Consider the following 115,343-nt stretch of genomic DNA (forward strand, 5'->3'; position numbering starts at 1 on the left):
CCGTAGGACGTATGCGGTATTAGCGTCCGTTTCCGAACGTTATCCCCCACTACCAGGCAGATTCCTAGGCATTACTCACCCGTCCGCCGCTCTCAAGAGAAGCAAGCTTCTCTCTACCGCTCGACTTGCATGTGTTAGGCCTGCCGCCAGCGTTCAATCTGAGCCATGATCAAACTCTTCAGTTCAAACATCTTTGGGTTTTTAAGAAACCCTAAACTTGGCTCAGCAATCGTTGGTTACATCTTTGATTTCTCGCGGAGTAACTTGTGATGCTGATAATCTTGTTGACTATCAGTCTGACTCCACAAGCACCCACACGAATTGCTTGATTCAGTTGTTAAAGAGCGGTTGGTTAAGATCTTTCGTCTCAACCGAGCGGCGCATTCTACAGCAGCCTCTGTTGCTGTCAAGCGGTTATTTTAAGAAGTTTTCAAAGTTTCCTTTGTAACTTCAACCACTTGCGCTTCCGATCTCTCGTTAGCGGGAGGCGAATTCTACAGCGTTACTCGCTGCTGTCAACACCTCTTTTTCTCCGCTTTCGACCGAGAAGATCGAACCGTTAATAGGGTCAAACAACACGACCTTATCAACTCCTTCTGGGCTTCGGTGAACTGAAGCAACTCGCTATCGAAACCTACATAACTCTTTGTTTACCAAGGAGTTTTCCGTTTCGACTGCGCCGGAAGTGGGGCGAATTATAGACTTCCAGAATCTGCCGTCAACCCCTAATTTCAAGCTTATTCGGATTTGAGCGTAATGCGCGCAAATGCCTTCTTGCCAGCCTGACAAACATGGGTAGCGCCCAGCTCGTATATAAAGGTGCGATCTACAACCTCACCATCTATACGCACACCGCCAGAACCCAGAAGGTCCCGCGCCACGGCAGAATTCTTCACCAGGCCCGCCTTATTAAGCACAGCCGCAATCGGCATCGCCTCAGCAGCAGTCAACTCAACCTCAGGCAGATCGTCCGGCAGTTCGCCATCCTTCATACGGTTACCCGCAGCACGATGAGCACTGGCCGCAGCTTCCTCACCATGGAAGCGCGCAACGACTTCTTCCGCCAGCTTGATTTTTACATCACGGGGATTAGCCCCTGCCTCCACATCAGCACGCAGCGCATTGATCTCTTCCATCGAGCGGAAGCTCAGTAGCTCGAAGTAACGCCACATGAGCGCATCCGGAATGGAGACCAGCTTGCCGTACATAACGCCCGGCGCTTCCTGAATGCCTACATAGTTGCCCAAGGACTTGGACATCTTTTTGACACCATCCAACCCCTCCAGCAAAGGCATGGTCAGAATGCATTGAGCTTCTTGCCCATAGGCACGCTGCAACTCACGCCCCATCAGCAGGTTGAATTTCTGATCCGTACCACCCAACTCGACATCAGCGCGCAAGGCCACGGAGTCGTAACCCTGAACCAGCGGATAAAGGAACTCATGGATGGCAATTGGCTGATTGGTGGAGTAACGCTTATCGAAGTCATCGCGCTCAAGCATTCGAGCAACGGTGTATTGGGACGTCAGGCGAATGAAATCCGCCGGCCCCATCTGATCCATCCAGGTGGAGTTGAAAGCCACCTCAGTCTTGGCCGGATCAAGAATCTTGAAGACCTGCGTCTTATAGGTCTCTGCATTATCGAGAACCTGTTCGCGGGTCAGGGCCGGACGCGTGGCACTCTTGCCACTGGGATCGCCGATCATCCCGGTGAAGTCACCTATAAGAAAGATCACCTGATGCCCCAGTTCCTGGAACTGGCGCAGCTTATTAATAAGCACGGTATGGCCCAGGTGCAGATCCGGCGCAGTCGGATCGAAGCCAGCTTTAATACGAAGGGGCTGACCACGCTTGAGCTTTTCGATCAGCTCGGCTTCGACCAACAGTTCTTCCGCACCACGTTTGATCAGCGCTAGCTGCTCTTCAACCGACTTCATAACAGACCCGTAAGGCTCAGATTCAAAAGGGAACCAACCATACAAGATCAGGGAGTAAATACAAGTTTTGCCCTGCGTACAGACACCTTTCCACTAGCTCGGCGTTCGCAGGCTTGCGTCACAGACGATTTGGTTATATTTTATACAGTTATTTCATCTTCATCATGTCAGTCATCTTTTCCAATTCATTTTTTCAAAGTCAAAATTACCTATGACCACTGAACCGTCTAAAGCGCCACCGCTTTACCCGAAGACCCACCTGCTCGCCGCAAGTGGTATCGCCGCCCTTCTAAGCCTGGCACTCCTGGTATTCCCTTCCAGTGACGTAGAAGCCAAACGAACAACCTTGAGTCTCGACTTAGAGAGTCAGACTGAGCAACTGACACAAGATCAGGACGCTTCTGACGCACAACAAGCCACAAATGGCGCTGTTGAGTCGCCATTTGCGCAGATTGAAAACAGCACTGACGACACCAAGGGAACAGCCCAGGCGACTCCGGCTACCGCCCCAGAGGCAGCGAAGGGCCCGGAACACCGCGAAGTGATCGTTGCTAGAGGCGACACGCTGTCAACGCTGTTCGAAAAGGTCGGCCTCCCAGCGTCAACGGTTAATGAAGTGCTGGCCAGCGACAAGCAAGCCAAGCAGTTCACCCAGCTCAAACACGGCCAGAAGCTTGAATTCGAGCTGACTCACGACGGCCAACTGAACAACCTGCACAGCAGCATCAGCGACCTTGAAAGCATCACCCTGACTAAGGGAGCCAAAGGCTTCGCCTTCAATCGTATTACCACCAAACCCGTGGTGCGCTCCGCCTATATCCACGGTGTGATCAATAGTTCGTTGTCACAGTCCGCTGCTCGCGCCGGCCTGTCCCATAGCATGACAATGGACATGGCCAGCGTGTTTGGCTACGACATCGACTTCGCCCAGGATATTCGCAAGGGCGATGAGTTCGACGTGATCTACGAACAGAAGGTCGCCAACGGCAAGGTCGTCGGCACGGGCAACATCCTTTCGGCGCGGTTCACCAACCGCGGCAAGACCTACACCGCCGTGCGCTATACCAATAAACAAGGCAATAGCAGCTACTACACTGCCGACGGCAACAGTATGCGCAAGGCTTTTATCCGCACCCCGGTCGACTTCGCCCGTATTAGCTCGCGCTTCTCCATGGGCCGCAAGCATCCAGTTCTGAACAAAATCCGTGCCCACAAAGGTGTGGACTACGCGGCACCTCGCGGCACACCGATCAAGGCAGCCGGCGACGGCAAGGTGTTGCTGGCTGGTCGTCGCGGTGGCTACGGCAATGCCGTGATCATCCAGCACGGCAATACCTATCGCACGCTTTACGCCCACATGCAGGGCTTTGCCAAAGGCGTCAAGACTGGCGGTAACGTCAAACAAGGCCAGATAATCGGCTACATCGGCACCACTGGCCTGTCTACCGGCCCGCACTTGCATTATGAGTTCCAGGTCAACGGCACACATGTCGACCCACTGGGCCAGAAGCTGCCGATGGCCGATCCAATCGCCAAAGCAGAGCGCTCGCGCTTCCTGCAGCAGAGCCAACCACTGATGGCACGCATGGACCAGGAACGGGCCACCATGCTGGCCTCGGCGAAGCGCTGAGCCATGCCGCTCTATATAGGCGTGATGTCCGGGACCAGCCTTGATGGCCTGGACATTGCGCTGATCGAGCAAGGCCCGGCGATCAGGTTGATCGCCACCCACTACATTCCAATGCCTGAATCCCTGCGCACCGAACTGCTTGGCCTTTGCGCCAGCGGCCCGGACGAAATTGCCCGCTCCGCCATTGCCCAACAGAACTGGGTAACGCTCGCGGCCCAAGGCATTCACGCATTACTGGAACAACAGAAACTCACTCCCCAGCACATTCGCGCGATCGGCAGCCACGGGCAGACCATTCGTCATGAACCCGCTCGCGGGTTTACGGTGCAGATCGGCAACCCTGCGCTGCTGACCGAATTGACCGGTATAACTGTCGTCAGTGACTTTCGCAGTCGCGATGTTGCAGCCGGCGGCCAAGGCGCGCCGTTGGTGCCTGCTTTTCATGAGGCGCTCTTCAGCGAGCACAGCGGCAACCGCGCGGTATTGAATGTGGGCGGCTTCAGCAACCTGAGCCTGATCGAGACAGGCAAGCCTGTTTCCGGATTTGACTGCGGCCCTGGCAATGTCTTGCTTGATGCCTGGATCCATCTGCAGCGAGGTGAGAACTTTGACCGCAACGGCCAATGGGCTGCCAGCGGAAACATTGAGCCTCTGCTGCTCAAGGCTTTACTGAGCGACCCCTTCTTCCTGACACAAGGCCCGAAAAGTACCGGCCGCGAAGTGTTCAACCTTGGCTGGCTGGAACACCATCTCCGTCGACTACCCGAGTTCGCCGCTGAGGACGTTCAAGCCACACTGCTTGAACTGACCGCGCAGACCATCGTCGAGTCGCTGCGAGCCGCCCAACCCCGGACCGAAACCCTGCTGGTGTGCGGCGGCGGCGCCCACAACGGCGCACTGATGAGCCGCTTGCGCGCGCGGCTACCCGATACACATGTCAGCAGCACCGCCACTTGCGGTGTAGATCCTGACTGGGTCGAAGCAATGGCCTTCGCCTGGCTGGCCCACTGTAGTCTTGAAGGCATCGCCGCCAACCGCCCAAGCGTCACAGGCGCCCGAGGGCTGCGAGTACTCGGCGCGATCTACCCTGCCTGAACCCCAGACAGCAAAACGCCGCTTGGCTCCATCAGAACCAAGCGGCGTTTTGCCCAATCCGCTAGCGATCAGATCGAGAACGAAGACCCACAACCACAAGTCGTGGTCGCATTCGGGTTCTTGATCACGAAACGTGAGCCTTCCAGACCTTCCTGGTAATCCACCTCGGCGCCTGCCAAGTACTGGAAGCTCATAGGGTCGACGACCAGGCTTACGCCCTCGCGCTCGACGATGGTGTCGTCATCGGCCACATCTTCATCGAAAGTGAAACCGTACTGAAACCCTGAACAACCGCCGCCCGTAACAAATACGCGCAGCTTCAAGCGATCATTACCCTCTTCATCGACCAGGCTCTTCACCTTGTGCGCAGCACCGTGGGTGAATTGCAAAGCCGTGGGGGTGAAGGATTCAACGCTCATGCTGATTATCTCCCGGCGTAGCGCCGCCATATGCGTGATGGCGGCCATTATCCGCTTCTCCTAGAAAAACGGTCAACTATTATGGGGGCCGCGGCAAGCTTCAAGCCATTAGCTCCAAGCTTGCGGCTTACAACTTGAAGCTTGCAGCTGCCTTAAGGCAGCATACCCGTGTGGGATAAGCCCAGCTTCTCATCCAGGCCAAACAGAATGTTCATGTTCTGCACCGCCTGCCCCGACGCGCCTTTGACCAGGTTATCAATGACTGACAGGACCACTACCAAATCACCATCCTGCGGGCGATGTACCGCGATACGACAAACGTTGGCTCCACGTACGCTGCGTGTTTCCGGATGGCTGCCCGCGGGCATCACATCGACGAACGGCTCGTTCGCGTAGCGCTTTTCAAACAGTGCTTGCAGGTCTACCGAGCGATCCACAACGGTCGCGTACAACGTGGAGTGAATCCCACGAATCATCGGAGTCAAATGCGGGACGAAAGTCAGACCGACGTCCTTGCCAGCAGCACGACGCAAGCCTTGGCGAATTTCCGGTAAATGGCGATGCCCTTTGACCGCGTAGGCCTTCATGCTCTCCGACGTTTCAGAGTACAGCGAACCTACCGCAGCGCCACGACCAGCACCGCTGACGCCCGACTTGCAGTCAGCAATCAACCGCGAGACATCTGCCAAACCTGCTTCCAACAACGGCAGGAAGCCCAACTGCGTAGCGGTCGGATAGCAACCCGGCACAGCAATCAGACGCGCCTGCTTGATCTGCTCGCGATTGACTTCCGGCAGCCCATAAACGGCCTCTTCAAGCAGCTCTGGAGCACCGTGAGGCTGCCCGTACCACTTGGCCCACTCATCGGCATCCTGCAGACGGAAGTCCGCAGACAGATCGATAACCTTGGTGCCAGCGGCCAGCAACTCACCCGCCAGGGCATGGGCAACCCCATGGGGCGTGGCGAAAAACACCACATCGCAGGCGCCCAGGGCCTTGATGTCCGGAACACTGAACGCCAGACCGTCGTAGTGGCCTCGCAGGTTCGGGTACATATCGGCAACGGCCAGGCCGGCCTCGGATCGAGAAGTGATAACCACCACCTCAGCTTGCGGATGCTGAGCCAACAGACGCAGCAATTCGACACCGGTGTAACCCGTGCCGCCGACGATACCGACCTTGACCATAAACCTGCCCTCAACGAACCCACTGGAAAGCCGTCGATAATAGGGGCCGTATCGTTCTGCGACAACCGCCAAGGTGACGTACGCACGCTCTAACCTCTACTATCTCCAGTTACCGTGAACCTGGGAATAACTAAAAATGCTTTATCTATGGATCAAAGTCTTTCATATCGTCAGCATCGTCTGCTGGTTTGCCGGGCTGTTTTATCTACCCCGCCTGTTTGTCTACCACGCACAAAGCGAAGACACCGTCAGCAAGGAACGCTTCTGTGTCATGGAGCGCAAGCTGTACAAAGGCATCATGCTGCCGGCGATGATCGCCACGCTGGTATTCGGCATCTGGCTGATCAGCCTCAACCCCAGCGTATTCAGCCAAGGCGGCTGGATGCACGCCAAGCTGACCTTGGTAGTGATCTTGATCGGCTACCACCATATGTGCGGCGCACAGGTGAAACGTTTCGCCCGTGGCGAAAACACCCGCAGCCATGTCTTTTATCGCTGGTTCAATGAAGTGCCAGTTCTGATATTGCTGGCTATTGTAATTTTAGTCGTCGTAAAGCCGTTCTAACTTCTAATCAGCCGCACTTAATCCGGGGTACCTCCAATGTCGCTGCCCGCTTTGCTTGAACAACGTCTGCGCCTGCCCGTGGTGGCTGCGCCGATGTTCCTGATTTCCAACCCGCAACTGGTATTGGCCTGCTGTCGTAACGGTGTAGTCGGGAGCTTCCCGGCGCTCAACCAACGGGAAAGCAGCGGCTTCAAGGCCTGGCTGGAAGAAATCGAAGCAGGCTTGGCGCTGTTGGAAAACCCGGCGCCCTATGCAGTCAATCTGATCGTGCACAACAGCAACCCGCGCCTTGAAGCCGACTTGGCGATTTGCGTCGAACACAAGGTGCCGATCATCATCACCAGCCTGGGCGCGGTCAAAGAGTTGGTGGACGCCGTGCATAGCTACGGCGGCCTGGTATTCCATGATGTCACCACCCGGCGCCACGCGGAAAAAGCCGCAGAGGCCGGTGTTGATGGGCTTATCGCCGTCGCGGCCGGCGCCGGTGGCCATGCCGGCACCTGGAGCCCCTTCTCGCTGATTGCCGAAATACGCCAATTTTTCGATAAAACCCTGTTGCTGGCCGGTTGCCTGAACCACGGGCACGAGATCCTCGCTGCGCAGTTGCTCGGTGCAGACCTGGCCTATTTCGGCACCCGATTTATCGGCACCACCGAAAGCCATGCCCCGGATGCTTATAAAGAGATGCTGCTCACATCGCGCGCCGCCGACATCGTGCACACTCCTGCCGTCTCGGGCGTGCCGGCGAGCTTTATGCGCCAAAGCCTGGAAAACGCCGGCTTCGACCTCGCCGCGCTACAAGGCAAGGGCGAAGTCAATTTCGGCTCAAAACTCAAGCCATTGAGTGACGAGGCCAAGGCCTGGAAGACCGTATGGTCCGCCGGCCAGGGCGTCGGTGAGATTGATGATCTACCCAGCGTCGATGAACTCATTGCCCGCCTGGATGCCGAATACCGCAAGGCGCTTGAGCACGCAGCACAACTACCAAAACGTTGGCCGCGCTGATCTAGTGGCAGTGTATCGCCTGCTGATTGAGGCAGGCGCTTCACACCCCCGCAACACCCACCCAATTCAAGTGACAAGGATGCCCGCATGAGCGACAACCGTTTCAAGATCGTGTTTGATGGCGCACTGTTGACGGGTGTCGAAGTCACCACAGCCAAGCTGAACCTCGCCGACCTGTTCAAAAGTGATGTCGAAGCCATCGAGAAGCTGTTTACCGGACGCCTTGTTACCCTCAAGCGCGACCTTACTCAAGCTGACGCCCAAACCTACCTTGAAGCACTGACCAAGACTGGCATTGATGCACGCATCGAAGCCGAACAACCGATAGCCTTCAGCCTGGCCGAGACTCACGAGACCGACTCCAGCAGCTCAACCAACTACAGCCGCCCAGCCGCATCACCTTACGCGCCGCCACGAGCCGCCGTAGGTGAAAACCTGCCAGAGTTCGCCACCCTAAAAGTCTTTACCGTCAATGGACGTATTGGCCGGTTGCGCTTCCTGGCCTGGACCCTGGTGCTGACGCTGGCGATGCTCGCCGTGACCGGCGTGGCCTTAACCATAGGTTTGGGTATCGCTGCGGCGTCTTCGACAGCGGCTATCGTCATTGGCACCCTGGTGGGGATCGCTTTTGGTGTCGCGTTTATCTGGGTCAGCGTGCAGATTACCGTACAGCGCTTGCATGACCTGGGCTGGTCCGGCTGGCTGTGGTTCCTCAACCTGGTGCCCTTCGTGGGCAGTGTTTTCCCTATTCTACTAATGGTGTTGCCGGGCAATACCGGCGCCAACCAATATGGCGCACCGCCACCGCCCAACAGTACTTCGGTCAAAGTGCTCTCTGTTCTATGGCTGGCGCTGATTCCGTTGATCTTCGTCGCACTGTTGATACCCGGCCTGAGCGGCATGCTGGATGAATTTGAAGGCACCGTGGATAGCACCTACGAAAGCAGCTCCATGACCACGGATGAAGACGCCGATCAAAGCGTCATCGTTGAGCAAGACGATGTGCAGAGTGCTGACGACGCAGCCGAACCTGTAGACTCTCCTGAAGAATGAAGAAACGCCCGACGCCTGTGATGCCTTTGTCTCAGGCTAGGCGGCGTTGCGATGGAGAAACGCATGACCCGTTACGCTCTGATCACCGGTGCCTCCAGCGGCATCGGCCTGGCCTTGGCCGAAGCATTGGCCCGCCGTGGCCGCAGCTTGATTCTGGTGGCCCGCCAGCGTGATCAGTTGGAAAGTATCGCAATCGAGTTGACTCAACGCTTTGGCGTCGAAGTGCTGTTCCGTGCCTGCGACCTTGGCGAGCCCTTGCGCCTGTCCGGGTTTCTGCTGGAGCTTGAAGAAGGCGAGCGACAGATCGATTTGCTGGTCAACTGCGCCGGCATTGGCACCTGTGGCCCGTTCCTGGCCCAGGACTGGATGACCGAACAAGATCTGCTGGAGGTCAATATCCTGGCCCTGACCCGACTCTGCCATGCCTTGGGCAACTCAATGGCTCTGCAGGGTGGCGGACAAATCCTCAACGTCGCCTCAGTCGCCGCTTTCCAACCCGGCCCGTGGATGAGCAGCTACTACGCCAGCAAAGCCTATGTGTTGCACTTTTCCGAAGGCCTGCGGGAAGAACTGAAGACCTGTGCAGTAAAAGTCTCGGTGCTCTGCCCCGGCCCCACGCGAACCGCGTTCTTCCGTACCGCGCAACTGAATACCGTCAAACTGGACAACAGCCAACAGCTAATGAGTCCGGAAGAGGTCGCGCTGTATACCGTACGCGCACTCGAAAAAAACAAAGCAATCATCATCCCCGGTCGTCGTAATCGCTGGCTGGCATTCAGCCCTCGCTTGAGCCCACGCTGGCTGACTCGCAAAATCGCCGGCGCCATCAATAAGGCCTACTGCCCGCGCTGACAGCAATCGACACACGCAAAGGGCTGGGCGCATGCAGATCGCCTGAGTACACTCAGCCTGCACTTTCACTACGGAGAAACAGCTGTGGATACTCTGTTCACCAAGATCATCAACAGAGAAATACCCGCGAATATCATCTACGAGGATGACCAGGTCCTGGCCTTCCACGACATCGCTCCAGCGGCACCGGTGCATTTTCTCGTAATTCCGAAAAAACCGATCCGCACCCTTAACGACCTCACCGAGGAAGATAAGGCACTGGCCGGACATATTTTGTTCACCGCCCAGCGCTTGGCCCTGGAGCTGGGCTGCGAAGACGGTTTCCGCGTGGTGATGAACTGTAACCCGATGGGTGGGCAAACCGTTTACCACATCCATATGCATGTACTGGGTCAGCGTCAGATGAATTGGCCGCCGGGCTGAGTGACCGCTCGTCCGAGTCGCAGCCGCTGGCTGCGACCTTACAGCTTTGACCCAACGCAAACGCTTCCCCCCTCTAATTGCGGTAAACTGGCCGCCGAGATTCTTCCCGGAGGTCAGCATGACTACCCAACGTCACTACTCGCCGATTGACCGTCTGTTGCTGCAAGCCGATACGGCAATGCGCACGTTGTTGCCGTTCAGCGGCCAACCGTACCGCCCCTCGCCCGCCATCGTGCAACCCGAAGCGCAAATGAGCGAGACCGACACTCGCCATGTCGCGGGCCTGATGCGCATCAACCATACCGGCGAAGTCTGTGCCCAGGCGCTGTACCAGGGCCAGGCCCTGACCGCCAAGCTGCCGCAAGTACGCGCCGCCATGGAGCATGCTGCCGAGGAAGAAATCGACCACCTAGCCTGGTGCGAGCAACGTATTCGCCAACTGGGTAGCCACCCGAGCGTGTTGAACCCGCTGTTTTATGGTTTGTCGTTTGGTATCGGCGCCGTTGCCGGGCTGATCAGCGACAAGGTTAGCCTCGGTTTTGTGGCGGCCACTGAGCATCAGGTCTGCAAGCACCTCAATGAGCACCTCGAGCAACTGCCACCCGAAGACGAGAAGTCCCGGGCGATTCTTGAGCAGATGCGTATTGACGAAGAACACCATGCCGAAAGTGCGCTGGATGCTGGAGGCTTCCGTTTTCCGGCACCGGTGAAGTTCGGCATGAGCCTGCTGGCCAAGGTAATGACCAAGAGTACTTACCGCATCTGATAATTCGCGTCTAAAGAATGCAGAAAGGGCGCTTTTTAAGCGCCCTTCTTTTTGCCAGGTTGAAATAGGTGTAACCCTATTTCAGGACTAGACACCAATCTATCGATCAGCCTAGCTCAATGATCTCGTAATCATGAGTAATGGCCACACCAGCCGCACCCAGCATGATCGAGGCCGAGCAATACTTTTCAGCCGACAGCTCAATGGCACGCTTGACCTGGGCTTCTTTCAGCGCCCGGCCCTTGACCACGAAGTGCATATGGATCTTGGTAAACACCTTGGGGTCTTCGGTGGCGCGCTCCGCCTCAAGAAAAGCCTCACAGCTTTCCACCGCCTGGCGGGACTTCTTCAGGATGCTGACCACATCGAAATTGCTGCAACCGCCGACACCCAACAAGAGCATTTCCATAGGCCGTACGCCCAGGTTGCGACCGCCAGCTTCGGGAGGGCCGTCCATGACCACGACATGGCCACTGCCCGACTCACCGAGGAACATCGCTTCGCCCGCCCATTGGATGCGTGCCTTCATCGCCCAGACTCCACTGCTAAAAAAGGGTCGCCAGCTTAGCACAGGGCCTTGGAGCGGCAGTGTTTCCCATGAAAACGATCAACTGCAGGGTTTGATAGTTAAATTCCCTAATCGAGTCAGAATGTGTCTGTTAAGCTGGCGCCAAATCAATGGCGCATTGCCATCCAATGGATGTTTGCACAGCAATTGATAGCGCTCGATAAAAAATACAAGTCCGACCACACCGTGCAGTCTTTTCGGGATACAACCATGGTTGCTATTACTCCCACACCCAAAATCAAGAACCTCGACAAACTATTGATGCATTGTCAGCGTCGGCGCTATCCGGCCAAGCACAACATCATCTGTGCAGGGGAGCGCTCGGAAACTCTGTTCTTCATCATCAAAGGCTCTGTCACCATCCTGATCGAGGATGACGATGGCCGTGAAATGATCATCGCCTACCTTAATATCGGTGATTTCTTTGGTGAACTGGGGCTGTTTGAACAAGCAGGAAAAGAACAGGAGCGCAGCGCCTGGGTGCGGGCCAAGATCGAGTGCGAAGTAGCAGAGATCAGCTATACGAAATTTCGCGAATTGGCCCAGCAAGATCCGGACATCCTGTACGCCCTGAGTGGCCAGATCGCCCAGCGCTTGCGTGATACGACCCGTAAGGTCGGTGACCTGGCATTCTTTGATGTCACGGGTAGAGTGGCGCGCTGCTTATTGGAACTGTGCAAACAACCTGACGCGATGACCCACCCAGACGGCATGCAAATCAAAGTCACTCGGCAGGAGATCGGACGTATCGTCGGTTGTTCACGGGAGATGGTCGGTCGGGTGCTCAAGGATCTGGAAGAGCGCAACCTGGTTCATGTCAAAGGCAAGACCATGGTGGTGTTCGGTACCCGCTAAACCGGCAGGAACTGACCGAGCATTTTCCGGTACAACGCGTCGAGCCGGCTAATTGCATCAGGGGCGGGGAAAGCTTCGTGCAAGGCAATATGGCTTTCGGCGCGCACACGCTGCTCTAACCCACAGGCTTCGTTGAAGCGGTTGACCGCCGCGATCAACGCATCGCGGTCGTTATCCAACAGCAACGCGCCATGCACCAAGCCTACCGGACGACCACCGCTTTGCCGCCAGCGCTGTGCGGTGCCGACCATTTTGCGGCCGTCGAGATTGACGTTGTAGCGCCCGTCGCAAAAAGCCCCGTCGATTTCACCCACCGATGCATCGCCACCCAACTCGATGAGCAGGTCGCAGATAGGCTGGCACAACCGTTGATACCCGGTTTCGATTCGGCCTTGGTCACCTTCGCTGCGAGGCGGAGCGTAGACCAGTGCAATATTGACGGTGGCCGCCGATTGCGGCACCGGTTCACCGCCTGTCTCGCGCAGCAAGACAGGCCAACCGTGGGCCGCCGAGACTTGGCTGGCGACTTCAAATGCGGGGAGTCGACTCAGCCGACGAGGCATGACCAACGCTTGGTCATTGGGCTGCCAAAACAGCAGCCCAAAGGACTGCTCGCCCGCGCAAACGGCGGCCAGCAAATCCTGTTCAGCCGCAAGGCCCGCCTCGACCGTCATTGCAATGGGCTTGATCATCATCAATCCAGCGTCGAGCCGCTGATTGCCACACCACGCTCAGGAAAGAACAAACGCTGCAGTTCAGCTCCCGGATTTTCGGCACGCATGAAGGTTTCGCCCACCAGGAACGAATACACGCCGCTGATTTCCATCAATTCAACATCTGCTCGGTTGACGATGCCACTCTCGGTGATCACAAGGCGATCGCGAGGAATGCGCGGCAGCAGGTCGAGGGTGTTTTCCAGACTGACTTCGAATGTGTGCAGGTTGCGATTGTTAACCCCCACCAGCGGTGTATCGAGGGTTTTCAGCGCACGCTCCAGTTCGTCACCGTCGTGAACTTCCACCAGTACATCCAGGCCTACGCTTTTGGCCACGGCGGCCAGCTCTGCCATCTTCACGTCATCCAATGCGGAGACGATCAACAGCACGCAATCGGCGCCCAGCGCGCGGGCTTCAATGATTTGATACGGGTCGACCATGAAGTCCTTGCGGATCACCGGCAGCGTGCAGGCTGCCCGCGCTTGCTGGAGGTAAAGATCACAGCCCTGAAAATAGTCGATATCGGTCAACACTGAGAGGCATGTCGCGCCGCCCTTTTCGTAACTCTTGGCGATGTCTTCAGGAATGAAGATCTCGCGAATCACCCCTTTGCTCGGCGAAGCCTTTTTGATTTCAGCAATGACGGCCGGCTGCCTGGCCTTGGCCTGCTTGATCAGGGCATCGGCGAAGCCGCGTGGTGCATCGGCGCTTTTCGCCAAGCCTTCCAGCTCGGCCAGGCTGACACGGGCACGGCGCTCGGCCACCTCTTCTGCCTTGCGAGCCAGGATATTTTCCAGAACGGTCGGAACACTCATCCTTCATTCTCCATCTTGAACACGGCCGTGAATGCTCCCAGTTCTTCGAGCTTCTCGCGAGCCAGGCCCGTGTGCAAAGCATCGTGGGCCAAGGCGACGCCTTCCTTAAGACTATAGGCGTGGTCGGCCGCGTAAAGTGCCGCGCCGGCATTCAGGATGATCATTTCCGCAGCCTTCTGGCCATTTTCGGTTTTTCGGCGGCCCAAGGCATCGCGAATCAACTCAAGGGAGGCGGCCGGGCTTTCCACCGCCAGGCCGTGCAAGCTCTGGCTCTTCATGCCCAGGTCTTCAGGTTCGACCCAATATTCGGTGACCTGATCATTCTTCAGCTCTGCCACGAAGGTCGGCGCCGCCAGGCTAAATTCGTCCAGGCCATCCTTGGAGTGCACCACCAGCACATGTTTGCTGCCCATGCGTTGCAAGACTTCGACCAGTGGCCGGCACAGCGCCTGACTGAACACACCAACCACCTGATGTTTCACGCCAGCCGGATTCGTAAGCGGGCCGAGCATGTTGAACAGGGTGCGCAAGCCGAGGTCCTTGCGCGGACCGGCAGCGTACTTCATCGCCCCATGATGGGACTGAGCGAACATGAAGCCAATGCCGACATTATCGATGCAGCGCGCCACTTGCACCGGCGTCAGGTTCAGGTAGATCCCTGCAGCTTCCAGCAAATCGGCGCTGCCGCTTTTGCCTGATACCGCGCGGTTACCGTGCTTGGCCACGGTGCAACCGGCAGCCGCCACGACAAAAGAGGCAGCCGTCGACACGTTGAAAATGTTCGCACCGTCGCCACCGGTGCCGACCACGTCGACCACGCCGTCGAGGGTCTTGAGTTCGACCTTGTCCGCCAACTCACGCATGACCGAGACGGCGCCGACGATTTCGTCGATGCTCTCGCTCTTCATGCGCATGGCCATCATAAAGGCGCCGATCTGCGCATCGGTGCATTGACCGGTCATGATTTCGCGCATGACATCGCTCATCTCGGCAGTGCTCAGGTCCAGATGGCCGACGATACGGCTCAGGGCAGTCTTGATATCCATGAAAAGTCCTTAGCGCGTGCCGCCGCGTTGCTTGAGAAAGTTGGCGAACAGCTCATAGCCCTGCTCGGTCAGAATCGATTCAGGGTGAAACTGCACCCCTTCAACATTCAATGTCTTGTGGCGCAGGCCCATGATCTCGTCGACCGAGCCGTCTTCCAACTGAGTCCAGGCGGTCAGCTCAAGGCATTCCGGCAGGGTCTCGCGCTTGACCACCAACGAGTGGTAGCGAGTAACCGTCACCGGCAGCTTCAAGCCGTGAAATACACCCTGGTCATTATGGAACACCGGGCTGGTCTTGCCATGCATCACCTGGCGGGCGCGAACCACGTCGCCGCCGAATGCCTGGCCGATGGACTGATGGCCCAGGCACACACCGAGAATCGGCAATTTCCCGGCAAAAAACTTGATGGCTTCCAGGGATATCCCCGCTTCGGTCGGGGTACACGGACCAGGGGAAACCACGATGCGCTCAGGATTCAGCGCGGCGATTTCGGCCACGGTCAGTTCATCGTTGCGCACCACCTTGACCTCGGCGCCGAGCTCACCCAGGTATTGCACAACGTTGTAAGTAAAGGAGTCGTAGTTATCGATCATCAGCAACATGGGGGAAACCTCTTGAATTCTTAGCCCTGCGGGGTCTGTTCAGCCAACGCCACTGCGCGGAACATCGCCCGGCGCTTGTTCAAGGTTTCTTCCCACTCAAGGGCTGGTACCGAGTCGGCAACAATGCCGCCACCCGCCTGCACATGCAGCTCCCCGTCCTTGATCACCGCAGTGCGGATCGCAATGGCGGTGTCCATGTTGCCGTTCCAGGCGAAGTAGCCCACCGCGCCGCCATAGACACCGCGCTTGACTGGCTCCAGCTCGTCGATGATTTCCATCGCGCGAATCTTTGGTGCGCCGGACAAAGTGCCAGCCGGCAGAATCGCCCGCAAGGCGTCCATCGCCGTCAGCCCGGCCTTCAGCTCGCCAGTAACGTTGGAGACAATGTGCATCACGTTGGAATAACGCTCGATGACCATCTTCTCTGTGAGTTTCACCGAACCGATTTCCGAGACTCGCCCAGTGTCGTTACGCCCCAGGTCGATCAGCATCAAGTGCTCGGCAATTTCCTTGTCGTCGGACAGCAGGTCTTGCTCCAGCGCCAGGTCCGCCTCTTCGGTCGCACCGCGAGGACGGGTACCGGCAATCGGGCGCACGGTGATCAGATTGTCTTCGACACGCACCAGCACTTCCGGCGAACTGCCCACGACATGGAAGTCGCCAAAGTTGAAGAAGTACATGTACGGCGTCGGGTTGAAGCAGCGCAGCGCCCGATAGAGATCAATGGGTGCGGCCTTGAAGTCGATGGACATTCGCTGCGACGGCACCACTTGCATGCAGTCGCCGGCGAGGATGTATTCCTTGATGGTATCGACTGCGCGCTCGTAGTCATCCTGAGTAAAGCTGGAGCGGAACACCGGGTCGGCGGCCGGCGGACGGCTTAGGTCCAGGCCGCGACGCGGGGTGATCGGCTGGCGCAGTTTTTCCAGCAAGGCTTCCAGGCTGGCCTGGCCTTGCTCGAACGCGCCATCCTGGGAGGGATCGGCCAGCACAATCGCGTGCATCTTGCCGGCAAGGTTGTCGAAAACGACTACCGCGTCGGAGACCATCAACAGAATGTCCGGCACGCCCAGCGGGTCAGGATTCGGGCATTTGCCCAGGCGTTTTTCCACGTAACGCACGCAGTCGTAGCCGAAGTAGCCCACTAGGCCGCCGTTGAAGCGCGGCAGGCCGGCAATGATCGGTACGTTATAGCGGGCCTTGAAGGCTTCGACGAAGGTCAGCGGGTCTTCCACATCATGGCTTTCGATCTCGACGCCGTCACAGGTGATGCTGACGTGATGGTCGTGAACCCGCAGTACCGTGCGGCACGGTAGGCCAATGATCGAATAACGCCCCCACTTCTCGCCGCCCTGCACCGATTCCAGCAAATAGGAATTGGGCTCGTCGGCCAGTTTCAGGTAGATCGACAGCGGGGTGTCGAAGTCGGCCAGGGTTTCGCAGGCCAGGGGGATACGGTTGTAGCCGGCAGCGGCCAAACGCAGGAATTCTTCGCGGATCATGAGGTGCCTCGTGGCATGAGGGTCTAACGGTCAGGTGTGCAAACGTGCCGCAGCGCGGCCAGGATCAGTCAGGCGCGCCAACGCCAGCGGGCCAGAGCCTTGATGACTTTCATCCAGAGTTTGCGAGTGACCACCACGATGGGATTTCCAGAAGGGGATGGAACAGCGTCGGCCAACGTTATCTCAGCGCCAGCTCCCAAGCAACCCGGGATTAGCAGTCGCAGGTCGTCAATCACCAGCGTTGGTGACTCTTCGGCGATCGGCCGGCCGTGGTTATAGCCGTAACTCAAGGCCACGCACTGGACCCCTGCCGCTTTCGCCGCCAACACATCGCTGCGCGAATCGCCGACAAACAACGACTGGGAGGCCGGGATATTGGCCATTTTCATCACGAAGAACAGCGCCGCCGGGTCGGGTTTCTTCTGCGGCAGGGTATCGCCACCGATGATCCAGCGAAAATAGCGACCGATCTTCATCTGGTCCAACAACGGCGCGACAAAGCGCTCCGGCTTGTTGGTAATCAACGCCATTTCCACGCCCTGCTTGTGCAGCCACTTGAGGGTGTCACGCACGCCGGGATAGACCACGGTCAGTTCGTAGCCGTCTTCATAAGCGGCGTTGAACAGTTGCAGGGCATGCTCGGCCTCGACGTCATCCACACCTTGCGCGTCGATATGGTTGGCCAGGGCCCGGCGTACCAACATCTGCACGCCGTTGCCGACCCACTCCCGCACCGAGTCGATACCGGCCGGCGCACGTCCGAGTTTGAGCAGCATGTTATCCACGGCAGCCGCCAGGTCCGGGACCGAGTCGACCAACGTCCCGTCCAGATCGAACATCACCAACCGCGGCAGCGTGCCGGGGAACAACTGCTCAAAGCCGCTCATGGACGCGCCAGCGCCAGTTCTGCGCGCATTTTAGCGATCACTTCCTGATAGTCCGGCGCGTTGAAAATCGCCGAGCCTGCGACAAAGGTATCGGCACCGGCAACAGCGATTTCGCGGATATTGTTGACGTTGACGCCACCGTCGATTTCCAGGCGGATATCACGACCTGAGGCATCGATCAGCGCGCGGGCTTCGCGCAGCTTGTCGAGGGTGCCGGGAATGAACTTCTGCCCGCCAAAGCCTGGGTTGACGCTCATCAGCAGGATCATGTCGACCTTGTCCATCACGTACTTGAGCACGTCCAGCGGCGTCGCCGGGTTGAACACCAGGCCGGCCTTGCAGCCGCCTTCGCGGATCAGTTGCAGGGAGCGGTCGACGTGCAGCGTAGCTTCCGGATGGAAGGTGATGTAGGTCGCGCCGGCGTCGATGAAGTCACCGATAATGCGGTCCACTGGGCTGACCATCAAGTGCGCATCAATAGGCGCGGTTACGCCGTACTTGCGTAGGGCGGCGCAGACCATCGGACCAATGGTCAGGTTCGGCACATAGTGGTTATCCATGACATCGAAGTGAACGAAGTCGGCACCGGCGGCCAGCACGTTGTCCACTTCCTCGCCCAGGCGGGCGAAGTCGGCGGAAAGAATCGATGGAGCAATAACGAAGGGCTGCATGACGCACCTTTTTGAGCTAAATCACGATGGCGCGCATTGTATACCGCATGCTTTGTTGCGCGCACCGTGACCTGACTCAATGGCTAGTACGCAGCGCGGTAGATTTTCTCTATATCCGCGGCGCTGAGCTTGCGCGGATTGTTGCGCATCAGTCGCTCGATGCCAGCAGCCTCCACAGCCATGGCCGGGATAGCCTCTTCGGGAACACCGAAACTGCGTAAACCTGACGGGATCTCTACGGCGGCGCACAGCCGTGTCATGGCCTCGACGGCCTGGTCGGCGGCATCGTTGACACTCAACCCCGTGACATTCACCCCCATGGCCTGGGCGATATCCCGCATGCGTTCGACGCAGGCCAGCTTGTTCCAGTGCATGACATAGGGCAGCAACAAGGCATTGCTGACCCCATGGGAGATATTGAAGCGCCCGCCCAACGGATACGCCAGGGCATGCACCGCGCCCACACCGGCATTACCGAAGGCCATGCCGGCCATCAGGCTAGCGGTGGCCATGTCATCACGGGCTTGGAGATTGGCCGGGTTGGCGTAGGCCTTGGGCAAGGCATTGACGATCAATTTGATCGCGCCAATGGCTAGGGCATCGGTGATCTGCGAGGCATTCAGCGACAGGTAGGACTCGATGGCATGCACCAGCGCATCGACGCCACTGGCGGCGGTGATGCTGCGCGGGCAGGTCAAGGTCATCTGCGGGCTGATCAGCGCTACGTCCGGCAACAGGAAATCGCTGACGATACCTTTTTTCAATTGGGCGACCTTGTCCGACAGAATCGCCACATTGGTCACCTCCGAACCGGTGCCGGCGGTGGTGGGAATCGCGATCAGCGGCGGGCCCTTGCGGGGCACCTGGTCGACACCGAACAGGTCCTCCAGGGCGCCGTGATAGCCGGCATAGGCAGCGACGCTCTTGGCGATGTCGATGGCACTGCCGCCGCCCACGCCAATCAAGCCGTCATGCCCGCCTTCGCGGTAGGCCTGCATGCAGTCTTCGACGATGGCAATTTCCGGGTCGGGCATCACACGGTCGAAAATTTCGTAGGGACGATCACCCAACTGCGCCAACGCCAACTGCACGGTGCCGGACTTGACCAGTGCCGCATCGGTGACGATCAGCGGGTTGTCGACATCCAGCCTTGTCAGCTCGGCGGCCAACTGCTCGATGGCACCTGGTCCGGTGAGCAGTTTGTGGGCGATCTTGAATGAGGAGGTACTCATGTGCGCGGCCTCTTAGAAGTGGGGGCTGGCACAAGGATAGCTCGGGATTGAGGGTTGTCTGCCATTCAGGGGCTGAATGGCAGACTTAGCCTTCAGACTTGTGCGGTACGCAGCTTTTCACTGCGCCCGCGCAACCACTCCAGGGTCAGCAACAACACAACCGAGAATGCAATCAGCAAGGTCGCCGCAGCGGCGATGGTCGGGCTGAGGTTTTCACGGATACCACTGAACATCTGCCGGGGCAAAGTCGCCTGTTCGGGACCTGCGAGGAACAGTGTCACCACCACTTCATCGAACGAAGTGGCGAAGGCAAACAGCGCACCCGAGATCACCCCAGGAGCAATCAGCGGCAAGGTCACCCGCCGAAATGCCGTCACCGGCGAAGCTCCCAGACTGGCTGCCGCACGCACCAGATTATGGTTGAAGCCTTGCAAGGTCGCCGACACGGTAATGATCACAAATGGCACGCCCAACACCGCATGCACCACGATCAGCGAAAAGAAGCTGTTGCCCAGGCCCAACGGCGCAAAGAACAGGTAGCTGGCCACACCGATAATCACCACCGGCACCACCATCGGTGAAATCACCAACGCCATCACCAGCGCCTTGCCGGGGAAATTGCCACGGGTCAGGCCAATCGCCGCCAGGGTGCCGAAGACCATGGCCAGCAAGGTCGCCGCCGGAGCGACGATGATGCTGTTCTTTAACGCACGCATCCATTCCGCCGAGGCGAAAAAGTCCTCGTACCAGTGCAGCGAGAACCCTTGCAGCGGGTACACCAGGAAACTCCCGGAGTTGAACGACAGCGGAATGATCACCAGCACCGGCAAAATCAGGAACAACAGGATCAGGCCGCAAAGAATCCGCAAGCTGTAGAACCAGACCCGCTCAACGGGTGACATGTAAGGGCTCAGCATCTCAAGGTCTCCTCAGCTCAGGCGCAGGCGGCTGGCGCCCACCAGCCAGTTGTAGATCAAGTACAGCACCACGGTGGCCAGCAGCAACAATCCGCCCAATGCCGTGGCCATGCCCCAGTTAATGCTGGTGTTGGTGTAGAAGGCCACAAAGTAGCTGACCATCTGGTCGTTCGGGCTGCCCAGCAACGCCGGGGTGATGTAGTAACCAATTGCCAGAATGAACACCAACAGGCAGCCCGCACCGACGCCCGCGTAGGTCTGCGGAAAGTACACCCGCCAGAAGCTGGCAAACGGATGACAGCCCAGGGAAATCGCCGCGCGCATATAGGTCGGCGAAATTCCCTTCATCACGCTGTAGATCGGCAAAATCATGAACGGCAGCAGGATATGCACCATGGAGATGTAGACCCCCAGCCGGTTGAATACCAACTCCAGGGGCTTGTCGATGATGCCCATGCTCATCAGCGCGCCATTGATCAGCCCACCCGATTGCAACAGCACAATCCACGCCGCCACTCGCACCAGCACCGACGTCCAGAACGGCAGTAGCACCAGGATCATCAGCAGGTTGCTTTGCCGAGCAGGCAAGTTGGCCAACAGGTAGGCCAGGGGATAGGCCAGCAATAGGCAAAACACGGTAATCACCAGGCCCATCCAGAAGGTCCGGGCGAAGATGTCGAGGTAAATCGCCTGGTCCGGCGTGGCCGGGGCGACTTCGCCGAGGTCATCAATACGGTGATCGACGGCCGCCAGCAGGTAGTAAGGCGTTAAGCTGCTGGTATTGCGGCGGATCGCCTGCCAGTACGCCGGGTCGCCCCAACGCTCGTCGAGGTTTTCCAGCGCTTCTTTATAAGAGGCAGGCACTTGGGTAAACGGCAGCGCCCGCGCGGTTTTGGTCAGCAGACTGCGGTAGCCGGCCAATTCCATGTTCAGACGTTTGGACAAATCGCCCAGGGTCTGGTTTTTCCGGGCTTCGCCCAGGTCCTCGGTGAGGGCCTGATACACAGGCTCGCCGGGCAAGCCACGCCCGTCCCACGCGGTCACCGCAACCACGGTGCGCGGCAGGCCGCCCACCACTTCCGGGTTGCCAACGCTTTTGTAGAGCAGCGCGACGATCGGCACCAGGAACACCAGCAACAAAAACAGCACCAGCGGCGCAATCAAGGCTTGGGCCTTCCAGCGGTTAAGCCGCTCGGCACGCGCCAGGCGCTGCTTCAAGGTGGGGGTGGAGACCTCGTTCGAGGGAACGGCGATGGCCATGGCAAACTCCGGATCTTAAAGATGGACTGCCCCCTGTAGGAGCGAGCTTGCTCGCGAAGAACGTGAAGGCGGCGCGTTTAACCTGGCAGCACGCGTTATCGTTAACGTCCATCGCGAGCAAGCTCGCTCCTACAGGGGCAAGCGGTGTAGCTTGGTTATTTGGCCGCCCAGGAATTGAAGCGCTGCTCCAGTTGCTCACCGTTATCCGCCCAGAAGCTGACGTCGATCTGCACCTGGTTGGCGATGTTTTCCGGGGTGGTCGGCATATCCTTGAGCACATCTTTAGCCAGCAGCGGTACCGCCAGAGTGTTGGCCGGACCGTAGGCGATGTTTTCCGAATAGGTTTTCTGCTGCTGTGGCGCGACCGAGAAGGCGATGAATTTCTTCGCTGCTTCAGCACGATCCTTGGCCAGGCCTTTTGGAATCGCCCAAGCGTCGAAGTCGTAGATGCCGCCGTTCCACACCACTTTCAGATTGCTTTCTTTCTGCACGGCGGCGATCCGACCGTTGTAGGCCGAGCTCATGACCACATCGCCCGAGGCCAGGTACTGCGGCGGTTGTGCGCCGGCTTCCCACCACTGGATTGACGGCTTGAGTTCGTCGAGCTTCTTGAATGCCCGGTCCTGACCGTCTTTGCCGGCCAGCACTTTGTAAACGTCTTTAGGCGCTACGCCGTCCGCCATCAAAGCGAACTCCAGGGTGTACTTGGCACCCTTGCGCAAGCCACGCTTGCCGGGGAATTTCTTGGTGTCCCAGAAATCCACCCAACCGGTAGGAGCGGTTTTCAGCTTGTCGGCGTTGTACGCCATGACCGTCGACCACACGAAGAAACCTACGCCGCACGGCTGAATCGCACCCTTGACGAAATCTTCAGCCTTGCCAAACAGCGCCGGATCCAGCGGTTCGAACATGTCTTCGTCACAGCCACGGGACAGCTCCGGCGACTCGACTTCCACCAGGTCCCAGGACACGCTCTTGGTGTCGACCATAGCTTTGACCTTGGCCATTTCACCGTTGTATTCACCGGCAATGATCTTACCGTTGCCCGCGCTTTCCCACGGAGCGTAGAAGGCCTTGACCTGCGCCGCCTTGTTCGCGCCGCCGAAGGACACGACCGTCAGGTCCGTGCCTGCCATGGCCTGTGTCGCGCCTATCAAGCCAAGGGCCAGAGCACTGAATTTAAGGGATTTCAACATTGTTGTTCTCTCCACGTGCAGGGTTGGGTGAAGCCAAGGGGGCGATCAATTCGCCTCTAGAAGTGGGTCGAGTGCGCGAACGTGCTCGACTTGCCAGCCAATCGGTACCACGTCGCCGACCGTCAACGCCGTGTCCAGCTCGGCGATCGGTTGTTTCACAAAAAAATCGCTCTTGCCGAAGACTTCCAGGCGCACCCGCACGTGGTCGCCCAAGTAGATGAATTCTGCCACACGCCCGGAAAAGCGGTTGACGCAGCTTTCGCTGGAGCCATTGAGGTTTACCCGTTCCGGGCGCACCGACAGGGTCACCGGGCCGCCGATCTGGCCGACATTCACCGCCAGCGCCTCGACCTTCTCGCCCCGCGCCAGCTCGACTACGCATCGGTCGCCGCTGTGGCTGTGCAAGCGGCCATTAAGACGGTTGTTCTCACCAATGAAGTTGGCGACGAAGGTGTTTTTCGGCTCTTCATACAAGGTGCGCGGAGCAGCGATCTGCTGGATTTCACCCTGGTGGAACACCGCCACACGGTCGGACATGGTCAGCGCTTCGCCCTGATCGTGGGTCACGTAGACCACAGTCACGCCGAGGCGCTGGTGCAGGTGTTTGATCTCCATCTGCATGTGTTCGCGCAGTTGCTTGTCGAGGGCACCGAGGGGTTCGTCCATCAACACCAACTGCGGTTCAAATACCAGCGCCCGGGCCAGGGCTACCCGCTGCTGCTGGCCGCCGGAGAGTTGCGCCGGGTAGCGCTGGGCGAAGGCATCGAGCTTGACCATGCTCAATACGCGCTTTACCCGCTCGCTGATATCGGTCTTGCTCAAGCCCCGGACCGACAGCGGAAACGCCAGGTTTTCGGAGACCGTCATGTGGGGGAACAAGGCGTAGTTCTGGAACACCATGCCGATGTCACGCTTGTGGGGCGGCACTTTATTGATAGAGCGCCCGGCCAGCTGAATTTCGCCCGCGGTCGGCGTTTCGAAACCGGCGAGCATCATCAGGCTGGTGGTCTTGCCCGAACCGGACGGCCCGAGCAGGGTGAGGAATTCGCCCTTGCGAATCTCCAGGTTGAGGTCTTTGACGATCAGGTTCTCGCCATCGTAGCTCTTCTGTACGCCACGAAAGCTGACCAGCACATCATTTGAATCCACCTCGCTCATACCCACACCTTTTCGTTTTGGACTGCCGTGAAACAAGCGTAGTCCAGGCGCAAGCCCCCGAAAATCGGGGTGCAGGAGAGATTGGTATCAGCATCTTGGAAGGTTCGGGGTAGGGATCGCCCTACACGGATGGCGGGCACTGGACAGTGCAGTCATGAGCATCAAGCTGCAAGCCTTAAGAATGGGCTTGGCGACGTTTTTCGGGGTGTCGCAAATAGATATGACTCTATAGAAGCTTGTGCTCCATCGCGTACTTCACCAGTTCTGCCAGGGAGGTGATGTTGAGTTTCTGCATCAACCGCGCCTTGTGGGTACTGATAGTCTTGCTGCTCAAGGCCAGTTGCTGGGCGATGTCGTTGACGTTGGCACCCTGAGCCAGGCGCTCGAACACCGAGAACTCCCGCTCCGACAGCAGCGAATGCAAGGGCCGGGCGTCGGTGAGGCCGACTTCGAAGACCATGCGGTCCGCCAGGTCCGGGTCAATGTAACGCCCGCCGGCCGCCACTTTTCGGATCGCCGTCAGCAGCAGCGCCGGGTCACTGTCCTTGGTGGCATAACCGGCGGCACCCACCTTCAGCGCACGAGCGGCCATTTGCGCTTCGTCGTGCATGGACAGCACCAGGATGGCGGGAGGATTGTTCAGGGCGCGTATCCGCGGGATGGCTTCAAGGCCGTTGACGCCGGGCATAGAGATGTCCAACAGCACCACCTCGCACGGCACGTGGCGCAAGGTTTCCAGCAGTTGCTCACCATTGCTCGCCTCGCCTACCACCAGCAGGTCCTTGGCCAGGCCGATCAATTGCTTGATGCCTTCACGAACAATGGCGTGGTCTTCGGCTACCAGTACGCGGATCACGGGGTTTTCCTCTTTTTGTGGTTATGAATCCAGCGGTACCGTGACACTCAGGGTCGTGCCCTCCCCCAACTGACTGTCGAGGGTCAACTGACCGCCCATGATCAATACTCGCTCACGCATGCCGACCAGGCCAAACGACACCGGGCGCCCTGGCGCAGGCACAAAACCTGCGCCGTCATCGCTGATGGTCAGCCGCAGACTGGCACCTTCCACCGCCAGGGTCAGTTCGACAGTATGCGCCTGGGCATGGCGCATCACATTAGTCAGCGCCTCCTGCAGGATCCGGAACAGGCCAATGGCCTTGGCGTCGCTGAGCGCCGGCAGGTTGTCCGGCACTTGCACCAGGCAAGGAATCTGCGTGCGGGCTTCGAAACGCCGGGCCTGCCACTCAATAGCTGAGGCAATCCCGGCGTCGAGAATCGGCGGGCGCAACGCGGTGGCGACATCCCGTACCAGTTGAAAGAGCTGGGCAATCAGGCGCTTCATGCTGTTCAAGCGCTCATGCAAGCCTGGGTCAAGCTGTGCATAGGCCAGTTCGCACATCGAAGTTTCCAGCTTGAGCACCGTAAGCATTTGCCCCAGTTCGTCATGCACTTCGCGGGCGATGCGCGCCTTTTCTTCCTCGCGCACGGTTTCCAGGTGAGCTGACAATTCACGCAATTGTGCCCGGGAGGCGTCCAGTTCCAACTCGATGCGCTTGCTCTCGCTGATATCCCAGACAATTCCGTCCCACACCACAACGCCCTCCTCCAGGCGCCGGGTGACGGCCTTGATTTCGGCCCAACGCTGCTCACCCTGGCGGGTGAGGATACGACCTTGCCACGACCAATTGCTTTCGGTGTCGATGGCCTGGTCCTGAGTGCGGTGGTAACTGGCGCGGTCGTCCGGGTGTACCAGGCTGCGTATGCCGACATCGCGATGACGGAGCACCGCCGGGGCATAGCCCACCAGGCTTTCACTCCCTTCGCTGATATAGGCAAATTCGATAGCGGCGCTCAACGGCAGCCGCTCCAGCCGAAACACCAATCCCGGCACATTGGCGGCAATCCCTTGCAGGCGCGCTTCACTTTCCTGCAACGCGGCCAGGGCCCGACGACGCTCGGTGACATCATTGAGGTAAACCACCAGGTATTCGCCGCCGGCAAACCGCAGGAAGCTCAAGGAGACATCCGTGGGCAACACACTGCCGTCAGCCCGTAGGCAATCGGTGGCAAAACTTTGCGGCCCGTCTTCACTGGCCCGGGCGCGTTTCCATAGGTTCAGCCAGCGGTCCATGGTCAGCTTGGGCTCGAAATCAATCAGCGGGCGCTCGATCAGCGCACCGGGGGCGTAGCCGAGCATGGTTTCTGCCGCCACGTTGGCGTAGCGCACATGGCTGTCCCAATTGACCCAGAGGATGCCGACGGTGCTCTGATCGATGGAAAACTGCGTCAGGCGCAACGCTTCGGCACCGGCGGCGCGAGCGGCGCTTTCTTCCCGAGTCGCCAGCAGGTCCTGCTCCAAACCGCGCTGCTGACGACGCTGCCACAATGCCACCGCCAGGCAGGCCAGCAACAGGATGCCCAGCAGCAGGCTCAGGTTCTGCCAGAAACCGGGGGATTCGGTCAAGCGCGGGTATTTGGGCTGCAACCAGCGGGCATGCAACTGGTCCAGGTCCCGAGCAGGAATCGCCCGCAAGGCGCTTTCCATGATCTCGGCAAGCTCGGGCCAATCACGTCGGGTTGCCACCCGCAGCAGTTGCGGCAGGCCGATATCGCCTACCACCGCGAGCCCGGCGAACTCAGGTTCCACAGACAAGTGACTGAGCTGCGCCTCATCGATTACCGCATAGCGGGCTTGCTGGCTCAGCAGCAATTGCAGGGCCTGGCGCTCCAGGGGCACACCTTGCAGGTTTAGGCTGGGGTAATTGCTGCGCAGGTAATCGGCGACAGTACTGGGCATGCGCACCGCCACCCGGGATTGCTCATCGAGCTTTTCCAGATCCACGGTGCCGCCGCCATCGCGGATGCCGACGACGCGCTGGGGAACCCGCATATAGGGGTCGGAAAACTGCCACAGACGCAGACCGGCCGGGGTTTGCAGCAGGCCGGGGGCAAGATCGACCTCGCCGTCGCGTACCGCCGCGTCCAACTGTTCCTGATTGGGGAAGTTGCGCCAGGTCAGCTCTATATTCAGCGCCTTGGCCAACCACTGCATCAGCTCGACATTGACCCCGGATAAACGCTGCAAGCGCCGGTCGTATTGCGCATAGGGCGCCTGCAGGACCAGCCCGACCCGCAGCTCCGGGTGCTGGGCCAGCCATTCACGCTGCTCGACACGGAGTACCGCCTGCGGCACGACAGGCACCGGCACAGCGCCCGCCATCAAGGGAAAGCACAGACAGCCGATAACCAGCAGACAGCGAAAAATCATGATTCACATCTCACATCACTGACAAATACTGACCAACCCATTAGGCTGCCGGAATCACTTCTGGCCTGGAATCAACGATGCCCCTTCTCCACCGTTCGGCACTGCCAGCATTGTGCCTGTCGCTGCTGTTTACCAGCGCCTTTTGTGTCCAGGCCGCTGATACCCAACCACCGGCTGCAGAAAAACCGGCCGAGCGCCAGCCATTGCCCGAGCGTAGCCAGGAAGACGCCGAGGCGCTTGAGAGGACAGTCCCGTCCCAGGAACAGCAACAATTGCAGGCCGGCAGCGATACGTTCCTCGCCCTGTGGAAACCTGCCAACAGCGCCGAACCTGAGGGCGTGGTCATTATTGTCCCTGGCGCTGGGGAAAGTGCTGACTGGCCTCAAGTAATCGGCCCTTTGCGGCAAAAATTGCCAGACGCCGCCTGGGGCAGTCTCAGTTTGTCACTGCCAGACCTGAGCCTGGCCACCACTCCACCGCGGGTAATCGAAGCCCCCAAGGCTGCCGTGGACACCAGCAGCAAAGATGCCAGCACCGTAGCACCCAAGCCGATCGAACAGGCTGCCAGCGCCGAAGCCGAAGGCACCGACCCAGCCGTCGTCCCAGGCATAGATGAGCAGGACAAGACCGACGCCACGCGAATCTTTGCCCGCATCGATGCCGCCGTTGCCTTCGCCCAGACGCAAAATGCCCGCAGCGTGGTGCTATTGGGGCACGGCACGGGCGCCTGGTGGGCGGCTCGCTATCTGAGTGAAAAACAACCGCCTCAGGTCCAGAAGTTCATCATGGTGGCGGCGCAGACGCCGCTCGCAGGCGCTCCGGACCTGCAACAACTGGCGCCAACGCTGAAACTGGCCACCGCCGACTTTTTCTATCAAGACAACGCCCAGGCACGCAAAAATGCCCTGGAACGAGCCCAGGCGAGCAAGCGTTTGAAGAATGACAACTACAAACAGGTGTCGTTGAAGGCCCTTCCCGGCAACAACCAGGCCGGGCAGGAGCAGTTGTATCGGCGGATTCGTGGCTGGTTAAGCCCGCAGAACACCGGGAGTTGATCGCCAGCCGCTACCTGAAATCCCGCTGTTCACGAATCAACGCATAGGCGTTATGCAGTTCACGTGTCCTTTCGGTCGCCTCACGCACCTGCGCCAGGCTGGCACCACTCCCGGCAATCTTGTCCGGGTGATGACGACTGAGTAGCCGCCGATAAGCCCGTTTGATCACCGACGGTTCAGTGGTCGCCGTCACCCCGAGAATCCGCAACGCTTCCTGATAAGCGTTGCCACGGCTGGCCAACGGTTTGCGCTCAGGTTCGTAATCAGCCGCCAGTGCCTGAGTCTGCTGCGGCGTCCAGCCCAACCACTTGCCCCATAACCCGATCAGCTCGCGCTCGGCAGTGCTGGCCTTGCCATCCGCCCAGACCATCCGCCAACAGGCGCGCAACACACCTTCCGCCGCATGGGGCTGGGCCTTGAGCAGGCGCAGATAACTGCGCACGCGGTCAGAGCCGGACTTGCCCCGGTTGAACGCAGCAATGGCCCGGCGCTGGGCCGACTCGGTCATACTCAGCGAACGCATCTCCTGACGGGCCTGCTGGATATGCCCGTCCACCACCCGGCCATTGCTCTTGGCCAGGCGGCCGAGCAGTACAAACAGCAATTCATCGTTGCGCAGCGCCGGACGCCCGCCCAGTCGCTCGCGCAATTGCGCCCAACTGTGCAGTTGCAAACGTCGGTCCATCGCCTGACCCAACAGCGCGCCCAGCATGGCCCCCGGAATGCTGGCGATGGCAAAGCCCGCCCCGGCTCCAATCAGAGTCCCTGGCCACAGCATCTTACTGCCCCGCTGTCAGCAGGTTTTCGACTTGCGCCAGGCGCTCCAGCGTCCCGACATCGATCCAGCGTCCTTCCATGTGTTCCCCCGTCACCAAACCTTGAGCCATCGCCGCGCGCAACAACGGCGCCAGCTTGAAGGCGCCAGCGCTGCAACCCGCGAAAAGCTCGGGGTGCAGCACTGAAATGCCACTGAAGGTCAGGTTATCGGCACCGGGCGCGGCATCATGAAGCGAACCGTCCTTGAGGTAGAAGTCGCCACCACTGGGGTGATGCGCCGGGTTATCGACCATCACCAAGTGGGCCAGCCCCTTGAGCGGCTGATTCAGGCCGGCGAAGTCGTAGTCAGTCCAGATATCACCATTGACCACCAGGAACGCCTCGTCACCCAGAAGCGGTAATGCCTGGAAAATCCCGCCACCGGTTTCCAGCGGCTCGCCTTCGGCGGAGTACTGGATTCGCACGCCATACTGTGAACCGTCGCCCAGATAGCCCTCGACCTGCTGACCGAGCCAGGCGTGGTTGATGACGATGTCGGTAAAGCCGGCTTTCGCCAGCGCCTCAAGGTGATACTCGATCAGGCGCTTGCCGCCCGCCTGGATCAGCGGCTTGGGGGTATGCAAAGTCAGCGGACGCATCCGCTCACCCTTGCCGGCAGCCAGGATCATGGCCTTCATACAACGGCCTCGTCGGGTAGGCGCAGGCTCGCCAGCAGTTCGCCCAGGTCGTTCAACTCCGCACGATCCGCAAGCACCGCTTCAATATAGGCAAAGAAGCGCGGCACATCGGCCAGGTAGCGCGGCTTGCCGTCACGATGGCAGATACGCGCGAAGATACCGATCACCTTGAGGTGACGCTGCACGCCCATCAGGTCACTGGCCCGCAAGAATTCTTCAAAGTCTTCTTGTACAGGGATGCCCAATTGGCCAGCCCGCTGCCAATAGCCACGCTGCCATTCCTGCACGCGAGCCTGTGGCCAACTGAGGAACGCGTCCTTGAACAAGCAGGTGATGTCATAGGTCACCGGGCCGTAGACCGCATCCTGGAAATCCAGCACACCGGGGTTCGGCTCACTGATCATCAGGTTGCGCGGCATGTAGTCGCGATGCACCAGCACCTTGGGCTGAGCCAAGGCACTGTCGATCAGCAATGTGCTGACCCGCTGCCACAGGTCCAGTTGATGAGCATCGAACTCAATGCCCAGGTGCCGGCGCACATACCACTCGGGGAACAGTTCCAGCTCCCGGCGCAACAGCGCAACGTCATAGCTGGGCAACCCGGCGTCCATTGGCAACTGCTGGAAAGCCAGCAACGCGTCGATGGCATCAGCGAACAATTGATCGGCATTTTCGCCGTCCATGACATCCAGATACGTTTTTCTGCCCAGGTCATTGAGCAAAAGAAAGCCGCGAGGCAGATCTTCTGCATAAATTTGTGGGACGTTTATCCCCGATTTCGCCAGCATTTGAGCGATATCGACGAAAGGTTTGCAGTTTTCCTGGGGGGGGGGCGCGTCCATGACGACAAAACTGCGGCCCTCGCCTTCCCAACGGAAATAGCGTCTGAAACTCGCGTCGCTGCTGGCCGCAGTCAACGTGGCCGGGGGTACGACACCCCAGCCTTGAGCGGTAAAAAGTGAAGGTAGCTGCTCATCAAGCCAGACTTTCAGGTGTTGCAAACGTAGATCTTGCTCGGGCATTACAAGGGTCTCCGACGGCGCTAGCCGTCAAGCGGGTCATGCTTTATTATCACGCATCTTTTTCAGACCATCGAGAGGCGTGCGGCCCACACCGCGGGCAGATGGCACGCAGGAAGCCCGGACTAATAAGATGGCATTGAAATCCCCCGCGTTTCGTAGAAAATTTCCGTTGCTGGTAACCGGCAGTCTGCTGGCCATGCAACCCTTCGCCACCTCATTCGTGGTCGCCGCGGAACAGTATGACTGCTCAGTCTCTGCTTCGGGTGCCTGGGATTGCGCGCCGAAAACCAGCGCCGCCCCATTACCACCGCGCCCGGTGCATGACGGCAGTGCCGTCAGCTCGGCCAACGGCACGCCGCAAGGCGAGACTGCTGGCGCTGAAACCGTGCCGCAGACCAAGCTGGTCACCGAATCCAAAGGCCGTGGCCTGCGTTCGCGCAGCGCCGACTACAGCCACCTGGATTGGGTCCCTCGCGAGAAGCTCACCGCCGCTCAGCTGGCTGAAACCGGTCCTTATTGCGCCGGTTCCTATGTCGAGCCGCTTCGTCCTGGCATGAACGACAAGACGGACAAGAGCGACGCGCCGACCTTCATCGGTGCCAAGGTCTCTCGTTATGAGCAGGAACAACAAGTCGCGACCTTGGCCGGTGACGTTGTCATGCGCCAAGGCAGCATGCAGGTCGAAGCCGAAGAGGCCAGCCTGTATCAGGCCGAGAACCGTGGCGAGCTGAACGGCAATGTCCGTTTGCGCGACAATGGCGCCCTGATCGTCGGCGACCATGCCCAGGTTCAACTGGACACCGGTGCCGCACAAGTCGACAACGCCGAATACGTGATGCACAAATCACGCATCCGCGGTAGCGCGCTGTACGCCAAGCGTGCCGAGAACGCGATTATCCGTCTCAAGGACGGTACGTACACCACCTGCGAGCCAGACAGCAACGCCTGGCAGCTCAAGGGCAACAACATCACGTTGAACCCGGCCACCGGTTTCGGTACGGCGACGAACGCGACGTTGCGGATCAAGAACATTCCGATCCTGTACACGCCGTACATCTACTTCCCGATTGATGATCGTCGTCAGTCCGGCTTCCTGCCGCCGAGCTTTAGCACCGGCAATGAGTCGGGCTTTACCCTGAACACGCCGTATTACTTCAACCTGGCACCGAACTACGATGCCACGTTGTACCCGCAATACATGACCAAGCGCGGCATGTTGATGGAAGGCGAATTCCGCTACCTCACCAAGTCCAGCGAAGGGCAGTTCGGCGGCGCGTACCTCAACGACGACAACGATGAGCGCAGCAAGCAATCCGATTACGAAAAAACCCGTTGGATGCTTAATTGGCAGCACAAGGGTGGCCTGGATTCGCGGGTAATGACTGAAGTCGATTACACCGACATCAGCGATCCGTTCTACTTCCAGGATCTGAAGACTGATCAGATTGGCGTTGAGTCCCAGGACTTTATCAATCAGCAGGGTGCCGTCAGCTATCGTGGCGACAGCTACACCGCTCGGTTGAATCTCCAGGCTTACAAGCTGGCGACGATATCCCAAATCACTCCGTATAACCGTTTGCCACAGATCACCTTCAATGGTGCGCTGCCGTACCATCCGGGCGGGTTGAACTTTGCTTATGAAACCGAAGCTGTCCGGTTTGATAGGGACCTGAGGACCGGGAATATCACCAACGAAGATGGTGGGCCGTTCAATGCCGATGGCACTATAGGCGAACGCCGCCTGGACACATACGTGACAGGGCTGACTCGCGCCAACGGCACTCGCCTGAACGCGGCACCGAGTGTCGAGTATCCGATGAACTGGACGTATGGTTTCATCACGCCGAAGCTTAAATACGTTTACACCAAGTACGACCTCGACCTAGACGGCACTGGCAAGAATCAGCTTATTGCAGCCCAAAATGCGGCAGGGGCGGGTTACACCGGCAGCACATTCAAAAGCTCCCAGGACCGTGCTGTTCCTATCGCAAGCGTCGATAGCGGCCTGTACTTCGACCGCAGCACACAGTGGTTCGGTAAAAACTACAACCAAACCTTGGAGCCGCGCCTGTTCTATCTCTACGTTCCAGAGAAAGACCAGAACGATATCCCCATATTCGACACCGGCGAAACCACGTTCAATTACGCCTCTTTGTTCCGTGACAACCGATTCGTCGGTGGCGACCGCATCGGTGACGAAAACAAGCTGTCGCTTGGCGTCACCAATCGCTGGATCGAAGAAAACGGCTTTGAGCGTCAACGTGTTTCCGTCGGCCAAGCCTTGTACTTCAAGGATCGCGAAGTCCAACTGCCGGGCATCCTGGCCGCCGACCGCGCGGATGCACAGTCGAATGTTTCGCCTATCGCTCTTGACTACGAGTTCCGCTTCAACCGCGACTGGCGTGCCACTGCCGACTACAACTGGGACACTGAAAGCCATAGCGCACGCTCCGGCAGCGCGATGTTCCACTACCAGCCGGAGGACAACCCGAACAAGGTCGTCAACGTTGGTTATCGCTATCGCAATGACCAGGTTGTCTACAACCAGTTGACCGGTAAATGGCAGTTCGGTGGTGACTACGGAACTGCAGGTCAAGAGAACTTCGTGAAGGATTACTACAAAATCCAGCAACACGACTTCTCGATGATGTGGCCGATCATTCCCCAGTGGAACCTGATCACCCGCTGGCAGTATGACTATGCACGCAACCGTACCCTGGAAGCCTTCGGTGGTTTCGAGTACGACAACTGCTGCTGGAAACTGCGCGTGATCAACCGTTATTGGGTTTCCAACGACGAATACAGCCAGATCGCCCCGCTCAACGAAAAAGGCGACCACGGCCTCTTCCTCCAAATTGTCCTGAAGGGACTCGGCGGCCTCACTGGCGCCAAGGTAGAGAGCTTCCTCGACAAAGGCATCCAAGGTTATCGTGAACGTGAAGATCAAGCTTTCTGATTGTCTGCGCCCGCTGATGCTGGGCGCGCTGTTCCTGGGTACTGCAGCGGCACACGCTGCAGTTCAACCGCTGGACAAGGTAGTGGCCATCGTCGATAGCGACGTGATCATGCAGAGCCAACTGGACCAACGGGTCAAGGAAGTTCAGCAAACCATCGCCAAGCGTGGCGGTGGCGTGCCGCCTACCAGCGTCCTGGACCAGCAGGTGCTGGAACGCCTGATCGTCGAAAACCTGCAATTGCAGATCGGCGACCGTTCCGGCATTCGTATCACCGACGAAGAGTTGAACCAGGCCGTCGGCACCATCGCTCAACGCAACAACATGAGCATTGATCAATTCCGCGCCGCACTGGCTCGCGACGGTCTGTCGTATGAAGACGCCCGTGACCAGATTCGCCGCGAAATGATCATCAGCCGTGTGCGTCAGCGCCGTGTGGCCGAGCGGGTCCAGGTCTCCGAGCAGGAAGTGAAAAACTTCCTGGCCTCGGACCTGGGCAAGATGCAGCTCTCTGAAGAACTGCACCTGGCTAATATCCTGATCCCGACGCCGGACAGTGCCAACGCTGAACAGCTCAACGCAGCGGCGGCAAAAACCCAGGCTATCTATGACCGGCTCAAGCAAGGCGCTGACTTTGCTCAGATGGCTATTGCCCAGTCCGGCAGCGACAACGCCCTCGAAGGCGGTGACATGGGCTGGCGTAAAGCCGCTCAACTGCCACCTCCGTTCGATCGCGAGCTGAGCACCATGGAAATCGGCGGCATCACCCAGCCCGCTCGTACTCCTGGCGGCTTCATCATCCTCAAGCTGCTGGAAAAGCGCGGCGGCGAGACTCAGGTACGGGACGAAGTACATGTTCGTCACATCCTGATCAAACCAAGCGAAATTCGCAGCGAAGCAGAGACCAAGGCCCTGGCCCAGAAGCTCTACGAGCGCATTACCAGCGGCGAAGACTTTGCCACCCTGGCCAAAAGCTACTCGGAAGACCCAGGCTCTGCCCTCAACGGCGGCGACCTGAACTGGATCGACCCGAAGGCACTGGTGCCCGAGTTCCAGGCAGTGATGGCCGAGACTCCGCAAGGCGTACTGTCCAAGCCATTCAAGACCCAATATGGCTGGCACGTCCTGGAAGTCCTTGGCCGTCGCGCCACTGACAGCACCGCCCAGGCCCGCGAGCAACAAGCCTTGACCGTACTGCGAAACCGCAAATACGACGAAGAGCTGCAAACCTGGTTGCGTCAGATCCGTGACGAAGCCTACGTGGAAAACAAGCTTCCTGGCGCCGATCAAACAGGCACCGACCAGGCAGCACAGTGAAACCCCAGCGTTTCGCGTTGACACCCGGCGAGCCGGCTGGCATTGGTCCTGACCTTTGCCTGCTGCTCGCCTCGCAGCCCCAGCCATACCCTCTGATTGCCATTACCAGCCGCGACCTGCTCCTTGAGCGGGCCGCGCAACTGGGGGTGGCTGTCGACTTGCTATTGGTGGCACCCGGCAACTGGCCAGACCTTCCGGCGCCTGCCAACAGCCTGTATGTGTGGGACACTCCGCTGCAGGCCAAGGTCGTTGCAGGGCAACTGGACAAAGCCAATGCGTCATTCGTCCTGGAGACGCTGACCCGCGCTGGACAAGGGTGCGTGGATGGAGACTTCGCCGGGATGATCACCGCCCCGGTGCACAAGGGCGTGATCAACGATTCCGGCATCGCCTTTTCCGGCCATACCGAATTCCTCGCCGAACTGACCCACACCGCACAAGTAGTGATGATGCTGGCGACCCGTGGCCTGCGAGTAGCCTTGGTGACCACTCACCTGCCCCTGCGGGAGGTTGCCGACGCCATCACCCCTGAACGCCTGGAACGTGTGACGCGCATCCTGCACGCTGACCTGCAACAAAAATTCGGCATCGCCCAACCGCGTATCCTGGTATGTGGCCTCAACCCCCATGCCGGTGAAGGCGGCCACCTGGGCCATGAAGAAATCGACATCATCGAACCGACATTAGAGCGCCTGCGCAAAGAAGGCATGGACCTACGTGGCCCACTGCCTGCCGACACTCTGTTCACCCCAAAATATCTGGAGCACTGCGACGCAGTGCTGGCGATGTACCATGACCAGGGGCTGCCCGTGCTGAAATACAAAGGCTTCGGCGCCGCAGTCAACGTGACACTGGGCCTGCCGATCATCCGTACTTCCGTCGACCATGGCACCGCCCTGGACCTGGCCGGCAGCGGCAAGATCGATACCGGCAGCCTGCATGTGGCCCTGGAAACCGCCTATCAGATGGCCGAGACCCGTATATGACTGAGCATTACCAACACCGGGCGCGCAAGCGCTTCGGGCAAAACTTCTTGCACGACGCTGGCGTGATCGACCGCATCCTGCGTTCCATCCACGCCAAGCCCGAAGACCGTCTGCTGGAAATCGGCCCGGGCCAGGGTGCGCTGACCAAAGGCCTGCTCAACAGTGGCGGCCAACTGGACGTGGTTGAACTGGACAAGGACCTGATTCCGATCCTCAACCAGCTATTCGCCAGCCAACCCAACTTCCACCTGCACCAGGGCGATGCGCTGAAGTTCGACTTCACCAGCCTGAATGCGGCGCCCAACAGCCTGCGGGTTGTGGGCAACCTGCCGTACAACATCTCCACACCGCTGATTTTTCACCTGCTGAACAACGCAGGCCTGATCCGCGACATGCACTTCATGCTGCAAAAGGAAGTGGTCGAGCGTCTGGCAGCAGGCCCTGGCGGTGGTGATTGGGGTCGCCTGTCGATCATGGTTCAGTACCATTGCCGGGTTGAACATCTATTTAACGTCGGGCCGGGCGCATTCAATCCGCCACCGAAGGTCGACTCGGCCATCGTGCGCCTGGTGCCTCACGCGGTGCTGCCGCACCCGGCCAAGGATCACAAGCTGCTGGAACGCGTCGTGCGCGAAGCCTTCAACCAGCGCCGCAAGACCCTGCGTAACACCCTCAAGGCCTTGCTCAGCAACGACGAAATCGAAGCCGCCGGCGTCGACGGCAGCCTGCGCCCAGAGCAACTGGACCTGGCAGCATTCGTGCGCCTGGCTGACCAACTCGCCATTCAGCCTGCGCCAGCCGCCGACTGAACCTGAGCCTCACCCGCACCACCTGTGCACAGCCAGACACCATGTCTGGCCTAGTGCCTGTCACTTGGCCTAGACTGACCGGCATCCGTTGTCCCCCCGATTTTGCTTTTAAGGCCTCTTGCATGTCCGATCCTCGTTATCAGATCGACGTCAGCGTCGTCACCCGCTTCCTGGCGGAACAATCGCAACCCGACCAAAACCGCTTCGCGTTTGCCTACACCGTAACGGTGCAGAACAACGGTGAGCTCCCGGCCAAGTTGCTGTCACGTCACTGGGTCATCACCGACGGTGACGGTCAGGTCGAGGAAGTGCGTGGCGCCGGCGTCGTGGGCCAACAACCGCTTATCGCCCCGGGCAAGAGCCATACCTACAGCAGCGGCACGGTGATGACATCCCGCGTTGGCAACATGCAAGGTAGCTATCAGATGCTCTGCGACGATGGCAAGCACTTCGACGCCATCATCGCCCCCTTCCGCCTGGCGGTGCCCGGGGCCCTACACTGATGGCAACCTATGCCATCGGCGACCTGCAGGGCTGCCTGGAACCGCTCAAGTGCCTGCTTGAACGCGTGGACTTCAAGCCGACACGGGATCGCCTATGGCTGGTGGGCGACCTGGTCAACCGTGGCCCGCAATCCCTTGAGACCCTGCGCTTCCTTTATGGCATGCGCGATTCGCTGGTGTGCGTACTGGGCAACCATGACCTGCACCTGCTGGCCGCCGGCAATAACATCGAGCGCCTGAAAAAGGGCGACACCCTGCGGGAAATTCTTGAAGCGCCAGATTGCGTCGAATTGCTCGACTGGCTGCGCCAGCAAAAGCTCATGCATTACGACGAAGAGCGCAACATGGCGATGGTCCATGCAGGTATTCCTCCTCAATGGACGCTGAAAAAAGCCCTCAAGTGCGCCGCTGAAGTCGAAGAAGCCCTGGGTGACGACAACCTGTTCACGCCCTACCTGGATGGCATGTACGGCAATGAACCGGTGAAGTGGGACAACGATCTCACCGGGGTCGCACGCCTGCGGGTCATCACCAACTACTTCACGCGCATGCGTTTCTGCACCGCCGAAGGCAAACTTGATCTCAAGAGCAAGGAAGGCGCCGACACCGCGCCGCCCGGCTATAAACCCTGGTTCGCCCACAAGGAACGCAAGACCCGTGAAACGAAGATCATCTTCGGTCACTGGGCAGCCCTTGAAGGCAAGTGCAACGAGCCTGGCGTATTCGCCCTCGACACCGGCTGCGTCTGGGGCGGCGCCATGACCCTGATGGACATCGACACCGGCGAGCGCCTGAGCTGCCAGTGCGACGCTCAGGGCCATAACCAACCCCCTAGTCCCGAACAATTACAGGCCATCGCAAAGCGCTAGACGGCACTTTCATCCAGACCCAAGGAGCCCGCCATGAGCGAATTCAAACGTATCCCTCCCGAACAAGCCCAGGCCCTGCGTGAGCAAGGCGCTGTCGTTGTCGACATCCGCGACCAGCCCACCTATGCCGCGAGCCATATCAGTGGTGCCAAGCATCTGGACAATCATTCGATTGCCGACTTCATCCGCGCCGCCGACCTCGACGCGCCAGTGATCGTGTCGTGCTACCACGGCAATTCCAGCCAGAGCGCAGCCGCCTATCTGGTTAGCCAGGGCTTCAGCGATGTCTACAGCCTGGACGGCGGCTTTGAACTGTGGCGTACGACCTATCCGGCAGAAATTGCCTCTGGCGACTCGCAATAATTTTTTTCACACCCCGCTATCCCCCGTGACGCTTGGGCTCGCGCCGTTTCTGACAAACGGCGCACCCAAACTAATTACGTATCCCGCCTTGACCTCCCGTATTCCGAACTATCCTTAAGCGCAGGCCATCCAAAACAGGGGAGAGCCGGTACACCGGCGTGCGGGTCATCGGTAGCGTTTCAGGGTGTTCTGGGGGGAAAACGGCCATTGGCAAGAACCAATGACTGCCAGCATCGACTGATTGATCCGGCGTCGGCTCCACGTATCGAGCGAGGTGACGACGTCATGAGTATTTTTAGCCACTTCCAACAACGCTTCGAGTCCACACGCCAGGAAGAGCTCTCGCTTCAGGAGTACCTCAATCTGTGCAAAAGCGACCGTAGCGCCTACGCGTCTGCAGCCGAACGCCTGCTGCTGGCGATCGGTGAGCCGGAGTTGCAGGACACCTCAGCCAATTCGCGATTATCGCGAATATTCTCCAACAAGGTGATCCGCCGCTACCCGGCCTTTGAAGACTTCCACGGAATGGAAGAATGCATTGACCAGATCGTCTCCTATTTCCGCCATGCCGCCCAAGGCCTGGAAGAGAAGAAACAGATCCTCTACCTGCTCGGCCCGGTCGGCGGCGGTAAATCATCCCTGGCCGAGAAGCTCAAACAACTGATCGAGAAGGTGCCCTTCTACGCCATCAAGGGCTCCCCGGTGTTCGAGTCGCCATTGGGGCTGTTCAACGCCACAGAAGATGGCGCGATTCTCGAAGAAGACTTCGGCATTCCGAGGCGCTACCTCAACACCATCATGTCGCCATGGGCCACCAAGCGCCTGGCCGAATTCGGCGGCGATATCAGCCAGTTCCAGGTGGTCAAGCTCTACCCTTCGGTCCTCAACCAGATCGCCGTGGCCAAGACCGAACCCGGAGACGAGAACAACCAGGACATCTCGGCGCTGGTGGGTAAGGTCGATATCCGCAAACTGGAAGAATTCCCACAGAACGACGCCGACGCCTACAGCTACTCGGGCGCGCTGTGCCGGGCCAACCAGGGCCTGATGGAGTTCGTGGAGATGTTCAAGGCACCGATCAAGGTGCTACATCCACTGCTCACCGCCACCCAGGAAGGCAACTACAACAGCACCGAGGGCCTGGGGGCGATTCCGTTTACCGGGATCCTGCTGGCCCACTCCAACGAATCGGAATGGCACACCTTCCGCAACAACAAGAACAACGAAGCCTTCATCGACCGGATCTATATCGTCAAGGTGCCGTACTGCCTGCGGGTCAGCGATGAAATCAAGATTTATGACAAGTTGCTGTTCAACAGCTCCCTGGCCAAGGCCCATTGCGCCCCTGACACCTTGAAAATGCTTGCCCAGTTCACCGTGCTGTCGCGTCTCAAGGAGCCGGAAAACTCCAACATTTACTCAAAAATGCGGGTGTATGACGGGGAAAACCTCAAGGACACCGATCCCAAGGCCAAGTCGATCCAGGAATACCGCGATACCGCGGGCGTTGATGAGGGCATGAACGGCCTTTCAACACGTTTTGCCTTCAAAATCCTCTCCAAGGTCTTCAACTTCGACCCGCACGAAATTGCTGCCAACCCAGTGCATCTGCTCTACGTGCTGGAACAACAGATCGAACAGGAGCAATTCCAGGCCGAAATCCGCGAGCGCTACCTGCGCTTCCTGAAAGAGTATCTGGCACCGCGCTATATCGAGTTTATTGGCAAGGAAATCCAGACCGCATACCTGGAGTCCTACAGCGAGTACGGCCAGAACATCTTCGACCGCTACGTGCTGTACGCCGACTTCTGGATACAGGATCAGGAATACCGCGACCCGGAAACCGGCGAAATCCTCAACCGCGTGGCCCTCAACGAGGAGCTGGAAAAGATCGAAAAACCGGCTGGCATCAGCAATCCGAAAGATTTTCGCAACGAAATCGTCAACTTCGTTCTGCGCGCCCGCGCCAACAACAACGGCAAGAACCCCACCTGGCTCAGCTACGAGAAGCTGCGGGTGGTTATCGAGAAGAAAATGTTCTCCAACACCGAGGATCTGCTGCCGGTCATCAGCTTCAATGCCAAGGCCAGCAAGGAGGATCAGCAAAAACACAACGACTTCGTTACACGAATGGTCGAGCGTGGCTACACCGACAAACAGGTACGACTGCTCTCCGAGTGGTATCTGCGGGTCAGAAAATCGCAGTGAGGCAGCGACAAGCGACAAGTTGCAGGCACCAGCCGCGCCGACTGGCGCGGCTGGAGACGCGGCAACCGACCGCTTGTCTTTAAGCTTCCAGCTTGCGGCTTGAAGCTTGTAACTTGAAGCTGCCCGGAGGGCTCCCCATGAGCTATGTGATCGACCGACGTCTCAATGGCAAGAACAAGAGCACGGTAAACCGCCAGCGTTTCCTGCGGCGTTACCGTGATCACATCAAAAAGGCCGTCGAAGAGGCTGTCAGCCGCCGTTCCATTACCGACATGGAGCATGGCGAACAGATCAGCATTCCCGGACGGGATATCGATGAACCGGTTCTGCACCATGGCCGAGGCGGCAAACAGACCGTCGTCCACCCAGGCAACAAGGAGTTCACCAGCGGCGAACACATCCAGCGCCCACAGGGCGGTGCTGGAGGCAAAGGCCCAGGCAAGGCCGGCAACTCCGGCGAGGGCATGGATGAATTCGTGTTCCAGATTACCCAGGAAGAGTTCCTCGAATTCATGTTCGAGGACCTGGAACTGCCCAACCTGGTCAAGCGCAACCTGACCGGTACCGACACCTTCAAGACCGTGCGCGCCGGGATCAGCAACGAAGGCAATCCGTCACGGATCAACATCATCCGCACCTTGCGCTCGGCCCATGCCCGGCGTATCGCGCTGTCTGGCAGCAGCCGGGCAAAACTGCGGGACGCCAAGACCGAACTGGAGCGCTTGAAGCGCGAAGAGCCAGACAACTTCGGCGATATCCAGGAAATCGAGGCGGAAATAGCCAAACTCAGCGCACGGATTCATCGCGTGCCGTTCCTCGACACCTTCGACCTGAAGTACAACCTGCTCGTCAAGCAGCCCAATCCCAGCTCCAAAGCCGTGATGTTCTGCCTGATGGACGTCTCCGGCTCCATGACCCAGGCGACCAAGGACATCGCCAAGCGCTTCTTCATCCTGCTGTATCTGTTCCTCAAGCGTAACTACGACAAGATTGACGTGGTGTTCATACGCCATCACACCAGCGCTCGTGAGGTCGACGAAGAAGAGTTCTTCTACTCACGGGAAACCGGCGGCACCATCGTTTCCAGCGCCTTGAAACTGATGCAAGAGATCATGGCCGAACGCTATCCATCCAACGAATGGAACATCTACGCCGCCCAGGCCTCCGACGGTGACAACTGGAACGACGACTCGCCGATCTGCCGCGACATCCTGATCAACCAGATCATGCCGTTTGTGCAGTACTACACTTACGTCGAGATTACTCCCCGCGAACACCAGGCCCTGTGGTTCGAATACGAGCGGATCAGCGAAGCCTTCTCTGACACCTTCGCCCAGCAACAATTGATCTCGGCCGGTGATATCTATCCGGTCTTCCGTGAACTCTTCCAGCGCAGGTTAGTGACATGACCGCCAAAGAGCATAAGCGCCAACCCATTTCCACGGGGTCCGAATGGACCTTCGAACTGATCCAGGCCTACGACCGGGAAATCAGCCGCATCGCGTCCGGTTACGCCCTGGACACCTACCCCAACCAGATTGAAGTGATCACCGCCGAACAAATGATGGACGCCTATGCTTCGGTGGGCATGCCACTGGGCTATCACCATTGGTCCTACGGCAAGCACTTCCTTAGCACCGAAAAGTCCTACACACGCGGCCAGATGGGCCTGGCCTACGAGATCGTCATCAACTCCGACCCCTGCATTGCCTACCTGATGGAAGAAAACACCATCTGCATGCAGGCGCTGGTGGTCGCGCACGCGTGCTATGGCCACAACAGCTTCTTCAAGGGCAACTACCTGTTCCGCACCTGGACCGATGCCAGCTCGATCATTGATTACCTGGTGTTCGCCAAGCAGTACATCATGCAGTGTGAGGAACGCCACGGTATCGATGCAGTGGAAGACCTGCTGGACTCCTGCCACGCCCTGATGAATTACGGGGTCGATCGCTACAAACGGCCTTATCCAATTTCCGCCGAGGAGGAACGGCTGCGCCAGAAGGATCGCGAAGAGCATTTGCAAAAACAGATCAACGATCTGTGGCGCACCATTCCCAAGCGCGCCGACAAGAACAGCGACAAGGACAATGCGCGCTTCCCCGTCGAACCTCAGGAAAATATCCTGTACTTCATCGAAAAACATGCTCCATTGCTGGAGCCCTGGCAGCGAGAAATCGTGCGAATCGTGCGCAAGATTGCCCAGTACTTTTATCCACAGCGCCAGACCCAAGTGATGAACGAAGGCTGGGCGACGTTCTGGCACTACACGCTGATGAACGACCTGTACGACGAAGGACTGGTCACCGACGGCTTCATGATGGAGTTCCTGACCTCCCACACCAGCGTCGTATTTCAGCCCGGCTTCGACAGCCCGCACTACAACGGCATCAACCCTTACGCCCTGGGCTTTGCCATGTACCGGGATATTCGCCGCATCTGCGAACACCCAACCGAGGAGGACCGGCGCTGGTTCCCAGACATTGCCGGCAGCGATTGGCTGTCCACCCTCAAGTTCGCCATGAGCAGCTTCAAGGACGAGAGCTTCATCCTGCAGTACCTGTCGCCACAGGTAATTCGCGACCTCAAGCTATTTAGCATTCTCGACGATGACCTCAAGGACGACCTGCTGGTCCCGGCCATCCATGATGAGCCTGGCTACCGCACCATCCGCGAAACCCTGGCCGCGCAGTACAACCTGGGCAACCGAGAGCCCAACGTGCAGATCTACAGCATCGACGTACGCGGTGATCGCTCGCTGACCTTGCGCCACCAGCAACACGACCGAAAACCCCTTGGTGAGTCCACAGACGAAGTCCTCAAGCACCTGCATCGCCTGTGGGGGTTCGATATCCATCTGGAAACCCTGCAAGGCGACCAGATCATGAAAACCCACCATGTGCCGCCCCGCCACGAACACGGCGATAACGATTACGGCCGCCTGGACCTGGCCGTTGTCCACCTTTGAAACAGCAAAGCCTCCACTGGCGATGCACAGGCGTTATCCTGTGCCGCTAATGGAGGCTTTTTCATGCGAATCTACAAAGTCGGCGGTGCGGTCCGTGATCGTTTGCTGGGCATTCCCGTTACCGATATCGATCGCGTCGTGGTTGGTGCGACCACCGAAGAAATGCTCGCCCAGGGCTTTCGTCCGGTAGGTGCAGACTTCCCGGTATTCCTGCATCCCAGGACAGGCGAGGAATACGCCCTCGCCCGCACCGAGCGTAAAAGCGGCCGCGGCTATGGCGGATTTGTCTTTCATGCCAGCCCCGACGTCACCCTGGAAGAAGACCTGATCCGTCGCGACCTGACAATCAATGCCATGGCCGAAGATGACGATGGAAACCTGACCGACCCCTATCATGGCCAGCGCGATTTGAAAGCCCGCGTTCTGCGCCACGTTTCCCCCGCGTTCGCCGAAGATCCCCTCAGGGTTCTGCGTGTCGCCCGCTTTTGCGCGCGCTATGCCAGCCTGGGATTTACCGTCGCCCCGGAAACCCTGGACCTGATGCGCCAACTCAGTGATAGCGGCGAATTGGAAGCATTGACACCGGAACGTAGCTGGAAGGAAATCTCCAGGGCGCTGATGGAAGATCAGCCACAGGTATTTATCCAGGTACTGCGAGACTGCGGCGCGCTGAAAACCCTGATGCCGGAAGTCGACGCCCTGTTCGGCGTGCCGCAACCCGAAGCTCACCATCCCGAGATTGATACCGGCGCGCACACCTTGAGCGTGCTGGAACAGGCCGCGCGCCATGGGCAACCCTTGACCGTGCGCTGGGCGTGCCTGCTGCACGATCTGGGCAAGGGCCTGACGCCTGTGGATAAGTTACCGAAGCATATTGCTCACGAGCAAAGGGGCTTGCGGCTTATCAAGGCGGTCAATGAGCGCTTCAAGGTGCCCAGAGATTGCCAGGAACTGGCGCTACTGGTGGGTGAATACCATACCCATGGTCACCGAGCACTGGAGTTGCGGGCCTCGACATTGCTGGAGTTGCTGCAAAGCTTTGACGTTTATCGCCGCCCGCAACGCTTTGAAGAGTTTGTCGTGGCGTGCGAAATGGATGCCCGAGGCCGCAAGGGGCTGGAGGAAAGAAGTTACCCACAGGCTGATTATTTGCGCGGAGCTGCGCTGGCGGCACGCGGTGTTGCCGTTGCGCCATTGCTGGAGCAAGGCTTCAAAGGGCCAGAGTTGGGTGAGGCGCTCAAGCGTGAACGACTCAAGGCATTGAAGGTCTACAAAGAACAACATCTCCTGTAGCGAGGACCTACCTACAAGAGTGCGTCCGGCGTCAGTTGCTGCGTGTGCCACTCAAACGCGACTGGCGCCAATACCTGGTCGATTTGTGCATCGCGCCACAATGAGGCAAACGTCTTGCCGGCTTCAGGATGCACCCGATCCGGCGCCATCAACGACAGCGGCCAGAGCACAAAGGCATTTTTCAGGATTTCTGCCCGAGGCAAAATCAAACCATCGAAGTTACCCACCAGGTCGCCATACAGCAGCACGTCGATATCCAGGGGCAAGCCCTTGCGATCCGGGGCGTAGCGGCCATTGTCAGCCTCGATGAATTTCAGCCGGCGATCCAATTCCATCAACGGCAAATCGGTATACGCCGACACCACCAGATTGAAAAACGGACCGCTCTTGATGCCCACTGGCTGACTCTCGAACACCGCAGAACAGCGCACGCCGGTCAGAAAACTCGCCAGCGCATCAAGGCCTGCGCACAGATGGGACTCGCGCTCGATATTGCTGCCAAGACCAAGGTAAATCTGAGTTAGCGGCATCCGCGCTCGATCTCCACACCCACGCCCTTGGCTGCCGGAACGGCGCCGGGCTTGGTCAGTTTCAGGTGCAGCCAGGGAATCTGGAATTCACTCATCAATACTTCGGCCAGGCGCTCGGCGAAGGTTTCCACCAACTGGAACTGTGCCTGCCCGGCAAAGGCCTGGATGCGTGCGGACACACTGGCATAGTCGAGCGCCAGGGTCAGGTCATCGCCGGCCGCCGCCGGGCGATTGTCCCACGCGAAGCTGAGGTCCAGGCGCAGGCACTGCCTGATACCTCGCTCCCAGTCGTAGGCCCCGATCACGGTGTCGACTTCCAGGCCCTCGATAAACACTCTGTCCAAGCACTCTTCTCCACAGCACGACAAGGGCGCAATGCCCCGTTAGAATCAGGGCGTCCTCGCCCGGAATAGTTAGCATGTTTTGGTTACTGGCGACTCTCGCCTACCTGCTTGGCTCTCTGTCCTTTGCCATTTTGCTCAGCCGCCTGACGGGAAATCCCGATCCGCGAATGAGTGGCTCGGGCAATGCCGGTGCCACCAACATGTTACGCCTGGCCGGCAAGAAACTCGCCGTCCTGACGCTGCTCGGTGATGTCTGCAAAGGCCTCCTGCCAGTACTGATCGCCGATCTCGCCGGTCTTTCCCTGCAACAACAAGCCTGGGTAGGCGTCTGCGCCGTCCTTGGTCATCTGCTCCCACTGTACTTTCGCTTTCGCGGTGGCAAGGGTGTCGCCACGGCGGCCGGTATGCTGCTGGGGATCTACCCACCAGCAGCGTTGCTGGCTATCGGCGCCTGGTTGCTGACGTTCTACCTGACCCGTACCAGCTCCCTGGCGGCATTGATCGCCACACCTCTGACCTTACCGTTGCTGGCCTGGCAGGAACCGGCAGCGCTGATGCCAATGAGCGTGCTGACGCTGCTGATCGTCTGGCGCCACCGGGGCAATTTACGCGACCTGTTTGCCGGGCGCGAACGGCATTTTTAAATACGCCCGATGAACCCCGCTCACGTTCTCCCACTACAGCGGCGACAACTGCTCCATTGGCCAGCGCGCCTGCACGCTGATCGCCAGGCTTTCATGCTGTCCGGCTTGCAGGCGCTGACAACCGGCATAGGCGATCATCGCGCCGTTGTCGGTGCAGAACTCAGGGCGGGCGTAGAACACATCACCCTTCATGTCGCCGAGCATTTTTTCCAGTGAAGTGCGCAAGGCCTTGTTGGCGCTGACGCCCCCTGCGATCACCAGGCGCTTCATGCCCGATTGTTTCAGGGCGCGCTTGCACTTGATGGTCAAAGTTTCCACCACCGCCTGCTGGAACGCCAGCGAGATGTCGCAACGGGCTTGCTCACTGTCGTCCCCGGCGCTGACGCTCTGCTGCCAGGTGTTCAACGCGGAGGTTTTCAAGCCACTGAAGCTGAACATGAGACCGGGGCGATCGCACATCGGACGCGGGAAGGTGTAGCGGCCAGCGACGCCTTTTTCGGCGAGGTGGGCGATTTCCGGGCCACCCGGATAATTGAGCCCCATCATCTTCGCGGTCTTGTCGAACGCTTCGCCGGCGGCGTCGTCCAGGGACTCGCCCAACAGCGTGTATTGGCCGATTCCGTCGACCTGAACCAGCTGCGTATGGCCGCCCGAAACCAACAAAGCGACGAACGGGAACTGCGGCGGCGTTTTTTCCAGCATGGGCGCCAGTAAATGGCCCTCCATATGGTGCACACCAAGGGCTGGAATGCCCCAGGCAAAAGCCAGCGCCTGGGCGCAAGAAGCCCCAACCAGCAGGGCTCCAACCAATCCGGGGCCAGCGGTGTAGGCAATGGCATCGATCTCGGCTGGCACGCAGCCGGCCTCGTCCAACACCTGGCGGATCAACGGCAGCATGCGCTTGACGTGGTCACGGCTGGCCAGCTCCGGCACCACGCCGCCATAGGCGCGATGCAGGTCGATCTGACTGAACAGCGCATCGGCCAAGAGCCCGCGTTCACTGTCGTAAAGTGCGACACCGGTCTCGTCGCAGGAGGTTTCTAATCCCAGTACTAGCATGGGTTTGCGCCTTGTAGAGGCTGAATTCGAAGGCGCGCATAATAGTCGCCACTCCCCCTCCCGACTAGCGGTTTTCGATCAGAGGCTTTGCATTCCGGGCAATGAGGGGTTAACATCCGCAACCCTTAAAAACCGACGACCTCAGCCGCGAATTTTTTGCGACGAGAACGTTGATTCCCGGTAATGAAAGAAGGTAGCTCTGGATGCCAGCCGTCAAAGTAAAAGAGAACGAACCCTTCGACGTAGCTCTGCGTCGTTTCAAGCGCTCCTGCGAAAAAGCCGGTGTTCTGGCTGAAGTTCGTAGCCGCGAATTTTATGAGAAGCCAACTTCTGAGCGTAAGCGTAAAGCAGCAGCCGCTGTTAAGCGTCACGCCAAGAAAGTTCAGCGCGAGCAGCGCCGCGCCGTTCGTCTGTACTAATACACAGACGTTCGTAGCAAGCTTCTGCCAAGCCCGGCCCTCAGCCGGGCTGTTGGCATTTGCGGATATCGCTTGATGCTTCACCGTCGACGCCGCACACGCGACCGAGACACTGCTTCACACGTCAGGACTGGCTCTTTTGCCAGCGGTGCGCGTCTCTTCTGACGAGCCTAACAAGGCTACTGACGAGCACACTCATTCTATAAACAGGCGATCAACAGGTCGACTGTGCCCACCGATGAGCTTCCGAGGCCCGCCATTGGCCGAGACCGGACTCCAGGGCAATACTTTCAATAACGTCGAAGACTGATTGGAACTAACGTCAGTGAATGTTCGGCAGATACACTTCCTGACAGCCCAAGCAGACGATTGATGATCGAGCCGCACGACGCGCGCGCCTCGAACACTTCGACCACCCTTCGGGGCCTCATTGACATGCAGTGATGACGAGAACGCCATGGCCGGGCTCATTCCCCAGAGCTTTATTGACGACCTTCTGAACCGCACCGACATCGTCGATGTTGTCAGCTCGCGCCTGCAAATGAAAAAGGCCGGCAAGAACTACACCGCCTGCTGCCCATTCCATAAAGAAAAGACCCCATCGTTCAGCGTCAGTCCCGACAAGCAGTTCTACTACTGCTTCGGCTGCGGCGCTGGCGGCAATGCCCTCGGCTTCATCATGGACCACGACAACCTGGACTTCCCCCAGGCCGTCGAGGAACTGGCGAAAGCCGCCGGCATGGAAATCCCCCGCGAAGAAAGTGGCCGACCACATAAACCACGGCAACCCACTGATTCGCCGCTGTACCCACTGCTCACCGCCGCTGCCGATTTCTACCGCCAGGCGCTGAAAAGCCACCCGCAGCGCAAAGCGGCCGTCGATTACCTCAAGGGCCGCGGCCTGACCGGGGAAATCGCCCGCGACTTCGGTCTCGGCTTCGCCCCGCCAGGCTGGGACAACCTGTACAAACACCTGAGCAGCGACACCCTGCAGCAGAAAGCCATGATCGACGCCGGGCTGCTGGTGGAAAATGCCGAGACTGGCAAGCGCTATGACCGTTTCCGTGATCGGGTGATGTTCCCGATCCGCGACAGTCGCGGCCGGATCATCGCCTTCGGCGGCCGGGTACTGGGGGACGACAAACCCAAATACCTGAACTCACCGGAAACCCCGGTATTTCACAAGGGCCAAGAGCTCTACGGCCTATTCGAAGCACGCAAGAACAACCGCAACCTCGATGAAATTATCGTGGTTGAAGGCTATATGGACGTTATCGCCCTGGCCCAGCAAGGTCTGCGCAATGCGGTAGCCACTCTTGGCACCGCCACCAGCGAAGAGCATTTGAAGCGACTGTTTCGCGTAGTGCCCAACGTACTGTTTTGCTTCGACGGCGACCAGGCTGGCAGAAACGCCGCCTGGCGCGCGCTTGAAGCAACGTTGCCGAGCCTGCAGGACGGCCGCCGTGCGCGCTTTCTGTTTCTGCCCGAAGGCGAAGACCCGGACACCCTGGTCCGCTCCGAAGGCACCGACGCCTTCCGGGCACGCATCAATCAACACGCACAACCGCTGGCCGATTATTTTTTCCAGCAACTGACCGAAGAGTCCGATCCGCGCTCCCTCGAAGGCAAGGCCCATATGGTCACCCTTGCGGCGCCGCTGATCGACAAGGTTCCAGGTGCAAACCTGCGAACACTGATGCGTCAGCGACTGCTGGAAATCACTGGATTGAGCGGCGAAGCGGTCAGCCAGCTGGTGCATAGCGCACCTCAAGACGCACCGCCCGCCTACGATCCCGGCATCGATTACGACGCCATGCCGGATTTCGCCGACTACCACCAGCCTCAGGAGGCGTACGCACCCCAGCAGGAGTGGACGCCAAAGAAACCGGGGGTAGGCGGCAAGAAATGGGACAAGAAACCCTGGGATAAAAACGGCAAGCGTGGTGGTAGTCGTGACGAACCTCGCGCACCACGCGTCCCAGCTGCTGTAGAACCGCCCACGATGGCAGCCCTGCGTACCCTTTTGCACTATCCGCAACTGGCGCAAAAGGTCGAAGACGCTGGGCATTTCGCAGCCGAGGACCACACCAATACGCAACTGTTGGTGGCACTGCTCGAAGCGGTACAAAAGAATCCTAAGCTAAACTCATTCCAGTTGATTGCACGCTGGCACGGCACCGAACAGGGCCGCTTGCTCAAGGCATTGGCGGAAAAGGAATGGCTGATTGATGGCGACAACCTTGAACAACAGTTTTTCGACACCATTACTAGCTTGTCAGCTCGTCAACGCGAGCGAAATTTGGAACAACTTCTTCGCAAAGCACGTCAGAGTGAATTGACTGCCGAAGAGAAAAATCAACTGCGCGACCTTTTAAGTCGCAATGTTTCCGCATCAAACCCGACCTCAGCTGGCGCGTGAGGTCATAGCTCGGGTATAATCCTCGGCTTGTTTTTTGCCCGCCAAGACCTTCAGTGGATAGGGTGTTATGTCCGGAAAATCGCAACAGCAGTCTCGTATCAAAGAGTTGATCACCCTGGGTCGTGAGCAGAAGTATCTGACTTACGCAGAGGTCAACGACCACCTGCCTGAGGATATTTCAGATCCAGAGCAGGTGGAAGACATCATCCGCATGATTAATGACATGGGGATCCCCGTACACGAGAGTGCTCCGGATGCGGACGCCCTTATGTTGGCCGACTCCGATACCGACGAGGCAGCCGCTGAAGAAGCAGCTGCCGCGTTGGCAGCGGTCGAGACCGACATCGGTCGTACGACTGACCCTGTGCGCATGTATATGCGCGAAATGGGTACGGTAGAGCTGCTGACACGCGAAGGCGAAATTGAAATCGCCAAGCGTATCGAAGAGGGCATTCGTGAAGTGATGGGCGCAATCGCGCACTTCCCAGGCACGGTTGACCACATTCTCTCCGAGTACACTCGCGTCACCACCGAAGGTGGCCGCCTGTCCGACGTCCTGAGCGGTTATATCGACCCGGACGACGGCATTGCGCCACCTGCGGCTGAAGTTCCGCCGCCTGTCGATCCGAAAACCGCGAAAGCGGACGACGATACCGACGAAGAAGAAGCTGAAGCCAGCACCGACGACGACGAAGAAGTCGAAAGCGGTCCGGATCCGGTCGTCGCGGCACAGCGCTTTGGCGCTGTCTCCGACCAGATGGAACTGGCTCGCAAGGCCCTGAAGAAGCACGGCCGTGGCAGCAAGCAGGCAACCGCCGAACTGCTGGCTCTGGCTGAACTCTTCATGCCGATCAAACTGGTGCCGAAGCAGTTCGAAGGCCTGGTTGCACGGGTTCGTGGCGCCCTTGAGCGTCTACGTGCACAAGAGCGCGCCATCATGCAGCTCTGTGTCCGTGATGCGCGCATGCCGCGTACCGACTTCCTGCGCCAGTTCCCTGGCAACGAAGTTGACGAAAGCTGGACCGATGCGCTGGCCAAGGGCAAAAGCAAATACGCTGAAGCTATTGGTCGCTTCCAGGCCGACATCCTTCGTTGCCAGCATAAGCTGATCGCACTGCAGACCGAAACCGGTCTGACGATTGCCGAGATCAAGGACATCAACCGTCGCATGTCGATCGGTGAGGCCAAGGCCCGCCGCGCGAAGAAAGAGATGGTTGAAGCGAACTTGCGTCTGGTGATCTCCATCGCCAAGAAGTACACCAACCGTGGCCTGCAATTCCTCGATCTGATCCAGGAAGGCAACATCGGTTTGATGAAAGCGGTGGACAAGTTCGAATACCGTCGCGGCTACAAGTTCTCGACTTATGCCACCTGGTGGATCCGTCAGGCGATCACTCGCTCGATCGCCGACCAGGCCCGCACCATCCGTATTCCGGTGCACATGATCGAGACTATCAACAAGCTCAACCGTATTTCCCGGCAGATGTTGCAGGAAATGGGTCGCGAACCGACCCCGGAAGAGCTGGGCGAACGCATGGAAATGCCTGAGGATAAAATCCGCAAGGTATTGAAGATCGCTAAAGAGCCGATCTCCATGGAAACCCCGATCGGTGATGACGAAGACTCCCACCTGGGTGACTTCATCGAAGACTCGACCATGCAGTCGCCAATCGATGTCGCCACTGTTGAGAGCCTTAAAGAAGCGACTCGCGACGTACTGTCCGGCCTCACTGCCCGTGAAGCCAAGGTACTGCGCATGCGTTTCGGCATCGACATGAATACCGACCACACCCTTGAGGAAGTCGGTAAACAGTTCGACGTGACCCGTGAGCGGATTCGCCAGATCGAAGCCAAGGCGCTGCGCAAGCTGCGCCACCCGACGAGAAGCGAGCATTTGCGCTCCTTCCTCGACGAGTGATCACAAAACCCCCGGCCTTGGCCGGGGGTTTTGCTTTCTACAGATTAAATCTGTCCGCCTCCCTCCCCCGAAATGCCCGTCTACACTCGAAACATTCCCCGTGCCATAACGAGATCGTTATGCCCAGATTGCCGACCGTGCTACTGCTGTCGCTGCTGGCCTGGACCGCAACGGCTGGCGCGTTGACTCTCACTGATCAAGAGCGTGGCTGGTTGGCGGACCGCCCTGAGTTACGCCTGGGCGTTGATGCATCGTGGCCACCGTTTGAATACCGTGATGAAGAAGGTCGCTACCAGGGCTTGGCCGCCGACTATGTACGGCTGATCCAGGATCGCCTGGCGATCAAGATCAAACTGATCGAGCCAGCAAACTGGAGTGCTGTACTGGAACAAGCCAAGAACAATCAGCTCGATCTGCTACCGGGCATCATGTCGACCCCGGAACGCCAGAGCTTTTTGTCATTTACCCGGCCCTACCTCGACTTCCCCATCGTAATCCTCGCCCATGAAGGCGGCGCCCAACCTCGCTCCCTCAAAGACCTGTACGGTCTGAAGATCGCCGTTGTGGAAAACTACGCGCCCCACGAATTGCTGCGCACCCACCATCCCGACCTCAACCTGGTAGCCATGCCCAACGTCAGCTCAACGCTGCAGGCCCTGGCCACCGATGAAGTCGACGCAGTGGTAGGCGACCTGGCTTCCAGCGTCTGGAGCCTGCGTCAGCTCAAGCTCGATGGCCTGTATGTGAGCGGTGAGACGCCCTATCGCTATCAACTGGCGATGGGTGTACCGCAGGATAACAAGGTGCTGATCAGCATTCTGGACAAAGTCCTGGCCGACCTCCGCCCGAACGAAATTGACGCCATCCAGCAACACTGGGTCGGTAACGTCATCGATCATCGAGCCTTCTGGACCGATCTGCTGCTGTATGGACTGCCCGCCGTACTACTATTAAGCACCGTGCTGGCCATCGTCATTCGGATCAACCGCCGGCTCAGTTCGGAAATTTCGCGCAGGGTGGCCCTGGAGCAAGAGCTACGCAGCAGCGAATACCATTACCGTGGCCTGGTAGAAAGCCTCTCCGCCATCGCTTGGGAAGCCGACATCAACGATTTCACCTACAGCTATGTGTCGCCCCATGCCGAGGAGCTGCTGGGCTATCCCCAAGCGAACTGGCTGACCCCCAGCTTCTGGCGCACCATCATTCATCCCGCCGACCTGACCCGTGCAGAAACCTTCTGCTACCGCGAAACCCGTGCCAATCGCGACCATAGCCTTGACTACCGGGTCATCACTGCCGATGGTCGTTGCCTGTGGGTGCGGAACATTGTCAGCCTGATCGAGCATGGTCATGAACCAGTGATGCGCGGCTTGATGATCGACATCAGCGAGGCCAAGCACACCGAGGAAGCCTTGCGGCTTTCGGAGCAAAAATTTGCCTCGGTGTTCCAGCAGTGCCCAGACATCCTGGTCATTGCCCGGCTGTCGGATGGCTGCTTGCTGGAGGTCAACAAAGCCTTTGAGGATCAAATCGGTCTCAGCGCCGCAGAAGTGGTCGGCAAAACCGCCACCGAGCTGAATATCTGGGGCATTCAAGGCGTCGGCCCCAACCTGCTGAAACGGGTGCAGTCCACCAGCATTCGCAACCTGGAAATGCCCTTTTTGCGCAGCAACGGCCAAGCATTTACCGGACTGATCTCTGCGGAACCCTTTCAACTAGAGACTACCGAAGCCATTGTGGTGGTGGTTCGCGACATCACCCAACTGAAGGAAACCCAGCAGCAACTGCAGACCTCCGAGGAGAAATTCGCCAAGGCCTTCCACGCGTCACCCGACGGATTGTTACTGACTCGCCTACAGGACGGCCTGCTGCTTGAAGTCAACGAAGGGTTCAGCCGCATCACTGGCTTCAACCGCGCGATGTCACTGGATCAATCAACGCTGGACCTGGGCATCTGGGTGGACCTGAACGAACGCAAGCACATGCTCGAACTGTTGCAACGGGATGGCCTAGTCCTCGATTTCGTTTGCCACATCCGGCGCAATGACGGCCAGGTCCGCCTGTGCGAAGTATCCAGTCGTCCGCTGCCCATCGGCGACGAAGACTGCATGCTGACCATCGCCCGAGACATCACCGAACGTCAGCTAATGCAGGAAAAACTGCAACAGGCCGCCACAGTTTTCGAGAGCACTGCCGAAGGCGTACTGATCACCGATATCCGGCAAAACATCAGCGCCGTCAACCGTGCGTTCAGCGAAATCACCGGCTACAGCGAAACCGAAGCGCTGGGCCATACCCCTCGCCTGCTTGCCTCAGGCCTGCATGACAGCGCTTTCTACGCAGCCATGTGGCACCAGTTGACCGCCCACGGCCACTGGCAGGGCGAGATTTCCAATCGCCGCAAGAACGGCGAGCTTTATCCTAGTTGGCTAACCATCAGTGCCGTGCGTAACCGCGACCAGTTGATCACCCACTTTGTTGCGGTGTTCGCCGACATCTCCAGCCTCAAACACGCCCAGGCGCGGCTCGACTATCAGGCCCATCACGACCCACTGACCGGTCTGCCTAACCGCACGCTGTTTGAAAGTCGCCTGCAGGCCGCCCTCAACAATCAACAGGAAACCGGCAGCCAGGGCGCCGTACTGTTTCTCGACCTCGACCGCTTCAAGCACATCAACGACAGCCTCGGCCACCCGATCGGCGACCTGCTGCTCAAGGACATCGCCATTCGCCTCAAGGACCAGTTGCGCGACATCGACACCGTCGCCCGCCTGGGCGGCGACGAATTCATCATCCTGCTTCCAGGCCTGCAACAAGCCAGCGACGCCGAGCACCTGGCCAATAAACTGCTGGCCTGCTTCATCCCGCCATTCCAGGCCGGTGAACACGAGTTCTTTATCAGCGCCAGTATCGGCACCAGCCTCTATCCCCAGGACGGCATTGACGTCGCCACCCTGGTAAAAAACGCCGACGCCGCCATGTACCGCTCCAAGGCCAAGGGCCGCAACCGGGTCGAGAGCTACACCCGAGACCTCACTGCCCAGGCCAACGAGCGAGTGGCGCTGGAACACGAACTGCGTCGGGCAATCGAACGGGACGAATTGTTCCTTTGCTACCAGCCGAAGCTAAGCCTGAGTACTCAACAACTGATCGGCGCCGAAGCGCTGCTTCGCTGGCGTCACCCCACCTTCGGCGACGTACCGCCCGAGCACTTCATTGCCCTGGCCGAAGAGAACGGCATGATCCTGCAAATTGGCGACTGGGTACTGGAACAGGCCTGCCAGCAAATGCACGCATGGAAAGAGGCCTACGAGGACTTCGGCCCGCTTTCTGTCAACCTCGCTGGCGCCCAACTGCGTCACCCCAACCTACTGGCACGCATCGAACAACTGCTGCGGGACAACCGCCTGGAACCGGGCTGCCTGCAACTGGAAATCACCGAAAACTTCATCATGAGCCAGGCCGAAGAAGCCCTGGAGGTATTGCATCAACTCAAGCGCCTCGGCGTGCAACTGGCCATCGATGACTTCGGCACCGGCTATTCATCCCTCAGCTACCTGAAACGCCTGCCCCTGGACTTCCTGAAGATCGATCAATCCTTCGTCCGCGGCCTGCCCGACGACCCCCACGACGTGGCCATAGTCCGAGCCATCATCGCCCTGGGCCACAGCATGCAATTCACCATCATCGCCGAAGGCGTAGAAACCCCCGCCCAACAAGCCTTCCTCGCCGCCGAAGGCTGCGAACAGATGCAAGGCTACATCGTCAGCCTGCCCCTGCCCGCCGACGTATTCGCCGCCACCTTCCTTCGCATGAACCTTTCGGATTTTTCGGATAGCACAGCAGAGAAACCATCGCTATAATCCGCGACCTACTGAGGGCCTATAGCTCAGTTGGTTAGAGCAGGGGACTCATAATCCCTTGGTCGTAGGTTCGAGTCCTACTGGGCCCACCAAATTGAAAGCCGCGCATTGCGCGGCTTTTTCGTATCCGTCGTAAAAATGCTAGACCAGCCCCGTAGTCCAAAGGTACAAATTCAGGACGCCCCTCGCTTGGGATAAGGTGCAACACAACACTCTGAAAAACACTTGGCGCAACGGCCGCGGATGGCGGCGGGCTTGCACGGCGACCTCAGGAAGCTCTTAGCCTGGCTGATGACTGCCTAGCGCTGATGTAGTGTATTAACGTCACCTTTGCCTGCGGTTTCGCGCAGGTACTCTCCCATCGAGTCATCGAGCGCCTGCAACCAGCGCGTGTGGTGCGGGACCGCAGCCGTACCGGTGATCACCGAACGATAGGATTTGTCGCGATAACCCATGATGTCGTGCTTTTTGTCAGCCTTCCACTTGAGGAAAATACGATTCACTGCGTCGATATCGAAGCTTGGATAGTCGGTCTGCCCAATCAGATGTTTGATGTAGCTGCCCTGAAATTCGTACATGGAGGCAGTGGACTCCAGGTTTTCTTCCTCGGCACGCCAGCGAGCGCTGTCGGCCTTCATGGCTGCCTGTTCGGGTAGGGTAATACGACCGAGCATATAGTCGCGGGCAAACCAGGCCTGGGCATCGAACAGGTTGAAGCTGTACCAAAGGTCCTGCATGCCGAGGTAGATCAATTGCGGGTTGTCCTCCCATATCACCCCTTGATAGAGCTCTGTGGGCCAGAGACGGTTAGCCGTCTGGAGTGTCAGTTCCTCAGACAGGAAGGGGAAGTGGTGCTTGTAGCCTGTGCAGAGAATAATCGCGTCCACCCGCTTGCTCGATCCGTCGACGAAATACGCCAAGTCGCCGTCTACCTTGCTCAGTTGCGGACGTTCCTCCCAGTTCTTTGGCCACTTGTAGCCCATCGGCTGCGTGCGATAAGCGCTGGTTATCGAGCGCGCGCCGTACTTGTAGCACTGCGAGCCGATGTCTTCAGCAGAGTAGCTGCTTCCCACGATTAACAGATCCTTGCCCTTGAGCTCCGTTGCTTCGCGAAAATCGTGGGCGTGCAGGATTCGCCCCGAGAAACGGTCGAAGCCCTCGAAAGCAGGCACGTTCGGCGTCGAGAAGTGTCCGCTGGCCACGACCACAAAGTCGAATACCTGTGTCACGTTTTGCTGGAGGCTGTAGTCGTGGGCGGTAACGGTAAATTGCCGCGTAGCCTTGTCGAAACTGACGTGCTTGACCGCAGTATTGAAGCGAATGTAATCGCGCACACCGGCCTTGCTCACCCGGCCCTGGATGTAATCCCAAAGCACCTCACGGGGCGGGTAAGAGGAAATCGGTCGACCGAAATGCTCATCGAAGCTGTAATCGGCGAACTCCAGGCATTCTTTCGGACCGTTGGACCATAGGTAACGGTACATGCTCCCATGGACCGGCTCGCCGTGCTCATCTAGCCCGGTGCGCCAGGTGTAGTTCCACATTCCGCCCCAGTCGGCCTGCTTCTCGAAGCAAACCACTTCCGGCATGGGGGCGCCTTTGGCATGTGCGGATTGAAAGGCGCGCAGTTGCGCCAGGCCCGAAGGACCGGCACCGATAATAGCGACACGAATAGACATAGGATTCCCTCAACAGATTAAACGCGGCAAAAATAAAACACCCAACCCCAGACGGCTAAAGCCGCAGGCAACGGGAGAAAGAGTTCAGGCGTTAAGCTGCAGGTGGAGGGAACGAGCGCTTGCGTTTAAGAGCTACCAGGACGTCATGTGGCAGAATTGGCTGGTATTGAAACCGTCCCGAGAGCAGGGCAATCGCAGAGGGAAAAGCGGTGAGCGGAGGGGATTTCTGGTTAGGCCCATACCCATCACTGCGGGGCGCAGGACGGGGGGCTGAAAAGCGAAAGATACGTGTGTTCTCATGCATGGGGGCTGATTTAGCCTCTTTTCGTTATGAATGCTTTTTAGCTATAAGGGATAAATACGATGATTACAAGGATAAGACAGAGACCTGCATTCCCATCGTGCCCCTCAGCTCACCAACGCATCAACAACGCCTTGCGCCGTGATCAGCAACTGCCCATCGCCTCTGAACGCCCCAATCACCTGTAACCCCACCGGCAATTCCCCTTCCCCACGCGCCACCGGCAGATTCACCTGTGGCAACCCAAACGCGCCCCAGAACTTGATGAAGTCAGAAGGCCCCGTGGTCTCCAGCCCCACCGGCGCCAGAGTCCCGCAGGAAACACTCAACATCGCATCAAACGGCTGACAGATCTGCGCGAGCTGCGGAGCCAGTTGTGCCAGGCGGGCCTTGGCTGCCGATTCCTGCTCCCAGCTCGTAGCTTTGGCGCGGTTGATCATGGCCAGTGTCGAATCACTGAGCAATTCAGGATGGGCCTGAAACTCCTTGGCCAATGACCGAGCGCCCTCGCAATCGTTGATCAGTTGGTGATCGTCGAATACTCCATCGAACGCCGTGGGGAGCACGACCTCACTTACGTGGTGCCCCTTGCCCGCCAATTGCACCACCGCCTGCTCAATGGCGCGTGCCACCGGCGGCTGCACATCAGGCCAACGGGATGTGCGGCAGAACCCAAGCCGTAAAGGGCGGCTCTCGGTTTCGAAAGCCACAAACCCTGGAATCAACACTCGCGCCACCCGCTCAAGATCGCGCACCGAGCGTCCATACCAACCCACCGTATCGAAACTCGGCGCCAGGGGTTTAACGCCTTCCAGCGAGACCAGTCCCATCGAAGGTTTAAAGGCATACAGCCCGCAGTAAGCGGCTGGCTTGAGCAACGAGCCAGCAGTCTGGGTGCCCAACGCCAATGGGAAAAACCCGGCCGCCATCCCCGCCGCAGAACCAGCACTGGAGCTCCCTGGCGTTCGGGACAGATCGAGTGGATTACGCGTCGGCCCAGTGTGCATGTAGGCAAATTCAGTGGTGTGGGTCTTGCCCATGATGATCGCGCCAGCCTGGCGCAGCAGCGTCACCACATGAGCATCCCGCGACGGACGATTGCCTTGGTAAATCGGCGAATAGAACTCCGTGGGGTGATCGCCCGTATCAAAGATGTCCTTGATCCCCACCGGCACTCCCGCCAGCGGACCAGCACAGCCTTCTAGCTGACTGGCCTGCTTGCGCACAGCCTCAGGATCGAAGGAAACAAAAGCCTGAATATCCGGCTCGCCGCTGCCTATCTGTGCAATAAAATGCTCAGCGACAAGGCCTGGCGTCGTAGCGCCAGAGCCCACTGCCTCGGCAATACCGGTTGCGTCGAGGTGGTTCATGGTCGCTCCTTCACTTGGCAAACAACTGCCCAATGTCCCTGAATGCCTTGAACTCCAGCGCATTGCCACAGGGATCAAACAGAAACAGCGTCGCCTGCTCGCCCACCTGCCCCTTGAAGCGGATGTGCGGCTCCAGCACAAACTGCGTACCCCGCGCCTGCAACCTTTGCGCCAGGGCGTGCCAATCGTCCCAACCCAGCACCACACCAAAATGCGGGACGGGCACGTCGTGGCCATCCACCGCATTGGTGTGAGCGGCTTCCTGGCTGGCGGTTTTCGGGTGTTCATGGATGACCAGTTGATGGCCAAAGAAGTTGAAGTCGACCCAGTGCTCGCTGGAACGGCCCTCCTCCAGGCCAAAGACTTCGCCGTAGAACAGCCGCGCAGCGGACAAGTCGAATACCGGGATTGCCAGGTGAAAGGGTGCAAGGGTCATCAGGTCAAACCTCTATGGGCATTAGGTCTGCCCGAGTTTAGCCTTGCCTTTGGCGATGAAAAGACGATAGTTTTTGCGCCGAGCACAAATTATTTTGATCAATCGAGAAGCCGATGCTGCGGGAACTGAAAACCTTTATCGCCGTTACCCGCCATGGCACGTTCGCGGCCGCCGGCATGCATATCGGGCTGACGCAGTCGGCCGTCAGTGCCCAGATCCGCCAGTTGGAACAGGTGCTCGGCGTGCAGTTGTTCGACCGCACCGGGCGCCAGGCCAGCCTCAATGCAGCGGGCATCCGGGCCTTGCCGTTAGCCAGGGAAATTCTGGAGACGTTCAATCGCATGGCGGTGCCGGTGGATGCCAACGAGTATCGCGGCGAGTTGAAAGTCGGCGCCATCACCACTGCGCAGACTGGCCTGTTGCCGCAAGCCTTGGTCCGCTTGCGCCAAGCTGCGCCGACGGTGGAGTGCAAATTGGTACCTGGCGTGTCCCTGGAGTTGCTCAGCCGGGTGGACGCTGGGGAGCTGGACTCGGCGATCATCATTCGTCCGCCCTTTGACCTGCCCAAGGAGTTACACGTCCAGGTGCTGCGCAAAGAGCCGTTTGTGTTGATCGTCCCCAACGACGTGAAAGGCGACGATCCGCTTCAACTGCTCAACACTCACCCACACGTAAGGTATGACCGCGCTTCATTTGGCGGCCGGCTGGTCAGCCGCTTTCTGCGCGAGCAAAAGCTGGAGGTGCAAGTAGCGCTGGAGCTGGATGAACTGGAAGCCATCGTCAAAATGGTCGAGTGCGGCTTGGGCATCTCGCTGATCCCCCACGCGGGACTATGGCTGGACCGCACGCCACAGGTACGCGTCATCCCCTTGGGCGACCTGATATTTCACCGTGAAATCATCCTGCTGAGCCGCTACAGCCAACGCAATCTGCCGGTACCTCAGCTGTTTGCCCGGTGCCTGATGGCAGACGCCGACGTGACATGAGCCTTCAATGTGCATGAGCCTGTAACATGCCCACCCATTGCTTCCCGCGTCGGAGAACACCTTGCCCGCCACTCGCCCTCCCGTCCTCGATGAAATCGATCGCCAGTTGATCGCCGCCTTGCAGATCAACGCCCGCGAAAGCGTGGCCATGCTCGCTCGACAACTGGGCATCGCCCGCACCACGGTCACCTCGCGCCTGGCACGCCTGGAAAAAACCCAGGTGATTACCGGCTATGGCGTGCGCCTGGGGCAACGGGTAGTGGACGGCGGCCTGCAGGCCTATGTGGGCATTACTGTGCAACCGCGCTCCGGCAAGGAAGTGCTGCGCAGGATCAGCGCCATGGCGCAGGTTCAGCAACTGTGTGCCGTCAGCGGCGAGTTCGATTACGTGGCCTGGCTGCGCACTGATTCGCCGGAACAGCTTGATCAACTCCTGGACCAGATCGGTAGTGTCGACGGAGTGGAAAAGACCACCACATCGATCATTCTCAGCAATAAACTGGATCGCGGGCAGCCAACCTGACCATCAACCTCGTCACTCTGACTAAAAACAATCCAATACGACGACACTTTGCGTCTTATTAACGAGCGCTACGCTCCCTAGAATGGCTGCCATCTTTTCCTATACTCAACGGGTCGTGCCCCGTTCGAGTCGCCAGCAAGGTCAGCCATGAACGATTCCCAGAAGAACAATCGCCACCCTGCAAATGGTAAAAAACCCATCACTATCTTCGGGCCGGACTTTCCGTTCGCCTTCGATGACTGGATCGAACACCCGGCTGGCCTTGGCAGCATCCCGGCCGCCAACCACGGCGCCGAAGTGGCAATCGTCGGCGCCGGCATTGCCGGGCTGGTGGCCGCCTATGAGCTGATGAAGCTGGGCCTCAAGCCGGTGGTGTACGAAGCCTCGAAAATGGGTGGGCGCCTGCGCTCCCAAGCCTTTGAAGGCGCCGAAGGCATCATCGCCGAACTGGGCGGCATGCGTTTCCCGGTGTCTTCCACCGCGTTCTATCACTATGTGGACAAGCTGGGCCTTGAGACCAAGCCCTTCCCCAACCCGCTGACGCCGGCCTCCGGCAGCACCGTGATCGACCTGGAAGGCCAGACCCACTACGCACAAAAACTCTCCGACCTTCCTGCACTGTTCCAGGAAGTGGCTGAGGCCTGGGCTGATGCCCTGGAAGCTGGCTCACAGTTCGGCGATATCCAGCAAGCCATCCGCGACCGCGATGTGCCGCGCCTCAAAGAGCTGTGGAACACGTTGGTGCCGCTGTGGGACGACCGCACATTCTACGAGTTCGTCGCCACTTCCAAGGCGTTCGCCAAGTTGTCGTTCCATCACCGCGAAGTGTTCGGCCAGGTCGGCTTCGGCACCGGCGGCTGGGATTCGGACTTCCCCAACTCGATGCTGGAAATCTTCCGCGTGGTGATGACCAACTGCGACGATCACCAGCACCTGGTGGTAGGCGGCGTCGCGCAAGTGCCCATGGGCATCTGGCGCCATGTGCCGGAGCGCTGCGCCCACTGGCCGGAAGGTACCAGCCTCAGTTCCCTGCACAACGGCGCAGCGCGCACCGGTGTGAAACGCATTGCCCACGCAGCCAACGGCCGCTTTGCCGTCACCGATAACTGGGGCGACACCCGGGAGTACGCGGCGGTGTTGACCACCTGCCAAAGCTGGCTGCTGACTACCCAGATCGAATGCGATGAAACCCTGTTCTCGCAAAAGATGTGGATGGCCCTGGACCGCACTCGCTACATGCAGTCGTCGAAAACCTTCGTGATGGTCGACCGGCCGTTCTGGAAGGACAAGGACCCGCAAACCGGTCGCGACCTGATGAGCATGACCTTGACCGACCGCCTGACCCGCGGCACCTACCTTTTCGACAACGGTGACGACAAGCCAGGGGTGATTTGCCTGTCCTACTCATGGATGAGCGACGCCCTGAAAATGTTGCCGCAGCCCATCGAAAAACGCGTGAAGCTGGCCCTCGATGCACTGAAAAAAATCTACCCGAAAGTCGATATCGCGGCGCGCATCATCGGCGACCCAATCACCGTTTCCTGGGAAGCCGACCCGCATTTCCTTGGCGCGTTCAAAGGTGCGCTGCCAGGCCACTATCGCTATAACCAGCGGATGTACGCGCACTTCATGCAAAAGGACATGCCTGCCGAACAGCGAGGGATTTTCATCGCCGGGGATGACGTATCCTGGACTCCCGCCTGGGTCGAAGGCGCGGTACAGACTTCGCTGAACGCGGTGTGGGGCATCATGACCCACTTCGGCGGCAGCACCCACGCACAGAACCCGGGGCCGGGCGACGTGTTCGACGAAATCGGGCCAATCGCACTGCCCGAGTGAGGAGCACCACCATGCGTGTCGCCCTGTATCAATGCCCGCCGCTGCCACTGGACGTCGCCGGCAATCTCAAGCGCCTGCATCAAGTGGCGCTGGAAGCCACAGGCGCTGACCTGCTGGTGCTGCCGGAAATGTTTCTCAGCGGCTACAACATCGGTGTCGAAGCGGTAGGTGCCCTGGCCGAATCCCAGGATGGCGAATCGGCACAAGCCATCGCCAACCTGGCGAAAATCTGTGGCCTGGCGATTCTCTACGGCTACCCGGAACGGGCTGACGACGGGCAGATCTACAACGCTGTGCAGTTGATTGACGCCAACGGCCAGCGCCTGTGCAATTACCGCAAGACCCACCTGTTCGGTGACCTCGACCACTCGATGTTCAGCGCCGGGGACGATGACTTTCCCATCGTGGAGTTGAACGGCTGGAAGCTGGGTTTTCTGATTTGCTACGACCTGGAGTTCCCGGAAAACGCACGACGCCTGGCCCTCGCCGGTGCCGAGCTGATTCTGGTGCCCACCGCCAACATGGTGCCCTACGACTTCATCGCCGACGTCACCGTGCGCGCTCGCGCCTTTGAAAACCAATGTTACGTGGCTTACGCCAATTACTGCCGGCATGAGGAAGACATTCAGTACTGCGGGCAAAGCAGCATCGCCGCACCGGACGGCCAGCGAGTGGCCCAGGCCGGCCTCGACGAAGCCTTGATCATCGGCACCCTGGACCGGCAGTTGATGCGGGATTCACAAGCGGCCAATCGCTACCTGCTGGATCGGCGCCCCGAGCTTTACAGCACGCTGAACAAGCGCTGACCCGCCATCTTTGCGCTAGCATAAGCACTTCCTACGCTTCGGAAGTGCTCATGCCTGCGCCGACCCACCCTCATCACCTTCAACTGACCCTGGCCAATGGCTTGCGGGTTTCCCTGCGTCATGCGCCGCGTTTAAAGCGCTGTGCGGCAGCCCTGCGGGTTGCTGCCGGCAGTCATGACGTGCCTTTGGCCTGGCCGGGGCTTGCGCACTTTCTTGAGCACCTGTTGTTTCTCGGTACCCAGCGTTTTCCCGCAAACGAAGGGCTGATGACCTACGTGCAACGCCACGGCGGCCAGCTCAACGCAAGTACCCGTGAGCGCACTACCGACTTTTTCTTTGAAGTGCCTGCGCAGGCCTTCGCCGATGCGCTGGAGCGCCTTGGCGATATGCTGGCTCATCCGCGCCTGGCCATGGACGACCAACGGCGCGAGCGTGAAGTGCTGCATGCGGAGTTCATCGCTTGGTCTCGGGATGCCACGTCGCAGCAGCAACTGACCTTGCTGGGCGGCATTGCAACGGATCATCCGTTGCGGGCCTTCCATGCGGGTAATCGCTATAGCTTGCCGGTACCGCGTGAGGGTTTTCAGCAGGCGCTGCATGAATTCTACGAAAGCTTTTATCAGGCTGGGCAAATGACCTTAAGCCTCGCCGGGCCGCAGTCGCTGGCGGAACTGCAAGCGCTGGCGCAGGGGTTCAGCACCCAACTCAAACCAGGATTGGCGCGACCACAAAGTGCGCCACCGGCATTGATGACAGGCCATGAGCGCACCTATCTACACCAGGCCAATGACCATCTGCATCAGGTCATTGCTTGCGAAGGGCCCCGCGAAGCGTTGGACTTCCTCTGCACCTGGCTAAACGCCTCGGCCCCGGGTGGACTGCTCGCCGAACTCCAGGCGCGGCAACTGATCAGCGCCCTGCACGCCGCCCCGCTGTATCAGTTCAACGGGCAGGCGCTACTGGATATCGACTTCACCCTGAGTGCCGAAGGGGCGCAACAGACGGGACAAATTGAGGAAGTACTCCGGGATTGGCTGAGCTTTTTCGCCCGCAGTGACTGGTCGCCGTTGCACGAAGAATACGCTTTGCTGATCGCCCGGCAACAGCAAATCAGCGGTGCCCTGGCGCTGGTCCGCCAAGACAGCGAAGGCCTGGAACCGGGCCTGTCCGAACAAGGCGCCGTTGCACTCAAGTCGCTGCTGGACTCACTGCAGCTGGAGCCGAGCCGGCACGCATGGCTGCTCCCGCCGAGCAACCCGTTCCTGCGCCCGGTGGCCAAAGCTGAACAGCCGGGACTGATTCGTGGCCAAACCAGCGCCCATCGTGGCTTGCGCACCTTTGCCCAGGATCGCTCACGGGGTCGGCGGGATCTGTCGGCACTGGCTTTCAGCCAGGCCTTGGCGGACGACAGCAGCGAAGGCGCTCTTTACCTGCGCTGGCGCCTGGATTCACCGCTGCGGGCCAGCCTTTTCCCTCGCCTGGAAAGCAGTCTGCTCACGGTACGGGAAAACGCCCGCCAGGCCGGTGTCGAAGTGACCTTCGAGGCAGTGGGCAATGACTGGCTACTGAAGCTGATCGGTCTTCACGAACCAATGCCGGCAGTGCTGGAGCAGCTGTCGCGGGCTCTGACACAGCCTGATGAACGTGCCTGGAAGATGGCACTGCACACCCCGGCCCCCTTGATTGCGATCAGGCAGTTACTCAAGGTGTTTACCCATGCAGCTGCAGCATCGCTTCCTGTGAGCTTCACAGACCTGCAAAGCCTGTGGTCAACGGCCACCTGGGATGGCCTCGGGACCGGCATTTGCGAGGTCGGCCAGACAGCGATCAAAAGTGTGGCCAGCCGCCTGCCAGGACAGCCCGCAAGCATTGCCCAGCAAGCCGAGTCGATCGCCGGCCAGTACTGCTGGCAGACAGTCGCTACCGACTCCAGCGAAGCCGCCTTGCTGCTGTTCTGCCCGACACCCACGCAATCCCTGGCCGATGAAGCCAACTGGCGCCTGCTGGCGCACTTGGCGCAGGCGCCGTTCTACCAGCGCCTGCGGGTCGAACTGCAACTGGGCTACGCGGTATTCAGCGGCATCCGACAAATCAACGGGCAAACCGGTCTGTTATTTGGCGTGCAATCCCCCAGCGTTTGCGTGAAAGAAATACTCGACCATATCCAGACGTTTCTAACGCAACTGCCCACTTGGATCGATGAAAGTGATGATCAAGTGCCGCAGGTCCTCGCCAGCCAATTTTCCCCGCAAGCATTGCCCACAACCCAGGCGGGCGAACTACTCTGGCAAGCTCACTTGGCAGGCCACCCGTCGGATTACCTGGAGCAATTACACGCTTGCATCCAGACGCGTACGAAACAGGATCTGTTGGACGCTACCCGACAACTGAATCAGGCCACAGGTGGCTGGCACTGCCTGTCCAGCAGGCCCTGCCCCTGTGAGCCCTGGCAGCCAACGCAATGATCATTACCAACCCTGCAATGAGCTTTCTCCGGCAAACCGGGGCGAGGACGATGAAAAATTGAGTAACATAGCCACCTAAGCATCTGAACATCTCCGCCTGGAGGTGGACTATATGTATAACTTAGTAGTAATCGTCCCATCCATTCGTAGGAGTATGAACATGACTTGGTCCAAACCTGCTTACACTGATCTGCGTATAGGCTTTGAAGTCACCATGTACTTCGCAAGCCGTTAATACCTTTGTATCGCAGCGCAACGCCTCGGTTCGCCGGGGCGTTTTTATTTTTGAGTCTTGTGTGATGGAGCTGTCATGTTTGTCCAGATTCTAGGTTCCGCCGCTGGCGGTGGTTTCCCGCAGTGGAATTGCAACTGCGTGAACTGCGCGGGCTTTCGTGATGGCAGCCTGCGGGCCCAAGCGCGCACACAATCGTCCATCGCAATTTCCGATGACGGCGTGAACTGGGTGCTGTGCAACGCCTCGCCGGACATCCGCGCCCAGCTGCAGGGCTTTGCCCCAATGCAGCCCGGCCGCGCCCTGCGTGATACCGGCATCAGCGCAATCATCCTGATGGACAGCCAGATCGACCATACCACCGGCCTGCTCAGCCTGCGGGAAGGTTGCCCGCATCAGGTCTGGTGCACCGATATGGTCCATGAGGACCTGAGCACCGGTTTCCCGCTGTTCACCATGCTGACTCACTGGAACGGTGGCCTTAACTGGAACCGTATCGAACTGGACGCCAGCTTTACGATCCCCGCCTGCCCCAACCTGCGTTTCACCCCACTGCCGCTGCGCAGCGCTGCGCCGCCCTATTCTCCCCATCGTTTCGACCCGCACCCTGGTGACAACATCGGTTTGATCGTCGAAGACCTGCGCACGGGCGGCAAGCTGTTCTATGCGCCCGGCCTGGGCAAAGTAGATGCACCACTGCTGGAGATCATGGCCGCCAGCGACTGCCTGCTGGTGGACGGCACGATGTGGGATGACGACGAAATGCAGCGACGTGGCGTCGGCACGCGCACCGGCCGCGAGATGGGCCACCTGGCGCAGAACGGCCCCGGCGGCATGCTGCAAGTGCTGGAGCAGTTGCCCAAGCAGCGCAAGGTACTTATCCACATCAACAATACCAACCCGATTCTTGATGAAGATTCGCCTGAGCGGGCCGAGTTGGTAAGGCGCAATGTCGAAGTGGCTTACGACGGCATGAGCATTGAATTGTAGGAGCGACCCAATGACCAATACACCGCTAACCACAGCCGAATTTGAACAGGCCCTGCGGGCCAAGGGCGCCTTCTACCACATCTACCACCCCTACCACGTGGCGATGTACGAAGGCCGGGCCACCCGCGAGCAGATCCAGGGCTGGGTCGCCAATCGCTTCTATTATCAGGTCAACATTCCCCTCAAGGACGCCGCGATCCTGGCCAATTGCCCGGACCGGGAAATCCGCCGCGAATGGATTCAGCGCCTGCTGGACCACGACGGCGCCCCCGGCGAAGACGGCGGCATCGAAGCCTGGCTGCGCCTGGGCCAGGCTGTTGGCCTGGACCCGGACCAACTGCGCTCCCAGGAACTGGTGCTGCCCGGCGTGCGCTTTGCCGTCGACGCCTACGTCAACTTCGCCCGCCGTGCCAGTTGGCAGGAAGCCGCCAGTAGTTCTCTGACCGAGCTGTTCGCCCCGCAAATCCACCAGTCGCGCCTCGACAGCTGGCCTCAGCATTACCCGTGGATCGATCCTGCTGGCTACGAATATTTCCGCACGCGTTTGGGCCAGGCCCGGCGTGATGTAGAGCACGGTTTGGCCATCACGTTGCAGCACTACACCACCCGCGACGGCCAGGAGCGCATGCTGGAAATTCTCCAGTTCAAACTGGACATCCTTTGGAGCATGCTCGATGCCATGAGCATGGCCTATGAACTGAACCGTGCGCCTTATCACAGCGTGACCGAGCAACGGGTCTGGCATAAGGGAATCGCACTATGAGTTTCGACCTCAGCAAAAAACCGGCATGGCGCACCGGTTACCGCTTCCAGTACGAACCCGCGCAAAAGGGCCATGTGCTGCTGTATCCCGAAGGCATGATCAAGCTCAATGACAGCGCAGCGCTGATCGGCGGTTTGATCGACGGTGAGCGGGATGTGGCCGCGATCATCAAGGCGCTGGACGCTCAGTTTCCCGGCGTGCCTGAACTCGCTAAAGACATCGAACAATTCATGGAGGTCGCCCGTGCAGAGCACTGGATCGAACTTGCCTGATCTGCCGCCCAAGCCTGAGATCGGCCTGCCACTCTGGCTGCTGGCTGAGCTGACTTATCGCTGCCCGTTGCAATGCCCGTACTGCTCCAATCCGCTTGATTTCGCCGAGCAGGGCAAGGAACTGAGCACCGAACAGTGGATCAAGGTGTTTCGCGAAGCCCGAGAAATGGGCGCCGCACAACTGGGGTTTTCCGGCGGTGAGCCTCTGGTGCGCCAGGACCTTGCCGAACTAATCAGCGAGGCGCGCAAACTGGGGTTCTACACCAACCTCATCACCTCCGGCATCGGCCTGACCGAGCAGAAGATCAGCGACTTCAAGAAAGCAGGACTGGACCATATCCAGATCAGCTTCCAGGCCAGCGATGAACAGGTGAACAACCTGCTGGCCGGCTCAAAAAAGGCCTTTGCGCAAAAACTGGAAATGGCCCGTGCAGTGAAAGCCCATGGCTACCCGATGGTGCTGAACTTCGTCACCCATCGCCACAACATCGACAAGATCGACCGCATCATCGAGCTTTGCATCGCTTTGGAGGCCGACTTTGTCGAACTGGCCACGTGCCAGTTTTATGGCTGGGCCCAACTCAATCGCGTCGGGTTGTTACCGACCCAGGAGCAACTGACGCGCGCCGAGCGCATCACCAACGAATACCGTGCCAAGCTGGAAGCCGAAGGGCATCCGTGCAAGCTGATCTTCGTTACTCCGGATTATTACGAGGAACGGCCAAAGGCCTGTATGAACGGCTGGGGCAGTATTTTTCTGACGGTGACGCCGGACGGAACCGCCTTGCCTTGCCATGGCGCCCGGCAGATGCCGGTGCAGTTTCCCAACGTGCGCGACCACAGCATGCAGCACATCTGGTACGACTCGTTCGGTTTCAACCGCTTTCGCGGTTATGACTGGATGCCCGAGCCGTGCCGATCATGCGACGAGAAGGAAAAGGACTTCGGTGGCTGTCGCTGCCAGGCGTTCATGCTGACAGGGGATGCAAGCAACGCCGACCCAGTGTGCAGCAAGTCCGAGCACCACGGCATGATCCTTCAGGCCCGCGAGGAAGCCGAACACGCCACCCAGACGATCGAACAGTTGGCCTTTCGCAATGAGCGAAACTCACGGCTGATTGCGAAAGGCTGAGTGAGGCTTCAGCGTTTGGCGATGATGTACACCGCATGCACGATGCCCGGGATGTAGCCGCACAAGGTCAGCAGGATATTCAGCCAGAACGCGCCAGCGAAACCCACTTGCAGGAACACACCCAGTGGTGGCAACAGAATGGCGATGATGATACGAATAATATCCATGGGCTCAACTCCGGAAAATCGGCTCGTGTGAACCGTACAGCTAATCGACCCTGGGCGTTCGTGAGGGTTCAGTGGGGGCCGGCACTGAGCCATCTCACTCAGGCTCATCTCACGCCAAAATTTCCAGTCCATGCTTTTGTACAATGCTCAGCAACTTGAGCGCCATACCACTAGGCTGCTTCTCGCCCGACTCCCACTGTTTGACGGTGGAGGCGCTGGTGTTCAAGTAACGGGCAAACACCGGTTGGCTGACGTGGCTGCGTTCGCGGATCTGCTTGATTTGCTCAGCCGGGATTTGCGCCGGGACAGGTGCAAGGCATGCCTCATCAAATTGACGAAGCGTGGTCTTGCTGATGGCACCTATTGAATACAGTGCGCTGGCTGACTCGTGAATCGACTCAAGCGCTTCACTTTCAAACTTTTTGGTCATGATGTATCTCCACAAACTCCCTGAGATCCAGTAACTGCTGGACCTGTGCATCGTTTAAACCTTCATAAACCTTTGCCAGCGCCCTGAACCCAGTCAGTTCCTTTTGACTGATGTTGCTTTGATCCTGCTTGGCAAACAGAAATTGATAAACCCAGTAGTGCCTGCCCTTGGCCAAGACAATGGAGCGATGGTGGTTCTGGTTGAGACGCTTTTTCCAAACCCCTCCTCCCAGATTGTCCGCTTGGCCATTGAGCATTTCGCTAAAGGCTTCTCTCAACTCTGAATCGCAAATCCAGGCCCTACCGGCCGATGCGGCAAAGTGCCTAGTCTTGAATAGCCTCAGTCTCATGGACATCCCTTTCCATAAACATACCACCGAGTGGTACATATTAAAAATAGAACACGCAAAAAACTTTGCGCCCTATCGGCAGTCCTTGCCGACGCCCGCTAAAAAGCCATTGTTTTCTCCAATGCTCAAGCACACGTTTCAATTTGAAAATCGCCGAGACAAAAAAAAGCCCCCAGCCAAAAAAATCAGGCCGGAGGCGCCGCGTATACCGCGAGACGGTTCAGAAATTCGGGATTACACGGCGATGCCCCGGCTGCATTGCAGTTGTGCGGTGCGCACGCGGGCGAAGGCGCGGGCCAGGCGCAGGAGCATTTCGTCGATGTTGCCCTGGCTGACGGTCAGCGCCGGGGTGAAGCGCAGGCAGTCAGATTGCGGGGCGTTGAGGATCAAGCCTTCGTACAGCGCAGCCTTTACCACGGCGTCTGCCGAATCATCCGACAAGCTCATCCCCCAGAGCAGGCCTTGGCCGCGCAGTTCTCCCTGGCCGTAGCGATGGGCCAGGCGGGCGAGGCCTTCGCCAAGGTAGTGGCCGGTTTCACGCACGTGTTCAAGAAAGCCACTGTCCAGCACGGTGTCGAGAACGGCGACCCCGGCAGCAGCCATCAGGGCATTGCCGTGGTGGGTGCCTTCCAGTTCACCGATGTCGAAACAGCAGGCCTTGCCCCGGGACAGTAAAGCAGCCAAAGGCACACCGCCGCCCAAGCCTTTGCCGAGGGTGATGATGTCGGCGCGCACGCCGTAGCGTTGTTCAGCGAGCAAGGTGCCGCAGCGGCCGATACCGGTCTGCACTTCGTCAAGAATTAGCAGTATCCCCAGTTCCCGGCATAGCCGCTCAACACCCTTGAGGTAATGTTCGGTCGCCGGGATAACGCCGGCCTCGCCCTGGATCGGCTCCAGCATGATCGCCACGGTTTGCGCATCTACCGCCGCATGCAACGCTGGCAAATCGTTGAACGGTACGTGGCTGAAGCCGGGCAACTGCGGTTCGAAACGGTTTTCACGGGCGTCAGCCGACGCCGACATCGCGGCAAAACTGCGACCGTGGCAACCGTTGCTGGCAGTGATGATGCGGTAGGCTCCACCACGATGCAGCTGGCCCCATTTGCGCGCCAGCTTGATCGCCGCTTCGCAGGCTTCCGCGCCACTGTTGAGCAGATAGGCCTGGTCGCTGCCGGTGCTGTGGCACAGGCGATCTGCGATGTTCAACTGGCCACGGTTGTGCAGCCCGCTGCCAGGGTTGATCAGCGCCTGAGCTTGATCGGCCAGGGCGTGGACCAGCACCGAGGGGCTGTGGCCGAGGCTGTTGGCCGCGCCGCCCTGGGTGAAGTCCAAATAGGCGCGATCGTTGCTGTCCCACAGCCATGAACCCTGGCCACGAACGAACACCTGAGGCGGGCGGGCAACGCTGGGCATCAGGCAATCGCTGGAAAGGTCATCGCGCAGCATCGGGGTTTTCAGGTCCAGTATCAGGTCATCAAGGCTGGGTGCAGGGCGGCGCAGGTTAAACAGGTTCATGAATGCAGCCTGCTGGCAACTGGACGTTGGTCGATACCACCCAACAAACTCCGCCCGATGTTTTTTGCCTTGCCTATGTAAACAGCTTCGCCGTAAACGGTATTCATCGCGCGCTCTGGCCCTGTAAGCCCTGTGAATAGGCGTAGACTAGGCGCCTTGGGGGCAGACAGCCATTTCGATTTTCCAGCTTTTTCGATAAGCATTACTTATGGATTTCAAGCAACTGCGTTACTTCGTCGCGGTGTACGAAGAAGGCCATGTAGGCCGTGCGGCGGAGCGCCTGTCGATCTCCCAGCCGGCGCTGTCGCAACAGATCCGCCAACTTGAACAGAACCTCGATGTGAGCCTGTTCGAACGCAGCAGCAAACGCCTGCTGCCAACCCTCGCCGCCCACACCTTGTACAACCATGCCCTGCCCTTGCTCGACGGCATGCAACAAGCGGTCGAGGCGCTGCGCCACTTCAAGGGTCAGGCCTTGCGCACACTGGCCATCGGCGTGCTACAAACCGTGCACACCAGCCTGGTGCCACGGATGCTGGAGCGAGTGCGCAAGGCCCAGCCGCATCTGGTGGTGCAAATCTACGAGTTGACCGGCCTTGAGATCGAGCGACGTCTGCTCAACGGTTCGCTGGATATTGGCATCAGTTACCTGCCGCCCCGCCAACCCGGCTTGCATGGCGTGCTGCTGTACGAAGATGAACTGAAGGTAGTGATCCCGGCCGACCACCCGCTGCGGGAATTCAAGAAGGTCTCCCTGAAGCAGGCAGCCGAATTGCCGATGTTGTTGCTGGGGGAGGAGTTCCAGGTGCGGCAGATCTGGCAGGCGCAACTGGCTAACCAGGGCCGTCGGCCGCAGGTGCAGGCGGAGTTGAATACGATGGTGGGTATTCTCGACAGCTTACCTCACACCAAACTGGCGACAGTGCTGCCCGGCCGCTCCCAGGACGAACACAGCAACCCTGCTTTGCTGTGGAAGCCATTGAGTGAACCACGGGTGACGCTGAAGGTAGGGTTGGTGTGCCGAGATGTGCAGCGTCAACAGGCGACGCTTGAGCTGTTGCGCACATTGCTGGAGGACGTGATGAATGGCCCGCACGGACCTTCGCGACCACTGGATGGCCAGGCCTGAACTTTTTCGCGGGCAAAAGAAAACCCCGCCGAAGCGGGGCTTTGCAGACTGTTTCCCTGACATCCATTTCACTCCGCCTTCCTGGCAGAATCCTGCGTGTCCGTGTTGTTGCTTTGCGCTTCCTGCGCGACGTCCATGTGAAGTAGATTAGCCGTGGATCCAATCTAGCGATAGAGGACGAATAGCAGTACGCCATGTAAGAGAATGCTTACACAGCATCACCTTGATCAGAACTGCGCTTCGTCCAGCAAAAACAGCGATTCACTGCCGGCCTTGACCGAAGCACTGAGAGACTTGATTCGCGGCAACAGGCGGGCGAAGTAAAAACGCGCCGTACCCAGTTTGCTGGCGTAGAAGTCTTCCTGTGCCTCCTTGCCCAACGCAGCCTTGGCCATCAGCGCCCACATGTAGGCGTACGCCATGTAACCGAATGCATGCAGATACTCCACCGACGCCGCGCCGATTTCATTCGGGTTGGACATGGCGCGGTCCAGCAACCAGTTAGTCAACTCATCGAGATCATCCACTGCTGCGTTCAGCGGCTTGGTGAACTCGGCCAGGTTGGTACTGGCGGTCGCGGTGAAATGGCGGATCTCGTCAGCAAACAAGGTGTAGAACGCGCCGCCGTTGCCGACGATCTTGCGCCCCACCAGGTCCAGGGCCTGAATGCCGTTGGCGCCTTCGTAGATCTGGGTGATGCGCACATCGCGCACCAGTTGCTCCTGGCCCCACTCGCGAATATAGCCGTGGCCGCCGAAGACCTGCTGGCCGTGGACGGTGGTTTCCAGGCCCAGGTCGGTCAGGAAGGCCTTGGACACCGGCGTCAGCAAGGCCACCAGATCGTCCGCGCGTTTGCGGGTGGCCGCATTCTCGCTGAACTTGGCTGTGTCCAGTTGCATCGCCACATAGGTAGAGAATGCACGGCCGCCTTCGTTTGAGGCTTTCATGGTCAGCAGCATCCGCCGCACATCGGGGTGGACGATGATTGGGTCGGCGATTTTATCCTGGGCCTTGGGGCCGGTAGGCGAGCGGCTTTGCACACGGTCGCGGGCGTATTCGATGGCGTTCTGGTAGGAGCGCTCGCCGGACGCCAGGCCTTGGATGCCGACCCCCAGGCGCTCGTAGTTCATCATGGTGAACATTGCCGCCAACCCGCGGTTCGGCTCGCCCACCAGGTAACCAACGGCTTCGTCGAAGTTCATTACACAGGTGGAGGACGCCTGGATGCCCATCTTGTGCTCGATGGAACCGCAGGTCACCGGATTGCGTGCGCCGAGACTGCCATCGGCATTAACCATGAACTTGGGCACAAGGAACAGTGAGATACCCTTGGGACCGGCTGGCGCGTCCGGTAGTTTGGCCAGCACCAGGTGGATGATGTTTTCGGTAAGGTCGTGTTCGCCACCGGTGATAAATATCTTGGTGCCACTGATTTTGTAGGACCCGTCCGCCTGAGGCTCGGCCTTGGTCCGAATAATCCCCAGGTCCGTCCCGGCGTGGGACTCGGTCAGGCACATGGAACCCGCCCACGCGCCGGAGTACATGTTCGGCAGATAGGTAGCTTTCAGTTCGTCACTGGCGTGAGTGTTGATCGACACGCACGCACCGGAAGTCAGCATCGGATACAAGCCGAACGCCAGCCCCGCTGAGTTGATCATTTCCTCGACCTGGGCCGAGACCACCTTGGGCATGCCCATGCCGCCGTAGGCCGGGTCGCCACCGACGCCAACCCATCCGCCTTCGGCATAGGCCTTGTAGGCTTCCTGGAAACCGGCGGGCGTGCTGACCACGCCATTGTCCCAGTGGCAACCTTCCTCGTCGCCGCCACGGCTCAGGGGCGCGATGGTTTTGGCGGTGACTTTACCGGCTTCCTCAAGAATCGCCTCAACGGTTTCTGCATCTACGGTGTCTGCCAGGGCCGGCAGCTGTGCCCACAGTTTGGCAACCTCGAAAACTTCGTTGAGGACGAAGCGCATATCGCGCAGCGGCGCTTTGTAGTCAGCCATGGCAAACCTCGTGAGAACTTTAAAGTGATTCGGTAGGGTCGTTTTTACAGACCCCGAGTGTACCCGAACAACTTTTGCGACACATAGGGTCTACTCATGACTATTAAGTATTTTTCGGTCACGAGCGCTATAACGCAAACAGCTCCGCCGGCAAACTCATCAAACACTCACTCCCCGCCTCCACGGCCGCCCGATGAGCGGTGGTGCGCGGCAGCAGGCGCTTGAAATAGAACTCGCAGGTCGCCAATTTGCCTCGGGCGTATTCGCTGTCACCGCTGCCATCGTCCAGTTGCGCCTGGGCCACAAGAGCCATGCGTAGCCACAGGTAGGCAAGGATGATGTAACCGCTGTACATCAAGTAATCCAGGGCCGCCGCACCGACTTCATCGGGGTTTTTCATGACGGCCATGCCGACCTTGACGGTCAACTCACCCCATTGCTGGTTCAGCTCATTGAGCTGCGCCACATGAGCCTTGAGCTGTGGATGCTCGGCGTTGGCGGCGCAGAACTTGTGGACGATTTTGGTAAAGCCCCGCAGCAGTTTGCCCTGGCTGCCCAATACCTTGCGCCCCAGCAAATCCAGGGCCTGGATGCCGTTGGTGCCTTCATAGATCGGTGCAATCCGACAATCACGCACCAGTTGCTCCATGCCCCATTCGCGAATAAATCCGTGGCCGCCAAACACCTGCATACCGTGATTGGTGACCTCCAGACCGGTTTCAGTCATGAACGCCTTGCAGATCGGCGTAAGGAAAGCCAACAAGTCTTCGGCTTCCTGGCGCTGAGTGGCATCGCGGCTCAAGTGCGCGGTGTCGAGCAACTGCGCGGTGAAGTAGGTCAACGCACGGTTGCCTTCGTTGAAGGCTTTCATGGTCAGCAGCATGCGCCGTACATCGGGGTGGACGATGATTGGGTCGGCGGCTTTTTCCGGGGCCTTGGCGCCGGTCAGCGAGCGCATCTGCAAGCGGTCGTTGGCGTACTTGATCGCGCCCTGGAAGCTTGCCTCGCCCAAACACAAGCCCTGCATGCCAGTGCCTAGGCGCGCGTGGTTCATCATGGTGAACATGCAGTTGAGGCCCTTGTTCGCCTCACCGATCAAAAAGCCCTGGGCGCCGTCGAAGTTCAGCACGCAGGTGGCCGAAGCCTTGATGCCCATCTTGTGTTCAATGGAGCCGCAGCTCACGCCGTTGCGTTCACCTGAATCGGGCAAGAATTTAGGCACGATAAACAGCGAAATACCCTTGGTGCCAGCGGGAGCATCTGGCAGTTTAGCCAGCACCAGGTGGATGATGTTTTCACTCATGTCGTGCTCGCCGGCCGAAATGAATATCTTGCTGCCGGTGACCGCGTAGCTGCCTTCGGCCTGGGGCACGGCGCGAGTCTTGATGATCCCCAGGTCGGTACCGCAATGGGCTTCGGTCAGGCACATCGTGCCGGTCCACTGGCCAGCAGTGAGTTTGCTCAGATACGTGTCTTTCTGTTCCTCGGTGCCGTGGGCGCGGATCGCCGACATCGCGCCGTGGGTCAAGCCGGGGTACATGCCCCACGAAGTGTTGCTTGAGCCGATCATCTCGCTGAGCACCAGGCCCAGGGACAACGGCAAGCCTTGGCCACCGTAGGCCGGGTCCGATGCGACGCCGTGCCAGCCACCTTCCACGTATTGGGCGAATGCCTCTTTGAAGCCTTTGGGCGTCGTCACCACGCCATTGTCGAAATGGCAGCCTTCTTCATCACCCGAACGATTCAATGGTGCCAGGACGTTTTCGCAGAACTTCGCGCCTTCTTCAAGGATTGCGCTGACCATGTCCGGACTGGCGTCAGTGGCGCCCAGTTCGGCGTAGTGGCCGTGGAAGTCAAAGACGTGATCGATCAGAAAGCGCATGTCGCGCAGGGGAGCTTTATAGTCAGGCATGGTGATGTCTCCGGCGGCAGATGGCTTCACGCTACTGCCGCCCGCTGCCTCGAACAATCACTGTAGAGCCGCTGAATACACCACCATCACTCAACCGGCAGCGCTGCCCATGCGCACTGCGCCCCGGCGGTTCTGCCCCGCCGCCACCACGCAGTTGCGCCCGGCGCCCTTGGCGTTGTACAGCGCCTGGTCGGCGGACTTGAGCACCTCTTCCGGGGTGCGTTGCTCGGCCTGGCGCTCGGCTACACCGATACTCAGTGTCACCGAGACGCTGGTGGCACAGCTGCCCGCCCGACGCTGCCGGCCTTGATGGTTGTCTTGAGGCCTGTCGGGATTACGTAATCTGATGTTGTAGTTGGCGATAATCTGGCGGATCTCCTCCAGATGCGGCAGGCATTCATCCAGGGTCTTGCCGGCGAACACCACGGCAAACTCTTCGCCGCCATAACGATAAGCGCGGCCGCCGCCGCTGACCTTGGACAGCTTGCTGGCGACCAGCCGCAGCACCTGGTCGCCCACGTCATGGCCGTGGGTGTCGTTAAAGCGCTTGAAGTGATCGACGTCGCCCATCGCCAGTACATAGCTGCGCCCCAGCCGCTGCATGCGCTCGTTTAGGGCGCGGCGGCCTGGCAGGCCAGTCAGCTCATCGCGGAAGGCCATTTGATAGGCCTCGTGGGAGACACCCGCGGCGATCATCAGCATCACCTGGCTGCACATGATGTTCAGGGTAAACGGCAGGATGAAGGTCTGGGGCAACATCCAAAACAGCCCCAGCAACCCTACCAATTGCGCGGCGTGCAATGGCCGTGGCTGACGCCAGTACTGCACCCCCAACAGGATGAATGTGAGAAAAAACATTGGGTAAGACAGCTGGATCAAACTCAGCCATGTGCCATGCAACGCCGGCCAGCGAATCTCCGCCAGCCAGTTCAATAAAGGCTGCGGATAACTTTGCTCAAGGCCCAGCGCAACGCTGCCAATGGCCAGCAGCACCGCACAGCGCGCGACAAAGTCGCGAAACAAGTGGGTCCTCTCCTGCCACAGTGCATAGATGCCAAACAAAAGTGGCAACAGCAGGCAGCACAAATGAAACACCACAGCGGCGTCATCGCGGACCCAGCCATTATCGCGGTAGAAATCAGTCTGGGTGTCCAGCAGGAAATAGGCGATGTACACCGTGATCATCAGGAACAGCTCGCGCTGACGACGGTACACCGCGCAATACGCACCGCCGAGCAGCAACACCAGCGTCGGCAGGACGTTGAACAGAGAGGTGAAGAAGACGTTGAGATCCTTGACGTACGCAGCCGACAACCCCGCCAGCAATAACAGCAGCGACGGTAGGAAATGACTGAAACGTACAGCAGACGCGCGCGGCAAGGGTAAAGCTCCGACCCACAATGAAAGATGGCACAGCGCCTTCACTTGAACACAGTTAAGCACAATCAATGTGACCTATATCACATTGCCATCACTGTAACGGCAGCAAGCCATAATCCCTGAGCGCGCAACTCCGGTTTTTTATCGCTCAAAAAAAAGCCGCCGCTCCCGAAAGAGTGGCGGCTTCGCAGTGAACCCGATAAGGCTTAGTAGCCCAGGTCGAAGTTCTCTTCTTTCATGTCCATCAGGTTGTTGGCGCCCGACAGCATGGTGGCCACGTGAGTGCGGGTACGCGGCAGGATACGCTGGAAGTAGAAGCGCGCAGTCTGCAGCTTGGCGGTGTAGAAGCCTTCTTCGCTGGTGCCGGCAGCCAGTTTCTCGGCAGCCAGGCGCGCCATGTCGGCCCAGAAGTAAGCCAGGCAGGCGTAACCGGAGTACATCAGGTAGTCCACCGACGCGGCACCGACTTCTTCACGGTCCTTCATGGCCGCCATGCCGACCTTCATGGTCAACTCGCCCCATTCCTTGTTCAGTGCCGCCAGCGGCGTCACGAATTCCTGGACGGCTGCGTTGCCTTCGTTGGCCTGGCAGAACTTGTGGACGATCTTGGTGAAACACTTGAGCGCTTCGCCTTGAGTCATCAACACTTTACGGCCGAGCAAGTCCAGAGCCTGGATACCGGTGGTGCCTTCGTACAGCATCGAGATACGGCTATCGCGAACGTTCTGCTCCATGCCCCACTCGGCGATAAAGCCGTGGCCACCGTAGATTTGTACGCCGTGGTTGGCGGATTCAAAACCGACTTCGGTCATGAACGCCTTGGCAATCGGGGTCATGAAGGCCAGCAGTGCGTCAGCCTGTTTCTTGACTTCGTCGTCGATGCTGTACTTGACCACATCAACCTGTTTGGCGGTGAAGTAGACCATCGCACGGTTGCCTTCGGCGAACGCTTTCATGGTCAACAGCATGCGGCGTACATCGGGGTGGACGATGATCGGGTCGGCGGCCTTGTCCGGCGCTTTCGGGCCAGTCAGGGAACGCATTTGCAGGCGATCACGGGCGTATTTCAGACCACCCTGGAAACCGATTTCGGCGTGGGACAGGCCTTGCAGCGCGGTGCCCAGACGAGCGGTGTTCATAAAGGTGAACATGCAGTTCAGGCCTTTGTTCGCCGGGCCAATCAGGAAACCGGTGGCCGCGTCGAAGTTCATCACGCAGGTGGCATTACCGTGGATGCCCATTTTGTGCTCCAGGGAGCCACAGGACACAGCGTTGCGCTCACCGAGCGAACCATCGGCGTTCGGCATGAACTTTGGAACGATAAACAGCGAAATGCCTTTGGTGCCAGCCGGTGCGTCCGGCAGGCGGGCCAGCACGATATGGACGATGTTGTCGGCCATGTCGTGTTCACCGGCCGAGATGAAGATTTTGGTACCGGAAACTTTGTAGGAGCCGTCGGCCTGAGGTTCGGCCTTGGTGCGCAACATGCCCAGGTCGGTACCGCAATGTGGCTCGGTCAGGCACATAGTGCCGGTCCATTCACCCGACACCAGCTTGGTCAGATAAGCGTCTTGCTGCTCGGCAGTGCCGTGCTCGGAAATGGTGTTCATCGCGCCATGTGACAAGCCTGGGTACATGCCCCACGACCAGTTGGCTTCGCCGACCATCTCGCTCACTGCCAGGCCCAGGGACTCCGGCAGGCCTTGGCCGCCGTGTGCCACGTCATGGGCCAGGCTTGGCCAGCCGCCTTCGACGAATTGCTTGTAGGCTTCTTTGAAACCAGTAGGGGTTTTAACGCCTGACTCGCTCCAGGTGCATCCTTCGATGTCACCTACGCGGTTCAACGGAGCCAGCACTTGCTCACAAAACTTGGCGCCTTCTTCGAGAATGGCGTCAACCATGTCCGGGGTAGCGTCCTGGCAAGCCGGCAGACTCTGATAGTGCGCTTCGTAGCCGAGCAGTTCGTCACGAACGAAGCGAATATCACGCAAGGGGGCCTTGTAGTCAGGCATAGCGATAAACCTCTGCTGATGAATCTAGGATGAACAACCGCGTGGATTTGTTGTAGCGGTCAAACAGTTGTTTGAAACATACGTTTACGACCTATCCTTGTCAAGCGTCCCGCAAATACCGTTTGTCCTGACGTGGGTCAACTGCAGGCACGGCGAGGCCTGCAGCAAAATGCCGCATGAAGTTTCAAAGTTTTAGAAAGTCAGAAAGGGGACGCAAGGCAAACGTGTGAGCTGGCTTGCCAGCTCACACAGGAAAGCCGGCATGCACTAAATTCAGGCGTAGGTATCGATCAACGTACCGAGCATTTCATCGGAAGCCTTGGCGATTTTCACGCCCAGCTCCACTTGGAATTTCCCCTCAGCCATCTCGACCATATTGCTCGCCGAATTCGAGGGATCTGCCGCCCGCAAACGGTCGTTTTGCGCGTCCGAAGGCTGGCTAGTGGCGGCACTGGCAATTTTGCCCGCGGCCTGGTCGACACGGTTCTGCCCGGACTGAATGCTGCTCAGCCCAGAGTAAAACGCGCTGCTTCCAGAGATTTCCATGGCGTAAACCTGCCTTTACAGAATCATGAACAGTTATTGAAGCAGACATCCTCAGGAAATGCCCGTCAAAAACACTAATGGCATAATGCCTTGGCTATAGGAAAAACTAGTCAAGCAGGTCCAATTGCAGGTACTCAGCAACGGCTTCAGCGCTGGGGTGCTTGAGTTTCGGCACCCTTCCCAGACATGGTGCGGGCAGTCGCTCGGCCAGCGTGGCGAGGTTTTCTTCCAGACGAGAGGTCTTGGGGTCGATGATATTGGCCACCCACCCCGCCAGCGGGAGGCCATCACGGGCGATGGCTTCAGCGGTCAGCAGCGCATGATTGATGCAGCCCAGACGCACACCCACCACCAGGATCACCGGTAGCTGCAATGCCTTCGCCAGATCCGACAGGTTGTCCTGATCCGCCAACGGCACCCGCCAACCGCCCGCCCCCTCTATCAAAGTGAAATCCGCCTGTTTGGCAAGAATCTGCTGCATGGGCGTTAACAAGGACTGCACGGTGAGCGCTACTGCAGCTTCCCGGGCCGCCAGATGCGGCGCGATGGCCGGCTCGAATGCCACCGGATTGACCTCGGCATAGGTCAATGGCAACGAACACTCGTCCAACAAGGCTAGCGCATCAGCATTGCGCAACCCCTTGGGCGTCACTTCACAGCCCGAGGCCACTGGCTTGCCAGCTGCGGTGCTCTTGCCCGCTTGCCGCGCCGCATGCAACAGGCCCGCGGCGATGGTGGTCTTGCCGACGTCGGTATCGGTACCGGTGATGAAATAGGCGGTGCTCATAGAGGCTTCTCCAGTACGGCATACACCACTTGATAGGTCGCCGGCAGCCCTTGGGCCTGGCGAAACTGCTCGTATGCCTCAACCAGTGCAACAATCCGTGCTCGGCCGGTAAGGCCACCGGGCCGCCCCGGATTAAGATTGTGCGCACCCAACGCTTTCAATTCATGGGTCAGGCTGCGCACATCCGGGTAGTGCAGCACATGGGGACGTTGCTCCAGGCTCACCACCCGCAACCCGCTGTTGTCGCACAGCTGTTGATAAGTACTGAACGGCCGGAAGCGATTAACGTGAACCAGGCCGTCCGCCGCCCGCCAGCTTTCCCGTAGTTCATCCAACGTACCGACGCACAGGCTGGCAAACGCCAGCACGCCACCGGGCTGCAACACTCGCTGGGCTTCGCTGAGCACCGCCGCGAAATCGGCGCACCATTGCACCGCAAGGCTGGAAAAAATCAGCCCGCAACTGCTGTCCTGCAACGGCAGGCGTTCGGCATCACCGGCGATGAAATGCTCGGCACCGCCCAAGGGCCGGGCGTGATTGAGCATCCCTTCGGCGATATCCAGCGCCAGGCCTTGGCTGCCGGCAAATGTAGCGTCCAGCGCACGACTGAAATAACCAGTGCCGCAGCCCAGGTCCAACCAGCGCTGGGGAGAAAACCCCTCGGGCAGACGCCGCAGCAGTTCGCCACCGACCGCACGCTGCAACTCGGCGACGCTGTCATAGCTGGCCGCCGCACGGGAAAAGGATGCTGCAACCTGACGCTTGTCGGGCAAGGTCCCGGGCACTGGAAAAGGGCGCAATAGAGGATGGGATAAATCAGTCATCACCGCACTCATGCAAAAAAACCTGGATCGCCCCGGCTACGCCATGGGGGTCCTCCAGAAGAAAGGCGTGGCCGGCCTGTTCAATCAGACCGATTTCAACATCCGGCAATAACTTCAACAGTTCACTGCCCGCCTCAGCGGGCACCAGGCCATCCAGTCCGGCAAACAAATGCAGTTGCGGACCGCGAAAGGCCTGCAAGGCGTCCCGAGTGTCCAACTGCGTCAACAACTCAAGGCCGGTCATCAGCACCTTGGACGGTGTATTCGGCGCACCGCTGACCAACAAGCGCGCCAGGCCCCGTGGATCTTGCGCGCCCTTGGCACAGAGCAGGCCGAAGCGTTTGAGGGTGACTTGGGAGTCGGCATGGCAACCGGCGAGGAAGGCGTCGAAGGTTTCTGCGGGCATTGCGCTCGGCCAACCGTCATGGGCGACGAAACATGGGTTGCTGGCCAAGGTCAGCAAACCGCAACAGCGGTCACCGCGACGGGCTGCCAGCTCCGAAGCAAGCATGCCACCCAGGGACCAACCGCCGAGCCAGGCGTTATCGGGCAGCGTCGCATCGAGTTCGTCGAGCCACTCGTCGAGGTCACTGGAGCACAGCTCCGGCAAGGGCTCGATATCGACCCGCAGGCGCTCGTCCAACCCTCGCAACGCGGCGGCCAAAGGTTCCAACGGCGACACGCCAAGGCCCCAGCCGGGCAGCAATATCAGTCGATCACGCATGGTCGGGCTCCTGGCCTAACAAGCGGAAACACTCTTCCAATGCGCTTAACAATAGCTGCACCTGCGTTTCACTGTGGGCCGCCGACAATGTCACCCGCAAACGGGCACTGCCGGCGGGCACGGTGGGCGGACGAATCGCAGTGACCATCAGCCCTCGCTCGCGCAGCATCTGTGACAAGCGCACCGCCCGGCCACTGTCGCCAATCATGATCGGCTGGATCGGCGTGAAGCTGTCCATCAGCTCCAGGCCGATTTGCTGGGCGCCCTGGCGAAACTGGCGGATCAGCGTATTCAGATGCTCGCGCCGCCAGTGTTCTGTGCGCAGCAACTCAAGGCTTTTCAGGGTGGCGCACGCCAGCGCTGGCGGCTGGCTGGTGGTGTAGATGTACGGCCGGGCGAACTGGATCAGGCTTTCGATCAACTCCTCGCTGCCGGCGACAAACGCGCCAGCCGTGCCGAACGCCTTGCCCAGGGTACCGACCAGCACCGGCACGTCTTCCTGGCTCAGGCCGAAATGCTCGACGATCCCGCCACCATTGGCGCCCAGCGGGCCGAAACCATGGGCGTCATCGACCATCAACCAAGCGCCTTTGGCCCGGGCTTCGAGGGCCAGCGCCGGCAGGTCGGCAAGGTCGCCGTCCATGCTGAACACGCCGTCGGTGACCACCAATATGTTGCCGGTGGCTTTCTCCAGGCGCTTGGCCAGGCTGACAGCGTCGTTGTGCAGATAACGATTGAAGCGCGCCCCGCTGAGCAAGCCGGCATCCAGTAAGGAGGCGTGGTTGAGGCGGTCTTCCAGAACCGTATCGCCCTGCCCGACCAATGCAGTAACCGCACCGAGGTTGGCCATGTAGCCGGTGGTAAACAGCAGCGCCCGAGGGCGACCGGTGAGGTCGGCCAGGGCTTCTTCCAGTTCATGGTGCGGCGTGCTGTGGCCAATCACCAGGTGGGATGCGCCACCGCCCACTCCCCAGCGGGACGCCCCGGCGCGCCAGGCTTCGATCACTTGCGGGTGATTGGCCAGGCCCAGGTAGTCGTTGTTGCAAAAGGCGAGCAAAGGCTGGCCGTCCACCACCACTTGCGGGCCTTGGGGGCTTTCCAGCAGTGGCCGTTGGCGATATAGGTGTTCGGCACGACGGGCAGCGAGACGCGCGGCGAGATCGAAAGACATGCAGGCCTCGGGGATATCAGAAATTGAATGTAGCCGCTGCCGCAGCGGCTACAGGGTGAAGCCAGGATCAAACCGCGGCGTTATAAAACTGCTCGCTGCTCTTCTGTTCCACCAGCGCCTGCTCGATGGCCGCCTGGTGTACCTCATCGGCATGCTCCTCGCGGGCTTCCGGCAAGATTCCCAGGCGCGAGAACAACTGCATGTCCTTGTCCGCCTGCGGGTTGGCGGTGGTTAGCAGTTTGTCGCCGTAGAAAATCGAGTTGGCGCCGGCAAAAAACGCCAGGGCCTGCATTTGCTCGTTCATCGCTTCCCGGCCAGCCGACAGGCGCACATGGGATTGCGGCATGAGAATGCGCGCCACCGCCAGCATGCGGATAAAGTCGAACGGGTCGATGTCCTCGGCGTTTTCCAAGGGCGTGCCAGCGACCTTGACCAGCATGTTGATCGGCACCGACTCCGGATGCTCCGGCAGGTTGGCCAGTTGAATCAACAGGTTGGCGCGATCATCGAGGGACTCGCCCATGCCGAGGATGCCGCCGGAGCAGATCTTCATCCCTGAATCACGCACGTAGGCCAGGGTTTGCAGGCGCTCACCGTAGGTGCGGGTGGTGATGATGGAGCCATAGAACTCCGGCGAGGTGTCGAGGTTATGGTTGTAATAATCCAGACCGGCCTGGGCCAGTGCTTCAGTCTGGCCCTGGTCGAGGCTGCCGAGGGTCATGCAGGTTTCCAGGCCCATGGCCTTGACGCCTTTGACCATCTGCAATACGTAGGGCATGTCCTTGGCCGACGGGTGTTTCCAGGCCGCGCCCATGCAGAAGCGGGTCGAGCCGATGGCTTTGGCGCGGGCGGCCTCTTCGAGGACCTTCTGCACTTCCATCAGTTTTTCTTTTTCCAGGCCAGTGTTGTAGTGGCCCGACTGCGGACAATATTTGCAATCTTCCGGGCAGGCGCCGGTCTTGATCGACAACAGGGTAGAAACCTGGACCCGATTGGCATCGAAATGCGCGCGGTGCACGGTCTGCGCCTGGAACAACAGGTCATTGAATGGCTGCACGAAAAGCGCTTTGACTTCGGCTAAAGACCAATCGTGACGCAGGTTGGCAGTGATGCTGGCGCTCATGGGCGATTCCTTGTTTATGCTTTGGCAAGCGCTGCGGGAAAAGTAATACCCACAGGCACGACACGGATGTTCGGCATATTTAAGGAAGAATCATGCACTGTCAACCTGGACTCAAACACGAAGTCTACATCTGGTCGAAAAACAACCAGATCTGTTTAATTTGCGATGAGGCCACTGATACGGCCCATTCGATCTGTAACTTCTGCGAAACCGAACTGCCGTGGCTGATGGATCATTGCGAAGTGTGCGCCCTGCCCCTGCCCCTGCCCATGGCGGGCCTGACCTGCGGCCAATGCCAAAGGCAGCTACCCGCGTTTAAACACGTAGCTACGCCCTTTACCTACAGCTTCCCGGTCGACACGCTGATCAGCCGCTTCAAGCACCAGGCCCGATGGCCGCTGGGCCATTTGCTGGCACACCTACTGGGACAATGCCTGCAAGATCGCTATGAAAACGCCGAGCTGACACGCCCTGACTGCCTGTTCCCGGTTCCCATGGCCCGCAGACGCCTACGGGAAAGGGGCTATAACCAGGCGACAATGCTCGCGCGATGGTTGAGCAAGGATTTGGACATTCCCTGCGATGAGCGGGTGTTACTACGCCCACATGAAACCGTGGCACAGCAAAACCTGGACGCAAAAAACCGCAAAAGCAATCTGCTCAAGGCATTTGCACTGGCACCCGGCGCTGCGGTCAAAGGCCTCCACCTGGCCCTGGTGGACGATGTACTGACCACCGGCGCCACCGCCAACAGCCTGGCCCGGCTGTTAATCGACGCTGGCGCGCGGCAGGTCGACGTGTACTGCCTGGCGCGTACGCCAAAACCTGGCACATGACTTGACGCCGACGCGCCCTGCCCGCAACGTCCTGTGTATTCCATCGAAGCGTGTAACCGTTCGTCATGACTTTACCGACCCTGTTGAGCCAACACATCGTCCGTCGCCCCCAGCGCATTGCCCTGCTGCAGCACATCGCCGAACAGGGCTCCATCACCCGCGCGGCGAAAAGTGCCGGCCTGAGTTACAAAGCCGCCTGGGACGCCATTGATGAGCTGAACAACCTGGCGCAAAAGCCGCTGGTGGAACGCAGCGTCGGCGGCAAGGGCGGCGGTGGCGCGCGGTTATCCACAGAAGGCGAGCGGGTGCTGCGTCTCTACCAACGCCTGCAAGCGCTGCAAGCCCAAGTGCTGGATGCCGCTGAAGATGCCAGCGACCTCGACTTGCTGGGCCGCCTGATGCTGCGCACCAGTGCCCGCAATCAGTTGCACGGTAAAGTCATCGCCATCGATAGCCATGGCCGCAACGACCTGATCCGACTGGAACTGGCCGCCGGGCTCACCCTCGATGCGCAGATTACCCACGACAGTACCCTGCGCCTGGAGCTGGAAATCGGCACCGAGGTGGTGGCGTTGATCAAGGCTGGTTGGCTCGAAGTCGTCGCGGTTGAGGCAGCCACAACACTTGAACACAATTGCATGAGCGGTAATATCGACGCCATTCTCGACGCCGACGATGGCCCCAGCGAAGTGCGCATCGCCCTGCCCAATGGCCAGGTTTTATGCGCGCTGGCGCAACCCGAGCAGCTCAAGGCGTTGGGTGCCGTCAACGGAAAAACCATCCAGGTGCAGTTCGCGCCCAGCAATGTGCTGCTGGGTATCGCGGTGTAACTGACGACCGTCGCAAAACTGCAACGGTTTCGTCACACACGTTCCCTATGGTGTTTGCAAAAACCATAACGGGGCCTGCTATGAACCTATTAGAAGAAAACCAAGCCACTGACCTTGAACAGATGGTCGGCCTTAGTCGCCGCCGCTTTATCGGTGCAGGCGCCCTGTGCGGTGCCGCGATGTTCCTGGGTGGCAACCTGCTGACCCGCAGCGCCCTGGCCGTCAATGCCGCGTCTTCAAGCCCCTTGCTGGGTTTTGCCAGCATCGCCGCCGCCACCAGCGACACCATCACCCTGCCGCCCGGCTACACCTCTTCGGTGCTGATCAGTTGGGGCCAGCCGCTGCATAAGAATGCACCCGCCTTCGACCCAACCGGCAACGGTACCGCCAAAGCCCAGGAACTGCAGTTCGGCGACAACAATGACGGCATGAGCCTGTTCGCCTTCCCTGGTGACGACCGCAGGGCGCTGATGGCCATCAACAACGAATACACCAACTACCGCTACCTGTTCGCCCACGGTGGCATGCCGCAATCGGCCGAAGACGTGCGCAAGGCCCTGGCCAGCGAAGGGGTGTCGGTGATCGAGGTGCAGCGCAAAGGCGACACTTGGCAGTTCGTCCAGGACTCGCGCTACAACCGGCGCATCCACGGCAACTCGCCCCTGCGCTTCGGCGGTCCGGCTGCCGGGCACGCCTGGCTGCAAACCGAGGCTGACAAGAGCGGCAAAAAAGTCCTCGGCACGTTCCAGAACTGCGCCAACGGCATGACCCCGTGGGGCACTTACCTGACCTGCGAAGAAAATTTCACCGACTGTTTCGGTAGCAGCAACCCGCAGCAAGCGTTCGACGCCGGGCAGAAACGCTACGGCGTGGTAGCCGCCAGCAAGGACATCAACTGGCATCAGCACGACCCGCGCCTTGATATGGCGAAAAACCCCAACGAACTCAACCGCCATGGCTGGGTGGTGGAAATCGACCCGTTCGACCCACAATCCACGCCGGTCAAGCGCACCGCCCTGGGCCGCTTCAAGCACGAGAACGCCGCCCTCGCTGAAACACGCGACGGCCATGCCGTGGTGTACATGGGCGACGACGAACGTGGCGAATTTATCTACAAATTCATCAGCCGCGACAAGATCAATCACAAAAATCCCAAGGCCAATAAAGATCTGCTGGACCACGGCACCTTGTACGTGGCGATTTTCGATGCAGGCGATGGCAATGCAGACCACCCCAAGGGCCAGGGCCAATGGGTCGAACTGACCTTCGGCAAAAACGGCATCGACGCCAGCTCAGGTTTTGCCAGCCAGGCCGAAGTGCTGATCCACGCACGCCTGGCCGCCAGCATCGTGAAGGCCACGCGCATGGATCGCCCTGAATGGATTGTCGTCAGCCCCAGCGACGGCCAGGTCTATTGCACCCTGACCAACAACGCCAAGCGTGGCGAAGACGGCCAACCCGTGGGCGGGCCCAACCCACGGGAGAAAAACGTCTACGGCCAGATCCTGCGCTGGAAGGCCAATGCCGATGACCACGGCGCGCCGAACTTCACCTGGGACTTGTTTGTGGTGGCGGGCAACCCCGGCGTGCATGCCGGCAAGCCCAAGGGCGGCTCGTCCAATATCAACCCGCAGAACATGTTCAACAGCCCCGACGGCCTGGGCTTCGACAAGGCTGGGCGCTTGTGGATTCTCACCGATGGCGACTACAGCAACAGTGGCGACTTTGCCGGCATGGGCAATAACCAGATGTTGTGTGCCGACCCGGCAACGGGGGAGATTCGCCGGTTCATGGTTGGGCCGGTGGCGTGCGAGGTGACAGGGATCAGCTTTTCGCCAGATCAGAAAACCCTGTTTGTGGGGATTCAGCATCCAGGGGAAACCGGTGGCTCGACGTTCCCAGAGTATTTGCCCAACGGCAAGCCTCGGTCGTCGGTGATGGCGATTCGGCGGGAGGATGGTGGGATCGTCGGTTCATAAGAGCCAACACAATTTTCTGTGGCGAGCGGGCAAGCCCGCTCGCCACAACAAGTCCACTCACCCACCTATCCAGGCTGGTGTGCGATACCATACCGGGCCGGACGCGGCGCCCTGCTGCGCGCAGGAGTTCGCATGGCCCACCCGTTTGCAACACTTACCCCTGACTTGGTGCTCGACGCAGTAGAGAGCATCGGTTTTCTCAGTGACGCCCGCATCCTCGCGCTCAACAGTTATGAAAACCGCGTCTATCAGGTCGGCATCGAAGATTCCGAGCCGCTGATCGCCAAGTTTTATCGCCCTCAGCGCTGGACCAACGAAGCGATTCTCGAAGAACACCGCTTCACTTTCGAACTGGCCGAGTGCGAAGTGCCGGTGGTCGCGCCGATGATCCACAACGGCGAAAGCCTGTTCGAACACGCGGGTTTTCGCTTCACTCTGTTTCCCCGTCGCGGCGGCCGTGCGCCAGAGCCGGGCAATCTCGATCAGTTACACCGCCTAGGGCAGTTGCTCGGTCGTTTACACGCGGTCGGCGCCACCCGCCCTTTCGAACACCGCGAAGCCCTGGGGGTGAAGAACTTCGGTCACGATTCCCTGACTACCTTGCTGGAAGGCAATTTCATTCCCAAGAGCCTGCTGCCCGCCTACGAGTCCGTGGCCCGCGACCTGCTCAAGCGCGTGGAAGAGGTCTACAAGGCCACACCCCACAAGAACATCCGCATGCACGGCGACTGCCACCCCGGCAACATGATGTGCCGCGACGAGATGTTCCACATCGTCGACCTCGATGACTGCCGCATGGGCCCGGCAGTGCAGGACTTGTGGATGATGCTCGCCGGTGATCGTCAAGAATGCCTGGGGCAGTTGTCGGAATTGATGGACGGCTACCAGGAGTTCCACGACTTCGATCCCCGCGAACTGGCGCTGATCGAACCCCTGCGCGCCCTGCGCCTGATGCACTACAGCGCCTGGCTGGCACGACGCTGGGATGACCCGGCGTTCCCCCACAGCTTCCCGTGGTTCGGCAGCGAGCGGTACTGGGGCGACCAGGTGCTGGCATTGCGCGAGCAACTGTCGGCACTCAATGAAGAGCCGTTGAAACTGTTCTAGACGGGCCCGCTCCTCTGTAGGAGCGAGGGGGACGCCTAGTTCTTGCTCGCTAGAAACCCGAGGGCAACGCGTTCATTCAGGATGATCGCGTTATCGTTAACGGTCTTCGCGAGCAAGCCCGCGCCTACAGAAAGCAAATCCCATTGACCGACAAATCTCCTTACAATCACAGCTTTGTTAGCTGCCTAAGCAAGGATTCTGCATGCAAGCCGCCAACCCCCGTCGCGGGTACATATTGGGCCTGAGTGCCTACGTCATCTGGGGAATGTTCCCGCTCTACTTCAAAGCAATCGCCAGCGTTCCCGCCGTAGAAATCATAGTGCACCGCGTGCTGTGGTCGGCGCTGTTCGGCGGCTTGCTGTTGATGGTCTGGAAACACCCTGGCTGGTGGCGCGAACTGCGGGACAACCCAAAGCGGCTGGCAATCCTGGCCTTGAGCGGGTCCTTGATCGCGGGCAACTGGTTGACCTACGTCTGGTCGGTAAACAGCGGCCGCATGCTGGAAGCCAGCCTGGGTTACTACATCAACCCGCTGGTGAATGTGCTGCTGGGTATGTTGCTCCTGGGCGAACGCCTGCGCCGCCTGCAATGGGTCGCCGTCGGGCTCGCCGCATTGGGCGTCGTGCAACAGGTGTGGCAAGTCGGCAGCCTGCCGTGGGTGTCCCTGGTGCTGGCGTTGACCTTTGGCTTCTACGGTTTGATCCGCAAACAAGCGCCGGTCAAGGCATTGCCGGGGCTGGTGGTAGAAACCTGGATGCTAGTGCCGATTGCCGTGGCCTGGTTGCTGCTCAACCCAAGCGCCCACAGCGCACAAATGGAGTTCTGGGGCACGTCCGAAGCCTGGTGGCTGGTAGCCGCCGGCCCAGTGACGCTGATCCCGCTGGTGTGTTTCAACGCTGCCGCGCGGCATTTGCCCTACACCACACTGGGTTTCCTGCAGTACCTGGCGCCAACGCTGGTGCTGTTGCAGGCGGTGCTGTTATTCGATGAGCACCTGACTTCCAGCAGCCTGGTGGCGTTTCTGTTTATCTGGGCGGGCCTTGCGGTCTACAGCGTCGATGCCTGGCTCAGCCTGCGCAAACGCTGATCAAATAACGTACAAACCCCTGCAAGCCACAGTGCGCGTGGCTTGCAGGGTTTCACCCCAAGGTTACCCACAACCTGGTCCCCTGCGTTTGTGCACAAGCCCTTGAAATTGCTCATTTTTTGCTCAGCTACCGAAGAGCCCCGGCCGACGTGGTCTGGCGCCGGGTCTCTACAGGTTATCCACAGGCCCATGCAAGATTTCCATGCATAACCTTGTGGGCAGTTACTCCTCGCTGCGCAACGCCAACTCCACCATCAAATCGTCGGCCAGGGTTTCGAGTGCCTCCTGCAATGTCTCCAGTGGCAGGGTCAGGGGCACCGCCAACAAGGCTTCGGCGTGAAACAACGGATCGCTGCTCATCGGGGCGGGGCGTACATCGGTGAACAGGCGTTCCAGGTTGACACCATGCTTGCTCAGTAACGCCGTGATATCACGCACAATGCCCGGTCGATCATTGCCCACCAGCTCCATGGCAATCGGCTTCCACTCGCAGGATTGCGCGATACCGCTTTCAGCGATCAGTACCCGAATGCCGTGGGCCGACAACCCCTGCAGCGCCCCCACCAATTCATCGTAGGCTTCAGCCGGCACACCGACCCGCAGTATCCCGGCAAACTGCCCGGCCATGCGCGCCATGCGACTTTCCAGCCAATTACCACCATGCTCGGCGATGCACTGGGCGACACGTTCAACCTGGCCGGGTTTGTCCGGCGCAATAACGGTCAGTACGAGATGGTCCATGGTGTCAGCCCTCTTGTGTTGGATTAGGTAGGAGCGAGCCCACTTCTACAGGGTGGACACGGATATCAATGAAGACAAATCGTGTACCATTTTTATATTTATCTGGAACAATCCAATAGTTTTTTGAGAACATCCCGTACCCCGCTGTGACCGTACGACCAAAGTGGGTCGCTAAACGACGTATTTAGTCTAATTTTCACAACCGCAACTCATCATGTAGTATGCCGCAGCGCGCACTACATAACGTTAGGTCGATGTCTGCCCAAGCGCCGTCATAACCCCGAACACCCCGTCAGCAAGGTTTGCGCCGTTGATTGGAACCACCCAGCCGCCATCTATGGCATGTACTGGTGCCCAGGGTTTGTGGTTTAAATGGCCAGAGGCTTCATTGGTAAATTGAAAAGCTGAAAAGCGAATAGCTGAGCAGAGTGAGGCAAGCAATGACTGAACACGTTCAAGTCGGTGGCCTGCAGGTCGCCAAAGTCCTGTTCGACTTCGTGAATAACGAAGCCATTCCCGGTACCGGCCTCACCGCCGACCAGTTCTGGGCGGGCGCCGACAAGGTCATCCATGACCTGGCCCCGAAGAACAAAGCCCTACTCGCCAAACGCGACGATTTCCAAGCGCGGATCGATGCCTGGCACCAGACACACGCCAGCCAGGCCCATGACCCGGTGGCCTACAAAGCCTTTTTGCAAGATATTGGATACCTGCTGCCAGAAGCGGCGGATTACCAGGCTTCGACCCAACACGTCGATGACGAAATTGCCCGCATGGCCGGTCCCCAGCTGGTTGTGCCGGTGATGAACGCCCGTTTCGCCCTCAACGCCTCCAATGCGCGCTGGGGTTCGCTGTACGACGCGCTGTATGGCACCGACGCCATCAGCGAAGCCGACGGCGCCGAGAAAGGCCAGGGGTATAACAAGGTTCGTGGCGACAAGGTCATCGCCTTCGCCCGTGCCTTCCTCGACGAAGCCGCGCCGTTGACAGCCGGCAGCCACGTCGATTCCACCGGCTACAAGATCGTCGACGGCAAGCTCGTCGTCAGCCTCAAGGGCGGCAGCAACAGCGGCCTGCGCAGCGATGCGCAATTGATCGGCTACCAGGGCGATGCCGCCACACCGACCGCAATCCTGCTGAAAAACAACGGCCTGCATTTCGAAATCCAGATCGACGCCAGCACCCCGGTCGGCCAGACCGATGCCGCCGGCGTCAAGGACGTGCTGATGGAAGCCGCCCTGACCACCATCATGGACTGCGAAGACTCCGTCGCCGCCGTCGATGCCGATGACAAAGTAGTGATCTACCGCAACTGGCTCGGCCTGATGAAGGGCGACCTGGCAGAAGAAGTGGCCAAGGGCGGCAAGACCTTCACCCGCACCATGAACGCCGACCGCCGCTACACCGGTTTCGACGGCAACGAAGTGAGCCTGCACGGCCGTTCGCTGTTGTTCGTGCGTAACGTCGGCCACTTGATGACCATCGACGCGATCCTCGACAGCCAAGGCAACGAAGTGCCGGAAGGCATTCTCGACGGCCTGCTCACCAGCCTGGCTGCGGTCCACAGCCTCAATGGCAACAACAGCCGCAAAAACAGCCGCACCGGTTCGGTCTACATCGTTAAACCGAAGATGCACGGCCCTGAAGAAGCCGCGTTCACCAATGAGCTGTTTGGCCGCATCGAAGACGTGCTGAAGCTGCCGCGCAACACCCTGAAAGTCGGGATCATGGACGAGGAGCGCCGTACCACGGTCAACCTCAAGGAGTGTATCAAGGCGGCCAGCGAACGTGTGGTGTTTATTAACACCGGCTTCCTCGACCGCACAGGCGACGAAATCCACACCTCCATGGAAGCCGGCGCGATGGTGCGCAAGGCGGCGATGAAGACTGAAAAATGGATCGGCGCCTACGAGAACTGGAACGTCGATATTGGCTTGAGCACCGGCCTGCAAGGTCGTGCGCAGATCGGTAAAGGCATGTGGGCCATGCCTGACCTGATGGCCGCCATGCTGGAGCAGAAAATCGCTCACCCGCTGGCTGGCGCCAACACTGCCTGGGTTCCGTCGCCGACGGCTGCTGCGCTGCACGCGCTGCATTACCACAAGGTCGACGTGTTCGCCCGCCAGGCCGAACTGGCCAAGCGCGAGCGCGCGTCGATAGACGACATCCTGACCATTCCATTGGCCAGCAACACCGATTGGTCCGCCTCCGAGATCCGCAACGAACTGGACAACAACGCCCAGGGCATCCTCGGTTACGTGGTGCGCTGGATCGACCAGGGCGTGGGTTGTTCGAAAGTGCCGGACATCAACGACGTCGGCCTGATGGAAGACCGCGCCACCCTGCGCATCTCCAGCCAGCACATCGCCAACTGGTTGCGCCATGGCATCGTCAATGAAGCCCAGGTTCTGGAAAGCCTAAAGCGCATGGCGCCGGTGGTGGATCGGCAGAACGCCGGTGACGCGCTGTACCGTCCGCTGGCTCCGGATTTCGACAGCAACATTGCGTTTCAAGCAGCGGTTGAGCTGGTGATTGAAGGGACCAAGCAGCCAAATGGGTATACCGAGCCGGTGTTGCACCGTCGGCGTCGTGAGTTCAAGGCTAAAAACGGTCTGTGAGTAAACGCTAGAAACAACAAAGCCCTGGTCGAGAGATCAGGGCTTTTTTGTGGTACTGCATGTTGAGTTCGAACCTAAGGCGCCATCCCCAACTCCCGCTTCACCAACTTTGCCAGCTTCACGCTATCAATCGGCTTGAGCAGAAAGTCCACCACACTCAAGTGCATGGCATCAATCACATCGGGTGCCTCGGCATCCCCGGACATGATGATGATCGGCAACGCGGCCCGGGTGGACCCCCGCACCTGGCGAATCAATTCCAACCCGTTACTCGGTGCCATCCGCAGATCGGTGATCAGCAAACCGATGGAGCTGCTGGTTTTCAATAAATTCCACGCGGCCTCGCCACTCTCAGCCGTCATACAGCGAATGCCATCCAGGCCAAGGATCTCCGCCAACAGTTCACGGGAGTCCTTGTCGTCGTCCACAATCAAGACCCGTTGTGGCGGCAAATCAGGTTCCTGCATTACGGCGCTCAGCGCCTCGCGTTCGGCATCACTCAAAATATCGTGGTCGGACATACGTTTCTCGGCAGTTCTGATCAATCTCCCAGCACAGAAGTCAGACATCACTAGAAGGGCACTCAATGTGCACTTCGTCGGAAAGTTTGCCTAGTGGGCGTTCTACGGGGTTTGGACGATATTCATATAAGGTTTTTCCCTAGCTGTGGAAGTCACATGTGTTGGCATGGCTACCTAGACTTACGTCCAATGGGCACTCGTAGCGCAGGAGTCGACCATGACGGACGATAACGACAAAAAAACTGCGGTCATGGTTATGAGTAAAGCTGATGCTTTCACACAAGCGGGGAAAACTGCTGTGTTGCAGAACATCCACGGCACCCTGCAATTTCTGCAACGCTTCCCGCCGTTCAACCAAATGGAAAACGCCCACCTGGCGTTTCTGGTGGAACAGTGCCAATTGCGCTTCTACGGCCCCGGCGAGAGCATTCTCAAACCCTCGGGCGGGCCGGTAGAGCACTTCTATATCGTCAAGCAGGGGCGCGTGATCGGCGAACGGCCGCATTCGGCCAAGAGCGGCACCGAAACCACCTTCGAAATCGCCACCGGCGAATGCTTCCCCCTGGCAGCGCTGCTAGGGGAACGGGCAACCCGCACCGAGCACAAGGCCGCCGAAGACACCTTCTGCCTGCAATTAAACAAACCGGCCTTCATCAAGCTGTTCGCACTGTCCAGCCCGTTTCGCGACTTCGCCTTGCGCGGGGTGAGCAGCCTGCTGGATCAGGTCAACCAACAAGTCCAGCAAAAGGCCGTGGAAACCCTCGGCACTCAATACTCGTTAAACACGCGCCTGGGCGAACTGGCCATGCGTCATCCAGTGACGTGCAGCCCACTAACGCCGCTGCGCGAGGCCGTGACGCTGATGCATGAGCAACAGGTCGGCAGTATTGTGGTGGTGGATGAGCACAAGGCGCCCCTGGGGATTTTCACCCTGCGGGACCTGCGCCAGGTGGTGGCCGACGGCACCAGCGATTTCACCCAGGGCATCGAGCGTCATATGACCCAGGCGCCGTTCTTCCTGACCCCGGACCACAGCGCGTTCGATGCGGCCATTGCCATGACTGAAAGGCATATCGCCCACGTGTGCCTGGTCAAGGATAAGCGCTTGTGCGGCGTGGTCTCCGAGCGCGACCTGTTTTCCCTGCAACGGGTCGACCTGGTACACCTGGCCCGCACCATTCGCAACGCGCCACGGGTGGAAAACCTGGTGGCGATCCGTGGCGAAATCGGCCAGTTGGTGGAACGCATGCTGGCCCACGGCGCGTCGTCGACCCAAATCACCCACATCATTACGCTGCTCAACGATCACACCGTATGCCGGGTCATCGAACTGACCCTGGCGGACAAGGGCGACCCCGGCGTGGCCTTCAGTTGGCTGTGTTTCGGCAGCGAAGGCCGACGCGAGCAAACGCTGTATACCGACCAGGACAACGGCATTCTGTTTGACGCCAAGGATGCTGCCGAAGCGGCCGAGATTCGCGGCCGCCTGTTGCCACTGGCGCAACAGATCAACCAGAGCCTGGCGCTGTGCGGATTTACGTTATGCAAGGGCAATATCATGGCCGGTAACCCGGAACTGTGCCTGTCGCGCGGTGAGTGGGCGCGGCGCTTTGCCGGCTTTATTCGCGAAGCAACGCCGGAAAACCTGCTTAAATCCAGCATCTATTTCGACTTGCGGGTGGTCTGGGGCGACGAGACGGGTTGCGATCAACTGCGCCAGGGCATTCTTGACCAGGTGGCGGACAACCGCTTGTTCCAGCGCATGCTGGCCGAGAACGCGTTGCGCCAACGCCCGCCGGTGGGGCGTTTCCGCGATTTTGTGCTGACCCGCAAGGGTAATGACAAAGCCACCCTCGACCTCAAGGTTCAGGGGCTCACACCTTTTGTCGACGGCGCACGCCTGCTGGCCCTGGCCAATGGCATCAAAGCCAACAACACCCTGGAGCGCTTGCGCCAACTGGTGGACAAGGAAGTCATCGAGCGGCTGGACGGCGCTGCCTACGAAGAGGCCTACCACTTTATCCAGCAAACCCGCATGCAGCAGCACCAACTGCAAACCCGCGAGAATCAGCCGTACTCCAATCGCGTCGACCCCGACAGCCTCAACCACCTAGACCGGCGCATCCTGCGCGAATCCCTGCGCCAGGCCCAGCGCCTGCAAAGCAGCCTGACGCTACGGTATCAGCTGTGAGTCTGTTCAGTTGGCTGCGCGCGGCCAAGCCAGGACTGGATGCCGGGCAACACGCCCGTCTGGCACAATTGCCGCCACCGCAAGCGCTTGGTGAAGGCTCATTGCGCGGGCAACGCTGGGTGGTGCTGGACCTGGAAACCAGCGGCCTGAACCTCAATCGCGATCAGGTACTGTCCATCGGCGCCGTGGTGATCGAAGACGGCGCCATCGACTTTTCCCAACTGTTCGAACGCACCCTGCAACGGGCCGAAACCAAACTCAGCCCCAGCGTATTGATCCACGGCCTGGGCCCCAGCGCCATCGCCGCCGGCAGCGACCCGGTCGAGGCACTGCTGGACTTCATGGCGTTTGTCGGCGACAGCCCGTTGTTGGCGTTTCATGCACCGTTCGATCAACACATGCTGGGGCGGGCGCTTAAGGACAGCCTGGGCTATCGCCTGGCCCATACGTTTCTCGATGTGGCCGACATCGCCCCGTTTTTGTGCCCGCAGGCCAACATCCGCGAAGCCGGGCTGGATGACTGGATCGAGCACTTCAAGCTGCAGGTGGGCGAACGTCATCACGCCAGTGCCGATGCGTTGGCCACGGCGGAGCTGATGTTGATTTTGTTCAGCCGGGCACGGCGGCAGCAAATCGATAGCCCGCTGCTGTTGCAGCAGCGACTGAGCCAATGGAAGCGCCGCAGGCAGGCCCCGTCCTTTTAATCTTGAGCACAAAACCCTGTGGCGAGCGGACTTGCCACAAAGGGTGTCATAACGCCCCTACCCGACCAACGCCAATTGCACCCGCCCTTCACCTCTGACACAATCGCGAATAATTCTCGTTAGTTTAAACTTCTCGATCGGTGTTGCCTTGTCGTCAGCCCAAAGTCCCCACAGTGAGCTTGTTGGCGCGTTATATCGCGACCATCGCGGGTGGCTGTTGGCGTGGCTGCGACGCAATGTGGCCTGCCCCAGCCGTGCCGAAGACCTGAGCCAGGACACTTTCATGCGCCTGCTGGGCCGTGAAGAGTTACGCGAACCCCGAGAACCCCGTGCATTCCTGGTGGCCATCGCCAAAGGCCTGCTGTTCGATTATTTCCGCCGCGCCGCCCTGGAGCAGGCCTACCTCACCGAACTGATGCTGATCCCGGAAAGCGAGCATCCCTCCCCGGAAGAACAGCAACTGATCCTCGAAGACCTCAAGGCCATCGACCGTTTGCTCGGCAAACTCTCCAGCAAGGCCCGAGCTGCCTTCCTCTATAACCGCCTCGATGGCATGGGCCACGCCGAAATCGCCCAGCGCCTGGGTGTCTCCGTGCCGCGCGTGCGGCAATACCTGGCCCAGGGCATCCGCCAGTGCTACATCGCCCTGTATGGCAAGCCACTGTGAATCAGTTCAGCTCCAAACCAGTATCGGCGCGGGTGCTGGACGCAGCCATCGCCTGGCAACTGTCCCTGGACTCCGGGGACGGCAGTGCCGTGGAGCACGAAGAGTTTCGCAAGTGGCTGGCCAGCAATGAGGAACACGCCCGCGCCTGGCGCCAGTTGGGCATGCTCGATCAGCGTTTCAGCGTGGCCTCGGGCCCGGCGCGCTCGGCCTTGTTGCAGTCGCGCGAAAGCATTCGTCGCCAGGTGCGCAAACTCGGCAGCGGCCTGGCCAGTGTGATGTTGGTGCTGGGCCTTGCGCTGTTCGCTGGGCAACGCTACATGCCGATCAACTATTGGCTGGCCGACCAGCGCACCGCCACCGGCGAGCAACGTACGCTGAAGCTGGCGGATGGCACCGTGATCAACCTCAACACCCATAGCGCCATTGATGTGAGCTTCGATGAAAAGCGCCGACTGATCGTGTTGCAGGAAGGCGAAATCCTCGTCGAAACCGGCCACAACGACGCCCGCCCGTTCATCGTCGAAACCCGCGAGGGCAGCCTGCGGGCCCTGGGCACGCGGTTTATCGTCAAGCGCGAGGACGACGGCACGCTACTCAGTGTCTTGCAGTCTGCCGTCGCCGCCCAGCCAGAAGCATTGCATCAGGAACAGATCTTCAAGCAAGGCCAGCAAGTGCTGATGCGCAGCGATGGCCTTGGCCCGCGGCTGGTCGTAGCCCCCGGCACCGACGCCTGGACCCGCGGCATGCTGGTGGTGGAAGACGCGCGGCTGGGGGATGTGGTTGAAGAGCTGGGGCGCTATCGCACCGGGTATTTGGGCGTGGACAAGCAAGTGGCAGACCTGCGGATCACCGGCAGCTTCCCCCTGCACGATACCGATCTGGCGTTGAATGCCCTGTTACCAACCTTGCCGGTGCAGATCCAGCAGCGCACGCCGTGGTGGGTGACGGTAGTGGCCAAAACAGCGAACACCCCGTAGTTGTCGAGCTTTCTGCTACGGGAAAAAACCAGATAGAAATTATTTTCATTCAGCCCTATCACTTTTTGAATCTCGCTCGGCACATAGGCAATTGAGAAATATTTTCATTCAGGAGCCGCCCCATGTCCCGCTCGCTAGACACCTTGTTGCGCCCCAGCCTGTTAGCCGTGGCCATTGCCTTCTGCACCCCGCTGGCCAGCCCTTTGCTGATGGCTGCCGAACAGGCGTCCAGCGTTCGCTCCTACAACCTGCCGGCCGCACCGTTGGCCAGCACCCTGAACCAGATCGCCAGCCAGGCCGGCCTGGCGCTGACCCTCAACCCGTCGCTGGCTTCGGGAAAGACCTCGACGCCGGTCAAGGGACAGTACGATGCACAGGGCGCGTTGCGCGAGGCATTGCGTGGGACAGGTTTGCAGTTGGAGCAAAGCAGCGCCGGGACATTCAGTCTGGTAGCGATTCCTGAAGGCGTTGTGTCGCTGCCGCAAACCAACATTACCGGTCAGGCCAACTACGAAAGCGCCTGGGGTCCGGTGGAGGGTTATGTTGCTACTCGCACTGCGGCTGGTACCAAGACTGATACCGCACTAGTCGAAGCACCGCGCTCGATTTCTATCGCCACTCGCGAGCAAATGCAGGACCGCAACGTACAAAACCTTGATGACGCTGTTCGTTACATGCCCGGTATTGTTTCCGCCAGCTACGGCAGTGACACCCGCTACGACTGGATGCGTGTACGTGGCTTCGAACCTACGCAATTCCTCGACGGCCTGCCGCTGCCTAGAGGCGTTTACGCCAACCCGAAATCAGAAACCTGGAACCTCGATCGTATCGCGCTGCTGCGTGGCCCGGCCTCGTCGGTCTACGGCCAGACCCCGCCGGGCGGCCTGCTGGACATGGTCAGCAGGCGTCCCAGCGCTGAGTCGAGCAATGCCATCCAAGTACAGTACGGCAGCGACAACTATCGCCAGATCAACTTCGCCAGCACCGGCAAGATCGATGATGAAGGTCAGTTTCTCTACGGCGTCAGCGGCGTCGTGCGCGATGCCGGCACCCAGGTCGATCACATCGACAACAAGCGCTACAACATCGCCCCTAGCCTGACCTGGAACATCAATACCGACACCAAGCTGACCCTGCTCTCGCAGTTCACCCGCGACGATACCGGCACCACCAGCCAGTTCCTGCCGATTCAGGGCACCAAGATCAAGTCGCCACTTGGCGAGGTGTCACATCACAAGAACCTGGGCGACCCGGACTACGAGTTCTACGACCGCACCTACTACGCACTGGGCTACGCCTTCGAGCATCGCTTCAACGATACCTGGCAGTTCAAGCAGAACCTGCGCTATACCAAATCAGAGCTGTCCTTCCAGCAATTGACCGTAGGTTCCTACGACTACGCCCCGGCTGACGCTTTGGGCAATACCAAGCGCACGTCGACCAATGTTGACGAGAATATCGACCAGTTTGCCGTCGACAACAACTTCCAGGCCGACTTCGCCACCGGTGACATCACCCACACCCTGCTGCTGGGCCTGGATCATCAACGCACAGACACTTCGTATCTGTCGATTTATGGCGACGGCGGGACCACCAACATCTTCAACCCGACCTACGGCCAGCCGATCGTGCGCCCGGCGCGCTCCGATGCGTACTACGACTACAACCAGAAAACCGTGCAGACCGGCCTCTACGTGCAGGACCAGATGGCCCTGGACAAGTGGCGCCTGACCCTGGGTGGTCGTGAAGACTGGGTGCACCAAAGCACCACTTACTTCAACAAGAACGATGCGACCAACACCGACCGCAGCAAGAACTTCAGTGGCAACGCCGCGCTGAGCTATGTGTTCGATTCGGGCTTTGTACCTTATATCTCCTACGCCGAATCGTTCCAGCCAGCGAGCAACGCCAGCGTAGACCCTGTCAAGTCGTATAAGCCCACCGAAGGCAAGCAATGGGAGCTGGGGATCAAGTACCAGCCGCCCGGTTCAAACACGCTGCTCAGTGCTGCGGTCTACGACCTGACCCAAAAAAATGTGCTGGTCACCAGCTTCGGGGCGGGTGGTACCACAATCACCGACCAGACCGGCGAAGTGAAGGTCAAGGGCCTGGAACTGGAAGCCGTGTCTGACGTGACCGAGAACCTCAAGGTTATCGCCGCCTACACTCTGGCCAAGTCCGAGGTGCAAAAAGGCCAATACAAAGGCAATCGTCTGCAACTGATGCCAAATCAGCAAGCCTCACTATGGACTGACTACACCTGGCATACCGGCGTGCTCGACGGTTTCGGCATTGGCGCTGGTGCCCGCTACACCGGTAATACTTATGGCGACCAGGGCAATACCTGGCTAGGCAAAGCCGATGCATACACGGTGTTCGATGCCGCCGTGCATTACGACCTCGGCCGCCTGGACAACAGCCTCAAAGGTGCATCCTTGAAACTGAACGCCACCAATCTGTTCGACAAGGACTACATTTCCACCTGTGATGGTTCCTATTGCTACTACGGCGATCAACGCAGTGTGGTCGCCAGTGCCACCTATCAGTGGTAATTGGCTGAGTTAATAACCAAGCCGTCCCAAGGGGGCGGCTTTGGTTTGTCTAAAGGCTATGAAATGAAAAGCAAAACCATCCGCCGCTGGTCCTTCATCCACACATGGGCCAGCCTCGTCTGCACCGTATTTCTGCTGATGCTGGCACTGACCGGCCTGCCGTTGATCTTTCACCACGAGATCGACCACCTGCTGGGCAACGAGCCCGAGTTGCAGCAGATGCCCGCCGATACGCCGCAACTGAACCTGGAACAACTGGTGACGGCGGCGCAGGCCCATCGTCCCGGCGAAGCCATGCAATACCTGGCCTGGGACGAGGATGACAAAAACGGCGTGATCACCATCATGGCTGCCACCGCCGGCACCGAACCCAATTCCTCCCACACCTTCATGCTCGACGCCCGCACCGGCGATGCCGTGGAAACGCCGTCAGCCAATGGCGGGCTGACGCTGTTCCTGCTGCGCCTGCACGTCGACATGTTCGCCGGCCTGCCGGGCAAATTGCTGTTGGCGTTCATGGGCATCCTGTTCGTGCTGGCGATCATCTCTGGCACAGTGTTGTACCTGCCGTTCATGCGCCGGCTGAAGTTCGCCACGGTGCGCCAGGACAAATCCACCCGCCTGCGCTGGCTCGACCTGCACAACCTGATTGGCGTCGTCACCCTGACCTGGGCGCTGGTGGTGGGCGTAACCGGTGTGATCAGCGCCAGCGCCGACCTGATCATCGCTGCCTGGCGCAATGACAGCCTCAGCGCGATGATCGAGCCCTACAAAAATGCCCCGCCACTGACCTTGCGCGCACCCGCCACGGACCTTCTGAAGATCGCCGAAAACGCCGCACCAGGTATGACGCCTGACTTTATCGCCTTCCCAGGCACGCGCTTTTCCAGCGAGCACCATTACGCGGTGTTCATGAAAGGCAGCACCCACCTGACTTCGCATTTGCTGACACCGGTACTGATTGACGCCAGCACGCTGCAAGTAACCGCCATCGCCGAACGGCCGTGGTACATGGACGCCATGGGCATGTCCCAACCGCTGCATTTTGGTGACTACGGCGGCATGCCGATGAAAATCCTCTGGGCGGTGCTGGATGTGCTGACCATCATCGTCCTGGGCAGTGGCGTGTATTTATGGCGGGTACGGCGCAAGGCGGCCAAGCCATGAAGCCCCGGCAGTCGAGTTTCTGGAAGGTGTTCAGCGTTCCGCTGGGGATTGGCTTGCTCTGCGCGGCGGGTTTGTTCGCGGCGTTGCTGGGGGATGGCGCTTGGGATTCCTTGAGTTGGATCGGGCTGGGGATACCGGCGGTGATTGGGGCTTGGGCGTTGTTCAAGCGTTGAGATAGGCTAGGCCCTGCCCTATTCCGAGGAATTTCCATGTCCGCCCCAAGCATGACGTTGTTCCACAACCCCGCCTCACCCTTCGTTCGCAAGGTCCGGGTGCTGCTGTACGAGACCGGCCAGCAGGACCGTGTGGCCTTGCAGGCCGTGCTGGTCACACCGGTCAATCCTGCTGCTGAACTGAACCAGGGCAACCCGGTGGGCAAGATCCCGGCCTTGCGCCTGGCCGACGGCAATGTGTTGCACGACAGCCGGGTAATCCTCGATTATTTCGACCACCAGCACGTCGGCAACCCGTTGATCCCCCGCGAAGGCTCGGCCCGCTGGCGGCGTCTGACCCTTGCCTCGATGGCCGACGGGATCATGGATGCCGCCGTGCTGATGCGTTATGAAACCGCCCTGCGTCCGCCGGACAAGCACTGGGACCAGTGGCTGGAAGAGCAGCGCAACAAGATCCGCCGCACCCTCGCTGAACTGGAACGGGACGCCATTGCCGAACTAGCCAGCCATTTCGACGTAGCAGCCATCAGCGTGGCCTGTGCCTTGGGGTACCTGGATTTTCGCCACCCGGATATGCAGTGGCGGTTGGATAACCCAAGGCTGGCAGCCTGGTATGCCGAAGTCAGCCAGCGGCCGTCGATGCTGGAGACCCAGCCACCGGTTTGACCGGTAATGTCGGTGGCGGGGGAAACAGCGTAATAATCCTCGCCACCAACTGCGCACCCACCCGCTGATCTTCGCGCAACCCCAATGACCTACTCATGCACCGCCTCCAGGTCAAACTCCAGCGGCTCGACCGTTTTGTGTTTGCCCACGCCATACCAGTCCAGTTTGCGCGTCAGCACCATCACCGTGCCCAGCAGGCCGAACAGCAGCAGCGAGCCCATCAACAGCGCGTAATCCTCGGCACTCAACAACCCGTACAACAAGCCATACAACGCCGCCAACCCCGCCGAAAAGCCCAAGCCGTGGGCTACACTGCGCAACACATGGCAGACATAAAAACCAATCAACAACACACAGGCGCTGGCCGAGATCAGGTACGCCAGGGCAAAGCCGATGTGCTCGGAGAGTGACAACAGCAGCAGGTAGAAAAACGCCAGGGCCACGCCCACCAGCGCGTACTGGATCGTGTGCACCGCCAGGCTCTTGAGCACTTCAAAGAGGAAGAAGCCGGCAAAGGTCAGGGCGATAAACAGCAGCGCATATTTGATCGCCCGATCGCTCTTGAGGTACTGGTCCACCGGGTCGATAAAGCTCACGCCAAAGCTGCGGCCGTTGAAGTCTTCACAGCCGCGCTCCGACAGGCAACCTTGCAGCGCCTCTTCCAGGTTGGTGGAGAAAAACGAGGTCTGCCAATTGGCGGTGAAACCTTCGGCGGAGATCTCCCGCTGGGCTGGCAGGAAGTTGCCGATAAAACTCGGATGCGGCCAGTTGGACGCCAGCTTGACCTGGCTGGTCTTGCCCACTGGCACCACTTGCAATTGCTCGGTGCCTTGCAAGCGTAGGTCGAAAGCGAAATCCAGGGGCGCCGGTTTCTTGCTGTCTTGCTGGGGCAACATCACATGCACCCCGTCCCCCAGCCAACCGACCTGAGTGCCCGGCGAAAACTCCAGGCGCTGAGTGCCCAGCTCCAGTTTCAGGGCATTTTCGATACCGCGAATATCGCTGATGCCCACCGCCAGAAATCCCTGGTCAAACTGGTAATCAGCAAAGTTTTCCTTGATGCCCAACTGCTCCGGCAAAACAAAGCGGCCACTGATGCGGTTGTCGGCATGGAACAGCCGCGCCTGATAGATACCCCGTGCCCGCAGTTCGGTTTGCACCTTGGCGTCGAGCTCAAAATGCTCCGGCAGGAAATACAGACGACCGCGCACTTCACGGGTTTCCTCGTAGCGCTTGTTGAGCTTTTCATTGAGCTTCCACTCGCGGACGGTCTTGCGATAAGGCACCACCAGCACCGGGCCACTCAGGCGCTGGCTGTAACTGGAGCTGCTGGCAATGTCCATCAACACGCCGTCGCGCAGCTGCTGGCGGTCGTTGATGATGCCGTCGATCATCAGCAACGGAACCAGCAACAGCAGGATCAGCAGCGCGATGGCGCCCAGTTTGAATAGCAGGCTGCGGTTCATGGGTCTCTCCCTGTTTGAATGGGGAGAGTTTGTGGCGGGTATGTAGAGGCTTTGTGGAGGTGATGTGGAGAGTCTGTGGAGACTCTCCAGCGGGGTCTGTCAGTTGACCACGTTACGGTGGCTACCCTTCTCCAGAATGCTCAACAGCACCTGCGCGGCCTTGGCCCGCAACTCCGGAAGTGCCGCCTCGGAGTAGAACGCCACGTGGGGCGACAGCAGCACATCATCACGGCCGAGGAACTGCTCCGGGATGCCCTGGCGCTCATCCTCGTAAACGTCCAGCCCGACGCCGGCCAGCAGGCCGTCGACCACCGCGTCGCGCAAGGCCTGGCCGTCGATGATCGGCCCGCGCGCGGTATTGATCAGATATTTGCCACTGAGGGCCGCCAACTCACGAGGGCCTATCAGGTGATGGGTTTGCTCGTTGAGCGGTGCGTGGATGCTTACCAGGTCGACCTTGTGCAACAGCTCGGCGAGGGTTTCACACCGCTGGATACCCAGGGACTTCTCCACGCCGCTGCACACATGGGGATCGAAAAAACTCACCTGACAGCCGAACGCCTTGAAGCGCAACGCCGCCGCCATGCCGATCCGCCCGCAGCCGATGATCCCCACCTGCAACTGGCTCAGGCGCGGCAAGGCGCCCACTTCACGCCAGTCCCAACTGCCACGGGACACCACCGTGTGACCGCGCGGCAACCGACGCAGCAGCGACAGAGCCATGGCCACCGCATGATCGGCGACCTCTTCGGTGCCGTAGTCCGGCACGTTAGCCACTTCAATATTGCGCTGGCGCGCAGCCGCCAAGTCGATATTGTCAAAACCCACCGCCGCACGCACGATGCCCCGGCATTGCTCCAGCCGGTTGATAAACGGCGCTTGCAAAGGCACCAGATGCCAACTGATCAACCCGTCGCACTGCAACGCCGCTTGCGGCAGGTCATCGGCGCTGGAGGTCTGGAACAGCGAGACGGTAGCCCGCCCGCCAAACACCTCTTGTTCGATGTCGGCCTTGGTCACGTAGCTGTTGTGAAGCGAGTCGATGATTCCAATTTTCATGGTCTGTCCTTAGATAAGCCAACGAATCGCTGCGCAGGAAAGCGTGCCCGCAGCGACACCGAGCAAGGTGTTTTTGAATTTCCAGACCACCGCCACGGTGATTGCCGCTGCCAGCCAGATCGACACATCGCCGGTGGCCAGTTTCGGGCTGATCAGCGCCGCCAGCAGCGCGGCCGGAAGGTTCTTCAGGAAGCGTTCGGTAAAGCCGTTCAGGCTCGTGCGCTCGGCGGTCACCAGCAAGCCGCCGATACGGGTCAGGTAGGTGACCAGGGCCATGCCGATTATCGCGGCCAGTTCCAGTTCACTCATGGCCGGCCTCCAGTTGCCCCGACTGCGGGAGCGCGGCCACCAGGGCACTGGCGATAATCGCCGCAATCACCACCGACGCCTGGCCGATACCCGGCAATTGCGCGGCGTAGAAAGCAATCACGCCGGAGAGTAGCCAAGTGAAGAAGTCCAGCGAGCGACGCCACAGCAACACCATCAACGACAGGAACATCGCGACAAAGGTGAAGTCCAGGCCAAAGTCCGTCGGCCGTGGGATATGGCTGCCCAATTGCGTGCCCAGCAGCGTGCCGCCGACCCAGCCGAAATAGATCAGCAAACCCGCCTGCACGAAGTAACGCAGGGACGGCGCCGACTGCTTGAATCGATGCTCAGCCAGCGCCCAGGTTTCGTCGATCAGCAACAGGGCGAACGCCGGGATCAACTTGCGTTTGGGCTCGTTGCGAAAGGCCGGTCGCAGCGACAGGCTCATCAGCAAGTGTCGCAGGTTGACCAGTAACGTCGTCATCACAATCGCCACCACCGACAACTGCCCGGACTGCCACTGCTCCACCGCAACAAACTGCGAAGCCCCGGCGAACACCATCAGGCTCATGAAGGTGGCGGCCAGGGGCGACAGCCCGGCCTTGCTGGCCAACACGCCGAACACCAGGCCGAAGACGAAGCCGCTGATGACGATCGGCAAGGCATCCTGCAAGGCGTCGCGAAATTGCAGTTGAGGCTTCATTCCATGGCCCTCTCGAACAATTCCAGCACCCGCTCTTCGAGGGCGGCCTCGCACATTGTGACCCGGATCAAATTGGCGAACGCCGGGTGCGGCGGCCGGTACACGGCGATCCGATGATCCAGCAAGTGCTCCTGCAAATGCTGCGCAGCAGCATTGGACGGCAACAACAGGCTGACGAAATTGGTTCCGGACGGCAGCACACGATAGCCCGCACGGCGCAAACGCTGGCTGAAGGCATCACGCAACAGGGCGTTATTGACCCGAATGGACTCGGCGTGTGGCCGGTCCGCCAACACGACTAGGGCGGCGTGTTGCACCAGGCCGCCGACAGCGTAGTGAATGCGCACCTTGTTCAGCATGGCGATGATGGCCGTATCGGCCAGGGCAAATCCCAGGCGCAACCCGGCCAAGGCGTAAGCCTTGGACAGCGAGCGCACGCGGATGCAGCCTTCCACCGTCCGCTCGCTGTTCATCTGCAGGTCGGGGCAAAAATCCAGGTAGGCCTCGTCCAGCAACAAGGTGCAGTCCTCGGGCAATGACGCCGCCAGCTCCTCGATGGCCTCGGACGACCACCAACTGCCGGTGGGGTTGTCCGGGTTGGCCAGGTAAACCACCTTGGCCCTGGAGCGCACCGCTTCGAGCAACAAGCCGGGAATGTTCACTGCCAGGCTGGTGTCGGTGCGGTGGTACGGGGTTTCGATCACCTCGCACCCGGCGGCCCTGGCGAAATAAGCGAAGGTCGGATACGTACCGGCGCTGCACACCACGCGATCCCCCGGCACGCACAAGGCCCGCAGGCACAGGGCAAGGACGGCATCGGCGCCGCTGTCCAGGCACAATTGCGCCGGATTAAAACCGTGGGCCGTCGCCAGCGCCTGGCGCAGGGCAAAGGCTTGCGGATCGCCGTACAGCCGCGCGTGCTCACAGAAGTCATCGCCATATTGCTCGCGCAGGGCAGTCAGCGGCGCATCGAGGCATTCGTTGCCGCCCAGGCGCAGGTCGACCTGCATGCCGGTGCGCTGCTGGAAGGCGACCATACCGGGAAACGGGTTGGGGTTATCCAGGTCCACCAGGTGGCTGGCAAAACGATTGAACATAGCGGTCATTCCGGGAATGTGCAGGATTGGCCCTGCCAATTGGTGTACTGCAGATACTCACCATCACTGCGCCGCTCAAGGGTCGGCTGGCCGATGATCAAGTCCAGGGGCACCGTGTATTTGCCGGTCTTGTGGGGCAGCACGTATTCCGGCACGGCGATGTTGGACAGCCGGCGTTTCATGCGGCTGACCAGGGCGACGGCGGCGCTGATATCGGTGCGAAAAGCCTGGGAGCCTGGGGAGAACGGCATGAAGTGATACAGGTAATGGGGCTGGATGCCGTGGCGATAGAGCTTGAGGCACAACTCCGCCATGGTCTCGTAATCGTCATTGATGCCACTGAGCAGCGGGATGTTGGCAAACAGGATCGGGCATACCGAGCGCAGGCGTTTGACCGCCACCAGGAAATCCTCGGTCACTTCACGGGGATGGACGATGTGCAGGCCGATGGCGGTGACGTCGTGGCGACCGAGGATCTCCACCAGTTGCGGGGTGATGCGGTACGGATTGAAGGTCAGCGCGCGGGTGTGCAGGCGAATGATCAGGTTCGGGCGAATGGCCCGTAGGTCACTGAGGTAGCCGTCCAGGTGCTTGTCGGAATGCATCAACGGCTCGCCGCCGCTGAGGATCACTTCGTCGAGCTGTGGGTTCTGGCGGATGTAGTCGAGGGTGTCGAGCCAGTCCTGCTTGCGCATCGAGCTTTTGACGGTTTGTTTTTCCAGGGTGCGCAGCGCTTCGTAGCAAAACTGGCAGTAGGCGTGGCAGACGTTGGCCAGGCGCAGGATGACGCGGTTGTCGTATTTGTGCTGGCAGATCGGGGTGACCATTTCATCGGGCAACTCCCAGTTTTCCGACTCGCCGTCATAGCCCAGCGCCTGGGTGGCGGGGCTGCTGTTCCAGTCCGGAATCAGTTGGCGCCAGAACGGATCATCGGCCAGGGGGCGCATGTGCTCATCGACTTTGATCAGCCCCAGGGTGTAGGGCGTTACGGTGAGCTTGCGGTTTTCCAGGTGTTCGCCGATGCGTTGCAACCAGCCATCCTGCTCCAGGCCCGGGAAGTAACTAAGCAACTCGTCGAGCTTGGTCACCGCATTGCGTTGCTGCCATTTCCAGTCGCCCCAATTGTCCAGGTTGGTCACGGCCAACTGGTGGGTGTGCTGGGGTGTCGATACCGACGGTGACAGGGCCTCAGTCATCTCTATTCCTCCTGAATTAAGCTGAACGTTGCCGCCCAGGCTTACGCCAGAAATCCCGATCACCCAAAAACAGTAGTGGCTCTGCTGTGATAACTGTTAGAAAATTCGTCCTAACACTTCGCGGTACAGGTTACAGGGATGGAACTCATACTAGACCGCTCACCCAATGTTGCCGTTATCGAGCAACTGGTGGGCGCCATCAAGGACGCAATCGGACGCGGCGAGATCAAGCCCGGGCAGCGCCTGCCGTCGATTCGCAAACTCTGCGCTACACACGACCTGAGCTACCACACGGTGGTCAGCGCCTACGAGCGCCTGGAAATCAACGGCTTTATCAGCGCCAGCCAGGGCCGTGGTTTTTTCGTCGAGGCCCAGGCGGCCGGCAAGCCGCTGGCTGCGATCCGGCTGGAGCCTCTGGAAGCCGCTGACCGGGGCAACCTGAACGCCTTCTGGCGGATTTTCCACGGTGATGCCTACAGCATGAAACTGGGTTGCGGCTGGCTACCACCAACCTGGCGCGACACCCAGGCCCTGGCGCGGATCGTGCGGCGCACTGCCAACTTCGCCCACAGCTCGCTGATCGAATACGGCGACCCGCTCGGCCACCTGCCGCTGCGCCAGAACCTGGCCCAGCACCTGCACAACAAGTTGGCGCTGACGGTCAATCCTGATCAGGTGCTCACCACTCTCGGCGCTACCCAGGCCCTGGATTTGGTGATCCGCAAGCTTATTGAACCGGGCGACTGTGTGCTGGTGGACGACCCGTGCAACAGCAACCTGGTGCAGTTGCTGGCCCTGCGCGGTGCAACCGTGGTCGGTATCCCGCGCCTGCCAGACGGCCCGGATATCGAGACGCTGGAAAAGGTTCTGGCCAGTCGCCCGGTCAAGGCGTTCTTCATCAACTCACAATTTCACAACCCTACCGGTTCGTCATTGAGTCCACAGAACGCCTTCCAGATTTTGCAGCTGTCCTATCAGTACGACCTGCTGTTGGTGGAAGACGATGTCTACGGAGACCTGACCGGTGAACACGGTACGCGCCTGGCGACCCTCGACGGCTTGCGCAAGGTGATCTACATCAGCAGCTTTTCCAAAACCCTGTCCGCCAGCTTGCGGGTGGGCTATCTCGTAGCGCCGACTCACCTGATCGCCGCGCTGGCGGATTTGAAACTGCTGACCAGCGTTGCCGTGCCGAGCTTCTGCGAGCGTTTTCTCAGCGCAATCCTGTCGGACGGGATTTATGAGCGGCACCTGAACCTGGTGCAGCGCAAATTGCAGACTCACCAGGCGATTGCCCAGGCCAGTTTCCAGCGCTGGGGTTGGGAGATTTTTCATCTGCCTGATGGCGGCTTGTTCCTCTGGGTACGTCACCCCAGGCTGAACCAAATTGACGAGTTTCTGGAGCGCGCCTACAAACACGGCATCCTGCTGGCCCCCGGCCAATTGTTCAGCGCCGATGGCCACAAGAGCAACTGGCTACGGATCAACGTGGCGCACCTGGACCCGGCCAAGGCTCAGTGGCTGTTCCAGCTATAAGTCAGCCGGCAGCCACAGCACCACTAACACTCCGCCGGCGACATTGCCGATCTGCAAGCGCCCACCGTGCAACTGCATCACTTCTTCGACAAAGTTCAGACCCAGGCCGGTGCTTTTGCGCCCGCTGGCGGGTCGTGGCAGCGAATAAAAGCGCTCACTCAAGCGCGGCAGAGCATAGTCGGGGATCGCTTCAGCCTGGTTGAACAGGCTCAGCTCAATCTGCTTGTCCCGACGTTGAGCGGTGAAGCGCAAGGTGCCGCCGGGCGGGGTGAAATCCAGGGCGTTTTCCAGCAGGTTGCCCAAGGCCTGACGTAGCAGGAAGGGTTCGCCGAATAGTCTGAGGTCCGCCGCAATGCCCTGCTCCACCTGCAAGCCGGCACTTTCGATCCGCGCACATTGCGCCTTGAGCACTTCGTCCACCAGCACTGCCAGCGGCAAGGCGCTTTGCTCTTCCAAGCCCTGGCGTTGCTCGACCTGGGCCAGGTTCAGCAAGCGTTCGATCAACTGCTGCAAGCGCGCACTTTCGCTGTCGATATTGCCGACAAACCGCTGCTGCTGGGCCTGGGACATTTCCCCCTGCAACAGCTCCGCCGCGCCGCGAATCGCCGCCAGCGGGCTTTTCAATTCATGGGTCAGGGTATGCACGTAGCACTCGACGTAAGCCTTGCCCTCCAGTTGGGTGCGCATGTGTTCCACGGCGGTGGACAGTTGTTCCAGCTCGCCACCCCGGTAATGCGGCAACTCGGCGCGATGCCCTTCGCTGACCGCCTGGGCGTAGGCCGTCAACCGCCGCAGCGCCGCACTCAGCCACCAGGACAACAACGCCCCGAGCAACAAACCCAGCGCCACCAGCCCGGCGCCGTACCACAGCAAACGGCGCTCGGTGCGGTCGACATAGGGTTGCAGCGAACTGTTGGGCTTGGCCACGGTGACCACACCGATGATCTGCCCGTTATCGCGGATCGGCGCGCCCACGTGCATCACCGACGAAGCCGGGTCTTCGGCATCGCTGCGGGTCGAGCGGGCACCGTATTCGCCACGCAGGGTCAGGTAGACGTCGTTCCATTTCGAGTAGTCCTGGCCCACCGCTTCGCCACTGGAGTCGAGCAACACGACGCCCTTGGCGTCGGTGACGTAGATGCGGTGATTGACCTGATTTTTCGCCAGGCCCCAGATGGTCGCACCGGGCTGACGGTCGCCGTAAGCCTTGAGCACCGTCGGCCAGTGACTCTGCCCGAGAGTTCCCTGCTTGACGTCGTCTCGCAGGATTTCCGCCAGCAGGTTGGCGGTGTCCACCAAGGTTTCTTCGGTGGACTGGCGCACGCCTGGGCGGATTTCCTTCATCACGGTGCTAAGCACAAAGTAGCCAGTCAGGCCGATAAACAACGCATAAACCAGGAAAATCCGCAGTCCCAGGCGCATCAGCTGTGGCTCGGGCTGTAGCTGTAGCCCAGGCCGCGATGGGTCTGGATCGGCTCGGCCTCGGCGGCAACACTACGCAATTTGCTGCGCAGGCTTTTGATATGGCTGTCGATATTGCGCTCATAACCGGCGTCCGCCGGCACGCCCACGGCATCCAGCAATTGCTCGCGGCTGAACACCCGCTCGGGTTGCTCCAGCAGGCAGTTGAGCAAGCGAAATTCGTGGCGGGTAAGGTTCAAGGCCTGGCCACGGTAGCTGATTTGCACCCGCTCCTGATCCACCTGGAACCTACCGCCGTTCGCCGGTGCCGCGACAGGCGTCACGCGCTTGAGGATTGCCTTCACCCGCGCCGCGACTTCCCGTGGGCTGAAGGGTTTGACCACGTAGTCGTCAGCGCCGATCTCCAGGCCCACCACCCGGTCGATCTCGCCGTCGCGGGCACTGAGGAACATCACCGGCACTTCGCTGAAGCGGCGCAATTGCTTGCAGGTTTCAAAGCCGGTGATATCCGGCAGGCCAATGTCCAGGATGATCAAATCGGCCGGGGTCTGGCGCTGATGGTCCAGCGCCGCCTGGCCGAGGGTCAGCCAGGTAGTGGTGAAACCTTCGCCTTGCAGGGCAAAAATCAGCGTGTCGGCTATCGCCGCTTCGTCTTCGACAATCAGGATATGAGGCATGGCGTCCGAGCACTGGGGAGCAAAGGTGAACGGTGCCGGATGCCTCATCCGGCGTCAATCAGCAGTCGGGTTTGTCGGCGGTATAACGTCGGGCCGGGTTCACGGCAGCACCGAACTCACGCAGGGCCTTGGCGCCGATCAGCAGCGGGTAGTTGAAGCTGCTGCGGTCGGTCAGGTTGACCTCGACGGTGCGCTTGACGTTGCCCAGGCACATTTCCAGGTCGACCACCGGGCGTTTGGCAACGCTGGCGTCATCCTTGTCTTCATCCTCGTCGGCACGGCTCTTGATCTTGCTGATGCGCGCGACCTTGTGCTCGTAAACCTTGTTGCTGGCGTCCTTGCCGCTGAGGCGAAAACGTACCCAATCCTCGCCGTCGCGGGTAAAGGTCTCGATGTCCCGGGCCGACAGCGAAGCGGTTAGCGCGCCGGTGTCCATCTTGGCCTTGAAGGTTTCACCGATTTCCGGGAGTTTGATGTACTCGTAGCGCCCGTATAGGGTGGGCTCGGCGGCCATGACCGGCAGGGCTACGAGGGCTAACAGGGCAAGGATGGCTTTCACGTAGGAGATTT

The 115,343-nt window shown here is 59.5% G+C and carries 104 protein-coding genes, 1 tRNA gene and 1 rRNA gene; 53 read left to right on the plus strand and 53 right to left on the minus strand.

The window, feature by feature from the left end:
• Both ACZRJ6_RS05920 and tyrS read right to left on the minus strand, forming a co-directional pair.
• Positions 1 to 185: ribosomal RNA gene (locus tag ACZRJ6_RS05920) — 16S ribosomal RNA — on the minus strand; the annotation flags it as partial.
• A 552-nt stretch (positions 186 to 737) separates the two neighbouring features.
• Entirely contained in the window at positions 738 to 1,937 is a 1,200-nt protein-coding gene (gene tyrS / locus ACZRJ6_RS05925) for a tyrosine--tRNA ligase (protein WP_463967918.1), read from the minus strand.
• 211 nt (positions 1,938 to 2,148) lie between these two features.
• On the opposite strand from tyrS, the gene ACZRJ6_RS05930 reads away from it, so the two are divergent.
• Both ACZRJ6_RS05930 and ACZRJ6_RS05935 read left to right on the plus strand, forming a co-directional pair.
• A complete protein-coding gene (locus ACZRJ6_RS05930) occupies positions 2,149 to 3,567 on the plus strand; it encodes a peptidoglycan DD-metalloendopeptidase family protein (RefSeq protein WP_463967917.1) in 1,419 nt (472 codons plus the stop codon).
• A gap of 3 nt (positions 3,568 to 3,570) precedes the next feature.
• Entirely contained in the window at positions 3,571 to 4,662 is a 1,092-nt protein-coding gene (locus ACZRJ6_RS05935) for an anhydro-N-acetylmuramic acid kinase (protein ID WP_463967916.1), read from the plus strand.
• A 68-nt stretch (positions 4,663 to 4,730) separates the two neighbouring features.
• Here ACZRJ6_RS05935 and erpA read toward each other — a convergent pair whose 3' ends face one another.
• The gene (gene erpA / locus ACZRJ6_RS05940) at positions 4,731 to 5,081 is read right to left on the minus strand and encodes an iron-sulfur cluster insertion protein ErpA (protein WP_003176443.1); all 351 of its coding nucleotides are present in this window, start codon (positions 5,079 to 5,081) and stop codon (positions 4,731 to 4,733) included.
• A gap of 152 nt (positions 5,082 to 5,233) precedes the next feature.
• Positions 5,234 to 6,268, minus strand: a complete 1,035-nt coding sequence (gene argC / locus ACZRJ6_RS05945) for an N-acetyl-gamma-glutamyl-phosphate reductase (protein WP_463967915.1) — start codon at positions 6,266 to 6,268, stop codon at positions 5,234 to 5,236.
• Between the two features lie 136 nt (positions 6,269 to 6,404).
• Here argC and hemJ point away from each other — a divergent pair, with 136 nt between their 5' ends.
• From hemJ to coq7, 6 genes are all read left to right on the plus strand, one after another.
• Positions 6,405 to 6,833, plus strand: a complete 429-nt coding sequence (gene hemJ / locus ACZRJ6_RS05950; RefSeq protein ID WP_463967914.1) for a protoporphyrinogen oxidase HemJ — start codon at positions 6,405 to 6,407, stop codon at positions 6,831 to 6,833.
• A 36-nt stretch (positions 6,834 to 6,869) separates the two neighbouring features.
• Positions 6,870 to 7,838 carry an NAD(P)H-dependent flavin oxidoreductase gene (locus ACZRJ6_RS05955; protein ID WP_463967913.1) on the plus strand — a complete coding sequence of 323 codons (969 nt, stop codon included), beginning with the start codon at positions 6,870 to 6,872 and terminating at the stop codon, positions 7,836 to 7,838.
• Between the two features lie 87 nt (positions 7,839 to 7,925).
• On the plus strand, positions 7,926 to 8,891 hold the full coding sequence (locus ACZRJ6_RS05960; protein ID WP_463967912.1) for a DUF805 domain-containing protein: 966 nt from the start codon (positions 7,926 to 7,928) through the stop codon (positions 8,889 to 8,891).
• 63 nt (positions 8,892 to 8,954) lie between these two features.
• The gene (locus tag ACZRJ6_RS05965; RefSeq protein ID WP_463967911.1) at positions 8,955 to 9,743 is read left to right on the plus strand and encodes an SDR family NAD(P)-dependent oxidoreductase; all 789 of its coding nucleotides are present in this window, start codon (positions 8,955 to 8,957) and stop codon (positions 9,741 to 9,743) included.
• Between the two features lie 84 nt (positions 9,744 to 9,827).
• Positions 9,828 to 10,166, plus strand: a complete 339-nt coding sequence (locus ACZRJ6_RS05970; RefSeq protein ID WP_463967910.1) for a histidine triad nucleotide-binding protein — start codon at positions 9,828 to 9,830, stop codon at positions 10,164 to 10,166.
• 118 nt (positions 10,167 to 10,284) lie between these two features.
• Positions 10,285 to 10,932 (plus strand): 2-polyprenyl-3-methyl-6-methoxy-1,4-benzoquinone monooxygenase, encoded by a 648-nt coding sequence (gene coq7 / locus ACZRJ6_RS05975; protein ID WP_133102252.1) that lies wholly within the window; start codon positions 10,285 to 10,287, stop codon positions 10,930 to 10,932.
• Between the two features lie 106 nt (positions 10,933 to 11,038).
• Here coq7 and ACZRJ6_RS05980 read toward each other — a convergent pair whose 3' ends face one another.
• On the minus strand, positions 11,039 to 11,461 hold the full coding sequence (locus ACZRJ6_RS05980) for an OsmC family protein (RefSeq protein WP_005792019.1): 423 nt from the start codon (positions 11,459 to 11,461) through the stop codon (positions 11,039 to 11,041).
• 249 nt (positions 11,462 to 11,710) lie between these two features.
• On the opposite strand from ACZRJ6_RS05980, the gene crp reads away from it, so the two are divergent.
• The gene (crp, locus tag ACZRJ6_RS05985) at positions 11,711 to 12,355 is read left to right on the plus strand and encodes a cAMP-activated global transcriptional regulator CRP (RefSeq protein ID WP_149414408.1); all 645 of its coding nucleotides are present in this window, start codon (positions 11,711 to 11,713) and stop codon (positions 12,353 to 12,355) included.
• Here the strand turns inward: crp and ACZRJ6_RS05990 are convergent.
• The 14 genes from ACZRJ6_RS05990 to ACZRJ6_RS06055 form a co-directional block, all read right to left on the minus strand.
• A complete protein-coding gene (locus ACZRJ6_RS05990; protein ID WP_463967909.1) occupies positions 12,352 to 13,047 on the minus strand; it encodes a lipoate--protein ligase family protein in 696 nt (231 codons plus the stop codon). The genes crp and ACZRJ6_RS05990 overlap by 4 nt on opposite strands.
• Before the next feature lie 2 nt (positions 13,048 to 13,049).
• Positions 13,050 to 13,886, minus strand: a complete 837-nt coding sequence (gene trpC / locus ACZRJ6_RS05995; protein WP_463967908.1) for an indole-3-glycerol phosphate synthase TrpC — start codon at positions 13,884 to 13,886, stop codon at positions 13,050 to 13,052.
• Positions 13,883 to 14,932, minus strand: a complete 1,050-nt coding sequence (gene trpD, locus ACZRJ6_RS06000; RefSeq protein WP_463967907.1) for an anthranilate phosphoribosyltransferase — start codon at positions 14,930 to 14,932, stop codon at positions 13,883 to 13,885. The genes trpC and trpD overlap by 4 nt, the downstream gene beginning before the upstream one ends.
• A 9-nt stretch (positions 14,933 to 14,941) precedes the next feature.
• Positions 14,942 to 15,535 (minus strand): aminodeoxychorismate/anthranilate synthase component II, encoded by a 594-nt coding sequence (locus tag ACZRJ6_RS06005; RefSeq protein WP_463967906.1) that lies wholly within the window; start codon positions 15,533 to 15,535, stop codon positions 14,942 to 14,944.
• Between the two features lie 20 nt (positions 15,536 to 15,555).
• Positions 15,556 to 17,037 (minus strand): anthranilate synthase component I, encoded by a 1,482-nt coding sequence (gene trpE / locus ACZRJ6_RS06010; RefSeq protein ID WP_463967905.1) that lies wholly within the window; start codon positions 17,035 to 17,037, stop codon positions 15,556 to 15,558.
• Positions 17,038 to 17,105: 68 nt separating this feature from the next.
• Entirely contained in the window at positions 17,106 to 17,924 is an 819-nt protein-coding gene (locus tag ACZRJ6_RS06015) for a phosphoglycolate phosphatase (RefSeq protein WP_463967904.1), read from the minus strand.
• The gene (gene rpe, locus ACZRJ6_RS06020; protein ID WP_463967903.1) at positions 17,921 to 18,595 is read right to left on the minus strand and encodes a ribulose-phosphate 3-epimerase; all 675 of its coding nucleotides are present in this window, start codon (positions 18,593 to 18,595) and stop codon (positions 17,921 to 17,923) included. Before rpe ends, ACZRJ6_RS06015 begins: the two co-directional genes overlap by 4 nt.
• A gap of 83 nt (positions 18,596 to 18,678) precedes the next feature.
• Positions 18,679 to 19,827, minus strand: a complete 1,149-nt coding sequence (locus tag ACZRJ6_RS06025; RefSeq protein WP_463967902.1) for an iron-containing alcohol dehydrogenase — start codon at positions 19,825 to 19,827, stop codon at positions 18,679 to 18,681.
• 92 nt (positions 19,828 to 19,919) lie between these two features.
• The gene (locus tag ACZRJ6_RS06030) at positions 19,920 to 20,744 is read right to left on the minus strand and encodes an ABC transporter permease (protein ID WP_463967901.1); all 825 of its coding nucleotides are present in this window, start codon (positions 20,742 to 20,744) and stop codon (positions 19,920 to 19,922) included.
• 12 nt (positions 20,745 to 20,756) lie between these two features.
• Positions 20,757 to 22,004: an ABC transporter permease gene (locus ACZRJ6_RS06035; protein ID WP_463967900.1), complete on the minus strand. Its 1,248-nt coding sequence runs from the start codon at positions 22,002 to 22,004 to the stop codon at positions 20,757 to 20,759.
• Positions 22,005 to 22,159: 155 nt separating this feature from the next.
• Entirely contained in the window at positions 22,160 to 23,200 is a 1,041-nt protein-coding gene (locus ACZRJ6_RS06040) for an ABC transporter substrate-binding protein (RefSeq protein WP_350614387.1), read from the minus strand.
• A gap of 45 nt (positions 23,201 to 23,245) precedes the next feature.
• Positions 23,246 to 24,358, minus strand: coding sequence for an ABC transporter ATP-binding protein (locus ACZRJ6_RS06045; RefSeq protein ID WP_463967899.1), 1,113 nt, complete (start codon positions 24,356 to 24,358; stop codon positions 23,246 to 23,248).
• Between the two features lie 226 nt (positions 24,359 to 24,584).
• Complete coding sequence (locus tag ACZRJ6_RS06050; RefSeq protein ID WP_133102265.1) at positions 24,585 to 25,214, minus strand: response regulator; 630 nt, start codon at positions 25,212 to 25,214, stop codon at positions 24,585 to 24,587.
• A 21-nt stretch (positions 25,215 to 25,235) separates the two neighbouring features.
• The gene (locus tag ACZRJ6_RS06055; protein WP_463967898.1) at positions 25,236 to 27,626 is read right to left on the minus strand and encodes a PAS domain-containing sensor histidine kinase; all 2,391 of its coding nucleotides are present in this window, start codon (positions 27,624 to 27,626) and stop codon (positions 25,236 to 25,238) included.
• A 77-nt stretch (positions 27,627 to 27,703) separates the two neighbouring features.
• Between ACZRJ6_RS06055 and ACZRJ6_RS06060 the strand changes: the two genes are divergently transcribed.
• The gene (locus tag ACZRJ6_RS06060) at positions 27,704 to 28,681 is read left to right on the plus strand and encodes an alpha/beta hydrolase family protein (RefSeq protein WP_463967897.1); all 978 of its coding nucleotides are present in this window, start codon (positions 27,704 to 27,706) and stop codon (positions 28,679 to 28,681) included.
• Between the two features lie 10 nt (positions 28,682 to 28,691).
• Here ACZRJ6_RS06060 and ACZRJ6_RS06065 read toward each other — a convergent pair whose 3' ends face one another.
• From ACZRJ6_RS06065 to ACZRJ6_RS06075, 3 genes are read right to left on the minus strand one after another with little or no spacing between them, the layout of a single operon-like run.
• Positions 28,692 to 29,459, minus strand: a complete 768-nt coding sequence (locus ACZRJ6_RS06065) for a TerB family tellurite resistance protein (RefSeq protein ID WP_463967896.1) — start codon at positions 29,457 to 29,459, stop codon at positions 28,692 to 28,694.
• 1 nt (position 29,460) lies between these two features.
• Complete coding sequence (gene murU, locus ACZRJ6_RS06070; protein ID WP_463967895.1) at positions 29,461 to 30,135, minus strand: N-acetylmuramate alpha-1-phosphate uridylyltransferase MurU; 675 nt, start codon at positions 30,133 to 30,135, stop codon at positions 29,461 to 29,463.
• Complete coding sequence (locus ACZRJ6_RS06075; RefSeq protein WP_463967894.1) at positions 30,132 to 31,157, minus strand: aminoglycoside phosphotransferase family protein; 1,026 nt, start codon at positions 31,155 to 31,157, stop codon at positions 30,132 to 30,134. Before ACZRJ6_RS06075 ends, murU begins: the two co-directional genes overlap by 4 nt.
• A gap of 130 nt (positions 31,158 to 31,287) precedes the next feature.
• On the opposite strand from ACZRJ6_RS06075, the gene ACZRJ6_RS06080 reads away from it, so the two are divergent.
• The 11 genes from ACZRJ6_RS06080 to ACZRJ6_RS06130 all read left to right on the plus strand — a co-directional run bounded on the left by ACZRJ6_RS06080 (position 31,288) and on the right by ACZRJ6_RS06130 (position 45,427).
• Complete coding sequence (locus ACZRJ6_RS06080; protein ID WP_463967893.1) at positions 31,288 to 34,113, plus strand: LPS-assembly protein LptD; 2,826 nt, start codon at positions 31,288 to 31,290, stop codon at positions 34,111 to 34,113.
• Positions 34,094 to 35,428 (plus strand): peptidylprolyl isomerase, encoded by a 1,335-nt coding sequence (locus tag ACZRJ6_RS06085; protein WP_463967892.1) that lies wholly within the window; start codon positions 34,094 to 34,096, stop codon positions 35,426 to 35,428. Before ACZRJ6_RS06080 ends, ACZRJ6_RS06085 begins: the two co-directional genes overlap by 20 nt.
• On the plus strand, positions 35,425 to 36,414 hold the full coding sequence (gene pdxA, locus ACZRJ6_RS06090; RefSeq protein ID WP_463967891.1) for a 4-hydroxythreonine-4-phosphate dehydrogenase PdxA: 990 nt from the start codon (positions 35,425 to 35,427) through the stop codon (positions 36,412 to 36,414). The genes ACZRJ6_RS06085 and pdxA overlap by 4 nt, the downstream gene beginning before the upstream one ends.
• Positions 36,411 to 37,223, plus strand: a complete 813-nt coding sequence (gene rsmA / locus ACZRJ6_RS06095; RefSeq protein ID WP_149414388.1) for a 16S rRNA (adenine(1518)-N(6)/adenine(1519)-N(6))-dimethyltransferase RsmA — start codon at positions 36,411 to 36,413, stop codon at positions 37,221 to 37,223. Before pdxA ends, rsmA begins: the two co-directional genes overlap by 4 nt.
• A 122-nt stretch (positions 37,224 to 37,345) precedes the next feature.
• Entirely contained in the window at positions 37,346 to 37,726 is a 381-nt protein-coding gene (gene apaG / locus ACZRJ6_RS06100) for a Co2+/Mg2+ efflux protein ApaG (RefSeq protein ID WP_133102275.1), read from the plus strand.
• A complete protein-coding gene (locus tag ACZRJ6_RS06105) occupies positions 37,726 to 38,595 on the plus strand; it encodes a symmetrical bis(5'-nucleosyl)-tetraphosphatase (RefSeq protein ID WP_463967890.1) in 870 nt (289 codons plus the stop codon). Before apaG ends, ACZRJ6_RS06105 begins: the two co-directional genes overlap by 1 nt.
• A gap of 33 nt (positions 38,596 to 38,628) precedes the next feature.
• Positions 38,629 to 38,958 (plus strand): thiosulfate sulfurtransferase GlpE, encoded by a 330-nt coding sequence (gene glpE / locus ACZRJ6_RS06110; RefSeq protein WP_149414385.1) that lies wholly within the window; start codon positions 38,629 to 38,631, stop codon positions 38,956 to 38,958.
• Positions 38,959 to 39,243: 285 nt separating this feature from the next.
• Positions 39,244 to 41,166, plus strand: coding sequence for a PrkA family serine protein kinase (locus tag ACZRJ6_RS06115; protein WP_133102277.1), 1,923 nt, complete (start codon positions 39,244 to 39,246; stop codon positions 41,164 to 41,166).
• Positions 41,167 to 41,303: 137 nt separating this feature from the next.
• Positions 41,304 to 42,575 (plus strand): YeaH/YhbH family protein, encoded by a 1,272-nt coding sequence (locus ACZRJ6_RS06120; protein WP_149414384.1) that lies wholly within the window; start codon positions 41,304 to 41,306, stop codon positions 42,573 to 42,575.
• On the plus strand, positions 42,572 to 44,134 hold the full coding sequence (locus ACZRJ6_RS06125) for a SpoVR family protein (protein ID WP_149414383.1): 1,563 nt from the start codon (positions 42,572 to 42,574) through the stop codon (positions 44,132 to 44,134). The genes ACZRJ6_RS06120 and ACZRJ6_RS06125 overlap by 4 nt, the downstream gene beginning before the upstream one ends.
• A gap of 63 nt (positions 44,135 to 44,197) precedes the next feature.
• A complete protein-coding gene (locus ACZRJ6_RS06130) occupies positions 44,198 to 45,427 on the plus strand; it encodes a multifunctional CCA addition/repair protein (RefSeq protein WP_463967889.1) in 1,230 nt (409 codons plus the stop codon).
• Positions 45,428 to 45,438: 11 nt separating this feature from the next.
• Here ACZRJ6_RS06130 and folK read toward each other — a convergent pair whose 3' ends face one another.
• A complete protein-coding gene (gene folK, locus ACZRJ6_RS06135; protein WP_463967888.1) occupies positions 45,439 to 45,957 on the minus strand; it encodes a 2-amino-4-hydroxy-6-hydroxymethyldihydropteridine diphosphokinase in 519 nt (172 codons plus the stop codon).
• The gene (gene folB / locus ACZRJ6_RS06140; RefSeq protein ID WP_463967887.1) at positions 45,948 to 46,301 is read right to left on the minus strand and encodes a dihydroneopterin aldolase; all 354 of its coding nucleotides are present in this window, start codon (positions 46,299 to 46,301) and stop codon (positions 45,948 to 45,950) included. Before folB ends, folK begins: the two co-directional genes overlap by 10 nt.
• Positions 46,302 to 46,375: 74 nt before the next feature.
• Here folB and plsY point away from each other — a divergent pair, with 74 nt between their 5' ends.
• A complete protein-coding gene (plsY, locus tag ACZRJ6_RS06145; protein ID WP_350614374.1) occupies positions 46,376 to 46,945 on the plus strand; it encodes a glycerol-3-phosphate 1-O-acyltransferase PlsY in 570 nt (189 codons plus the stop codon).
• 33 nt (positions 46,946 to 46,978) lie between these two features.
• Here the strand turns inward: plsY and tsaD are convergent, their stop codons facing one another.
• A complete protein-coding gene (gene tsaD / locus ACZRJ6_RS06150) occupies positions 46,979 to 48,004 on the minus strand; it encodes a tRNA (adenosine(37)-N6)-threonylcarbamoyltransferase complex transferase subunit TsaD (protein WP_463967886.1) in 1,026 nt (341 codons plus the stop codon).
• A 203-nt stretch (positions 48,005 to 48,207) separates the two neighbouring features.
• Between tsaD and rpsU the strand changes: the two genes are divergently transcribed.
• The 5 genes from rpsU to ACZRJ6_RS06175 all read left to right on the plus strand — a co-directional run bounded on the left by rpsU (position 48,208) and on the right by ACZRJ6_RS06175 (position 56,715).
• The gene (rpsU, locus tag ACZRJ6_RS06155) at positions 48,208 to 48,423 is read left to right on the plus strand and encodes a 30S ribosomal protein S21 (RefSeq protein ID WP_002551877.1); all 216 of its coding nucleotides are present in this window, start codon (positions 48,208 to 48,210) and stop codon (positions 48,421 to 48,423) included.
• A 457-nt stretch (positions 48,424 to 48,880) separates the two neighbouring features.
• A complete protein-coding gene (dnaG, locus tag ACZRJ6_RS06160) occupies positions 48,881 to 50,842 on the plus strand; it encodes a DNA primase (protein WP_463967885.1) in 1,962 nt (653 codons plus the stop codon).
• 67 nt (positions 50,843 to 50,909) lie between these two features.
• Positions 50,910 to 52,760, plus strand: a complete 1,851-nt coding sequence (gene rpoD, locus ACZRJ6_RS06165) for an RNA polymerase sigma factor RpoD (protein WP_463967884.1) — start codon at positions 50,910 to 50,912, stop codon at positions 52,758 to 52,760.
• A 119-nt stretch (positions 52,761 to 52,879) separates the two neighbouring features.
• A complete protein-coding gene (locus ACZRJ6_RS06170) occupies positions 52,880 to 56,623 on the plus strand; it encodes an EAL domain-containing protein (RefSeq protein WP_463967883.1) in 3,744 nt (1,247 codons plus the stop codon).
• Positions 56,624 to 56,638: 15 nt separating this feature from the next.
• Positions 56,639 to 56,715, plus strand: a tRNA-Ile gene (locus ACZRJ6_RS06175).
• Between the two features lie 207 nt (positions 56,716 to 56,922).
• On the opposite strand, the gene ACZRJ6_RS06180 is transcribed toward ACZRJ6_RS06175, so the two are convergent.
• The 3 genes from ACZRJ6_RS06180 to ACZRJ6_RS06190 form a co-directional block, all read right to left on the minus strand.
• A complete protein-coding gene (locus tag ACZRJ6_RS06180) occupies positions 56,923 to 58,302 on the minus strand; it encodes an NAD(P)-binding domain-containing protein (RefSeq protein WP_463967882.1) in 1,380 nt (459 codons plus the stop codon).
• A 408-nt stretch (positions 58,303 to 58,710) separates the two neighbouring features.
• Positions 58,711 to 59,973, minus strand: coding sequence for an amidase (locus ACZRJ6_RS06185; RefSeq protein WP_463967881.1), 1,263 nt, complete (start codon positions 59,971 to 59,973; stop codon positions 58,711 to 58,713).
• 10 nt (positions 59,974 to 59,983) lie between these two features.
• Positions 59,984 to 60,409, minus strand: coding sequence for a VOC family protein (locus tag ACZRJ6_RS06190; RefSeq protein ID WP_463967880.1), 426 nt, complete (start codon positions 60,407 to 60,409; stop codon positions 59,984 to 59,986).
• A gap of 113 nt (positions 60,410 to 60,522) precedes the next feature.
• Between ACZRJ6_RS06190 and ACZRJ6_RS06195 the strand changes: the two genes are divergently transcribed.
• The 10 genes from ACZRJ6_RS06195 (at position 60,523) to pqqE (ending at position 70,417) form a co-directional block, all read left to right on the plus strand.
• The gene (locus tag ACZRJ6_RS06195) at positions 60,523 to 61,395 is read left to right on the plus strand and encodes a LysR family transcriptional regulator (RefSeq protein WP_463967879.1); all 873 of its coding nucleotides are present in this window, start codon (positions 60,523 to 60,525) and stop codon (positions 61,393 to 61,395) included.
• A gap of 61 nt (positions 61,396 to 61,456) precedes the next feature.
• Positions 61,457 to 61,918, plus strand: coding sequence for an Lrp/AsnC family transcriptional regulator (locus ACZRJ6_RS06200; RefSeq protein WP_149413468.1), 462 nt, complete (start codon positions 61,457 to 61,459; stop codon positions 61,916 to 61,918).
• A gap of 147 nt (positions 61,919 to 62,065) precedes the next feature.
• Complete coding sequence (locus ACZRJ6_RS06205) at positions 62,066 to 63,757, plus strand: flavin monoamine oxidase family protein (protein ID WP_463967878.1); 1,692 nt, start codon at positions 62,066 to 62,068, stop codon at positions 63,755 to 63,757.
• Positions 63,758 to 63,768: 11 nt separating this feature from the next.
• The gene (locus ACZRJ6_RS06210; RefSeq protein ID WP_463967877.1) at positions 63,769 to 64,563 is read left to right on the plus strand and encodes a carbon-nitrogen hydrolase family protein; all 795 of its coding nucleotides are present in this window, start codon (positions 63,769 to 63,771) and stop codon (positions 64,561 to 64,563) included.
• 50 nt (positions 64,564 to 64,613) lie between these two features.
• A complete protein-coding gene (gene pqqF / locus ACZRJ6_RS06215) occupies positions 64,614 to 67,028 on the plus strand; it encodes a pyrroloquinoline quinone biosynthesis protein PqqF (RefSeq protein ID WP_463967876.1) in 2,415 nt (804 codons plus the stop codon).
• A 160-nt stretch (positions 67,029 to 67,188) separates the two neighbouring features.
• On the plus strand, positions 67,189 to 67,263 hold the full coding sequence (pqqA, locus tag ACZRJ6_RS06220) for a pyrroloquinoline quinone precursor peptide PqqA (RefSeq protein WP_003194766.1): 75 nt from the start codon (positions 67,189 to 67,191) through the stop codon (positions 67,261 to 67,263).
• A gap of 75 nt (positions 67,264 to 67,338) precedes the next feature.
• On the plus strand, positions 67,339 to 68,250 hold the full coding sequence (gene pqqB, locus ACZRJ6_RS06225; RefSeq protein ID WP_463967875.1) for a pyrroloquinoline quinone biosynthesis protein PqqB: 912 nt from the start codon (positions 67,339 to 67,341) through the stop codon (positions 68,248 to 68,250).
• A gap of 10 nt (positions 68,251 to 68,260) precedes the next feature.
• Complete coding sequence (pqqC, locus tag ACZRJ6_RS06230) at positions 68,261 to 69,013, plus strand: pyrroloquinoline-quinone synthase PqqC (protein ID WP_133102296.1); 753 nt, start codon at positions 68,261 to 68,263, stop codon at positions 69,011 to 69,013.
• Positions 69,010 to 69,285: a pyrroloquinoline quinone biosynthesis peptide chaperone PqqD gene (pqqD, locus tag ACZRJ6_RS06235; protein WP_463967874.1), complete on the plus strand. Its 276-nt coding sequence runs from the start codon at positions 69,010 to 69,012 to the stop codon at positions 69,283 to 69,285. The genes pqqC and pqqD overlap by 4 nt, the downstream gene beginning before the upstream one ends.
• Entirely contained in the window at positions 69,278 to 70,417 is a 1,140-nt protein-coding gene (gene pqqE, locus ACZRJ6_RS06240; protein WP_371923846.1) for a pyrroloquinoline quinone biosynthesis protein PqqE, read from the plus strand. The genes pqqD and pqqE overlap by 8 nt, the downstream gene beginning before the upstream one ends.
• Positions 70,418 to 70,425: 8 nt before the next feature.
• Here the strand turns inward: pqqE and ACZRJ6_RS06245 are convergent, their stop codons facing one another.
• From ACZRJ6_RS06245 to ACZRJ6_RS06260, 4 genes are all read right to left on the minus strand, one after another.
• Positions 70,426 to 70,584 (minus strand): YqaE/Pmp3 family membrane protein, encoded by a 159-nt coding sequence (locus tag ACZRJ6_RS06245; RefSeq protein WP_003211049.1) that lies wholly within the window; start codon positions 70,582 to 70,584, stop codon positions 70,426 to 70,428.
• 109 nt (positions 70,585 to 70,693) lie between these two features.
• Positions 70,694 to 71,014, minus strand: coding sequence for a helix-turn-helix domain-containing protein (locus ACZRJ6_RS06250; protein WP_133102299.1), 321 nt, complete (start codon positions 71,012 to 71,014; stop codon positions 70,694 to 70,696).
• Complete coding sequence (locus ACZRJ6_RS06255) at positions 70,998 to 71,363, minus strand: type II toxin-antitoxin system RelE/ParE family toxin (protein ID WP_463967936.1); 366 nt, start codon at positions 71,361 to 71,363, stop codon at positions 70,998 to 71,000. The genes ACZRJ6_RS06250 and ACZRJ6_RS06255 overlap by 17 nt, the downstream gene beginning before the upstream one ends.
• A 234-nt stretch (positions 71,364 to 71,597) precedes the next feature.
• Positions 71,598 to 72,878, minus strand: coding sequence for an aspartate aminotransferase family protein (locus tag ACZRJ6_RS06260; protein ID WP_463967873.1), 1,281 nt, complete (start codon positions 72,876 to 72,878; stop codon positions 71,598 to 71,600).
• A 208-nt stretch (positions 72,879 to 73,086) separates the two neighbouring features.
• Between ACZRJ6_RS06260 and ACZRJ6_RS06265 the strand changes: the two genes are divergently transcribed.
• Positions 73,087 to 74,007: a LysR family transcriptional regulator gene (locus ACZRJ6_RS06265; protein WP_463967872.1), complete on the plus strand. Its 921-nt coding sequence runs from the start codon at positions 73,087 to 73,089 to the stop codon at positions 74,005 to 74,007.
• Positions 74,008 to 74,234: 227 nt separating this feature from the next.
• Here ACZRJ6_RS06265 and ACZRJ6_RS06270 read toward each other — a convergent pair whose 3' ends face one another.
• The 10 genes from ACZRJ6_RS06270 to bioB form a co-directional block, all read right to left on the minus strand.
• The gene (locus tag ACZRJ6_RS06270; RefSeq protein ID WP_463967871.1) at positions 74,235 to 76,013 is read right to left on the minus strand and encodes an acyl-CoA dehydrogenase C-terminal domain-containing protein; all 1,779 of its coding nucleotides are present in this window, start codon (positions 76,011 to 76,013) and stop codon (positions 74,235 to 74,237) included.
• Positions 76,014 to 76,140: 127 nt separating this feature from the next.
• Positions 76,141 to 77,925 (minus strand): acyl-CoA dehydrogenase C-terminal domain-containing protein, encoded by a 1,785-nt coding sequence (locus ACZRJ6_RS06275; RefSeq protein ID WP_463967870.1) that lies wholly within the window; start codon positions 77,923 to 77,925, stop codon positions 76,141 to 76,143.
• 90 nt (positions 77,926 to 78,015) lie between these two features.
• Positions 78,016 to 79,305: a GGDEF domain-containing protein gene (locus ACZRJ6_RS06280; RefSeq protein WP_463967869.1), complete on the minus strand. Its 1,290-nt coding sequence runs from the start codon at positions 79,303 to 79,305 to the stop codon at positions 78,016 to 78,018.
• A gap of 206 nt (positions 79,306 to 79,511) precedes the next feature.
• Positions 79,512 to 81,317: a phenylacyl-CoA dehydrogenase gene (locus ACZRJ6_RS06285; protein WP_463967868.1), complete on the minus strand. Its 1,806-nt coding sequence runs from the start codon at positions 81,315 to 81,317 to the stop codon at positions 79,512 to 79,514.
• Positions 81,318 to 81,590: 273 nt separating this feature from the next.
• Positions 81,591 to 81,863, minus strand: a complete 273-nt coding sequence (locus tag ACZRJ6_RS06290; protein WP_133102307.1) for a pyrroloquinoline quinone biosynthesis protein PqqE — start codon at positions 81,861 to 81,863, stop codon at positions 81,591 to 81,593.
• 106 nt (positions 81,864 to 81,969) lie between these two features.
• Complete coding sequence (gene bioD, locus ACZRJ6_RS06295; RefSeq protein WP_463967867.1) at positions 81,970 to 82,650, minus strand: dethiobiotin synthase; 681 nt, start codon at positions 82,648 to 82,650, stop codon at positions 81,970 to 81,972.
• A complete protein-coding gene (gene bioC / locus ACZRJ6_RS06300) occupies positions 82,647 to 83,474 on the minus strand; it encodes a malonyl-ACP O-methyltransferase BioC (RefSeq protein WP_463967866.1) in 828 nt (275 codons plus the stop codon). The genes bioD and bioC overlap by 4 nt, the downstream gene beginning before the upstream one ends.
• The gene (locus tag ACZRJ6_RS06305) at positions 83,467 to 84,198 is read right to left on the minus strand and encodes an alpha/beta fold hydrolase (RefSeq protein ID WP_463967865.1); all 732 of its coding nucleotides are present in this window, start codon (positions 84,196 to 84,198) and stop codon (positions 83,467 to 83,469) included. The genes bioC and ACZRJ6_RS06305 overlap by 8 nt, the downstream gene beginning before the upstream one ends.
• On the minus strand, positions 84,191 to 85,369 hold the full coding sequence (gene bioF, locus ACZRJ6_RS06310) for an 8-amino-7-oxononanoate synthase (protein ID WP_463967864.1): 1,179 nt from the start codon (positions 85,367 to 85,369) through the stop codon (positions 84,191 to 84,193). The genes ACZRJ6_RS06305 and bioF overlap by 8 nt, the downstream gene beginning before the upstream one ends.
• Before the next feature lie 67 nt (positions 85,370 to 85,436).
• Complete coding sequence (gene bioB / locus ACZRJ6_RS06315; RefSeq protein WP_463967863.1) at positions 85,437 to 86,492, minus strand: biotin synthase BioB; 1,056 nt, start codon at positions 86,490 to 86,492, stop codon at positions 85,437 to 85,439.
• Positions 86,493 to 86,584: 92 nt separating this feature from the next.
• Between bioB and ACZRJ6_RS06320 the strand changes: the two genes are divergently transcribed.
• The 5 genes from ACZRJ6_RS06320 to rarD all read left to right on the plus strand — a co-directional run bounded on the left by ACZRJ6_RS06320 (position 86,585) and on the right by rarD (position 92,331).
• Entirely contained in the window at positions 86,585 to 87,328 is a 744-nt protein-coding gene (locus ACZRJ6_RS06320; RefSeq protein ID WP_463967862.1) for a double zinc ribbon domain-containing protein, read from the plus strand.
• 65 nt (positions 87,329 to 87,393) lie between these two features.
• The gene (locus ACZRJ6_RS06325) at positions 87,394 to 88,158 is read left to right on the plus strand and encodes a TOBE domain-containing protein (protein WP_350614325.1); all 765 of its coding nucleotides are present in this window, start codon (positions 87,394 to 87,396) and stop codon (positions 88,156 to 88,158) included.
• 80 nt (positions 88,159 to 88,238) lie between these two features.
• Complete coding sequence (locus ACZRJ6_RS06330) at positions 88,239 to 90,137, plus strand: PhoX family protein (protein WP_463967861.1); 1,899 nt, start codon at positions 88,239 to 88,241, stop codon at positions 90,135 to 90,137.
• Between the two features lie 132 nt (positions 90,138 to 90,269).
• Positions 90,270 to 91,244 carry a serine/threonine protein kinase gene (locus ACZRJ6_RS06335; RefSeq protein WP_133102316.1) on the plus strand — a complete coding sequence of 325 codons (975 nt, stop codon included), beginning with the start codon at positions 90,270 to 90,272 and terminating at the stop codon, positions 91,242 to 91,244.
• Between the two features lie 202 nt (positions 91,245 to 91,446).
• Positions 91,447 to 92,331 (plus strand): EamA family transporter RarD, encoded by an 885-nt coding sequence (gene rarD, locus ACZRJ6_RS06340; RefSeq protein ID WP_463967860.1) that lies wholly within the window; start codon positions 91,447 to 91,449, stop codon positions 92,329 to 92,331.
• Positions 92,332 to 92,553: 222 nt separating this feature from the next.
• Here the strand turns inward: rarD and ACZRJ6_RS06345 are convergent, their stop codons facing one another.
• Positions 92,554 to 93,072 carry a glycine cleavage system transcriptional repressor gene (locus tag ACZRJ6_RS06345; protein ID WP_463967859.1) on the minus strand — a complete coding sequence of 173 codons (519 nt, stop codon included), beginning with the start codon at positions 93,070 to 93,072 and terminating at the stop codon, positions 92,554 to 92,556.
• Positions 93,073 to 93,512: 440 nt separating this feature from the next.
• Here ACZRJ6_RS06345 and ACZRJ6_RS06350 point away from each other — a divergent pair, with 440 nt between their 5' ends.
• Positions 93,513 to 95,690 (plus strand): malate synthase G, encoded by a 2,178-nt coding sequence (locus ACZRJ6_RS06350; RefSeq protein WP_463967858.1) that lies wholly within the window; start codon positions 93,513 to 93,515, stop codon positions 95,688 to 95,690.
• A gap of 74 nt (positions 95,691 to 95,764) precedes the next feature.
• Here ACZRJ6_RS06350 and ACZRJ6_RS06355 read toward each other — a convergent pair whose 3' ends face one another.
• Positions 95,765 to 96,211 carry a response regulator gene (locus ACZRJ6_RS06355; protein ID WP_463967857.1) on the minus strand — a complete coding sequence of 149 codons (447 nt, stop codon included), beginning with the start codon at positions 96,209 to 96,211 and terminating at the stop codon, positions 95,765 to 95,767.
• A gap of 256 nt (positions 96,212 to 96,467) precedes the next feature.
• Between ACZRJ6_RS06355 and ACZRJ6_RS06360 the strand changes: the two genes are divergently transcribed.
• From ACZRJ6_RS06360 to ACZRJ6_RS06395, 8 genes are all read left to right on the plus strand, one after another.
• Positions 96,468 to 98,402, plus strand: a complete 1,935-nt coding sequence (locus ACZRJ6_RS06360) for a putative nucleotidyltransferase substrate binding domain-containing protein (protein ID WP_463967935.1) — start codon at positions 96,468 to 96,470, stop codon at positions 98,400 to 98,402.
• Positions 98,399 to 99,106, plus strand: coding sequence for a 3'-5' exonuclease (locus ACZRJ6_RS06365; protein WP_463967856.1), 708 nt, complete (start codon positions 98,399 to 98,401; stop codon positions 99,104 to 99,106). The genes ACZRJ6_RS06360 and ACZRJ6_RS06365 overlap by 4 nt, the downstream gene beginning before the upstream one ends.
• A 148-nt stretch (positions 99,107 to 99,254) precedes the next feature.
• On the plus strand, positions 99,255 to 99,773 hold the full coding sequence (locus ACZRJ6_RS06370) for an RNA polymerase sigma factor (protein WP_133102323.1): 519 nt from the start codon (positions 99,255 to 99,257) through the stop codon (positions 99,771 to 99,773).
• Positions 99,770 to 100,750 (plus strand): FecR domain-containing protein, encoded by a 981-nt coding sequence (locus ACZRJ6_RS06375; protein WP_463967855.1) that lies wholly within the window; start codon positions 99,770 to 99,772, stop codon positions 100,748 to 100,750. Before ACZRJ6_RS06370 ends, ACZRJ6_RS06375 begins: the two co-directional genes overlap by 4 nt.
• Before the next feature lie 122 nt (positions 100,751 to 100,872).
• The gene (locus ACZRJ6_RS06380) at positions 100,873 to 103,302 is read left to right on the plus strand and encodes a TonB-dependent siderophore receptor (RefSeq protein WP_463967854.1); all 2,430 of its coding nucleotides are present in this window, start codon (positions 100,873 to 100,875) and stop codon (positions 103,300 to 103,302) included.
• 63 nt (positions 103,303 to 103,365) lie between these two features.
• The gene (locus ACZRJ6_RS06385; RefSeq protein ID WP_463967853.1) at positions 103,366 to 104,469 is read left to right on the plus strand and encodes a PepSY-associated TM helix domain-containing protein; all 1,104 of its coding nucleotides are present in this window, start codon (positions 103,366 to 103,368) and stop codon (positions 104,467 to 104,469) included.
• Positions 104,466 to 104,642 carry a hypothetical protein gene (locus ACZRJ6_RS06390; protein WP_463967852.1) on the plus strand — a complete coding sequence of 59 codons (177 nt, stop codon included), beginning with the start codon at positions 104,466 to 104,468 and terminating at the stop codon, positions 104,640 to 104,642. The genes ACZRJ6_RS06385 and ACZRJ6_RS06390 overlap by 4 nt, the downstream gene beginning before the upstream one ends.
• Before the next feature lie 36 nt (positions 104,643 to 104,678).
• Positions 104,679 to 105,308, plus strand: coding sequence for a glutathione S-transferase family protein (locus ACZRJ6_RS06395; RefSeq protein WP_463967851.1), 630 nt, complete (start codon positions 104,679 to 104,681; stop codon positions 105,306 to 105,308).
• Between the two features lie 89 nt (positions 105,309 to 105,397).
• Here the strand turns inward: ACZRJ6_RS06395 and creD are convergent, their stop codons facing one another.
• From creD to ACZRJ6_RS06425, 6 genes are all read right to left on the minus strand, one after another.
• Positions 105,398 to 106,774, minus strand: a complete 1,377-nt coding sequence (creD, locus tag ACZRJ6_RS06400) for a cell envelope integrity protein CreD (RefSeq protein WP_463967850.1) — start codon at positions 106,772 to 106,774, stop codon at positions 105,398 to 105,400.
• Positions 106,775 to 106,873: 99 nt separating this feature from the next.
• Positions 106,874 to 107,833, minus strand: coding sequence for a C-terminal binding protein (locus tag ACZRJ6_RS06405; protein WP_463967849.1), 960 nt, complete (start codon positions 107,831 to 107,833; stop codon positions 106,874 to 106,876).
• 9 nt (positions 107,834 to 107,842) lie between these two features.
• On the minus strand, positions 107,843 to 108,142 hold the full coding sequence (locus ACZRJ6_RS06410; RefSeq protein ID WP_133102330.1) for an AzlD domain-containing protein: 300 nt from the start codon (positions 108,140 to 108,142) through the stop codon (positions 107,843 to 107,845).
• Complete coding sequence (locus tag ACZRJ6_RS06415; RefSeq protein WP_149413434.1) at positions 108,135 to 108,845, minus strand: AzlC family ABC transporter permease; 711 nt, start codon at positions 108,843 to 108,845, stop codon at positions 108,135 to 108,137. The genes ACZRJ6_RS06410 and ACZRJ6_RS06415 overlap by 8 nt, the downstream gene beginning before the upstream one ends.
• Positions 108,842 to 109,942, minus strand: a complete 1,101-nt coding sequence (locus tag ACZRJ6_RS06420) for a pyridoxal phosphate-dependent aminotransferase (protein WP_463967848.1) — start codon at positions 109,940 to 109,942, stop codon at positions 108,842 to 108,844. The genes ACZRJ6_RS06415 and ACZRJ6_RS06420 overlap by 4 nt, the downstream gene beginning before the upstream one ends.
• A 5-nt stretch (positions 109,943 to 109,947) precedes the next feature.
• Entirely contained in the window at positions 109,948 to 111,138 is a 1,191-nt protein-coding gene (locus tag ACZRJ6_RS06425) for a KamA family radical SAM protein (protein ID WP_463967847.1), read from the minus strand.
• 138 nt (positions 111,139 to 111,276) lie between these two features.
• On the opposite strand from ACZRJ6_RS06425, the gene ACZRJ6_RS06430 reads away from it, so the two are divergent.
• A complete protein-coding gene (locus tag ACZRJ6_RS06430) occupies positions 111,277 to 112,674 on the plus strand; it encodes an aminotransferase-like domain-containing protein (RefSeq protein WP_463967846.1) in 1,398 nt (465 codons plus the stop codon).
• Here ACZRJ6_RS06430 and creC read toward each other — a convergent pair.
• Genes creC through rloA2 form a run of 3 tightly spaced genes read right to left on the minus strand, consistent with a single transcriptional unit; the run spans position 112,669 to position 115,332 of the window.
• Positions 112,669 to 114,096 (minus strand): two-component system sensor histidine kinase CreC, encoded by a 1,428-nt coding sequence (gene creC / locus ACZRJ6_RS06435; RefSeq protein WP_463967845.1) that lies wholly within the window; start codon positions 114,094 to 114,096, stop codon positions 112,669 to 112,671. The genes ACZRJ6_RS06430 and creC overlap by 6 nt on opposite strands.
• Complete coding sequence (creB, locus tag ACZRJ6_RS06440; RefSeq protein WP_463967844.1) at positions 114,096 to 114,773, minus strand: two-component system response regulator CreB; 678 nt, start codon at positions 114,771 to 114,773, stop codon at positions 114,096 to 114,098. The genes creC and creB overlap by 1 nt, the downstream gene beginning before the upstream one ends.
• Positions 114,774 to 114,831: 58 nt before the next feature.
• A complete protein-coding gene (gene rloA2, locus ACZRJ6_RS06445) occupies positions 114,832 to 115,332 on the minus strand; it encodes a retropepsin-like aspartic peptidase RloA2 (RefSeq protein ID WP_149413429.1) in 501 nt (166 codons plus the stop codon).
• Positions 115,333 to 115,343: the final 11 nt, after the last annotated feature.

It is taken from the genome of Pseudomonas sp. C321 (assembly GCF_055407105.1).

Coding starts and splice junctions, on each gene's coding strand:
- tyrS (WP_463967918.1), bottom strand. CDS start 1,937: ATGAAGTCGGTTGAAGAGCAGCTAGCGCTGATCAAACGTGGTGCGGAA.
- ACZRJ6_RS05930 (WP_463967917.1), top strand. CDS start 2,149: ATGACCACTGAACCGTCTAAAGCGCCACCGCTTTACCCGAAGACCCAC.
- ACZRJ6_RS05935 (WP_463967916.1), top strand. CDS start 3,571: ATGCCGCTCTATATAGGCGTGATGTCCGGGACCAGCCTTGATGGCCTG.
- erpA (WP_003176443.1), bottom strand. CDS start 5,081: ATGAGCGTTGAATCCTTCACCCCCACGGCTTTGCAATTCACCCACGGT.
- argC (WP_463967915.1), bottom strand. CDS start 6,268: ATGGTCAAGGTCGGTATCGTCGGCGGCACGGGTTACACCGGTGTCGAA.
- hemJ (WP_463967914.1), top strand. CDS start 6,405: ATGCTTTATCTATGGATCAAAGTCTTTCATATCGTCAGCATCGTCTGC.
- ACZRJ6_RS05955 (WP_463967913.1), top strand. CDS start 6,870: ATGTCGCTGCCCGCTTTGCTTGAACAACGTCTGCGCCTGCCCGTGGTG.
- ACZRJ6_RS05960 (WP_463967912.1), top strand. CDS start 7,926: ATGAGCGACAACCGTTTCAAGATCGTGTTTGATGGCGCACTGTTGACG.
- ACZRJ6_RS05965 (WP_463967911.1), top strand. CDS start 8,955: ATGACCCGTTACGCTCTGATCACCGGTGCCTCCAGCGGCATCGGCCTG.
- coq7 (WP_133102252.1), top strand. CDS start 10,285: ATGACTACCCAACGTCACTACTCGCCGATTGACCGTCTGTTGCTGCAA.
- ACZRJ6_RS05980 (WP_005792019.1), bottom strand. CDS start 11,461: ATGAAGGCACGCATCCAATGGGCGGGCGAAGCGATGTTCCTCGGTGAG.
- crp (WP_149414408.1), top strand. CDS start 11,711: ATGGTTGCTATTACTCCCACACCCAAAATCAAGAACCTCGACAAACTA.
- ACZRJ6_RS05990 (WP_463967909.1), bottom strand. CDS start 13,047: ATGATCAAGCCCATTGCAATGACGGTCGAGGCGGGCCTTGCGGCTGAA.
- trpC (WP_463967908.1), bottom strand. CDS start 13,886: ATGAGTGTTCCGACCGTTCTGGAAAATATCCTGGCTCGCAAGGCAGAA.
- trpD (WP_463967907.1), bottom strand. CDS start 14,932: ATGGATATCAAGACTGCCCTGAGCCGTATCGTCGGCCATCTGGACCTG.
- ACZRJ6_RS06005 (WP_463967906.1), bottom strand. CDS start 15,535: ATGTTGCTGATGATCGATAACTACGACTCCTTTACTTACAACGTTGTG.
- trpE (WP_463967905.1), bottom strand. CDS start 17,037: ATGATCCGCGAAGAATTCCTGCGTTTGGCCGCTGCCGGCTACAACCGT.
- ACZRJ6_RS06015 (WP_463967904.1), bottom strand. CDS start 17,924: ATGAGCGGCTTTGAGCAGTTGTTCCCCGGCACGCTGCCGCGGTTGGTG.
- rpe (WP_463967903.1), bottom strand. CDS start 18,595: ATGCAGCCCTTCGTTATTGCTCCATCGATTCTTTCCGCCGACTTCGCC.
- ACZRJ6_RS06025 (WP_463967902.1), bottom strand. CDS start 19,827: ATGAGTACCTCCTCATTCAAGATCGCCCACAAACTGCTCACCGGACCA.
- ACZRJ6_RS06030 (WP_463967901.1), bottom strand. CDS start 20,744: ATGCTGAGCCCTTACATGTCACCCGTTGAGCGGGTCTGGTTCTACAGC.
- ACZRJ6_RS06035 (WP_463967900.1), bottom strand. CDS start 22,004: ATGGCCATCGCCGTTCCCTCGAACGAGGTCTCCACCCCCACCTTGAAG.
- ACZRJ6_RS06040 (WP_350614387.1), bottom strand. CDS start 23,200: ATGTTGAAATCCCTTAAATTCAGTGCTCTGGCCCTTGGCTTGATAGGC.
- ACZRJ6_RS06045 (WP_463967899.1), bottom strand. CDS start 24,358: ATGAGCGAGGTGGATTCAAATGATGTGCTGGTCAGCTTTCGTGGCGTA.
- ACZRJ6_RS06055 (WP_463967898.1), bottom strand. CDS start 27,626: ATGATTTTTCGCTGTCTGCTGGTTATCGGCTGTCTGTGCTTTCCCTTG.
- ACZRJ6_RS06060 (WP_463967897.1), top strand. CDS start 27,704: ATGCCCCTTCTCCACCGTTCGGCACTGCCAGCATTGTGCCTGTCGCTG.
- ACZRJ6_RS06065 (WP_463967896.1), bottom strand. CDS start 29,459: ATGCTGTGGCCAGGGACTCTGATTGGAGCCGGGGCGGGCTTTGCCATC.
- murU (WP_463967895.1), bottom strand. CDS start 30,135: ATGAAGGCCATGATCCTGGCTGCCGGCAAGGGTGAGCGGATGCGTCCG.
- ACZRJ6_RS06075 (WP_463967894.1), bottom strand. CDS start 31,157: ATGCCCGAGCAAGATCTACGTTTGCAACACCTGAAAGTCTGGCTTGAT.
- ACZRJ6_RS06080 (WP_463967893.1), top strand. CDS start 31,288: ATGGCATTGAAATCCCCCGCGTTTCGTAGAAAATTTCCGTTGCTGGTA.
- rsmA (WP_149414388.1), top strand. CDS start 36,411: ATGACTGAGCATTACCAACACCGGGCGCGCAAGCGCTTCGGGCAAAAC.
- apaG (WP_133102275.1), top strand. CDS start 37,346: ATGTCCGATCCTCGTTATCAGATCGACGTCAGCGTCGTCACCCGCTTC.
- ACZRJ6_RS06105 (WP_463967890.1), top strand. CDS start 37,726: ATGGCAACCTATGCCATCGGCGACCTGCAGGGCTGCCTGGAACCGCTC.
- glpE (WP_149414385.1), top strand. CDS start 38,629: ATGAGCGAATTCAAACGTATCCCTCCCGAACAAGCCCAGGCCCTGCGT.
- ACZRJ6_RS06115 (WP_133102277.1), top strand. CDS start 39,244: ATGAGTATTTTTAGCCACTTCCAACAACGCTTCGAGTCCACACGCCAG.
- ACZRJ6_RS06120 (WP_149414384.1), top strand. CDS start 41,304: ATGAGCTATGTGATCGACCGACGTCTCAATGGCAAGAACAAGAGCACG.
- ACZRJ6_RS06125 (WP_149414383.1), top strand. CDS start 42,572: ATGACCGCCAAAGAGCATAAGCGCCAACCCATTTCCACGGGGTCCGAA.
- ACZRJ6_RS06130 (WP_463967889.1), top strand. CDS start 44,198: ATGCGAATCTACAAAGTCGGCGGTGCGGTCCGTGATCGTTTGCTGGGC.
- folK (WP_463967888.1), bottom strand. CDS start 45,957: ATGCCGCTAACTCAGATTTACCTTGGTCTTGGCAGCAATATCGAGCGC.
- plsY (WP_350614374.1), top strand. CDS start 46,376: ATGTTTTGGTTACTGGCGACTCTCGCCTACCTGCTTGGCTCTCTGTCC.
- tsaD (WP_463967886.1), bottom strand. CDS start 48,004: ATGCTAGTACTGGGATTAGAAACCTCCTGCGACGAGACCGGTGTCGCA.
- rpsU (WP_002551877.1), top strand. CDS start 48,208: ATGCCAGCCGTCAAAGTAAAAGAGAACGAACCCTTCGACGTAGCTCTG.
- dnaG (WP_463967885.1), top strand. CDS start 48,881: ATGGCCGGGCTCATTCCCCAGAGCTTTATTGACGACCTTCTGAACCGC.
- rpoD (WP_463967884.1), top strand. CDS start 50,910: ATGTCCGGAAAATCGCAACAGCAGTCTCGTATCAAAGAGTTGATCACC.
- ACZRJ6_RS06170 (WP_463967883.1), top strand. CDS start 52,880: ATGCCCAGATTGCCGACCGTGCTACTGCTGTCGCTGCTGGCCTGGACC.
- ACZRJ6_RS06180 (WP_463967882.1), bottom strand. CDS start 58,302: ATGTCTATTCGTGTCGCTATTATCGGTGCCGGTCCTTCGGGCCTGGCG.
- ACZRJ6_RS06185 (WP_463967881.1), bottom strand. CDS start 59,973: ATGAACCACCTCGACGCAACCGGTATTGCCGAGGCAGTGGGCTCTGGC.
- ACZRJ6_RS06190 (WP_463967880.1), bottom strand. CDS start 60,409: ATGACCCTTGCACCCTTTCACCTGGCAATCCCGGTATTCGACTTGTCC.
- ACZRJ6_RS06195 (WP_463967879.1), top strand. CDS start 60,523: ATGCTGCGGGAACTGAAAACCTTTATCGCCGTTACCCGCCATGGCACG.
- ACZRJ6_RS06205 (WP_463967878.1), top strand. CDS start 62,066: ATGAACGATTCCCAGAAGAACAATCGCCACCCTGCAAATGGTAAAAAA.
- ACZRJ6_RS06210 (WP_463967877.1), top strand. CDS start 63,769: ATGCGTGTCGCCCTGTATCAATGCCCGCCGCTGCCACTGGACGTCGCC.
- pqqF (WP_463967876.1), top strand. CDS start 64,614: ATGCCTGCGCCGACCCACCCTCATCACCTTCAACTGACCCTGGCCAAT.
- pqqB (WP_463967875.1), top strand. CDS start 67,339: ATGTTTGTCCAGATTCTAGGTTCCGCCGCTGGCGGTGGTTTCCCGCAG.
- pqqC (WP_133102296.1), top strand. CDS start 68,261: ATGACCAATACACCGCTAACCACAGCCGAATTTGAACAGGCCCTGCGG.
- pqqD (WP_463967874.1), top strand. CDS start 69,010: ATGAGTTTCGACCTCAGCAAAAAACCGGCATGGCGCACCGGTTACCGC.
- ACZRJ6_RS06245 (WP_003211049.1), bottom strand. CDS start 70,584: ATGGATATTATTCGTATCATCATCGCCATTCTGTTGCCACCACTGGGT.
- ACZRJ6_RS06250 (WP_133102299.1), bottom strand. CDS start 71,014: ATGACCAAAAAGTTTGAAAGTGAAGCGCTTGAGTCGATTCACGAGTCA.
- ACZRJ6_RS06255 (WP_463967936.1), bottom strand. CDS start 71,363: ATGAGACTGAGGCTATTCAAGACTAGGCACTTTGCCGCATCGGCCGGT.
- ACZRJ6_RS06260 (WP_463967873.1), bottom strand. CDS start 72,878: ATGAACCTGTTTAACCTGCGCCGCCCTGCACCCAGCCTTGATGACCTG.
- ACZRJ6_RS06265 (WP_463967872.1), top strand. CDS start 73,087: ATGGATTTCAAGCAACTGCGTTACTTCGTCGCGGTGTACGAAGAAGGC.
- ACZRJ6_RS06270 (WP_463967871.1), bottom strand. CDS start 76,013: ATGGCTGACTACAAAGCGCCGCTGCGCGATATGCGCTTCGTCCTCAAC.
- ACZRJ6_RS06275 (WP_463967870.1), bottom strand. CDS start 77,925: ATGCCTGACTATAAAGCTCCCCTGCGCGACATGCGCTTTCTGATCGAT.
- ACZRJ6_RS06285 (WP_463967868.1), bottom strand. CDS start 81,317: ATGCCTGACTACAAGGCCCCCTTGCGTGATATTCGCTTCGTTCGTGAC.
- ACZRJ6_RS06290 (WP_133102307.1), bottom strand. CDS start 81,863: ATGGAAATCTCTGGAAGCAGCGCGTTTTACTCTGGGCTGAGCAGCATT.
- bioD (WP_463967867.1), bottom strand. CDS start 82,650: ATGAGCACCGCCTATTTCATCACCGGTACCGATACCGACGTCGGCAAG.
- bioC (WP_463967866.1), bottom strand. CDS start 83,474: ATGACTGATTTATCCCATCCTCTATTGCGCCCTTTTCCAGTGCCCGGG.
- ACZRJ6_RS06305 (WP_463967865.1), bottom strand. CDS start 84,198: ATGCGTGATCGACTGATATTGCTGCCCGGCTGGGGCCTTGGCGTGTCG.
- bioF (WP_463967864.1), bottom strand. CDS start 85,369: ATGTCTTTCGATCTCGCCGCGCGTCTCGCTGCCCGTCGTGCCGAACAC.
- bioB (WP_463967863.1), bottom strand. CDS start 86,492: ATGAGCGCCAGCATCACTGCCAACCTGCGTCACGATTGGTCTTTAGCC.
- ACZRJ6_RS06320 (WP_463967862.1), top strand. CDS start 86,585: ATGCACTGTCAACCTGGACTCAAACACGAAGTCTACATCTGGTCGAAA.
- ACZRJ6_RS06325 (WP_350614325.1), top strand. CDS start 87,394: ATGACTTTACCGACCCTGTTGAGCCAACACATCGTCCGTCGCCCCCAG.
- ACZRJ6_RS06330 (WP_463967861.1), top strand. CDS start 88,239: ATGAACCTATTAGAAGAAAACCAAGCCACTGACCTTGAACAGATGGTC.
- ACZRJ6_RS06335 (WP_133102316.1), top strand. CDS start 90,270: ATGGCCCACCCGTTTGCAACACTTACCCCTGACTTGGTGCTCGACGCA.
- rarD (WP_463967860.1), top strand. CDS start 91,447: ATGCAAGCCGCCAACCCCCGTCGCGGGTACATATTGGGCCTGAGTGCC.
- ACZRJ6_RS06345 (WP_463967859.1), bottom strand. CDS start 93,072: ATGGACCATCTCGTACTGACCGTTATTGCGCCGGACAAACCCGGCCAG.
- ACZRJ6_RS06350 (WP_463967858.1), top strand. CDS start 93,513: ATGACTGAACACGTTCAAGTCGGTGGCCTGCAGGTCGCCAAAGTCCTG.
- ACZRJ6_RS06355 (WP_463967857.1), bottom strand. CDS start 96,211: ATGTCCGACCACGATATTTTGAGTGATGCCGAACGCGAGGCGCTGAGC.
- ACZRJ6_RS06360 (WP_463967935.1), top strand. CDS start 96,468: ATGAGTAAAGCTGATGCTTTCACACAAGCGGGGAAAACTGCTGTGTTG.
- ACZRJ6_RS06380 (WP_463967854.1), top strand. CDS start 100,873: ATGTCCCGCTCGCTAGACACCTTGTTGCGCCCCAGCCTGTTAGCCGTG.
- ACZRJ6_RS06385 (WP_463967853.1), top strand. CDS start 103,366: ATGAAAAGCAAAACCATCCGCCGCTGGTCCTTCATCCACACATGGGCC.
- ACZRJ6_RS06390 (WP_463967852.1), top strand. CDS start 104,466: ATGAAGCCCCGGCAGTCGAGTTTCTGGAAGGTGTTCAGCGTTCCGCTG.
- ACZRJ6_RS06395 (WP_463967851.1), top strand. CDS start 104,679: ATGTCCGCCCCAAGCATGACGTTGTTCCACAACCCCGCCTCACCCTTC.
- creD (WP_463967850.1), bottom strand. CDS start 106,774: ATGAACCGCAGCCTGCTATTCAAACTGGGCGCCATCGCGCTGCTGATC.
- ACZRJ6_RS06405 (WP_463967849.1), bottom strand. CDS start 107,833: ATGAAAATTGGAATCATCGACTCGCTTCACAACAGCTACGTGACCAAG.
- ACZRJ6_RS06410 (WP_133102330.1), bottom strand. CDS start 108,142: ATGAGTGAACTGGAACTGGCCGCGATAATCGGCATGGCCCTGGTCACC.
- ACZRJ6_RS06415 (WP_149413434.1), bottom strand. CDS start 108,845: ATGAAGCCTCAACTGCAATTTCGCGACGCCTTGCAGGATGCCTTGCCG.
- ACZRJ6_RS06420 (WP_463967848.1), bottom strand. CDS start 109,942: ATGTTCAATCGTTTTGCCAGCCACCTGGTGGACCTGGATAACCCCAAC.
- ACZRJ6_RS06425 (WP_463967847.1), bottom strand. CDS start 111,138: ATGACTGAGGCCCTGTCACCGTCGGTATCGACACCCCAGCACACCCAC.
- ACZRJ6_RS06430 (WP_463967846.1), top strand. CDS start 111,277: ATGGAACTCATACTAGACCGCTCACCCAATGTTGCCGTTATCGAGCAA.
- creC (WP_463967845.1), bottom strand. CDS start 114,096: ATGCGCCTGGGACTGCGGATTTTCCTGGTTTATGCGTTGTTTATCGGC.
- creB (WP_463967844.1), bottom strand. CDS start 114,773: ATGCCTCATATCCTGATTGTCGAAGACGAAGCGGCGATAGCCGACACG.